This is a genomic window from Rhodococcus sp. 14-1411-2a, from assembly GCF_002259485.1.
Lineage (GTDB): Bacteria > Actinomycetota > Actinomycetes > Mycobacteriales > Mycobacteriaceae > Rhodococcoides.
In genome coordinates this window covers 1-115,343 of the sequence record NZ_NPGA01000009.1, presented here as the reverse complement: position 1 = coordinate 115,343, position 115,343 = coordinate 1, and the positions used below count along the sequence as shown (strand labels likewise).

General features: G+C 64.8%; 102 protein-coding genes and 1 tRNA gene (1 of these 103 running past the window's edge). 52 read left to right on the top strand and 51 right to left on the bottom strand.

The features are described from left to right. Positions 1-1,345: the start of a heterodisulfide reductase-related iron-sulfur binding cluster gene (locus CH291_RS06045; protein ID WP_094686904.1), read on the bottom strand. Its footprint begins 1,949 nt before the window's first position; only the first 1,345 of its 3,294 coding nucleotides appear in the window; its start codon is at positions 1,343-1,345; the stop codon falls past the left edge of the window. A 587-nt stretch (positions 1,346-1,932) separates the two neighbouring features. Here CH291_RS06045 and CH291_RS06040 point away from each other — a divergent pair. Both CH291_RS06040 and CH291_RS06035 read left to right on the top strand, forming a co-directional pair. Continuing rightward, positions 1,933-2,595, top strand: a complete 663-nt coding sequence (locus tag CH291_RS06040) for a hypothetical protein (RefSeq protein ID WP_094686903.1) — start codon at positions 1,933-1,935, stop codon at positions 2,593-2,595. A gap of 170 nt (positions 2,596-2,765) precedes the next feature. Further along, the gene (locus CH291_RS06035) at positions 2,766-3,884 is read left to right on the top strand and encodes a GNAT family N-acetyltransferase (RefSeq protein ID WP_094686902.1); all 1,119 of its coding nucleotides are present in this window, start codon (positions 2,766-2,768) and stop codon (positions 3,882-3,884) included. On the opposite strand, the gene CH291_RS06030 is transcribed toward CH291_RS06035, so the two are convergent. From CH291_RS06030 to CH291_RS06005, 6 genes are all read right to left on the bottom strand, one after another. Further along, positions 3,881-5,002, bottom strand: a complete 1,122-nt coding sequence (locus tag CH291_RS06030; protein ID WP_143545879.1) for a S1 family peptidase — start codon at positions 5,000-5,002, stop codon at positions 3,881-3,883. The genes CH291_RS06035 and CH291_RS06030 overlap by 4 nt on opposite strands. Before the next feature lie 87 nt (positions 5,003-5,089). Beyond that, positions 5,090-6,388 carry a S1 family peptidase gene (locus CH291_RS06025; protein WP_068055327.1) on the bottom strand — a complete coding sequence of 433 codons (1,299 nt, stop codon included), beginning with the start codon at positions 6,386-6,388 and terminating at the stop codon, positions 5,090-5,092. A gap of 75 nt (positions 6,389-6,463) precedes the next feature. Next, on the bottom strand, positions 6,464-8,104 hold the full coding sequence (locus CH291_RS06020; protein ID WP_094686900.1) for an Hsp70 family protein: 1,641 nt from the start codon (positions 8,102-8,104) through the stop codon (positions 6,464-6,466). Further along, positions 8,101-9,243, bottom strand: a complete 1,143-nt coding sequence (locus CH291_RS06015; RefSeq protein WP_094686899.1) for a hypothetical protein — start codon at positions 9,241-9,243, stop codon at positions 8,101-8,103. Before CH291_RS06015 ends, CH291_RS06020 begins: the two co-directional genes overlap by 4 nt. 42 nt (positions 9,244-9,285) lie before the next feature. Then, positions 9,286-11,796 carry a helix-turn-helix transcriptional regulator gene (locus CH291_RS06010; protein WP_094686898.1) on the bottom strand — a complete coding sequence of 837 codons (2,511 nt, stop codon included), beginning with the start codon at positions 11,794-11,796 and terminating at the stop codon, positions 9,286-9,288. Between the two features lie 7 nt (positions 11,797-11,803). Beyond that, positions 11,804-13,618 (bottom strand): Hsp70 family protein, encoded by a 1,815-nt coding sequence (locus tag CH291_RS06005; protein ID WP_256980744.1) that lies wholly within the window; start codon positions 13,616-13,618, stop codon positions 11,804-11,806. A 210-nt stretch (positions 13,619-13,828) separates the two neighbouring features. Between CH291_RS06005 and CH291_RS06000 the strand changes: the two genes are divergently transcribed. The 3 genes from CH291_RS06000 (at position 13,829) to CH291_RS05990 (ending at position 19,833) form a co-directional block, all read left to right on the top strand. Beyond that, the gene (locus CH291_RS06000) at positions 13,829-16,402 is read left to right on the top strand and encodes an IniB N-terminal domain-containing protein (RefSeq protein ID WP_094686897.1); all 2,574 of its coding nucleotides are present in this window, start codon (positions 13,829-13,831) and stop codon (positions 16,400-16,402) included. A gap of 165 nt (positions 16,403-16,567) precedes the next feature. Beyond that, on the top strand, positions 16,568-18,376 hold the full coding sequence (locus CH291_RS05995) for a dynamin family protein (RefSeq protein WP_094640824.1): 1,809 nt from the start codon (positions 16,568-16,570) through the stop codon (positions 18,374-18,376). Next, positions 18,373-19,833: a dynamin family protein gene (locus CH291_RS05990; protein WP_094686896.1), complete on the top strand. Its 1,461-nt coding sequence runs from the start codon at positions 18,373-18,375 to the stop codon at positions 19,831-19,833. Before CH291_RS05995 ends, CH291_RS05990 begins: the two co-directional genes overlap by 4 nt. Here CH291_RS05990 and CH291_RS05985 read toward each other — a convergent pair. Beyond that, positions 19,822-20,382, bottom strand: coding sequence for a hypothetical protein (locus CH291_RS05985; RefSeq protein WP_143545878.1), 561 nt, complete (start codon positions 20,380-20,382; stop codon positions 19,822-19,824). The two genes, CH291_RS05990 and CH291_RS05985, sit on opposite strands and share 12 nt — an antisense overlap. A 39-nt stretch (positions 20,383-20,421) precedes the next feature. Further along, positions 20,422-22,602, bottom strand: a complete 2,181-nt coding sequence (gene treS / locus CH291_RS05980; protein ID WP_094686894.1) for a maltose alpha-D-glucosyltransferase — start codon at positions 22,600-22,602, stop codon at positions 20,422-20,424. A gap of 297 nt (positions 22,603-22,899) precedes the next feature. On the opposite strand from treS, the gene CH291_RS05975 reads away from it, so the two are divergent. From CH291_RS05975 to CH291_RS05950, 6 genes are all read left to right on the top strand, one after another. Further along, complete coding sequence (locus CH291_RS05975) at positions 22,900-23,403, top strand: Pro-kumamolisin, activation domain family protein (protein ID WP_068055898.1); 504 nt, start codon at positions 22,900-22,902, stop codon at positions 23,401-23,403. 298 nt (positions 23,404-23,701) lie between these two features. Continuing rightward, positions 23,702-25,546: a molecular chaperone DnaK gene (gene dnaK / locus CH291_RS05970; RefSeq protein ID WP_032376212.1), complete on the top strand. Its 1,845-nt coding sequence runs from the start codon at positions 23,702-23,704 to the stop codon at positions 25,544-25,546. Beyond that, positions 25,543-26,175, top strand: coding sequence for a nucleotide exchange factor GrpE (gene grpE, locus CH291_RS05965; protein WP_094686893.1), 633 nt, complete (start codon positions 25,543-25,545; stop codon positions 26,173-26,175). The genes dnaK and grpE overlap by 4 nt, the downstream gene beginning before the upstream one ends. 29 nt (positions 26,176-26,204) lie before the next feature. After that, complete coding sequence (gene dnaJ / locus CH291_RS05960) at positions 26,205-27,377, top strand: molecular chaperone DnaJ (protein WP_068055903.1); 1,173 nt, start codon at positions 26,205-26,207, stop codon at positions 27,375-27,377. Then, positions 27,377-27,793 carry a heat shock protein transcriptional repressor HspR gene (locus CH291_RS05955; protein ID WP_045196872.1) on the top strand — a complete coding sequence of 139 codons (417 nt, stop codon included), beginning with the start codon at positions 27,377-27,379 and terminating at the stop codon, positions 27,791-27,793. Before dnaJ ends, CH291_RS05955 begins: the two co-directional genes overlap by 1 nt. Positions 27,794-28,087: 294 nt before the next feature. Then, positions 28,088-28,834, top strand: coding sequence for an FAD-binding oxidoreductase (locus tag CH291_RS05950; protein WP_094686892.1), 747 nt, complete (start codon positions 28,088-28,090; stop codon positions 28,832-28,834). A gap of 17 nt (positions 28,835-28,851) precedes the next feature. Here CH291_RS05950 and CH291_RS05945 read toward each other — a convergent pair whose 3' ends face one another. Together CH291_RS05945 and CH291_RS05940 are read right to left on the bottom strand one after the other, a co-directional pair. Beyond that, positions 28,852-29,256 (bottom strand): MarR family winged helix-turn-helix transcriptional regulator, encoded by a 405-nt coding sequence (locus CH291_RS05945; protein WP_068055912.1) that lies wholly within the window; start codon positions 29,254-29,256, stop codon positions 28,852-28,854. Further along, a complete protein-coding gene (locus CH291_RS05940) occupies positions 29,253-30,668 on the bottom strand; it encodes an MFS transporter (protein ID WP_094687128.1) in 1,416 nt (471 codons plus the stop codon). The genes CH291_RS05945 and CH291_RS05940 overlap by 4 nt, the downstream gene beginning before the upstream one ends. A gap of 159 nt (positions 30,669-30,827) precedes the next feature. Between CH291_RS05940 and CH291_RS05935 the strand changes: the two genes are divergently transcribed. Then, the gene (locus CH291_RS05935) at positions 30,828-31,058 is read left to right on the top strand and encodes a hypothetical protein (protein ID WP_094686891.1); all 231 of its coding nucleotides are present in this window, start codon (positions 30,828-30,830) and stop codon (positions 31,056-31,058) included. A gap of 1 nt (position 31,059) precedes the next feature. Here CH291_RS05935 and rsgA read toward each other — a convergent pair whose 3' ends face one another. From rsgA to CH291_RS05920, 3 genes are all read right to left on the bottom strand, one after another. After that, positions 31,060-32,070, bottom strand: coding sequence for a ribosome small subunit-dependent GTPase A (rsgA, locus tag CH291_RS05930; protein WP_094686890.1), 1,011 nt, complete (start codon positions 32,068-32,070; stop codon positions 31,060-31,062). Positions 32,071-32,211: 141 nt separating this feature from the next. Next, a complete protein-coding gene (locus tag CH291_RS05925; protein WP_094686889.1) occupies positions 32,212-33,660 on the bottom strand; it encodes an alpha,alpha-trehalose-phosphate synthase (UDP-forming) in 1,449 nt (482 codons plus the stop codon). A 51-nt stretch (positions 33,661-33,711) separates the two neighbouring features. Further along, on the bottom strand, positions 33,712-33,891 hold the full coding sequence (locus CH291_RS05920; RefSeq protein ID WP_068055931.1) for a hypothetical protein: 180 nt from the start codon (positions 33,889-33,891) through the stop codon (positions 33,712-33,714). 105 nt (positions 33,892-33,996) lie between these two features. Between CH291_RS05920 and CH291_RS05915 the strand changes: the two genes are divergently transcribed. From CH291_RS05915 to CH291_RS05900, 4 genes are all read left to right on the top strand, one after another. Further along, positions 33,997-35,745, top strand: coding sequence for an ABC transporter ATP-binding protein (locus CH291_RS05915; RefSeq protein ID WP_179276446.1), 1,749 nt, complete (start codon positions 33,997-33,999; stop codon positions 35,743-35,745). Continuing rightward, positions 35,742-37,490 (top strand): ABC transporter ATP-binding protein, encoded by a 1,749-nt coding sequence (locus tag CH291_RS05910; RefSeq protein ID WP_094686888.1) that lies wholly within the window; start codon positions 35,742-35,744, stop codon positions 37,488-37,490. The genes CH291_RS05915 and CH291_RS05910 overlap by 4 nt, the downstream gene beginning before the upstream one ends. A 69-nt stretch (positions 37,491-37,559) precedes the next feature. After that, positions 37,560-38,126: a TetR/AcrR family transcriptional regulator gene (locus tag CH291_RS05905; protein ID WP_068055939.1), complete on the top strand. Its 567-nt coding sequence runs from the start codon at positions 37,560-37,562 to the stop codon at positions 38,124-38,126. A 1-nt stretch (position 38,127) separates the two neighbouring features. Further along, complete coding sequence (locus tag CH291_RS05900) at positions 38,128-38,616, top strand: FBP domain-containing protein (protein ID WP_094686887.1); 489 nt, start codon at positions 38,128-38,130, stop codon at positions 38,614-38,616. Positions 38,617-38,750: 134 nt separating this feature from the next. Here CH291_RS05900 and CH291_RS05895 read toward each other — a convergent pair whose 3' ends face one another. Together CH291_RS05895 and CH291_RS05890 are read right to left on the bottom strand one after the other, a co-directional pair. Beyond that, a complete protein-coding gene (locus CH291_RS05895; RefSeq protein WP_068055945.1) occupies positions 38,751-39,404 on the bottom strand; it encodes a hypothetical protein in 654 nt (217 codons plus the stop codon). A 30-nt stretch (positions 39,405-39,434) separates the two neighbouring features. Continuing rightward, a complete protein-coding gene (locus tag CH291_RS05890) occupies positions 39,435-39,962 on the bottom strand; it encodes a general stress protein CsbD (RefSeq protein ID WP_068055948.1) in 528 nt (175 codons plus the stop codon). A 92-nt stretch (positions 39,963-40,054) separates the two neighbouring features. On the opposite strand from CH291_RS05890, the gene CH291_RS05885 reads away from it, so the two are divergent. Then, positions 40,055-40,864 (top strand): alpha/beta fold hydrolase, encoded by an 810-nt coding sequence (locus CH291_RS05885; RefSeq protein WP_094686886.1) that lies wholly within the window; start codon positions 40,055-40,057, stop codon positions 40,862-40,864. 90 nt (positions 40,865-40,954) lie between these two features. Beyond that, positions 40,955-41,215, top strand: a complete 261-nt coding sequence (locus tag CH291_RS05880; RefSeq protein ID WP_008710007.1) for an MbtH family protein — start codon at positions 40,955-40,957, stop codon at positions 41,213-41,215. Positions 41,216-41,225: 10 nt separating this feature from the next. Here CH291_RS05880 and CH291_RS05875 read toward each other — a convergent pair whose 3' ends face one another. Beyond that, positions 41,226-42,689 carry a threonine/serine ThrE exporter family protein gene (locus tag CH291_RS05875; RefSeq protein ID WP_094640838.1) on the bottom strand — a complete coding sequence of 488 codons (1,464 nt, stop codon included), beginning with the start codon at positions 42,687-42,689 and terminating at the stop codon, positions 41,226-41,228. 92 nt (positions 42,690-42,781) lie between these two features. On the opposite strand from CH291_RS05875, the gene CH291_RS05870 reads away from it, so the two are divergent. Beyond that, positions 42,782-42,856: transfer RNA gene (locus tag CH291_RS05870), tRNA-Thr, on the top strand. Between the two features lie 164 nt (positions 42,857-43,020). On the opposite strand, the gene CH291_RS05865 is transcribed toward CH291_RS05870, so the two are convergent. Both CH291_RS05865 and CH291_RS05860 read right to left on the bottom strand, forming a co-directional pair. Then, complete coding sequence (locus CH291_RS05865) at positions 43,021-44,040, bottom strand: tyrosine-type recombinase/integrase (protein WP_256980742.1); 1,020 nt, start codon at positions 44,038-44,040, stop codon at positions 43,021-43,023. A gap of 187 nt (positions 44,041-44,227) precedes the next feature. Then, positions 44,228-44,860 (bottom strand): helix-turn-helix domain-containing protein, encoded by a 633-nt coding sequence (locus CH291_RS05860; protein WP_032392283.1) that lies wholly within the window; start codon positions 44,858-44,860, stop codon positions 44,228-44,230. Between the two features lie 139 nt (positions 44,861-44,999). Here CH291_RS05860 and CH291_RS05855 point away from each other — a divergent pair, with 139 nt between their 5' ends. The 11 genes from CH291_RS05855 (at position 45,000) to CH291_RS26685 (ending at position 51,842) form a co-directional block, all read left to right on the top strand. Continuing rightward, the gene (locus CH291_RS05855; protein WP_008709982.1) at positions 45,000-45,197 is read left to right on the top strand and encodes a helix-turn-helix transcriptional regulator; all 198 of its coding nucleotides are present in this window, start codon (positions 45,000-45,002) and stop codon (positions 45,195-45,197) included. A 1,131-nt stretch (positions 45,198-46,328) separates the two neighbouring features. Next, entirely contained in the window at positions 46,329-47,117 is a 789-nt protein-coding gene (locus CH291_RS05850; RefSeq protein ID WP_032392284.1) for a ParA family protein, read from the top strand. After that, on the top strand, positions 47,117-47,467 hold the full coding sequence (locus tag CH291_RS05845) for a hypothetical protein (RefSeq protein ID WP_032392285.1): 351 nt from the start codon (positions 47,117-47,119) through the stop codon (positions 47,465-47,467). The genes CH291_RS05850 and CH291_RS05845 overlap by 1 nt, the downstream gene beginning before the upstream one ends. Next, positions 47,464-48,339 carry a DUF2637 domain-containing protein gene (locus CH291_RS05840; RefSeq protein ID WP_032392286.1) on the top strand — a complete coding sequence of 292 codons (876 nt, stop codon included), beginning with the start codon at positions 47,464-47,466 and terminating at the stop codon, positions 48,337-48,339. Before CH291_RS05845 ends, CH291_RS05840 begins: the two co-directional genes overlap by 4 nt. Before the next feature lie 440 nt (positions 48,340-48,779). Then, the gene (locus CH291_RS05835; RefSeq protein ID WP_179276445.1) at positions 48,780-49,346 is read left to right on the top strand and encodes a hypothetical protein; all 567 of its coding nucleotides are present in this window, start codon (positions 48,780-48,782) and stop codon (positions 49,344-49,346) included. A gap of 176 nt (positions 49,347-49,522) precedes the next feature. Further along, positions 49,523-49,828 (top strand): hypothetical protein, encoded by a 306-nt coding sequence (locus CH291_RS05830; RefSeq protein ID WP_032392288.1) that lies wholly within the window; start codon positions 49,523-49,525, stop codon positions 49,826-49,828. A 109-nt stretch (positions 49,829-49,937) separates the two neighbouring features. Then, the gene (locus CH291_RS05825) at positions 49,938-50,474 is read left to right on the top strand and encodes a DnaB-like helicase N-terminal domain-containing protein (protein WP_032392289.1); all 537 of its coding nucleotides are present in this window, start codon (positions 49,938-49,940) and stop codon (positions 50,472-50,474) included. After that, entirely contained in the window at positions 50,471-50,749 is a 279-nt protein-coding gene (locus CH291_RS05820) for a hypothetical protein (protein ID WP_032392290.1), read from the top strand. The genes CH291_RS05825 and CH291_RS05820 overlap by 4 nt, the downstream gene beginning before the upstream one ends. Before the next feature lie 54 nt (positions 50,750-50,803). Next, the gene (locus CH291_RS05815; RefSeq protein WP_032392291.1) at positions 50,804-51,139 is read left to right on the top strand and encodes a hypothetical protein; all 336 of its coding nucleotides are present in this window, start codon (positions 50,804-50,806) and stop codon (positions 51,137-51,139) included. Between the two features lie 200 nt (positions 51,140-51,339). Beyond that, on the top strand, positions 51,340-51,678 hold the full coding sequence (locus tag CH291_RS05810; protein WP_143537838.1) for a hypothetical protein: 339 nt from the start codon (positions 51,340-51,342) through the stop codon (positions 51,676-51,678). Next, the gene (locus CH291_RS26685; RefSeq protein ID WP_155291288.1) at positions 51,675-51,842 is read left to right on the top strand and encodes a hypothetical protein; all 168 of its coding nucleotides are present in this window, start codon (positions 51,675-51,677) and stop codon (positions 51,840-51,842) included. Before CH291_RS05810 ends, CH291_RS26685 begins: the two co-directional genes overlap by 4 nt. A 216-nt stretch (positions 51,843-52,058) precedes the next feature. On the opposite strand, the gene CH291_RS05805 is transcribed toward CH291_RS26685, so the two are convergent. The 3 genes from CH291_RS05805 to CH291_RS05795 all read right to left on the bottom strand — a co-directional run bounded on the left by CH291_RS05805 (position 52,059) and on the right by CH291_RS05795 (position 53,653). Continuing rightward, positions 52,059-52,445 (bottom strand): histone-like nucleoid-structuring protein Lsr2, encoded by a 387-nt coding sequence (locus CH291_RS05805; protein ID WP_371828544.1) that lies wholly within the window; start codon positions 52,443-52,445, stop codon positions 52,059-52,061. A 303-nt stretch (positions 52,446-52,748) separates the two neighbouring features. Further along, the gene (locus CH291_RS05800; protein WP_032392293.1) at positions 52,749-52,955 is read right to left on the bottom strand and encodes a hypothetical protein; all 207 of its coding nucleotides are present in this window, start codon (positions 52,953-52,955) and stop codon (positions 52,749-52,751) included. A 182-nt stretch (positions 52,956-53,137) separates the two neighbouring features. Further along, on the bottom strand, positions 53,138-53,653 hold the full coding sequence (locus CH291_RS05795) for a hypothetical protein (protein ID WP_032392401.1): 516 nt from the start codon (positions 53,651-53,653) through the stop codon (positions 53,138-53,140). A 265-nt stretch (positions 53,654-53,918) separates the two neighbouring features. Between CH291_RS05795 and mobF the strand changes: the two genes are divergently transcribed. Then, positions 53,919-58,022 carry a MobF family relaxase gene (gene mobF / locus CH291_RS05790; protein ID WP_230598349.1) on the top strand — a complete coding sequence of 1,368 codons (4,104 nt, stop codon included), beginning with the start codon at positions 53,919-53,921 and terminating at the stop codon, positions 58,020-58,022. 684 nt (positions 58,023-58,706) lie between these two features. On the opposite strand, the gene CH291_RS05780 is transcribed toward mobF, so the two are convergent. Then, the gene (locus CH291_RS05780; protein ID WP_032392403.1) at positions 58,707-59,282 is read right to left on the bottom strand and encodes a CGNR zinc finger domain-containing protein; all 576 of its coding nucleotides are present in this window, start codon (positions 59,280-59,282) and stop codon (positions 58,707-58,709) included. A gap of 391 nt (positions 59,283-59,673) precedes the next feature. On the opposite strand from CH291_RS05780, the gene CH291_RS05775 reads away from it, so the two are divergent. Genes CH291_RS05775 through CH291_RS05730 form a run of 10 tightly spaced genes read left to right on the top strand, consistent with a single transcriptional unit; the run spans position 59,674 to position 69,417 of the window. Next, entirely contained in the window at positions 59,674-60,756 is a 1,083-nt protein-coding gene (locus tag CH291_RS05775) for an LLM class flavin-dependent oxidoreductase (RefSeq protein WP_032392295.1), read from the top strand. Next, a complete protein-coding gene (locus tag CH291_RS05770) occupies positions 60,753-61,739 on the top strand; it encodes a ketopantoate reductase family protein (RefSeq protein ID WP_032392296.1) in 987 nt (328 codons plus the stop codon). Before CH291_RS05775 ends, CH291_RS05770 begins: the two co-directional genes overlap by 4 nt. Positions 61,740-61,776: 37 nt before the next feature. Next, positions 61,777-62,637: an ABC transporter permease gene (locus CH291_RS05765; RefSeq protein ID WP_032392297.1), complete on the top strand. Its 861-nt coding sequence runs from the start codon at positions 61,777-61,779 to the stop codon at positions 62,635-62,637. Between the two features lie 5 nt (positions 62,638-62,642). Then, positions 62,643-63,362, top strand: a complete 720-nt coding sequence (locus tag CH291_RS05760) for an ABC transporter ATP-binding protein (protein WP_032392298.1) — start codon at positions 62,643-62,645, stop codon at positions 63,360-63,362. After that, positions 63,359-64,333 (top strand): ABC transporter substrate-binding protein, encoded by a 975-nt coding sequence (locus tag CH291_RS05755; protein ID WP_032392299.1) that lies wholly within the window; start codon positions 63,359-63,361, stop codon positions 64,331-64,333. The genes CH291_RS05760 and CH291_RS05755 overlap by 4 nt, the downstream gene beginning before the upstream one ends. A gap of 31 nt (positions 64,334-64,364) precedes the next feature. Next, positions 64,365-65,393: an ABC transporter substrate-binding protein gene (locus CH291_RS05750; protein ID WP_032392300.1), complete on the top strand. Its 1,029-nt coding sequence runs from the start codon at positions 64,365-64,367 to the stop codon at positions 65,391-65,393. After that, on the top strand, positions 65,390-66,502 hold the full coding sequence (locus tag CH291_RS05745) for an acyl-CoA dehydrogenase family protein (protein ID WP_218828291.1): 1,113 nt from the start codon (positions 65,390-65,392) through the stop codon (positions 66,500-66,502). The genes CH291_RS05750 and CH291_RS05745 overlap by 4 nt, the downstream gene beginning before the upstream one ends. 10 nt (positions 66,503-66,512) lie before the next feature. Further along, entirely contained in the window at positions 66,513-67,196 is a 684-nt protein-coding gene (locus CH291_RS27120) for an alpha/beta hydrolase (protein WP_032392301.1), read from the top strand. Positions 67,197-67,219: 23 nt separating this feature from the next. Then, positions 67,220-68,044 (top strand): sulfurtransferase, encoded by an 825-nt coding sequence (locus CH291_RS05735; protein WP_032392405.1) that lies wholly within the window; start codon positions 67,220-67,222, stop codon positions 68,042-68,044. Further along, entirely contained in the window at positions 68,041-69,417 is a 1,377-nt protein-coding gene (locus CH291_RS05730) for an FAD-binding oxidoreductase (protein WP_080735727.1), read from the top strand. The genes CH291_RS05735 and CH291_RS05730 overlap by 4 nt, the downstream gene beginning before the upstream one ends. Positions 69,418-69,681: 264 nt before the next feature. On the opposite strand, the gene CH291_RS05725 is transcribed toward CH291_RS05730, so the two are convergent. From CH291_RS05725 to CH291_RS05655, 15 genes are all read right to left on the bottom strand, one after another. Beyond that, complete coding sequence (locus CH291_RS05725; RefSeq protein ID WP_032392302.1) at positions 69,682-70,305, bottom strand: DUF4913 domain-containing protein; 624 nt, start codon at positions 70,303-70,305, stop codon at positions 69,682-69,684. Continuing rightward, positions 70,302-72,149, bottom strand: coding sequence for a type IV secretory system conjugative DNA transfer family protein (locus CH291_RS05720; RefSeq protein ID WP_032392303.1), 1,848 nt, complete (start codon positions 72,147-72,149; stop codon positions 70,302-70,304). The genes CH291_RS05725 and CH291_RS05720 overlap by 4 nt, the downstream gene beginning before the upstream one ends. Further along, a complete protein-coding gene (locus CH291_RS05715) occupies positions 72,146-72,949 on the bottom strand; it encodes a hypothetical protein (protein WP_032392304.1) in 804 nt (267 codons plus the stop codon). The genes CH291_RS05720 and CH291_RS05715 overlap by 4 nt, the downstream gene beginning before the upstream one ends. Further along, entirely contained in the window at positions 72,946-74,442 is a 1,497-nt protein-coding gene (locus CH291_RS05710) for an ATP/GTP-binding protein (RefSeq protein ID WP_032392305.1), read from the bottom strand. The genes CH291_RS05715 and CH291_RS05710 overlap by 4 nt, the downstream gene beginning before the upstream one ends. Positions 74,443-74,456: 14 nt before the next feature. Continuing rightward, positions 74,457-76,043 carry an SCO6880 family protein gene (locus tag CH291_RS05705; RefSeq protein ID WP_052053552.1) on the bottom strand — a complete coding sequence of 529 codons (1,587 nt, stop codon included), beginning with the start codon at positions 76,041-76,043 and terminating at the stop codon, positions 74,457-74,459. Between the two features lie 3 nt (positions 76,044-76,046). Further along, entirely contained in the window at positions 76,047-78,218 is a 2,172-nt protein-coding gene (locus CH291_RS05700) for a hypothetical protein (RefSeq protein ID WP_032392306.1), read from the bottom strand. Between the two features lie 8 nt (positions 78,219-78,226). Continuing rightward, a complete protein-coding gene (locus CH291_RS05695) occupies positions 78,227-78,967 on the bottom strand; it encodes a hypothetical protein (RefSeq protein WP_032392307.1) in 741 nt (246 codons plus the stop codon). Between the two features lie 72 nt (positions 78,968-79,039). Continuing rightward, complete coding sequence (locus tag CH291_RS05690) at positions 79,040-79,453, bottom strand: hypothetical protein (RefSeq protein WP_032392308.1); 414 nt, start codon at positions 79,451-79,453, stop codon at positions 79,040-79,042. Between the two features lie 58 nt (positions 79,454-79,511). Then, the gene (locus CH291_RS05685) at positions 79,512-80,105 is read right to left on the bottom strand and encodes a hypothetical protein (protein ID WP_032392309.1); all 594 of its coding nucleotides are present in this window, start codon (positions 80,103-80,105) and stop codon (positions 79,512-79,514) included. Further along, positions 80,102-81,787: a peptidoglycan DD-metalloendopeptidase family protein gene (locus CH291_RS05680; RefSeq protein WP_032392310.1), complete on the bottom strand. Its 1,686-nt coding sequence runs from the start codon at positions 81,785-81,787 to the stop codon at positions 80,102-80,104. The genes CH291_RS05685 and CH291_RS05680 overlap by 4 nt, the downstream gene beginning before the upstream one ends. Before the next feature lie 146 nt (positions 81,788-81,933). After that, a complete protein-coding gene (locus CH291_RS05675; protein WP_032392408.1) occupies positions 81,934-84,030 on the bottom strand; it encodes a cutinase family protein in 2,097 nt (698 codons plus the stop codon). A gap of 38 nt (positions 84,031-84,068) precedes the next feature. Further along, a complete protein-coding gene (locus CH291_RS05670; protein WP_032392311.1) occupies positions 84,069-85,358 on the bottom strand; it encodes a MinD/ParA family ATP-binding protein in 1,290 nt (429 codons plus the stop codon). Then, positions 85,358-86,014, bottom strand: a complete 657-nt coding sequence (locus CH291_RS05665; RefSeq protein ID WP_032392409.1) for a hypothetical protein — start codon at positions 86,012-86,014, stop codon at positions 85,358-85,360. The genes CH291_RS05670 and CH291_RS05665 overlap by 1 nt, the downstream gene beginning before the upstream one ends. A gap of 74 nt (positions 86,015-86,088) precedes the next feature. Then, positions 86,089-86,601, bottom strand: a complete 513-nt coding sequence (locus CH291_RS05660; protein WP_256980741.1) for a hypothetical protein — start codon at positions 86,599-86,601, stop codon at positions 86,089-86,091. Between the two features lie 129 nt (positions 86,602-86,730). Continuing rightward, entirely contained in the window at positions 86,731-88,065 is a 1,335-nt protein-coding gene (locus CH291_RS05655) for a hypothetical protein (RefSeq protein WP_256980739.1), read from the bottom strand. A gap of 1,115 nt (positions 88,066-89,180) precedes the next feature. Here CH291_RS05655 and CH291_RS05650 point away from each other — a divergent pair. Then, positions 89,181-89,642, top strand: coding sequence for a helix-turn-helix transcriptional regulator (locus tag CH291_RS05650; protein ID WP_306437677.1), 462 nt, complete (start codon positions 89,181-89,183; stop codon positions 89,640-89,642). Between the two features lie 94 nt (positions 89,643-89,736). Here the strand turns inward: CH291_RS05650 and CH291_RS05645 are convergent, their stop codons facing one another. Together CH291_RS05645 and CH291_RS05640 are read right to left on the bottom strand one after the other, a co-directional pair. Then, a complete protein-coding gene (locus CH291_RS05645; RefSeq protein ID WP_032392313.1) occupies positions 89,737-90,741 on the bottom strand; it encodes a GAF domain-containing protein in 1,005 nt (334 codons plus the stop codon). A 52-nt stretch (positions 90,742-90,793) separates the two neighbouring features. Then, positions 90,794-91,609, bottom strand: coding sequence for an SDR family NAD(P)-dependent oxidoreductase (locus CH291_RS05640; RefSeq protein ID WP_032392314.1), 816 nt, complete (start codon positions 91,607-91,609; stop codon positions 90,794-90,796). A gap of 344 nt (positions 91,610-91,953) precedes the next feature. On the opposite strand from CH291_RS05640, the gene CH291_RS05635 reads away from it, so the two are divergent. Both CH291_RS05635 and CH291_RS05630 read left to right on the top strand, forming a co-directional pair. Further along, complete coding sequence (locus CH291_RS05635; protein WP_032392315.1) at positions 91,954-93,129, top strand: tyrosine-type recombinase/integrase; 1,176 nt, start codon at positions 91,954-91,956, stop codon at positions 93,127-93,129. 41 nt (positions 93,130-93,170) lie between these two features. Continuing rightward, positions 93,171-94,229: a DUF4238 domain-containing protein gene (locus CH291_RS05630; RefSeq protein ID WP_179276444.1), complete on the top strand. Its 1,059-nt coding sequence runs from the start codon at positions 93,171-93,173 to the stop codon at positions 94,227-94,229. Positions 94,230-94,879: 650 nt separating this feature from the next. Here the strand turns inward: CH291_RS05630 and CH291_RS05625 are convergent. Beyond that, positions 94,880-96,244, bottom strand: a complete 1,365-nt coding sequence (locus CH291_RS05625) for an AlbA family DNA-binding domain-containing protein (RefSeq protein WP_218829012.1) — start codon at positions 96,242-96,244, stop codon at positions 94,880-94,882. Positions 96,245-96,490: 246 nt separating this feature from the next. Here CH291_RS05625 and CH291_RS05620 point away from each other — a divergent pair, with 246 nt between their 5' ends. The 5 genes from CH291_RS05620 to CH291_RS05600 all read left to right on the top strand — a co-directional run bounded on the left by CH291_RS05620 (position 96,491) and on the right by CH291_RS05600 (position 101,885). Continuing rightward, positions 96,491-97,096 (top strand): hypothetical protein, encoded by a 606-nt coding sequence (locus CH291_RS05620; protein WP_094613493.1) that lies wholly within the window; start codon positions 96,491-96,493, stop codon positions 97,094-97,096. 179 nt (positions 97,097-97,275) lie between these two features. Then, on the top strand, positions 97,276-98,346 hold the full coding sequence (locus tag CH291_RS05615; RefSeq protein WP_032392318.1) for a nucleotidyltransferase domain-containing protein: 1,071 nt from the start codon (positions 97,276-97,278) through the stop codon (positions 98,344-98,346). 11 nt (positions 98,347-98,357) lie between these two features. Continuing rightward, complete coding sequence (locus tag CH291_RS05610) at positions 98,358-99,914, top strand: ThiF family adenylyltransferase (protein WP_094613494.1); 1,557 nt, start codon at positions 98,358-98,360, stop codon at positions 99,912-99,914. A gap of 8 nt (positions 99,915-99,922) precedes the next feature. Continuing rightward, entirely contained in the window at positions 99,923-100,453 is a 531-nt protein-coding gene (locus CH291_RS27370) for a Mov34/MPN/PAD-1 family protein (RefSeq protein ID WP_094613570.1), read from the top strand. Positions 100,454-100,733: 280 nt separating this feature from the next. Next, positions 100,734-101,885, top strand: a complete 1,152-nt coding sequence (locus CH291_RS05600) for an SAVED domain-containing protein (RefSeq protein ID WP_256979026.1) — start codon at positions 100,734-100,736, stop codon at positions 101,883-101,885. Positions 101,886-103,049: 1,164 nt separating this feature from the next. Here the strand turns inward: CH291_RS05600 and CH291_RS05590 are convergent. From CH291_RS05590 to CH291_RS05580, 3 genes are all read right to left on the bottom strand, one after another. Next, the gene (locus CH291_RS05590) at positions 103,050-103,286 is read right to left on the bottom strand and encodes a hypothetical protein (protein WP_032391365.1); all 237 of its coding nucleotides are present in this window, start codon (positions 103,284-103,286) and stop codon (positions 103,050-103,052) included. Further along, positions 103,283-103,510, bottom strand: a complete 228-nt coding sequence (locus CH291_RS05585) for a hypothetical protein (RefSeq protein ID WP_230598185.1) — start codon at positions 103,508-103,510, stop codon at positions 103,283-103,285. Before CH291_RS05585 ends, CH291_RS05590 begins: the two co-directional genes overlap by 4 nt. A 370-nt stretch (positions 103,511-103,880) precedes the next feature. Next, positions 103,881-104,321 carry a CBS domain-containing protein gene (locus tag CH291_RS05580; protein ID WP_094613497.1) on the bottom strand — a complete coding sequence of 147 codons (441 nt, stop codon included), beginning with the start codon at positions 104,319-104,321 and terminating at the stop codon, positions 103,881-103,883. A 390-nt stretch (positions 104,322-104,711) separates the two neighbouring features. On the opposite strand from CH291_RS05580, the gene CH291_RS05575 reads away from it, so the two are divergent. Next, the gene (locus CH291_RS05575) at positions 104,712-107,252 is read left to right on the top strand and encodes a molybdopterin-dependent oxidoreductase (protein ID WP_094613498.1); all 2,541 of its coding nucleotides are present in this window, start codon (positions 104,712-104,714) and stop codon (positions 107,250-107,252) included. Between the two features lie 219 nt (positions 107,253-107,471). On the opposite strand, the gene fdxA is transcribed toward CH291_RS05575, so the two are convergent. After that, positions 107,472-107,792 (bottom strand): ferredoxin, encoded by a 321-nt coding sequence (fdxA, locus tag CH291_RS05570; RefSeq protein WP_032391755.1) that lies wholly within the window; start codon positions 107,790-107,792, stop codon positions 107,472-107,474. Between the two features lie 144 nt (positions 107,793-107,936). On the opposite strand from fdxA, the gene CH291_RS05565 reads away from it, so the two are divergent. Then, the gene (locus CH291_RS05565) at positions 107,937-108,527 is read left to right on the top strand and encodes a TetR/AcrR family transcriptional regulator (RefSeq protein WP_230598250.1); all 591 of its coding nucleotides are present in this window, start codon (positions 107,937-107,939) and stop codon (positions 108,525-108,527) included. A gap of 187 nt (positions 108,528-108,714) precedes the next feature. Here CH291_RS05565 and CH291_RS05560 read toward each other — a convergent pair whose 3' ends face one another. Beyond that, positions 108,715-109,500, bottom strand: coding sequence for an acyl-ACP thioesterase domain-containing protein (locus tag CH291_RS05560; RefSeq protein WP_032391757.1), 786 nt, complete (start codon positions 109,498-109,500; stop codon positions 108,715-108,717). Next, positions 109,497-110,276, bottom strand: coding sequence for a crotonase/enoyl-CoA hydratase family protein (locus CH291_RS05555; RefSeq protein ID WP_052053409.1), 780 nt, complete (start codon positions 110,274-110,276; stop codon positions 109,497-109,499). The genes CH291_RS05560 and CH291_RS05555 overlap by 4 nt, the downstream gene beginning before the upstream one ends. Before the next feature lie 102 nt (positions 110,277-110,378). Between CH291_RS05555 and CH291_RS05550 the strand changes: the two genes are divergently transcribed. Continuing rightward, entirely contained in the window at positions 110,379-110,915 is a 537-nt protein-coding gene (locus tag CH291_RS05550; protein ID WP_032391905.1) for a winged helix-turn-helix transcriptional regulator, read from the top strand. 314 nt (positions 110,916-111,229) lie between these two features. On the opposite strand, the gene CH291_RS05545 is transcribed toward CH291_RS05550, so the two are convergent. From CH291_RS05545 to CH291_RS05535, 4 genes are read right to left on the bottom strand one after another with little or no spacing between them, the layout of a single operon-like run. After that, entirely contained in the window at positions 111,230-112,546 is a 1,317-nt protein-coding gene (locus tag CH291_RS05545) for a hypothetical protein (protein ID WP_032391759.1), read from the bottom strand. After that, complete coding sequence (locus CH291_RS05540; RefSeq protein WP_032391760.1) at positions 112,543-112,962, bottom strand: hypothetical protein; 420 nt, start codon at positions 112,960-112,962, stop codon at positions 112,543-112,545. The genes CH291_RS05545 and CH291_RS05540 overlap by 4 nt, the downstream gene beginning before the upstream one ends. A gap of 1 nt (position 112,963) precedes the next feature. After that, on the bottom strand, positions 112,964-113,128 hold the full coding sequence (locus CH291_RS26680; protein WP_179273454.1) for a hypothetical protein: 165 nt from the start codon (positions 113,126-113,128) through the stop codon (positions 112,964-112,966). Next, positions 113,125-115,008 carry a hypothetical protein gene (locus CH291_RS05535; RefSeq protein ID WP_032391761.1) on the bottom strand — a complete coding sequence of 628 codons (1,884 nt, stop codon included), beginning with the start codon at positions 115,006-115,008 and terminating at the stop codon, positions 113,125-113,127. The genes CH291_RS26680 and CH291_RS05535 overlap by 4 nt, the downstream gene beginning before the upstream one ends. Positions 115,009-115,343 lie beyond the last annotated feature (335 nt).

The following is a 115,343-nucleotide window of genomic DNA, read 5'->3' as shown; positions in this document are numbered from 1 at the left end:
ACGGGTTGCCCTTGTTCTCGAGGTTCTTGAACAGACCTGCGAGCTCGGACGGGAATTCCGATTCGATGAGCACCTGGTAGCGACGCATGTCGATGATGTGGTCGACGTGCTCGATGTCCACCGGGCACTGTTCGACGCAGGCACCGCACGTGGTGCAGCTCCACAGCACCTCGGGATCGATGATGCCGCCCTCGATGGCGTCGGCGACGAGCTTGCGATCGGCCTCGTCCCGAGCGTTCTGCGGGATGGCGTCGAGCGCCTTCTGGTCGACGTTGCCCTCGGAGTCGACGAGTCCGACCTCGTCGCCCGCCATGTCCTTCTTGCCGCCGGCCAGCAGGTACGGAGCCTTGGCGTGGCTGTGGTCGCGCAGCGACATGATCAGCAGCTTGGGGGACAGGGGCTTGCCGGTGTTCCAGGCGGGGCACTGCGACTGGCAGCGTCCGCACTCGGTGCAGGTGGTGAAGTCGAGCCAGCCCTTCCAGCTGAAGTCCTCGATCTTGCCTGCGCCGAACGCATCGACGTCGGGGTCGGCCTCTTCCATCTCGAGGACCTTGCCGCCGGACATCATCGGCTTGGCCGGGCCGAGGGCGACGGTACCGTCGTCCATGCGCTTGAAGTAGATGTTGGGGAACGCGGTGAAGCGGTGCCACGCGATACCCCAGTTGATGCGTGAACCGACGATGTAGAGCCAGATCATGCCGGACATCAGCTTGATGAACGCGAACACCGCGACCATGTTCGAGTTGGCGGGCAGCAGCTCGGCCAAGCGGATCGTGAAGAAGTCCGTGTACGGGTTCCCATGCCCGTAGGTGGCGATCTTGCCTGCCTTGACGAACACCATGCCGAGGCCCTCGATGAGCACAACGGCCTCGACGAAGTAGGCGGCTTTGAACCCGGAGCCGGCGAAGCGCGACTGACGCTCGGGCTTACGCGGGTGGTTGAGCTGGCGAATGATGATCAGCGTGGTGATGCCGATGACCGTGCCGAGTCCGAGCAGCTCGTCGATGAGGTGGTAGGCCGCGGTGTCACCGATGATGGGCCAGTGGAACTCGGGGTTGAACGTCTGGCCGTATGCCTCGAACCAGACGATGGCACCGAGCATGAAGCCGATCATGACCAGCCAGTGCGCCCAGCCGACGGTGCGGAACTTGACCATCTTGGTGTGGGCGAGGAACTCGACGACCATCTGCTTGAAGCGAGGGACTATCGGTCGCCAGCGGTCGGGTGCCGGCTGGCCGAGTCGCACGATGTTGAACATCCGCAGGCCACCGCGAATGAAGACGTACCAACACACGAGGCTGAGCAGAGCACCGACTGTGCCCAACGTGATCGTCAGGGCGTTCATGTCGCGGCCTTTCGTTCAGGTGGCAGCTGGGGGCTACCGCGGGTTCGGCCCGTCGAGCCGGCTGACGGACTATGTTACTCGCAAGTAGCAGTTTCGCCGTACTGACGGGTAACTTAGCACCACCGAGTGGAGCGGTGCTGGTGGGTGCGGAAGTGAGGCCGTCCGACGGGTGGGCTGAACTCGTCGGTAGGTTGTCTCGCAGATCACCGTATGCGTAGGCCGTCGAGGTGCTGTCGAGAAGGCAGTCCTTACCTACTCCGTTCGTGTGGCGGGATGTCGCCGACGGGCCGCCTGGGGCCGGTGGGATCACGCGCTCGGTCTTCCTCGATCGGTCGAACGATCGACATCTCCGATCCCAGCATGACGTGACTCGAGTCGCTGTGCTGCGAATATCCAAAATGTTTGTGACAGTGGGTAACTGACAGGTGGAGAACCTGTCGCAAAAGGACAACGACCGGTCCGATTCTTACGCTACAATTCGGGCGCACCAAAAGTCGCAAAAGAGTCATCGGGGTGACTTTGCGCTTGACGGCTGCCTAGCGGTACTGCCAAGCACTCAACGCCACAGAAACGGAACTGAACTCCACATGAAACTCAGCAAACTGGTCGTCACGTCGGCCCTCGTCGCAGTCGCGATGGGCCTGGCCAGCGGAACCGCGTACGCACAGCCCGCCGATGAAACGGCCCCCGGTGACACCAACTACACCGTCGATCTCGAAGATCGCACGATCGTCACCACCATCGACGCAGGCGTCTTCAAGGTCGCCGACGACGGCAAGACGGTCGACGTCCTCGACGCCGCCGACAACACCCTGGTGACTCTCCCGCTGTCGTTCAATCTCGGCGGACTCAACTTCCCGTACGAGCAGAACGTCGACGACAACGGCAAGACCCTCCGTCTGATCCCGAACCTCGACTTCACGAAGGCTTCGGCGAACTCGCGCAGCATCGGCGCCACGACCGTCGCCTCGCCCGAGGAGAACCTCAAGGCGCAGCAGAACTTCTCCTCGCAGCTGGGCATCGCGACCGCGATCGGTGGATTCACCGGAACTGCCATCGGTGTAGGCGTCGGCTTCTTGCTCGGTCTCCCCTTGGCGGGTGTCGGCGGGGTTGTAACCATTCCCATCGCTGCCACCGTCGGAGGCATCCTCGGCACCATCGCTGCCGGCGGACCCACCCTCGTTGTTGCAGGCATCGACTTGATCAACACGCTGAACGCGGCACCGGGCACCACGGTCTGGGCCAAGTAAGCAAGTCTTCACCGAAAACCCGCACTCTCGTCGAGGGTGCGGGTTTTCTGCGTTCTGGGTGGGTCGGCGTCGAGTTCGGGCGACCGCCGCACCCGTACGAGCACCGTTGGATCGAGTGCAACGAAGAAGTGCTTTCACACGCTTATTAAACTTTCCGTAAAGTAAATAGCATGGAAACCGACTACGAACCCATTATTGGAGCCGTGGACAGAACGCTGTCCGACGAACTTCGCGACGAGTGGGACGCACTGGCCGAGCGAGTCGGAACGGTCTTCTCTTCTCGCCGCAGTTATGCGTTGAATGCACCGCGACCTGCGGGCAGTGAGCTGGTCTTCGTACACGTGCGTCGAGGTACGCGTCTGGTGGCCCTGGCCCCGATGTTCGTGACGCGACTCGGTCCGCTGAAGGTGGCGAAGATTCTCGGGGCCGGGCAGGGCGTTCCGACGGAACTGCTCAGCGAGGACGACGCGTCGTCTCGTGTCCTGTGGGATGCCGTCGACCGCTGCGGTCTGATCTTCTACGCGGATTCGATGATCGGCGATCGAAACGCCGTCGAGGCGCTCGGTGCGCATCAGCGGTGGCGTTCGGAGTCGATCGTGCGGGAGCGAGTTCCGGTGATCGACGTGCCGGAGGGAAGTACCGCTCGGGACGTGCGTGGGCACAGTTCGCTGAAGCGGCTCGGCAAGTACAGACGTCAGGCCGAGCGGGCCGGGAGTCCCCTCACGATGGAGACCATCCGGGATGCGAAGCACTTCGAGCGACGCTGGGCGGACATATCCCGCTTGGCGGCCGCGTCGACGCTCCACAGTGATCGCACCGACTACCTTGCGGAGGAATCGCCCGCCGACCCGTCGGCGTCGGCCAAGGACTTCCTGGCTCGCGAAGCAGCGGCCGGGAGATTGACCCTCTCCGGGGTGAGCGTCGAGGGGCGATGGCGTGCGCATCAGATCTGTGTTCGGACCGGAGCTCGACTCGAAGCCTGGTTGACGCATTACGATCCCGAGGTCGCGAAGTATCAACCCGGGCATCAGATGATGGAATGGTTCGTCCAGAGCCACGACGAGCTCGACGTGACCGTGCTGGACCTGGGCGTCGGTGTCAACGACATCAAGAAGTCCTGGTCCACCTCGGGCTACGACGTGCTGGCCGTGGTGGGCGTCCCCACACGCATGGTCGGATCTCGGATTCTGGTCGGCCTGGTGCGTCGATGGGAGCTGTCGCCCGGGTTCGCGCATGCGCGAAGAGTCGGCTACGCGGCGCTGTCACGTCTGCGACGGTCCACGCACTAGGACGTTCGGATCGTCAGGCCCGGGTTCTCCGCGAGTACGTCGTTGATGGGGGTGGCGAACAGCTCGGGCCGCTGACCCTGCAGCATGCTGACGACGGTCGCGACCTCGCAGGACGGCTGATCGCCCACGTTCGATGCACTGGCGATGCCGACCGCGAGGGTGCCGCTGACGACAGGGCCACCACTGTCTCCGCGTAGCGCGCAGATGGAGGTGGAGAAGCCACGGTCCAGAACGTTGTCGCCCAGCGCGACGTGCTGGCCCGTGGAAAGAATTGTGCCGCAACTGAATCCGGTTCTGGATCCGGATTTGCAGACCGGTGCTCCCACGATCGGGTCCACCGTCCCGGTGACGTGCAGTGGCCCTGCTCCGGGGACTCGCACGGCGTTGCTCTCGAATTCGGCGGCATTGGCGTCGTCGATGTCGATCAATGCGTAATCGTTGCGCGACTGGCTCGTTCGATAGAACGTTCCGAATTTCGAGCCCACGAGACTGCCGTACATCGGATACGCGCCCGTCAGTGCCGCGGAGCCGGTGTCGGTGGTGTTCGGATTGCAGTGGCCCGCAGTGATGTTGACCGATCCGCGCGTCGGGTCGACGGCATTGAATCCGAGGGAGCACCGCTGACCGAGGCCGGCCGGTGTACCCGCGAGAAAGCTGTCACCGCCGAGATACGAACTCGCACGGATCGGGCCTGCCGTCGGTGACGGATCGAACGGGAGCAGGTCCAACAGCGGCTGGACGGCATCGACAATGGCCGGCGGTAGCTCGATGGGCGACGCGTCGATCCCGAAACCGTTGGCCGACGCGGCATCTGCGACGTCGGCGTGGGCCGGTCCGTCCGCCACCGCGACGACGGGACGTCCGTCCTCGTCCAGCCATGCCCTCGCTACGCCTTCGGAACCGGCGGTGTCGGTGAACTCGGCCAGTCGGCGGGCTGCGTCCGCTCGGTCGAGAAATTGCTGCGGAGACAGCCCGAGGTCGCGGGCAACCGCGTCGGCCAACGCCTCAGGCAGCATCGCGTCGGCAACCGGATCTGCCCCAACGGTGGGCGCGAACACGGTCGCCGCAACCACGAGCGGCACAGCGAACATCGACAGCCGGAACGCTCGGCGACGCATAGAAACCTCTCCCCCCGGGCATCTGCAGATGTGATGCCGTTCACCCGTCGTACGACTATAGGCGGTGGAGGGCTCCCGCCGTACCCACTATTCGGTGCGGAGTGTGCTTCCGGTCGCGCGCGTGACCTGATCGATGGGAATGCCCAGGCTTGCCGTGCCACCGTATTGCGCCAGCGCGAGGTTGGCCTCGTTGCAATCGGGCGCGCCGCCGCTGTTGGATCCGCTGGTGATTCCCAATGCGAGCGTTCCGGTCACGATGGCACCGCCACTGTCACCTGCGAGAGTGCATGCGGTGCTGGCGAATCCGCGAACGGTGCGGGACGTGCCGTCCTCCATGTAGAGCTGTGTCTCGACCCGATCGGCCGCAACCACTCCACAGGTGAACGACGACGACTGCCCGGACTTGCAGACCGGCGCTCCGATGACCGGCGATGCGGTTCCGGTGACGGTGACGGTGCTGCCGTTCGCTCCACGGACGGTGGGGCGGTCGAGTCCCGACGCGATGCCGGTGTCGTTCAGGGCGATGACCGACCAGTCGAGGCCGTCCTCTGCGCCCAGGCTGGAGCGATCGAACGACCCGATCTGCGTGCTGCGCGAGATGTCGGCCGGATCGGGCAGGTAGACCGGTGCGCCGCCGGATCCGGTGGCCTTGGCGGGGTTGCAGTGGCCTGCGCTGAGATTGACGGCCGAACCGGAGGAGTCGACGGCGTTGAAGCCGAACGAGCAGATGCTGATGTCGGTGGCCGGAGCGTCGGCGATGGGTCCCGAGGTGGTGACGTAGGTGTCGCCGCCCATCGGAGTCGGGTCGACCGGCTTGTTTCCGCCGGGGGAGAGAATGACCTTGATGTTCGCCAGCAGGGTGGGCAGGTTCAGCGCGCTACCGATCGGGCTGTTCACCAGATCGATGACGATCTGGTTGTCGATGAAGTCGATGGCCGTCCCGTTGATCTGCTCGGAGATCTCGCGAGGGAGGCCGGCAATCCAACTGTTGAGGTCTGCCAGCGACTTCTCGAGTCCGTCTGCCGACACCGGCGACTGCGCGGTGGCGTATCCGTCCTTGGCGACGGCCTGCGCCGCAGCAGGTGAGGTGACGGCGACGACGGCATTGCCGTCGGGTCCGATCCAGGCACCGGCGAAATCTGCCGGACGGCTGGCCCGGAAGTCCGATGCGTATTCGGAGAGTTCCTGCGCGCGGGCCGCCCGATCGAGATACTCCTGCGGAGAGATCTTCAGATCTCGCTGCACGGCTTCGACGAGCTCGCGGGGAAGCTGATCGGCGGGTGACTGGACGACGGGTTCTGCTGCTGCTGTCCCGGAGAACGAAGCAAGAAGTACAAAAGCCGTCGAACACAGCACTGCAGCACGCAGCGCCCCGGTGTTACGCATGAAATCCCTTCATCGGGTGCTTGTCATCAGCGCCCCACCCTAGGGCATCGGGCTCGGAATCCGTGATCGCGCAGCTCAGGGTTCTTCGAGCTCTTCGGATGGGGTGGTGGCCGTATCCGAGGTCGTGGTGGTCTCAGCCGGAGTCGTCGTCTCGACCGGGGTGGTCGTCACCGGAGTCGTGGTGACCGAAGGCGTCGTGGTGGGCACCACGGGCGCGGGGGCGGGCACCGGCGCGGGCGCGGGAGCAGGCAGGGGAGCAGGTTCGGGTGCCACGTACGGCTCGTCCGGCTGTTCGACGACCTCGGGTACGAAGACGGGCTCGACGGAGGTGGCGGTGGTGGTCGAGGGTGCGCGCGTCGAGGTGGCGATCGGCGAGCCGGCATCGGTGACGGTCGGGGGTGTCGCGGCGGGAGCGTCACCGAACACTCCGCTCAGTGCTGCGATCGCGAGGACGATGACCACGCCTGCTGCTGCACCGGCAACGATGGTGGCGATCGTCCGCGAACGCTCGCTGCGTTCCTTCTTCGCCGCTACCGGCGCCGCGGCGACGGCCGGAGAGTGATCGGTGGTCGACGCGTTCTCGTCGACCGGAACGATCGGCTCGGATCGAAATTCCGAGGGAGCGAACACCGGAGCGACCGCAGGGATCGCCTCGGAGAACGCGAGGGACGGCGCGGGCGCGACGACCGGGATGGCGTCGGTGTCGAGGGACTCCGTGCCGTCGTTTCGGGTGACGACCGGCGCGGCGCCGGTCACCATGGAGTTGCCGTCGACATCCTCGACCTCGGCCAGCAGCAGGGCACCGCGGGTGGCAGCGAGCGGCTCGACGAGCACCGGGCCCGACGAGCGTTCGGTGATGTCGGTTGCCACCGACGGAAGTGCGGCGCTGCCGCCGGCGAGTATCACCGCGCCCGTCCCCGGCACGTCGAGCCGGCGGAGCAACGGCGCGACGAGGTCTGCGAACTCGGCTCGGGTCACCGTCGTGGACTGCGAGACACCGGGGAGTTCGACCGAGATCGTGGCGACGTCGGCCGTGCTCAAGGTCTGTTTGGCGGCCTCACACGAGGCGACGACGCCGGCAAGGGCTGCCAGGACGGCCGCGTCGGACAGGTCGATGTGCTCGCGATCGGTCACCACGTGATCGAAGAGGGCGTCGGTGAACGCGTCTCCGCCGACGGCGGTGGTGCGGACCGTTCCACCGCCGGGAAAGGTGGAGATGTCGGTGCCGGTGGCCCCCATGTCGACCACGGTGACCGCTGCTCCCGGGCTCGGCTGCGCGAATGCGCTGGCGGCTTTCGCGTCCGGAGCCAGGGCGACATCGGTGAGGCCCGTGTGATCGAGGGCGTCACGAAGCAGTGCGACGGCGGCGCGGGTCCACCGCGTCGGGTACGTCATCGTCGTGACGGGCATGTCGCTGGGCACGCCTGCCTTCGTGGACACCATCGTGACGAGGCAGTTGGCGGCGTTGGCCATCAAGTCCTCGGCGCGGTAGGCGTCGGCGTCGGGCTCGAGATCCTCCTGCTGACCGACCAGATCGACGAACCGAGTGAAGGGTGCCGTCTCGGCGGGTTCACCGAGGTGGGCGCGGCCGTCCTGGTCGAATCTCAGTGTCGTCGGCAGGACGACGATCGTCGGTTCGTCCTCGGCCGATGCGCGATAGGCCGCGACGGACCTGGTGTTGCCCACGGTTATTCCGAGATGGCCGGCATCGCTCATGGGGTCTCCGCCGATCGGTCGTTCGGTGCGATCTGTTCGGTTACGGACTGCCCGTCGTCCGGGTCGGTGTCGGGGGTCTCAGAGGTGTCGGGGGTTGTTTCGACCGGAAGTTCTGGTCCGACCGGATCGACCGGTTCGACGACGATGGGAGGCTTCTCGCGGTCGTCGTCCTCGGGTGCCTCGAACGCCGGGCGCGTCTCGATCTCGATCCCGGGTTCGGTCTCGGTCGGTTCGCTCCGCGGGAGGTCGGAGGTTTCGGTGGGGGTCGTCTCTTCCGTGGTGGTGGTGGTCGCCGTCGACGGAGTGACAGGAACGATCTCGGCGGCCGGTTCGGCGACGACGGTGGGGAAGTCGATCTGGCCACCCGACCCGGTGCCGGTCGACGACGTGCTCGGGACCAGCTGGGCGTTGTCGATGGTGGGGACGTCGGTGTCGGTGGGCGTACCGAGTTGCAGCGCGAAGAGCGTGGCACCGACGGTCAACGCGGCGGCGAACGCTGCCGCAGCGAACAGTGGTCGCCGGTCGGATCTCGCCTGGCTCACCACCGCGAACTGCTCGGTGACGGCGTCGACGGGGAACTGCGCTGCCAGAATCGCAGCACCGCGGGCCGCGGCGATTGCGGTGTCCTTCTTCTGCAGGGTCGGCAGGAGCGATGCGTTCCACGCGGCGAGCGCTTCTTCCTCGGCGACCAGCGCGACGTGTGCGAGCCCGTGCGCATTCATGGCCGAACGCAGCGCGAACACCTGCTCGGCAGTCCACCGGGCGGGATAGGTTGCCGCCGCGGCAAGATCACCCGGCCGCAGACCGATGGACGACGCCACCTCGGTGAGCAGGCACAACAGGGCCATCGACGTCAGTTGCTCGGCAGGAAAGACGGTGCCCTTGCTGCCGGTGACACCCACGCCGTCGGCGAGGGAGTCGAGAAAGTGTGTGTAGGCCTCGGAGTCGTCGTCGGTCGCATCTCCGAGCGAGACGGTGCCGTCGGGATGGGTGTTGAGCACGGTCGGGTGCAGTGACGCCAGGTGCAGCGACGGTCCGGGCGCGATCGGATGGGACACGGCGGCGACGGCGCGCTCGTCGTCCAGGTAGAGGCCGACGTCCGGTGTGCCGACACTCGCACTGCCGGGCTGCTCGGTCATGGGGCTGCTACCTGTTCTCGATCGGGGAGTGGTGCTCGGCCGTTATGTCGCTCCCGGTCCCCGCACAGTTACAGTGTCCACACTTGTGCTGGTCGAGGCCCCGTACCCCATGGCGCGCAGCATCGAGATCAGCTCCGACCGCGACTGCGCCCCGAGCCTGCGCCGAATGCGAGCCACATGGTGCTCGACGGTCTTCGGGGAGATGTAGAGCCGGCTGCCGACCTCGCGATACGTGACGCCGAGTACCAGCAGTTCGGCTACCTCGGCTTCGCGTTCGCTCAACGAGCCCGTCGGCTGCGGGGTCGATCTGGGGCTGTCGCGACCCGTCGAGCTGGGTTGGCGCAACGACCTGGCGATGTGCAGCAGCGAGGTTGCCGTCGCAGTATCGGTGACGGTCAGGGCGGCCTCGCTCGCCAGGCGGGCACCGTCCCACGGCAGTCCGAAGGCGGTGAGCGTGCGTGCTGAACTCTCCACCTCGGCCGCGTCGGGCCTGCCCTGCAACACGCCGAGCCACGCGCGACCGGCAGCGGCGAGTGCTGCGCTGTAGGGATGGGTCGGAGCGGCGGCGGCCAGAGCCTTGGCGTGCGGGACCAACGCGTCGGGAGTCTGTGCCACGATGGCCGCCTGAACCTGGTACCAATGCAGCGCCGACGCCCACACGGGTGGATCGCCGAGCGCTGCGAGCAGGTCGGTGGCCTGCGCCACCAGATGCTCGACGCGGTCCACCTGGCCGAGTCGAGTTGCGGCCAAGAGCAATTCGCCCAGGGGCAGCAGCGCGAACAGGTCGGTCGAGTATTCGGCGATCACGTTCTGGGCCTGGGTCCAAGCCGTGATCAGTGACCCTGCGTCACCGGACCTGCGAGCCAGGCCCACTCGAATCGCGTGCAGGAACAGTTGATTGCGCACGTGTGACACCGGAATCCGTAGTGCCTCGATCGCGACGCCTGCTTCGGCGGTATCCCCTCGCAGCATCGACGCCCAGGCCCCGACGAGGCTCAACCTGGTGTGCGCCTCCGATCCCGCACGGTGCTCGGGAAGTGCTCGCGCCACGATGGAATCGACACGGGGTAGGTCGCCGCAGTGGACCGCGTGCAGCGCCGAGACGGCAGCGGCAGTATCCGGGGTGCACGAGCGATCGGAAGTAGTGCCCGTCAACGTCATTGCCCGCATCAGTGCGTTGGCAGCGGCACTCGACGCGGCTGCGCTCCGCGAATCGATCGACCCGATCACCCCGGTGACGAGCAGACTGCCCGACGCGATACTCGACGTCGGTGCGAGGGCAGTCACGGCAGCCATCGAACGGTCGGCGGCGCTGCGATCACCGGCCGCCGCAGCCGAGAGGGCAGCCCACACGGCGTCGGGTCCGAGCCGATCCTCGCCGAGCCACGCGAACAACTGCGCACTGCGCGAGGCCATTCCACGTTGCGCGGCAACAGACGCCGACACCCGCACCGCCGTACGCAGATCCGTCGCATCGCACCCGGCAGCGCCGTCGAGAACCACATCGGCGAATCTCGCCGCCTCGTCCGGATTCCCGGTGGCAGCCGCGACCTCGGACCGCCTCGCAGCCAACGACGCCGAATCGAATCCCGCGTCGACCGCCGCGTCGTACAAGGCACCCGCGGTTTCGACAGCAGCAGAATCAGCTTGCTGCACAAGGAAATCTGCGAGACCCGGATGGACGACGCCTCGCTCTGCCAACGCACGTGCCGCGGTGGCGTCGAGCAGGCGGGATCGGGTGGCGATGTCGGTGACGGACGAGAGCAGGGCTCGGCAGCGCGTCTCTCCGATCATTTCGATCAGCGGGGCCTCCGCGGACGGAATCAACGTGCCCGTGGTGTCGAGCAGGCCGGAGCTGCAGGCCAGGTCGACGATCGACTCGACATCGGTCGCGCGTGCCACGATCTGCGCAGCCGACGCAGGGTCGGGTGTGATGCCGAATCGGGCTGCGAGCAGCAGTGCCCGCGTGTCGTCGGTGGTCTCGATCAGCATCCGACGGTGTTGTTCGGCAACGGATTCGGCGACCGCCCGCAGTGGAGCCGGATCGGAACGGTCGCCGCCGAGCGCGCCGATAGCCGCGTCGACGGCGGCGAGAATTCCGCCGGTCGCCTTGGCGACGGCACCGGCGAGTGACGCCGAGATCGGTCGAACGGTCGCTGCTGCTCGCGCCGCGATGGCCACCTTGTCCAGCGGAACCAGCGTCAACCGGTTGGAACCGGCGGACGCGACGAGCTTCTCGATGCGGGAATCGAAGCTCCGCGGCGCGGTGGCGACGATCAGGGTGATGTCCGAGCGTGTTGCCGCCGCTGCGATCTCGTCGAGACGCTGCTCCGACAGCAGGTGCGCGTCGTCGACGAGAACCGTCGAGCCGGACGGCGCGTCGGCGATGGTGCCCGTGTACACGTCCACCGTCGACGCCACGGAATCGAGAACCGCGGATCGGCCGGAGCCGTCGACTCCGACGACGATATGAAATCCATTGGCGACGAGCGCATCACGGACGAAGCGATCGGCGCGCTCGATGCCGACGAGCGATGATCGAGTGCTGGTCACCGTCGACCTATCGGCCGGTCAAGCCGCCGAGGGCTCCGCCGAGCCCGTCACCGACGCCGCCGACGACACCGCCGAGCCCGTCACCGACGCCGCCGACCACTCCGCCGAGTCCGTCACCGACACCCTGTCCGACATCGCCGAGGGTGGGACCCTGGTAGCTGGGAACCTGCACGCTCGGTGCTTGCGTAACCTGCACCGCCGGAGGCTGGTAGTTGGGAACGGTCGGAGCGGCGACCGACGGGATGGTCGGCACCGTGGCCGCACCGTTGTCGGCCGGGGCAGGCGATCCCGCGACCGGAGCACCGGTGGCCGGATCGATCTGCGTCACCGTTCCGTCGGCGTTGACCACAGTGGTCGGCGCACCCTCGGAACCGGGTGCGGCAACACCGTTCTCACCGGTCGCCGGCGTCGTCGTCGCGGCATCGGCCACCGCAGCGCTGGTTCCCGGTGTCTCGGTGCTCGAGATCGAGGTTTCCGCGTTCGATTCGGCCGGAGTGGTGTTGTCGGAAGTCAATGCCGTGCCCACCGACAATCCTCCGCCGGCGAGAAGCGCGAGAGCGAGGACGGATCCGGCCACGACACCGGCTTTCTTGCGACCGGACATTCCTGCGTCGGAGTCGACGGCGGTGGGCGTCGGTGCGGGCCGGGGAGTGGGGCGAGGCATCGGGGCGGCCGCCGCAGCGGACGCCACGGCCGTGGTGGGTGCCGCAGCCAGTGCTGCGGCGTTGTCGGAGGCGGTCGCGTCGGCGATGTCGCTGCCGAGTATCGCGGCACCGACTGCGACGGTCAGTTCGGGTCGCGGTCCGGCCACCACGGGTGCTCGCAGCTCGGACGACATGAGCTCGGCGACCAGTGGGATGGCCGAACTGCCACCGACGAGTACCACCTGGTCGATGTCGGAGACGTCGAGGCCCGCGGCCGTGACGGCGTCGCGTACCACCCCGATCGACGCCAGCAGTGATGCTCGCACCAGTTCTTCGACCTCGGAGCGCACCAGGCGTACCTCGGTGTGCAGGCCCGGGAGGTCGACGGTCAGTGACGTGGACGTGTCGTAGGACAGCTGTTCCTTCGCCTCGCCGCAGCGGGCCCGCAGTTCCACGAGTGCGCCGACGGTATCGGGGTCGAAGGGATCGAACTCGAAGGATTGGCTTCCCGAGACGGTGTCGAGGACGTACTGCATGATCGCGTGATCGAACTGCGCTCCGCCGAACTCCTCCGAATGCACTCCGGTGCCGACGGTGCCTGCCTCGGAGCCGGTGCGCATCAGCGTGACGTCGAGTGCGGTCGCGCCCAGGTCGTAGACCACGGCCAGGCCGTCGGCCTGTGGGCCGCGCGTCACTTCGAGCCACCGCATCGTGGCGACGGACTCCGGTACCAGCGTGACGTCGGTGAGTCCCGCGCGCTCGAGCGCTTCACCGAGAACCTCGGCGGTGTACGCCGTCCAGCGAGTGGGGTGGGTGACGACGACGGTAGGAGCGGCATCGGTCCCGGCGGAGACCTCGGCGACGAGTGCGCGAGCAGCGGTGGCGTACAGGTCCTCGGCTCGGTGACTGCGGCCGTCGTCGTCGATCAGTTCCACCGGATCGCCCACCCGGTCGGCAAATCCGCTGATCAGATTGCGCGTCGAACGGTCCCAGAGCTCTGCCAGACGCGGGGTCTCGCCCGGACGGAGGTCGAGTGCCGAACGCTTGACCACCGAGGTGACGGGTTCGGTGTCCAGAGCAGCCACCGCCGTCACCGAACCGATACGTATGCCGAGCCCTGCGTTCATCGTGGTGTCGCCGCCTTCGTCTCGCACTGCCGTCAGTACTACTGCCGTCACACGCACTGTCGGCAGTGGCCGATTATTCGTTACGTCTCACAGCAGGTTAGAGCGCACAACGAGTGAAATCCCCTAAAGCGCCGAGATCCCCTAACCGAAGTCCCCTGGCAACCCCCGGGGGAGTGGGGGGATCCGCCCCGTTGGGCGGGGGCTCTTCGGTGCCTAGCGTTGTGATCAACCACGAAGCACCACTCGTCAAGGAGACCCACGATGGCTACCAACGCCGTACTCGATTTCATTCTCGGCCTGCTGCGCGACGACCAGGCTGCAGCCGCCTACTGCGCCAACCCCGAGATGACGCTGGCCGCCGCGGGACTCGGCGACGTCACCCACGCCGACATCGTCGCCGTGGCACCCCTGGTCGCCGAGTCGGGACTGTTCGCCGGCGCAGGCAGCCAGCTCTCGGCCATCCTGGGCGCAGGCGGATCCGCCGGCCTCGACGGTGCACTCGCCGGCGGCGCGAGCCTCGGCGGCGGATTGTCGGCCGGGCTCGGACTTGCAGCAGGCGCAGTGGCAGGCGGCGGACTCGCAGCAGGTGGCAGCCTGACCGGCGGAATCGATGTCGCGGGTGAGATCGAGGCATCCCTGCAGGCAGCACTGGCCGCAGCATTGGCAGTCGGAGGCCAGATCGGTCTCGAGCTCGGCACTGCATTCGGCGGCGCATTCGACGCCCTGCTCGGCGCGGGTGCCGGGATCGGTGGCGGCCTCGGACTCGGTGGCGGCCTGGATCTGGACCTCGACGGTCTGCTCGGCGGAACCGTCGGGCTCGGCGCTGCACTCACTGGACTGATCGGAGCAGGCGCAGGCATCGGCGGCGAGATCAGTGGAGACATCGCCGCACAGCTGCAGGCAGCACTCGACGCCGCCATCGGCGCGACCGGTGCCGTCGACCTCGGCGCACTGGCCGATATCCAGGGCGGCCTGGCCGGCGCTCTCGGTGCGGCCTTCGGAGTCGGCGGAAGCGTCGGAGCCGATCTCGGTGCCGCTCTCGGCGGAGTCTTCGACGCGGTACTCGGTGCCGGAGCCGGACTGGACATCGCAGGTGACCTCGGTGCCGCTCTGACCGCGGGAATCGGCGGCGCCCTCGGCGGACTCGGAACCATCGGAGCCGATCTGACCACCGACATCGGAGCTGCACTGGACGGCGCACTGGGAGCCGGTGGCTCGTTGGTCGGCGACATCGCCGGTGGAGTCGGTGCGAGCCTCGGCGGGCTCTTCGCGGCAGACGGTGCCATCGCAGGCTCGATCGGTAGCGCGCTCGGAGCCGTCCTCGACGCCGGAGTCCTCGCTGACCTCGACGTCGACGCCCTGCTCGCCGCAGGCGGCAGCGTCGGCGCAGTGGTCGGCGGCGCACTGGGAACCGCACTCGACCTCGACACCAGCGCAGTCGGCAGCCTCACCGCCGCTCTCGACGCAGCACTCGAGGGCACCGTCGGAGCAGCAGCAGGCATCGGCGGCGAACTGGCCGGCGGACTCGAAGGCGGAGTGGCAGGCGGCCTCGAGGGCATCCTCGGCACGGCATTCGGCGTCGGCGGCGCAGCCGGAGCTCAGCTCGGAACCGCACTCGAATCGGTACTCGACACCAGCGCCGCACTCGACCTCGGAGCCGCACTCGGAGCCGGAGCGGATGTCAGCGCAGGACTCGTCGGCGCGATCGACACAGCGGTCGCAGCCGGAGCAGACCTCTCGGGAACCGTCGAAGCAGCACTCGCCGGAGTCGGCGGAGTGGGCGCAGACCTGTCGGGCGGCCTGGCCGGACTCGGCGGAGTGGGCGCGGGCCTCACCGGAGGACTCGCAGGCCTCGGAAACGTCGGTGCTGATCTGACCGGTGGCCTGGCGGCCGTCGGAAACGTCGGTGCTGATCTGACCGGTGGCCTGGCGGCCGTCGGGAACGTCGGTGCAGATGTGACCGGTGGCCTGGCGGCCGTCGGGAACGTCGGTGCAGATGTGACCGGTGGCCTGGCGGCCGTCGGGAACGTCGGTGCAGATGTGGCCGGTGGTCTGGCGGCCGTCGGAAACGTGGGTGCAGATGTGGCCGGCGGGCTCGCCGGTGTGGGTGATGCAGGTGCAGGCCTGACCGGTGGTCTGGCCGGACTCGGCAGCCTCGGCGGCGGAATCGCAGGCGGAGTTGCGGGCGGCGTCGCAGGCGGCGTGGATGCTGCGGCTTCGGCCGGTGCAGGCCTCGAAGGAGCCGTCTCCGGTGGCATCAGCACCGGACTCGACGCAGCAGCATCCGCAGGTGCGGGCCTCGAAGGTGCCGCGGGAGCTGCAGGCTCGGTTGCCGGTGGCCTCGAAGGTGCCGCGGGCGGAGTCGTCGATGCCGGAACCTCGGTGGGTGGCGAGATCGCATCGAACGTCGGAGCGGGACTCGACACCGGTGCCTCGATCGGAGGCGACTTCGCGTCCACTGTGGGTGCGGGTTTGGATGCTGGTGCGGACGCTGCGGCTTCCGCGGGCGGCGGGTTTGATTCCGCTGCCGACATCGGTGGCCAGGCCGCTGGCAGCCTCACCGGTGGCCTGCAGTCGGGCGTCGAGGGACTGGCAGACGCCGGCGGCAGCCTCTCCTCGGCGGCGTCGGGATCGTTCGATTCCTCCAGCTCGTTCGATTCCTCGGCTACCGCGACCGGCACCGGCTGGTCGAGCGTCGACTCGGACGTCTTCGGACAGGGCGAGACCGAGTCGAGCTTGTTCAGCGAGTCCGGCCTGCACGGTTCGGTGGATTCGGCAGCCGACTCTCTGGGACATGTGACCGTCGATCACGACATCGACCCGATGCAGCCCTGATCGTTCGCCTGCGGGTAGACAACGACATGACTCGGCCCCGAGTGTTCGCCAGCACTCGGGGCCGAGTCGTCGCTAGAGTTCGTTCGGGGCGCGCAGGAGTTTTTCGAGCCTGCGGGATGACCTGGTACTGCGGAAGTCGACGAGAACGGTTGTGAACACGAGCGTATGGACGGGCAATCTACGGAGCTGGCCGAGCTACTGAGCCGTACCGCGGCGGTGGCGACATCGGCGGGAAGATCCGACCTGGTGGATCGAGTCCAGGCGGCGCGCTCGAGAGTGTTGGATCCACGTCGACGCATCATCGTGGTCGGACCGCTCAAGCAGGGCAAGAGCCAGTTCGTGAACTCACTGCTCAACCTGACGGTGTGCTCGGTCGGAGACGACGAGACCACCGCCATCCCGACGGTGGTGTCCAACGCCGAGAGCCTTTCCGCGCAGCTCGTACTCGCCGATCCCGGCAACGAACCGATCCGAGTGGACGTTCCTCCCGAGGAGATCACGACGGTCACCCCGGCAAGTCCGCTGGCCCAGGGCCGGGAAGTGTTGCGTCTGGACATCGGGGTGGCGAGCCCACTGCTCGCCGACGGTCTGGTGCTGGTCGACACCCCCGGCGTCGGTGGCCACGGAAATCCGCACGCTGCAGGCACATTGGGGCTCATTCCGTCGTCCGACGCGGTGCTCGTCGTGTCCGACGCCTCCCGGGAATTCACCGAGCCGGAACTGTCGTTTCTGCGTCAGGTGCAGGGCCTGTGCCCGGCCGTGGCGGTGCTGATCACCAAGATCGATCTCTATCCGCACTGGCGGCAGATCGTCGAGGCCAATCGTGGACACCTGGACCGCGCGGGCATCGACGTGCAGATGCTGCCGGTGTCGTCTCTGTTGCGTTCGCACGCACTGCGTTTGAACGACGAGGAGCTCAACGCCGAGTCCGGCTTCCAGCAGCTCTACGCGTTCCTGCGTGACGACGTGGTGGCCCGGGCCGATGTGCTGGCACGCTCGTCGGTCTCGCTCGACGTCCGTTCGGTCACCGAGCATCTGACGCTGTCGTTCGGCAGTGAGCTTGCGGCACTGAAGGATCCGGAGCGCGCTGCCGCGGCCGTCGCGGGGCTGCAGCGCGCCAAGGCCGCCGCCGAGGAGCTGCACAAGCGGTCGTCGCAGTGGCAGCAGACACTCGGGGACGGTATCGCCGATCTCGCCTCCGACATCGATCACGACTTGCGCGACCGGTTGCGACGCGTCACCAGGGAAGCCGAGGAAACCGTCGACGAGGGGGATCCGGGCAAGGACTGGCCGCAGCTCGGCGAGTGGCTCGAGGAACAGATCGCTGCGTCGGTGGGCGACAACTTCGTCTGGGCTCACGAACGGGCACTGTGGCTTTCGGAGCTGGTGGCCGAACACTTCGCGTCCTCCGGGGCGGCAGCCCTACCCGATCTCGACGTCGGCGATCTGGACAACGTCCTCGATCCCGTCTCGTCGTTGGCCGATCTGGAATCCGGTCGTATCGGAATCACGCAGAAGGTTCTGGTGGGAATGCGCGGATCCTACGGCGGTGTGCTGATGTTCGGCCTGATCACAACGTTCGTCGGGTTGAGTCTGCTCAATCCGATCTCCATCGGCGCGGGTGTGCTGCTCGGCACCAAGGCGTACAAGGAGGACAAGGAGAACCGCGTCAAACAACGGCGTTCCGAGGCCAAGATCGCGATCCGACGTTTCACCGACGACGTCAGCTTCCAGGTGGGCAAGGAGTCCAAGGACCGGCTGCGGCAGATTCAGCGAGTCCTGCGTGATCACTTCACGTCCATCGCCGAGCAGACGCTGCGGTCGCTCAACGAGTCGCTGCGCTCGGCGCAAGAAGCCGCCGCCGCCGACAACACCGACCGCGCTGCTCGCATCGCTGCGCTGGAGAACGACATGCGCGTGGTGGCCGAACTGAATGCTCGGGCAGTGGGACTCGTCAAGGACGTCGCGGTATGAGTGTGGCGGCTCTGGCCAGGGCACGCGACCTCATCTCGGCGGCACGATCGACGTACTCCGGTGATGCCGAGGCATCCTGGATGCTCGACGAATGCCTGTACCGCCTGGACGAGCCGCTGCGGGTGGCACTCGCGGGATCGCTCAAGGCCGGCAAGTCCACACTGCTCAATTCTCTTGTCGGACAGGACATTGCTCCCACCGACGCAACGGAATGCACGAAGGTCGTCACGTGGTACCGCAACGGTGTCGCTCCCGCCGTCACGGCCTGGTACGACGGTGACCGGGCTGCGAACGTGCCGGTGCAACGGCGGGACGGACGATTGACCTTCGATCTCGGGTCGTTGACGGCCGTGCAGGTCGACCGACTGGACGTCGAATGGCCCGCAAGTGCTCTGGCGCAGACGACGATCATCGACACCCCCGGTACCTCGTCGCTCTCGCGAGACGTGTCGGCGCGTACGTTGGCGATGCTCACGCCCGAGAACTCGTCCTCGGGTGCCGACGCCGTCGTCTATCTGCTGCGCACGCTCAATGCGACCGACGTGTCGTTTCTGGGGCAGATCGGTGCGCACGTGGGCGGTGATTCGGGACCGCTCGGAGTGATCGGTGTCGTCTCGCGCGCCGACGAGGTGGGGTCGGGGCGGATGGACGCGATGATGTCGGCCAAGGAAGTCGCTGCGCGATTCGCGTCCGAACTCGAGGCCACCGGCCTGTGCCAGGCGGTGGTCCCGGTCGCGGGTCTGCTGGCGCTCGGTGCGGAAACGTTACGGCAGAACGAGTTCTCGGCATTCGAGATGTTGGCCACGGTGCCGACCGAGGATCTGCAGTTGGCGATGCTCTCGGCCGATCGATTCGTCCGTGCAGAAAGCACGCTACCGGTCGACGCGGCGCTGCGGGCCAGCATCGTCGACCGTTTCGGGCTGTTCGGCATTCGGATGGCCGTGACGTTGATTCGGCTCGGGGTACGCGATTCGCCCACGCTGGCCGCCGATCTGGTCGAGCGCAGCGGGCTGACCGAACTTCGGTCGGTGATCGACGTGCAATTCGGTCAACGCGCCGACCAACTGAAGTTGCACTCGGCTCTGGTTGCCCTGCAACGGATTCTGGAGTTCCGTCCGGAATCGCATGCGCTGCGCACCGAAGCCGGGCGAATGCTCGCCGATGTGCACGGCTTCGCCGAACTGCGTCTGCTCGGCCGATTGCGCTCCACCACACCGAAACTGCCCGACGGCGGACTGCTCGAGCTGCAGCGCATCATCGGCGGCTTCGGCATCGCCGCCACCGAACGCCTCGACCTGCCTCCCGATGCCGGTCACGCCCAACAGCGAGACACCGCGCTGGCGGCGGTACACAAGTGGAGAGCACTGTCCTCCCATCCACTGTTGGACCGATTCACCTCGACCTCGTGTGCCACGGCGGCCCGCAGCGCGGAAGGAATACTGGCCTCACTGGCGTGAGGATCCCCGGGGCAGGAGGGCCACGATCGTCGCAGCGACAGCCGTGCCCGCCACGACGAACGGCCCCCACTGCAGAACGCCGCCGAGCAGCGCGGAGGCGTCGGACACGAAGGTCGAGAACGTGACCGCCGCTCCGATGGTCAGGATTCCGACCGCTCCCATCAGGACCTTCGACGACACCGCCGCGTTGCGCAGGAGATTCAGTGCAACGAATCCCAGCAGCACGAGCACCGCTGCTGCGGCACCACTGGACAGCAGCGTGGCCGAGGCGGTCTTGCGGACGTCGGCGGCACTTGCCGTCGAATCCTGCTGTGACACTGCAGTTTCGACGCCGGAGAGCACGGACTCCCAATTCAGCGCGATGACGGCGGCCAACGCGAGGATCAGAGCCGCTGTCAGAGTCCACAGCGCGCTCGCGACCTTGGGTAGGGCCGACCGAGATGGCTCCTGCCGTGGCCGCAGCGGTTCGACGGCAACATCGGGCCGCGGTGGTTGCGGACGGGGAGGCATGGGCCTCCGCGATGTCGGGTCGTTCTGTTCTTCGGCCACGGGCAGAAGTCTATCCGTCGGTGGGTGAGCTCTGCGGTCTCAGCGCAGCACCACCGGCACACCCTCGTACGGGCGCAGCGTCATCGGGAAACTGTTCAGTTCGTCCACCGTGGCGATCTCGTTGTCGTCCGATACGTCGACGGCCGTGGTGCCGGGCACCAGGTGCTTCGACTGGATAGTCGCGCTGATCTCCTCGGACGAGAAGTTGAGCACCGTCGCCTGGATGGTTCCCTGCCCGAGTTCGTGCACCATCACCAGCAAACCCTTGTGCGAGACCGTCGGGATGTCGATCTGCTGGGCGGTGGCGATACCGAACTTCTTGCGCAACTCGATGATTCGCGCCAACTGGCGGGCGAACGACTGTGGATCCGCCAGCTGCTCCGGGAGCGAACCGTACAGGCTGCGCCCGCGGGGGATGCCGGATTCGGAGCGCACGGCCTCGGGGAAGTAGCCCATCAGATCGTGTGCGCCGCGGTTGATCCAGCGGGTGTCGCCTTCGCGGATGAGGTCGTCGACCTCCTCGGCATCGATCGGCAGGATGCCCAGAAGATCCCAGCCGGACAGGGCGAACACGCCCGGCTGCAACGCGTTGTACATCGCGAGCAGCAGATGGGCCCGCTTGACCGTCTCGATGTCTCGCTCGTCCATCCGGTCCAGATCGCGGATGCCGAGCGATGCAGTGATCACACTTGCTGTGGTGCAGGCGATTCCGTTGGTGGTGAACGTCCGGTTGTACGGTGCCCAGCGCCCGGTGAGTCGATCGGTCAGCTCACCGCGGATCCGGTCGCCCAGATCGCTGCCCTTGACCGCCTCGCCGCCGTAGGTGAACTCGTCCTCGGCGTGCAGGGTGGCGAAGTGGATGAGCTCGAACGTCATCTCGTCGTGGTTCTGCAACGCGTGCACCAGAGACGCCGTGTCGACGCCGTGATCGCGCGCCAGAGTCATGGTGAGCCTGAGGAACTCGGTGTTTCCCATGACGAGCGCATGCTGGTAGGCCGGGCGATTGATGAAGTCGTACGACAGGTCGGCACCGTTTTCACCCATGGCCTTGATGTCGTCGATCGTCAGGTTCAACTCCTGGAAGGTGAACCCACCCATCTTGCGCACCACGCTGGCGATCAGGTGGTTCGCCGCCTCGGACAAGGGGTGGCCCTCGGACCAGCCCGGGCCTTCGGCTCGACGCTCCACACCGAGAAAACCGTTGGCGTCCAACCGCAATGCGCCTGCACCCAAATCGGCGATGGAATGGCACGCGTCGCCGATCACCAGTCGCATTCCGGCGAAGGAGGGATCGAGCCAGTTGATCGACGGCTGACCGGCCTTGAAGTAGTGCAGGTACACCCAGCGACGCTCGATGCCGTCGATGCCGACGACGGGAGGTGTTGCGCTCCAGTTGGTTTCCTTCACACCGAGCTCGTAGAAGATTACGCGCTGCAGCTGGCCGATGATGTATCCGGCACGGGCGAGATTGGCCTCGGCCTCGGCGTCGATGTTCTGCGAATCGGCTCCGGCCCGCACTCGTGGCAACAGATGCCAGTCCTGCGGTTCGATCTCGACCATGTGGTAAATGCCGGGGTAGTCGGCCACGGCCATCTCGGCGAGCCGGAAGTCCGCACCTTTACCGGTGTGTCCGGGCACGATGTCGTCGATCACGATGCCGTCGTACGCCGACGCCACCACGCAGAGGCGTCGGAACTCCTCTTCCGATCCGAACGCGGGGTCGATCTGCATGCCGATGCGGTCGAAGTGGCCGTCGACCGAGGGAGTCGGACGCCAGCCGTGAATGCCGCCGGCCACCTTCACCGGGCCGGTATGCACTGCGGTGACACCGATTTCGGAAAAGGCCTGCCACAGCTTCTCGTCACCGAGTGTGCTCAGGAAGCTCGTCTGCGGGGCGTTGATCACCGAGATGGGATACGCGGTGAACCACACCGGTGCGCGCTCGACGGCGGCGCGAGGATCGGGGTCGGCATACGGGTTCTGCCACATGCTGCCTTTGCCCGAGAGTTGCTCGGCAATGAGCTTGGCGTCGCGCAGCATCGACTGTTCGGTGAGCCAGTCCACGTACTCGGGATTCGAGGCCACCGGTTCGCTGTCGGGTGTGGGGCTGCTGCTCCTGTTGGCGCGACGCACCGAAGGTCGAAGTGGTTTCGGCCGAGCCGGATAGAACTTCTCGTCGTAGGTGATCTCGCTCGGTTCGTGCTGCACTTCGGGATCCATGTGCCTCCGTAGCCTCGCTTTTCCTCAACCCTACGTAGGGCGCGGCCGATCCGCAGGGTTGTGGTTCCCCTGATCGGCAACCGGTGAAACCTGGCTCACCGACCGGTGAAACCTACTCCGAACTACATGGATGTGATTCGTCAGGGGCGTTTTCCTTCGATATGCGAACGTCATCGAATCGAGACCGCCTGGTGTGGAATGTCGGAATCCGATAGGACATAGTGAGTTGAGTACCAACTGACCCATCTGTCACATCAGACTCATGAGTCACATCCCCTTCAGCTACAGGAGTTGTTCATGCGACGTCTTGCCCGCACATCGATCCTGGCCTCGACGGCCGCTCTGGCCGCCGCCATCGGTGCGGTTGCCCTCGCACCGGCCGCATCGGCCGAACCTGCCCCCGAACCTGTCGGCCCGCTCGGCTCGGTGGTTCTCGAAAGCCCCGACCTGGTGGTGACCATGGCCGCCGTCTGCGACATCACGGTCGAAGACGCACCCGAGGGCGGCGTCGTCGCACTTCAGGTCAAGGTGGACAACGTCGGTGCGGACGACGCGTCGAACGTCAACGTCAACTACGGCGCACTGCCGGGCGTGCAGGGCCAGAACACCGAGACGACCATCGAGGCAGGCGAAGCCGCCACGTACACCGTGCCGTCGGTCGATCGTGAGTGGATGGCCCGCCCGGCCGGTGCCGCGGCCTTCGCCAGCGCACTCGATGCGAACTTCCTCGACAACATCACCGGTGGACTGCTCACCCACAGCTGCATCCCCGCACCGCCCGCCGAAGATGCAGGCGAGTAGCCCGCACTGACTTTCTCCCCGCTGCGCCGCGACGATCTTCGTGATCGTCGCGGCGTACTGCTGTGGAGGGGCTTCGCCCCACGTGCACGAAACCTCGTAGCAGGGGTCGAGTTTTCGCGCACATGCGGCGCAGCCGCTCCCCGGGGAACAAATTCGCCACAACCTCCGTTGTGCAGGTCAGCAGCCTTGAGTGGATGAGGCTCAAGTTGGAAGTTGACGGAGAAGATCCCGTTGTGCAAACTTGAGCGGAGTTCGCTCACCCAGGGACTGAACCCCAGCACTAACAGGAGGAAACATTATGGCTCGTGCGGTCGGTATCGACCTCGGGACCACCAACTCGGTCGTGTCCGTCCTCGAGGGCGGCGAACCGGTTGTCGTCGCCAACTCCGAGGGATCACGCACCACCCCGTCGATCGTCGCTTTCGCCAAGAACGGTGAAGTGCTGGTCGGCCAGCCCGCGAAGAACCAGGCGGTCACCAACGTCGACCGCACGATTCGCTCCGTGAAGCGCCACGTCGGCACGGACTGGACCGTGGAGATCGACGGCAAGAAGTACACCCCGCAGGAGATCTCCGCGCGCACGCTGCAGAAGCTCAAGCGCGACGCCGAGGCCTACCTGGGCGAGGAAATCACCGACGCGGTCATCACCGTTCCCGCGTACTTCGAGGACGCACAGCGCCAGGCCACGAAGGAAGCCGGCCAGATCGCCGGCCTCAACGTCCTGCGCATCGTCAACGAGCCCACCGCGGCAGCTCTCGCATACGGCCTGGACAAGGGCGACAGCGAGCAGACCATTCTCGTGTTCGACCTCGGTGGCGGCACGTTCGACGTCTCGCTGCTGGAAATCGGCGACGGCGTCGTCGAGGTCCGCGCGACGTCCGGCGACAACCACCTCGGTGGCGACGACTGGGACGAGCGCATCGTGACCTGGCTCGTCGACAAGTTCAAGGCTCAGAACGGCATCGATCTGACCAAGGACAAGATGGCGCTGCAGCGTCTGCGTGAGGCTGCCGAGAAGGCGAAGATCGAACTGTCCTCCGGGCAGAGCACCTCGATCAACCTCCCGTACATCACGGTCGACGGCGACAAGAACCCGCTGTTCCTCGACGAGCAGCTCAGCCGCTCGGAGTTCCAGAAGATCACCTCCGACCTGCTCGACCGCACTCGTGCGCCGTTCCAGGCAGTGGTCAAGGACTCCGGCATCGCCGTCAAGGACATCGACCACGTCGTGCTCGTCGGTGGTTCGACGCGTATGCCCGCCGTCTCCGAGCTGGTCAAGGAGCTCTCCGGTGGACGCGAGCCCAACAAGGGCGTCAACCCGGACGAGGTCGTGGCCGTCGGTGCTGCACTGCAGGCCGGTGTCCTCAAGGGTGAGGTCAAGGACGTTCTGCTCCTCGACGTCACGCCGCTGTCCCTCGGTATCGAAACCAAGGGTGGCGTCATGACCAAGCTCATCGAGCGCAACACCACCATCCCGACGAAGCGTTCCGAGACCTTCACCACCGCTGACGACAATCAGCCCTCGGTGCAGATCCAGGTCTTCCAGGGTGAGCGCGAGATCGCCTCGCACAACAAGCTCCTCGGCTCCTTCGAGCTGACCGAGCTGCCCCCGGCTCCTCGCGGCGTCCCACAGATCGAGGTCACCTTCGACATCGACGCCAACGGCATCGTGCACGTCACGGCCAAGGACAAGGGCACCGGCAAGGAGAACACGATCAAGATCCAGGACGGCTCCGGTCTGTCCAAGGAAGAGATCGACCGCATGGTCGCCGACGCGGAAGCTCACGCAGACGAGGACAAGGCTCGTCGCGAAGAGGCCGAGGTCCGCAACCAGGCCGAGTCCCTCGTCCACCAGACGGAGAAGTTCGTCAAGGACAACGAGGACAAGGTCGACGCCGAGCTCAAGGGACGCGTCGAAACCGCCATCGCCGACGCCAAGACGGCTCTCGCGGGCAGCGACATCTCGGCAGTCAAGACCGCCGTGGAGAAGCTCTCGACCGAGTCGCAGGCTCTCGGCACCGCCATCTACGAGGCTCAGGCCAAGGAGCAGGGCGGCGCAGAGGGTGGCGCGCAGGCCGCTGACGACGGTGTCGTCGACGCAGAGGTTGTCGACGAGCCCGCCGACGACACGGACAAGAAGTGACGTCGGAGAACACCGAGCAGGAACCGGTCACTTTCGTGGACAAGCGAAAGATCGATCCCGAGACCGGTGAAGTACGGGAAGGTGACGCAGTTCCGGAGCCCCTGGTGGGCACCGGGGCTGCGCCCCAGCCCGACTCGGTGGACGAAGGGGCCGTCGACGGCGACGTAGTGGAAGACCCGCGTGACACGCAGGTTGCAGAGCTCACCGCAGATCTGCAGCGCGTCTCGGCGGAGTACGCCAACTACCGGCGTCGCACCGATCGTGAGAAGCAGACCGGAGCGGAGAACGCGAAGGCGTCCGTCGTCTCGCAGCTTCTTCCGGTTCTGGACGACCTCGAGCGAGCCCGCCAGCACGGCGACCTCGAAACCGGACCGCTCAAGGCAGTGGCAGACAAGTTGGCAGGGGTGTTCTCGAACATCGGCCTGACCACTTTCGGAGCCGAGGGCGACGCCTTCGACCCGGCCATCCACGAGGCCGTCTCCCATGAGGGCGACGGCAGCAGTCCGGTCGTCGGAACGCTGATGCGTCCGGGCTACAAGCTCGGTGAGCGCGTCCTGCGGACCGCGATGGTCGGCGTCGTGGACAGTGCAACACAAGAATCGGATGCACCCGCGTCCGACGAGCAGTAGAGAAATAGCGCGAGAGGAGGAAACGCCCGGTGAGCCAGCGGGAGTGGATCGAGAAGGACTTCTACAAGGAGCTGGGCGTTTCCTCCAGCGCGACTGCAGAAGAGATCAAGAAGGCGTACCGAAAGTTGGCCCGGGACAACCATCCCGACGCCAACCCCGGTAACGCCTCGGCCGAGAACAAGTTCAAGGCGGTCAGTGAGGCGCACGCCGTCCTCGCCGACCCGGCCAAGCGCAAGGAATACGACGAAGCACGAAAGCTGTTCGCCTCCGGTGGTTTCGGTAACCGTGGCGGAGGTGGATTCTCGCCCGGCGCAGGCGGATTCGGCGGCGGTGGACAGACCTTCGACGTCGGCGACATCTTCGGCCAGGGCGGCGGCGACGGCGGAATCGGTGACCTGTTCGGTGGCCTGTTCAACCGCGGCGCGCAGCAGCGTCCGCAGAACAATCGACCCCGACGCGGTAGTGACGTCGAAACCGAGACCTCGCTGCAGTTCCGTGAAGCGGCACAGGGCGTTACGGTCCCCCTGCGATTGACCAGCCCGTCCTCGTGCACCACCTGCCACGGCAGCGGTGCGAAGCCCGGAACCAGCCCGCGGGTGTGCCCCAAATGCAACGGCCAGGGTGTCGTCAACAGAAACCAAGGCGCGTTCGGCTTCAGTGAGCCGTGCGACGACTGCCGCGGTACCGGATCCATCATCGACGACCCGTGCGTCGACTGCCGCGGCACCGGAGTGCAGAACCGCACCCGCACCATCACCGTGCGCGTCCCGGCCGGCATCAGCGACGGCCAGAAGGTCCGGCTCGCCGGTCAGGGCGAAGCCGGCTTGCGCGGAGCACCGTCCGGCGACCTGTTCGTCACCGTTCGGGTCAAGCCCGACAAGGTGTTCGGCCGAACAGGCGACGACCTGACGGTGACCGTTCCGGTGAGCTACGGAGAACTGGTGCTCGGCACCACGCTGTCGGTGCCCACCCTCGAAGGGCGAGTCGGAGTGAAGGTGCCACCGGGCACCGTCGACGGCCGAGTGCTACGTGTGCGTGGCCGCGGTATCCCGAAGAAGTCCGGCACCGGCGACCTGATGGTGACCGTCAAAGTTGCCGTCCCGCAGAAACTCGACGATGCTGCTACCGACGCTCTGAAGAACTATCTGGAAGCCGAGAAGGCCAGCGGATTCGACCCGCGGGCCGGGTGGGCAGGTGTGTGATGTCGGTCCCTCCCGAGGGCGGATCCGCGAAAGCTGGTGGCGGGCAAGCTGATCCCGACGCCCAGGTCTTCGTGATCTCCGTCGCGGCACAGTTGGCAGGTATGCACGCGCAGACGCTGCGTACCTACGACCGGCTCGGGCTCGTCACCCCGCATCGCACCACCGGCGGCGGTCGACGCTACTCACCGCGTGACGTCGCTCTGCTTCGTGAAGTGCAGCGACTCTCACAGGACGAGGGCGTCAACCTCGCCGGCATCAAGCGAATCATCGAACTGACCAATCAGGTCGAGGCACTGCAGGCCCGGGTCTCCGAACTGGCTCAGGATCTGGCCAACGTGCACGCCAGCTATCGCCGCGACCTGGTGCCGATTCAACGCAACGCCCTGGTGGTCTGGAAACCGCGCCACCAGCGCTGAATTCGAGGGTTTGCCCTTCACCGTTCACCCCCAACTGTTCGCCCTTCACGTCCTCGGAAACGCGCGCGCGTTCGTCAGGTGCGCGCGGATTCGCCGGCGATCGGTCGCTATTCCGCGCGCGTTCGGCAAACGCGCGCGCTTTTGCGGCGTCGACCGGGGGCGCCCGGCGTCGACCGGCCTCCCAACGGCGTCGGCGGCGAACCTCCCGCACCTCGACCGGCCTCGACCGGGGCGACGGCATCGACCCCGCGCGTGTGTGCGAGGCATTTCGCGTCGGCCCCTATCCTGGTTCACATGCAGGCGTGGAGTTCGACGGTTGTTCAGTATCATCGCCTTCGGAACGATCTTGCGGTGATCAGACTCGAAGGCGATGCTGTGCCGTTTCAGGCAGGCCAGTCGGTGTCGGTCACGGTTCCCCAGAACGCTGCTCTGACGCGGCGATACTCACCGGCGCTGCCGCCTTCGCGAGACGGGAAGCTGGAATTCCATGTTCGAGCCGTTCCGGCCGGTTGGGTGAGCGGTTCGATCGTCAACGAGACGCGGCCCGGTCATGTGTGGCAGATCAGCGATCCGCAGGGCAGTCTGCATGTCGACGATTCGGGGCGCGACGTCGTGATGATCGCGGGCGGCACCGGCCTCGCTCCGTTGCGCGCGATTCTGCTCGACCTCACTCGCCGCCAACAGCCGCCGAACGTGACGCTGTTCGTCGGCGGCAAGTCGCCACGTGATCTGTATGCCGGCGACATGCTGTGGTTGATGGCGGCGGAGTTGCGGTGGTTGACGGTGGTACCTGTCGTCGACCAACTGCACGAGCCGTGGGCGTCGGATCGATGGAACGACCGCATTCATGCCGAGATCGGTTCCAGCGCAAAGTTTTTCGAGCCCGAGCATTGTTGGGAGGGCAGTGTGGCCGACGTCGTCGCCACGCAGGGGCCGTTCCCGGATCGCCAGATTCTGGTCTGTGGCTCGCCGGGAATGGAAGCGGCGACCGTGCGCGCGCTCGTCGAGATCGGCACACCACTCGACGCCATCCGCCGCTGAAGCGGGAAGCCCAGCAATCAGGGCAGCTGCAGAATCCGTCGTAGATGCGCCAGGTCTTCGGCGGATACCGTCGTGAATTCCGGCGGCGGGGCGTCGGCGATCGCTCGGGCCTTCGCGGCGAGCCGGCGTCCGGCATCGGTGAGTCCGATGATGCGGCGTCGGCGGTCGTCGGGATCCTCGGTGCGCATCACCAAGTCGCGTTTCTCCAGCTCGCGAACGTTGAGGGATATGTACGGCGCATCGGACGCAAGAATCTCGGCCAACTCGGTCACCGTCCGATCGCCCGTGAGCAACTTGGTGAGCAGCTTGGCTCGCAGGAAGCTCATCCCGGTGGCGTCGGCGACGGCTCGGCGGGTGTCGTGCTTCTCGAGCATCAGCGCGCGCATCTCGCGCCAGACGAGGGCTGCCTCCGAGTCGGTCATACGAGCACCGGTTGGTCGATTCGATCGGCGGTCGAGCGGGCCCACCTGCCGGTGGTGACCACGGCGAGCACGGTGACGACCACGCCCGCACCCGCGATGACGAACCACGCCGGAACTGCTGCGGCGGTGAAGCCGTCGGAGATCTCGCCGACGATGCTCGCCGTGACGATGGATCCGACGACGGCCACGCCGAGTGATTGACCCACCTGCCTGCTCGTCGACGCGATGGCGGATGCCACTCCGGCCTGACTGCGCGGCATTCCGGACACCGCGGTGTTGGTGATCGGGGCGTTGACCATGCCGAAGGATATTCCGAAAATCACGTACGCCACCGCAAGCCACGCGAACGACGTCGTCGGAGTCAGTCGGGTGAGCATCAGCGCCGAGGCCACGAAGCCGATTCCGGCGATGAGCAGCGGGATACGCGCTCCGAGGGTGCCGACGATGCGACCGGAGATCGGCGCGAAGATCAGCGTCATCAACGCCATCGGCAGCGTGTACAGACCGGCGTGCAGTGGTGAGTATCCGCGCACGTCCTGCAGGTAGAGGGTGTTGAGGAACAGGAATCCGCCGAGAGAAGCGAACGCGCACACCGCGATCACCGTCGCTCCGCTGAACGGCGCGCTCCGGAAGAACTTCAGTTGGATGAGCGGTTCCTCGATTCGCGACTCGACCACCAGCAGCCCGACGAGAGAGCCGACGGCGACGGCGCCGGTGAACACGATCAGCGGCGATCCCCACCCCTTCGCGGGACCTTCGATGATGGTGAACACCAGGGACACGAGGAACGCGAAGATGAGGAACTGGCCGGCCGGATCGAACTTGCGTGAGTGGTCGGCCTTCGATTCCGGCACGAATTTCAGTGTCATCGCCAGAGCGAAGATCCCGACGGGAACGTTGATCCAGAAGATGGACTGCCAGCCGGCACCGGTGACGAGGATGCCGCCCAGCGCCGGGCCCGCCGACATCGAGATTCCGACGACGGCACCCCACATTCCGATGGCCCCGGCACGTTCTTTCGGATCGGTGAAGGTGTTGGTGATGATCGACATCGCGACAGGATTCATCATCGAGCCGCCGACGGCCTGCAGCATGCGGAAGGCGATGAGCCAGCCCAGTGACGGTGCGATGCTGCACAGCAGGGAGCCGAGGACGAACGTTCCGGTGCCGATCAGAAAGAAGCGCTTGCGGCCGTATTTGTCGGCCATCGAGCCGCCGAGCATCAGCAGTGATGCCACGACCAGCGTGTACGCGTCGATGATCCACTGCAGACCCGATACCGACGCGTTCAGATCTGCGCGCATCGACGGCAGCGCGACGTTGACGATCGTGTTGTCGGTGCTGACGAGAAACAGACTCAGGCAGCAGATGCCGAGCACGAGATATCGGTGTCGTCGAGTCAACTCGGCCACGTTCACCTCCGCGATAATGCTTGTATTTCTATAACTATTACATGAGTACTCCTAAATTGTTCGACGAGCAAGTGAGATGCGGGCAGGGCGCGCCCGATAGGGTGTGTGTCACAGACTTGCTCGACTCCGAATTGCTTGCTCGGTGAATGGAGAACAACAGTGGCTTCCGAGATCGCACCAGGCGACCTGGTTCAGGCGTCCGGGCATGCAGGCCCGTGGAAGGTGCTCGAGATCCGTCAGGGTCTGGCGTTGCTCGAGCATCACGACGGTCATCGGTTGTCGGTACGTACCACCACGGTCGAGGTGGTGCGGAAGGCGTCGAACAGTGAGAGTTCGGCCCGGCAGGCCGAGGCAGAGGCCGACAGTCCCTCACTGTTCGACGAGAGCTGACCTACCGCTTTCTGCCGTCGACGGCGTACTTGACGCGCAGCGACTTCGAGATCTGCTTGTACTCCCGCAACTTCTCGCTGCGAACACGGGCGTCCTGCCTCGACATCGCCCAGGCGTTCTCGCGCAACAGTTTTCGGTAGTTGCCCAGTCGTCGTTCGGTGAGCTCACCCGCGTCGACGGCGGCAATCACCGCACAGCCGGGTTCGTGTTCGTGCGCGCAGTCACCGAACCGGCACAGTGCGGCGAGTTCGTCGACGTCGGAGAAGGCGCTCGCCACAGCGTCTTCCGATCCTTGCACGCCCACCGAACGCAAGCCCGGGGTGTCCAGCAGCACCAGGGCAGAGGACGGGATCGGCACCAATTCTCGACGCACCGTCGTGTGCCTGCCTTTGCCGTCGGCCGACCGAGTGGCACCGGTTTCCAGAACCGAACCACCCAGCAGAGCGTTACCGAGCGTCGACTTTCCGGATCCCGACGGCCCGATCAAGGCCACCGTGCCGCGCAGATGTGCTGTCAGTGAGTCGATTCCGCTGCCGTCGACCGCGCTGGTGGTGCACACCTCCACACCCGGCGCGGCGGCCAGCACCAACTCCTCGGCGACGCTACCGCTGTCGGTCTTGGTGATCGCGACCACGGGAACGGCGCCGCTGCCCCAGGCGAGGGTGATGTAGCGCTCGACGCGACCGAGGTCGAGGGCGGTGTCCGACGCCACCGTGACGACGACGGTGTCGACGTTGGCTCCGAGAACCTGTGTGTCGGAGGTGGATCCGGCGGAGGCGCGTTCGATGGCTGTGCGGCGAGGGAGGGTAGCGGCGAGCCTGAACGAGTCCAGTGTCACCCAATCTCCGGTGCAGATACCGGTGCCGGTGCAGCGGACGATGCCGCTGTCGGTGACGGCGTCGAATTCACCTCGGTCGACGCGAACGACGCGGGCGAGAGTTGTTCTCTGGGAAAGCTTTTCGAATTCGGTCAGCCAATGCTGATCGAGGCCGTAATGGTCGAGTGGAGACATACGAGATCCTTGAGAGAGGAGGAATGGGGGTTCGGGTCCGTCGATGTCCGGGTGGCCACGATGCCACCTCCTCACTGTCTCGATGCACGAAAAAACCGTCGACGGCAAAGTAGCAGCCGTCGACGGTGTCGGGAAAGCGATTTATCGGCTGAGGTTGGTGCCCTCCGCCGGCGCTGCGAGTGCGGTCAGGAAGGAGCGGGCCCAGCGATCGACGTCGTGCGCGAGCACCTGCCTGCGCATGGCACGCATGTGGCGTTTGCCTGCCTCGGGTTCCTGCTCCAGTGCGCCGATGATGGCGTCCTTCACGCTGTCCAGGTCGTGTGGGTTGCACAGGTACGCCTGGCGCAGTTCTGCTGCGGCACCGGTGAATTCGCTGAGCACCAGAGCGCCACCGAGGTCGCTGCGGCAGGCCACGTACTCCTTGGCGACGAGGTTCATGCCGTCACGCAGCGGAGTGACCAGCATGACGTCGGCAGCGACGAAGTAGGCCAGCAGGTCGTCGCGGGGGATCGGCCGGTGCAGGTAGTGCACCACGGGGTGGCCCACCTGGCCGTACTCGCCGTTGATGCGGCCGACCTGCTGCTCGATTTCGCCGCGCATGGCGACGTAGCTCTCGACGCGTTCCCGGCTGGGTGTCGCCAACTGCACGATGACGTTCTCGGCGGGATCGACGCGGCCCTCTTCGAGCAGTTCGCGAAACGCGTTGAGCCGAACGTCGATTCCCTTGGTGTAATCGAGTCGATCGACGCCGAGCATGATGCGCTTCGGGTTGCCCAGATCCTTGCGCAGTTGCTTCGCGCGATCCCGGACGGCCTTGGAGCGAGACTTGGTGTCGAGATCACCGGAATCGATGGAGATCGGGAACGCGCCGACCCGCACGGTTCGGAAGCCGACCTGCACGACGCCCAACTTGGACCGCACTCCGACGGTTCCGCGGGACGTGGTTCCCCCGGCGAGGCGTCGGGCAAGGTAGAGGAAGTTCTGCGCGCCGCCGGACAGATGGAAACCGATGAGGTCGGCACCGAGCAGCCCTTCGACGATCTCGGTGCGCCACGGCATCTGCATGAACAGCTCGATCGGCGGGAACGGTATGTGCAGGAAGAACCCGATGGTCAGGTCGGGGCGCAGCATCCGCAGCATCTTCGGAACGAGCTGGAGCTGGTAGTCCTGGATCCACACCGTCGCGCCCTGTGCTGCAGCCTCGGAGGTCTTCTCGGCGAAGCGGCGGTTGACTTCGACGTAGGCGTTCCACCAGTCGCGGTCGTACTCCGGCTTGACGATGACGTCGTGATAGAGCGGCCACAGCGTCGCGTTGGAGAAGCCCTCGTAGTACTGGGTGTATTCCTTCTCGCTGATCGTGACCGGACGCAGTTGCAGGCCGTCCTCGACGAACGGCTCGACGTCGACGTCCGAGACACCGACCCACCCCACCCAGGCACCCTTGTTGGCGCGCAGGATCGGTTCGAGAGCGGTGACCAACCCGCCTGGGCTTCGCTTCCATCGTGTGCTTCCGTCCGGAAGCTTTTCCAGATCGACCGGCAACCGGTTGGCTACGACGACAAAATCCGAACCCTGCGAGGCGTCAGCCACAACTGTCCAATCCGCTTGTAGATCTCTGGGGGAGCCAGTCCTGCGAAGGTGCTACTCGCTTTCGCCCTTCACAACAGGATCTATACCCAACATCGACAGCAACATGCGGCATTCGTCGGCATCGGTTGCGTAGGCCGCGACGACGCGCTGAGCCTGGCTGGCCGTCTCGTACTCGAGTGGGACGATGTCTTCGTCGGCGATGTCGTTGTCGGTCGAAGTCTTGGCAGGCATGGTGTTCTCCGTACTCTCTGCTGGGCTTACACGGTGTTCGTTGGTCCCGACTCTATGTAAATGTGGCGTCCCATCGCCACTTCCCGATGCCATAGGCTGCAGCAAATGACCGATTCTGTGCCGCTCCGCCATGCTCGGACAGTGGTGGAGGAGCCTTCTCCGGCCACCGGCTCCGCGATTCTGCGACGCACCGTCCGACGCCATCGCACCCGACTGATCGTCTCGTCGCTGCTGTTCGGAGTGCATCAACTGTGCGAAACGATGGTCCCGGTGGCGATCGGACTCATCGTCTCGCGGGCCATCGACACCGGTGATGTGACGGCGATGATCGTCTCGCTGGTCGGTCTGGCGGCCTTGTTCGTCACCCTGTCGTATGCGTGGCGGATCGGTGCCCGCATCATCGTCGTCGCCATCGAGCGGGAGGCGCATCTGGTGCGCGTGGAGGTCGCCGGTCGTGTCCTCGATCCGCGGGGTGTACGTACCGAGCTGTCGGCGGGGGAGTTGCTGACGGTCTCGACGTCCGACGCCGAGAAGGAGTCGTGGATCCTCGATCTGATCGCGCGGGTCTTCGCGTCGGCCGTCGCGGTCGTCGCATCGGCTGTGGCGTTGTTGATCATCGACGTTCCCCTGGGCCTTGCCGTCGTGATCGGGACCCCGGTCATCTTGATCGCGCTGCAGCGCCTCGCTCCACTGCTCACCCGCGCAGCCACCGCCCAGCAGGCCCGGATCGCCGGTGTGTCGGGTATGGCCACCGATCTGGTCAGCGGTGTCCGGCCGCTGCGTGGCATCGGTGCCGAGAACGCCGCGACCGAGCGATTCGTGACGTCGAGCCGAACGGCATTGGCGGCGACTCTGAAGCTGGCTCGCGCGAACAACGTCTATCAGGGCTTGTCGGCAACGGTCAACGCATTGCTGGCCGTCGGGATCGCCGGTACCGCCGGCTGGTTCGCGCTGCAGGGCCGAATTTCGGTCGGTGAGTTTATCACCGTCATCGGCCTTGCCCAGTTCGTCATCGAACCCCTGACCGGGTTGGCGAGGATCCCCGGCGTCGTGGCGATGGTGCGCGGATCGGCCGATCGGTTGGCCCTGGTGCTCGGTGCGGAACACGTTCTACCGCAGTCGAAATCCGCGGTGCCCGCGCGGACCGATCTCGGTGTCGACAGCGTTCGATTCCGATCGCTCGACGGCCTCACCTTCCGGGCAGAACCAGGCGAGATGCTCGGCGTGGTCGCCTACCGACCGCAGGACGGAGAGGCGCTCGCCGCGCTGCTGTCCGGTCAGATCTCCGACGCCGACTACACCGGATCTGTTCGCGTCGGCGGCATTCCGGCGGGAGAGATCGATCTTCGACGCTCCCGCGAGACCGTTCTCGTCGAGCCGCACCTCACCGACCTGTTCGCCGGAACCGTCCGCAGCAACGTCACCGCCGGGCGGGAGCGGCCCGACGCCGAACTCGACCGAGTGCTCCAGGCATCCGCGGCCACCGACGTCGTCGAATTGCACGAGGCGGGTCTCGATCACGCCGTCACCGACCGCGGAGCCAGCCTGTCCGGCGGCCAACGCCAGCGAGTGGCGTTGGCGCGAGCGCTGTCGGTCGACGCCCCGGTCCTGGTACTGCACGACCCCACCACCGCCGTCGACGCCGTCACCGAGCACGCCATCGCCCGCGGCATCGCCGAGCTCCGGCACACCGAAAGAAGCTCGCAGACAACGATCCTCATCACCACCAGCCCTGCGCTGCTGTCGGTGACCCATCGCGTTCTCGTCGTCGACGACGGCCGCGTCGTCGCCGAGGGAACGCACCACGATCTCGCGTCCTCGGACGCGCAGTACAAGGACGCGGTGCTGCGATGACCACCCCCGAACTTCTTCCGATCGCCACCGGAGCCCGATCCGGTCGCTGGTTGCTGGAACAGCTGAAACTACGACGGGTGCGTACGGCGGTCACGCTGCTCCTCGGCGCACTTGCGGCGGCGATGTCGCTGGTGCCGGTCTACGTCTTCGGGGTCCTGGTCGACCGCGTCCGCGACGGGGCCGACTCGTCGACGATCATCGGGGTTGTCGTCGTGATCTCGGTGGCCGCAGTGATCGGCGGCATCGTCACCGGTTTCAGCGGCTACCTCATCAGTACGTTGGGTGAGGGCATTCTGGCGTCGCTGCGCGAGGCCGTCGTGCGCCGCGCGCTGCATCTGCCGGTGGCCACGCTCGAGCGAGTGGGCAAGGGCGACTTGCTCTCCCGGGTGGGCGACGACGTCGCGGTGATGGCCAAGTCGATCGGTGAGGTGATCCCGCAGCTCGTCGGCGCGTTCCTGCTCGTGTGCCTGAGCATGATCACGATGCTCGGCATCGACTGGCGGCTGGGCCTGGCGGGGCTCGTCGCGCTGCCGATGTACGTCCTCGCGCTGCGCTGGTATCTGCCCCGCTCGGCACCGAAGTACGCGGCCGAGCGCGTGGCGATGGGCGAGCGAGCGCAGTCCTTCGTCAGCAGCATGCAGGGCGCAAAAACCGTTCGTGCGTACGGACTCGAGTCGGCGCACCTGAGCGAGATCGACAGAGCGTCGGCGAAGGCCCGCGACATCGGCGTCGATGTGTTCCGCTTGTTCACCCGATTCGGATCTCGAAGCAATCGCGCCGAATGCGTCGGACTCTCGGTGATCCTGTTGGCCGGATTCTTGCTGGTGCGAGGCGATCACGTCACCGTCGGTGAGACGACCGCTGCGGCGCTGCTGTTCCACCGACTGTTCAATCCGATCGGCACCCTGCTGTTCACGTTCGACGACATCCAGTCCGCGGGAGCCTCGTTGGCCCGGCTCGTCGGCGTCATCGACATCCCCGACGAGCGACCCGTCGGCGACGGTTCCGTGCCGTCCGACGCCACCTTGGACGTCACCGATCTGCGGCACGAGTACGAGTCCGGCCACGAGGTTCTGCACGGAGTGAACCTGCGGGTCGGCGCAGGGGAGACCGTCGCTCTCGTCGGATCCACCGGCGCAGGCAAATCCACGATTGCAGCGATCGCGGCAGGCTCGATGGCGTCGACGTCGGGGACGGTTCGGGTCGGCGGCGCATCACTGGATGCGCTGGGCAGTGAGGGCCTGCGGCGACACGTCGCGATCGTCAGCCAGGAAGTGCACGTGTTCGCCGGCCGATTGATCGACGACGTGTTGCTTGCCGCCCCTGATGCCGGTCGTGACGACGTCGAAGCCGCACTACGCACCGTCGGTGCCTGGTCGTGGGTCGAGGCGCTCGAGAACGGCCTCGATACCGCCGTCGGCGAGGGAGGACACCAGTTGACCGCGGCACAGTCGCAGCAATTGGCCTTGGCGCGACTGGTTCTCGCCGACCCGGCCGTCGCGGTGTTGGACGAGGCCACCGCGGAGGCGGGCAGTTCCGGTGCGCGAGATCTCGAAGCTGCGGCCGAGGCAGCGACCAGGGGGCGCAGCACGTTGATCGTCGCGCATCGGCTGACTCAGGCTGCTGCCGCCGACCGCGTGGTGGTCCTCGAACACGGCAGAATTCTGGAACAGGGCCCGCACGAGGAGCTGGTCGCGGCCGGTGGACGATACGCACAGCTGTGGGAGGCGTGGCAGGGTCGCTGATTGCTTTAGCAATTTGCCTAAAGCTATTAGGTTTGGTTACGGTGTCCTCGAAAGAACGAGGAGGCCGGTATGGCACGCGCAGGATTGACCGCGCAACGCATCGTGGCAGCAGGAGCGGATCTGGCCGATGAGGTCGGCTTCGATCGCGTCACCGCCAGTGAGCTGGCCAGACGCTTCGACGTCAAGGTGGCGAGCCTGTATTCGCACCTGAAGAACGCGCACGAGTTGAACGTCGGGATAGCGCTGCTGGCGTTGGAGGAACTGGCCGATCGGGTGTCCGAGGCGCTGGCAGGCCGAGCGGGCAAGGACGCATTGGTGGCCGTCGCCAACGCGTATCTCGACTATTCGCGGGAGCACCCCGGTCGCTATGCGGCGACGCAGTTTCCACTCGATCACGAGACTGCTCTCGCAAGTGCGGGAGTGCGTCACTCGGCAATGATGAAAGCGATCCTCCGGGGGTACGACCTCGGTGAAGAGGATCAGGTACACGCAGTTCGATTGCTCGGCAGCGTGTTTCACGGCTATGCCAGCCTCGATGCGTCGGGCTCGTTCGGTCACAGTGCGCCCGACTCGCAGCAGTCCTGGGCCCGCATCCTCGACGGAATCGACACACTTTTACAGCACTGGAGGCAGTGACATGGAACCGATCTCCGAACGCGACATCAGGTCGTCGTTCGTCAACTCGTCCAAGGGGGACGCCGGAAGGCTCTCTCTTCCCGAGATGTTCGACGCTGTGCCGTGGAGCGATCTCGACTTCTTCGGTTGGGTCGATCCCAAACTTGCCGGGAGGAGCTACATCGTCGTTCCTTCAGGGGATCGCCTGCGTGGAATTGCGTTGCGCTACAAAGTCGGTGGGCCACGCACAGCGCAGATGTGCAGTATCTGCCTCACCACACACGCGAACGGTGGCGTCTCGCTGATGGCCGCCGCGAAGGCAGGCGAATCCGGCAGGCGCGGCAACACGGTGGGTACCTACATCTGCTCTGACCTCGCGTGCTCGCTCTACGCGCGAAAGAAGAAGACCCCGGCGTTGGGCCGTCAATTCAAGGAAGACTTCGATGTCGAGACCCGCACTGCGGCAGTCGAAGACAACATTGCTGCGTTTCTCGCTCGCGTCCTCGATTGATCAAGTGGTGGGCGGGGAGCGCGCGCCCCAATTGACGACTGCGCGCCCATGCTCTGATGCGAGTAGGGGCGCGCAGTCGGCAAAAAGGGTGTGAGGTCCTGCCGGAGATCGGTAATTCGCCGACAGTACCGAAGTCAGTCCTTGTTCTTCTCTGCGATGAACAGCTTCTCGATGCGCTCCGCCTCGTCCTTCTTGGCGGCGGCCTCGTCGGAACGCTCGGCGGCTTCGGCCAGTTCGGCCTCGGACGGCGCGGCGGCCAGCTTCTCCTGCTTGTCGACCTGAGCCTGCTGCGCCTTCTTGCGATCCTCTGCGGCTTTCGCGGTGGCAGCGGCCTGCTCGTCGGCCTTCTTCTTCTTGGCGGCGGCTTCACGCTCGGCATCCTGAGCGGCCTCGCGCTTGCGTTGCTCGGCCTCCTGGCGGGCGTCACGTGCGGCTTCCTGGGCGGCGGCGTCGGCTGCGCGGCGATCCTTCTCGGCGGTTTCGCGAGCCACCTTCAGTTCGTCGTTGGCTGCGGCCTTCTTGGCCCGAGCTTCGGCGTCGAGGCGCGCTGCCTCGGCACGGTTCTCGGTGCTGTCGACCAGGGTTTCGCCGCGATCGGCGAGTCCCTTGTCTCCCAACAGGTTTCCGACGGCACGGTCCAGTGAACCGAGCGTGTGCTCGTACACCAGGCGCGCAGGTGATTCCGCGTTCATCTTCTCGACTACGTTGGTCTCGATGAGCTGCAACGGAATTCGAGCGATCTTGTACTGGATGCGAAGAATGGTCATCGGTATGGCTAGGACACTCATGAAACGAAACTCCTGTTTTGCAGTAGTGGTTCAGGCCTGGTTGCGGAGCTCTTCGGCCTTCTTGCGATCGGCCTCGGCCTGACGAAGCGCCTCCTGGTGCTTCTGTGCGGCCACCATTTCGTCGGAGTCCGCGGCAGCCTGCTCGATGCGCCGGTCCTCTTCGGCCTCGATCTGCTCGGCGGTCGCGTCGACCTCAGCGGCAGCGCGCTCCTGCGCTATCGTCTCGCGCTTGTTCTGCTCGGCCGCGACCACCTGCGTCTCACGCACCCGATCTGCCTGCGCCTCGGTGACCGCGGCGTTCTCCTCTGCGGCCTCTCGGCGGCTTTCGGCTGACGTGCGAACGTCGGCCAGTTCCTCGGCGGCTTCGGTGGCCTGCGCTTCGGCGACCCGCTCCGTGGCCTGGGCCTCCTTGTGTTCACGAGCCTGAGCAGCCTGTAATTGGCCCTCGGCCGTCAACGAGTCGTTGCCGGTCACCGCGCCCACGACCTCTTTGGCCTTGCCCTTGATTCCGTCGAGCAATCCCTTGCGTGCTTCGCCCGCTACGTTCTCGTCAGTCATGTAACACCAGGTACCCACTGGCTGTTCGAGTAACCCCGTGTCGGTGTCGGACGATACGATCCCCGACGGACGAATCAGCAGTAAGGAGACGTATGCCTATCGCCAAGATCAACGGCATCGACCTGAACTACCAGGTCAAGGGCAGTGGAGACCTGGTAGTTCTGATCATGGGCACCGGTAGCCCGGGCCGTGTGTGGGAGCTGCATCAGGTGCCCGCTCTCACAGCAGCGGGTTACCGGGTGTGCACTTTCGACAATCGCGGCATGGCTCCGTCGTCGGAGAGCACGCACGGCATCACCATGGAGGACATGGTCGCCGATACCGCCGGCCTGATCGAACTCGTTCGCAACGGCGACGAGAAGGCCTACGTCGTCGGAACGTCGATGGGCTCACGCGTCGCGCAGGAGCTCGCTCTGAGTAGGCCCGACCTGGTTCGCAAAGCGGTCTTCCTCGCCGGCCACGCCCGAGTCGACGAATTTCAGAAGACTCTCGCCAACGGCGAGCGAGCGCTGTACGACAAGCGCGTCGAGCTCCCGGGAACCTATTCGGCTGCGGTGACAGCGGTGATGAACCTGTCGCCTGCGACGTTGCGTGATTCTCGCGGGGCACGCGACTGGCTCGACCTGTTCGAGTTCTCCGCCTCCTCGCCGTCCGCGGGCGTGCGCGCTCAGCTGGGCATGGAGGACGATTTCGATCGAACTGCGGCTTACCGCGGCGTGTCGGTGCCGTGCCTGTCGGTCGGATTCGCCGACGATCGGATGATCCCGCCGTACTTGGGCAAGGAACTGGCCGACGCCATTCCAGGTGCTCGGTACGTCGAAATAGCGGACGCCGGGCACTACGGATATCTCGAGCGCCCCGAGGCCGTCAATGCGGAACTGCTCGGCTTCTTGAAGGCCTGACGGCACCACGGCTCGACCTGCGTTGCTAGGGTCGTGTGGCACCTCACGGTGCAGACTTACCAACCAAACGTTCGCGACGAGTGAGGCGAGATGAGTACCAACCCGTTCGATGACGAAGACGGACGCTTCTTCGTGCTGGTCAACGACGAAGACCAGCATTCGCTGTGGCCGACGTTCTCCGAGGTCCCTCAGGGATGGCGTGTCGTCTTCGGTGAAGACACCCGCGCCGCGTGCTTGGAGTACGTCGAGAAGAACTGGACCGACATGCGTCCGCGCAGCCTGCGTGAGGCCATGGAGGCCGACGCTGCTGCACGCGCATCCGCTGAGGGAACCCCCAGCACAGAGGCCTGAGCTCCGCCTCTTACGAAGGACTCGTACCGCGCCGCCGACGAACAGTCGGTCGGCGCGGTTCTTCTGTGCGGCGAAGCGTCGGGCGCAGTAGTTCTTCCGTGCGCGCGATGATGCGTGGTCGACGCAGGGTGCGGGCACCCCATTCACCCAAAGTCACACCGGCGGCCAGGCCGCAGCCGACGCCGAACGCGGCGAACAACGAGCTGATGCCGAGCAGTAGCTGGTCGTTGAGGATCGCGTACAGACCGCGGTACAGCGCCAGGCCGGGGAGCAGGGGAGTGATGCCCGCGACGGCGACGATCAACGGTGGAATCAGCGCACGACGAGCCAACAGACCACCCGCGAATCCGACGACGGTGGCAGCGATGGCCGAGGCGATGATCGGCCCCACGTTGAGCGTCTGCGAGAGCAGATACACCAGCGAGCCCGCGAAGCCGCCCATGAAGGCAGCCGTCAACGCACGACGCTCGGCGTAGCAGGCCAGTGCATAGAACAGCGACGCTGCTGCGCCGGCGATCACCTTGGTGGGGACCTGCAGGATGTCCGGTGGGGCCAGGTTGCTGATCTGCGGCAGATCGCTGCCGATCAGCGCGGCCAACCGCAGAGACGTCGCGACGCCTGCGATGATGCCGCCGGTCATCATCAACACTTCGAAGAATCTCGACACCGCCGTGATCGGGGCACCGGTGATCGCATCCTGTACCGAACCGACGAGCGAGAGCCCCGAGAGCAGCACGATTACCCCGGCCGCGATGATCTGCGACGGCGAGATACTGATGTTCAGCTGGTCCTGGAAGTTGTAGAGCGTGATCGCCGGTGTCGCCGCCACGAAGCCGCCGACAACCTGTTGGAAGAAGAACGGCAGGCCCGCACGGTTGAGGACGCGTCCGATGCGGTCGATCACCATCGTCGTCAGAAAGCTGACCACAGCCACCAACGCGCCACCGCCGAGCAACACACTGATGGCAGCGGCCATGCCCGACCACGCCAGCGTCGCAATCCACCGGTTGTACGGGTGCGGAGCCTTGGTGATCTCGTCGAGCCGCTCGAGCGCCGCGCTCGGCGGCACCATCTTGACGCGCACGGCGCGAATGAGGCGGTCGACCTCGGCCAGCCGCGTGAAGTCCATCGAGCGGTAATGCACGATGCGCATCGTCGACGCCGGAGGACGCGTCGGGCCCCGGTGAGCACTGAGGGTGATCGAGTTGTACGTGACATCGACATCGCATCGCGCGAGGCCGTACGTCGCGGCGATGTACTGCACCTGAGTCGCCGTATCCATCGCTGCCGTGCCCGAGGCCAACAGCACTTCGCCGACGCGAACCGCGAGGTCCAGCACCTCCGCAACCGACGCATCGTCGGTCAGATCGATCGGACGTAGGGGCGACGGTGCTGCGGTCGGCGTATCGATGGTGGCCCGACGCTCACCGGTGAGACGGCTCAGCGAAGCCGTCAGGTCTTGCAGGAAAGTCATGACCGTCTTTACACGTTGCTGGGGTGATCCACGGACAAGGTACCTGTTGTTACTGAGCGTCCGATGAACGGATATGCTGGCTTCGCTTCACTGCCTCCTTAGCTCAGCGGTAGAGCACTCGCCTTGTAAGCGAGCGGTCAACGGTTCAATCCCGTTAGGAGGCTCCATCAAAAATAGGGTCTGATCAGGCCTTTTGCGTTATCTCTAATGAGATTCATTGCCGATTAGGCGAGCTCGGTGTCACAGAATGTCACAAGTGCTTCAAAACTCGTCGGAACAGCGCCTGGTGAGTCCGTCTACTCCTTGGTGGACGGTCGCGGACGAACGCCGGTCAACTCGCATCGTCGGATGGCTCGTCGCGACGTCGGACGAGTGACTGCAGAGTGTCGGCCGCGCCCAGTAGCGCGTGGTTCTGGGAGTGGACATAGGTGCGCATCGTGAAGGCGTTGTCCGAATGCCCCAGCCATGCCGAGATCACGGCAATAGGCACACCTTGAAGGTGCAGCAGAGTCCCGCACGTGTGACGCGCGTCGTGGAGGCGTATGTCGGACACCTTGCTGTTGATGCATAGCCTGCGCCAATAGTCGCTGACCGTATCGGGATGAAATGGTCGCCCGACAGCGTCGGACACGACGTAGGTGCCGGGGCCGACGTAGCTCGAACTCTTTCGTTCCACACCCTGCAAGTGGTGCGCAGTTTCGAGTGCGGATTTGAGGGCTGGCGTGAGGGGGAGCGTGCGCTTGGACTTTTCTGTCTTCGGCGGACCCTCGACGACGCGTCCATTGACCGAGACTCGCGTGTTGTTGATTGTCAGACTGCCGGCGTGAAGATCGACATCGTTCCACCTAAGCCCGCACAGTTCACCGCGTCTTAGGCCGCTCAGCGCAAGCAACCAGGCGTGCCCGTTCCGGTCGGCCGTCGATGCTTCCAGGAGGCGTTGCACTTCGTCTTCCGTGAATGTCTGCATCTCGACGTTCACACGGGGCGCTCGGTCGACGAGCGCGGCAACGTCTCGTACCAATCGCCCTTCTCGCATCAGCCCGGTGAGGACTGCGCTTACAAGGTTGAGCATCGGATTGATCGAAGTGGCCTTCCACGGACGTCGCAGTTGGCCATCGGGTTTGACCGAGCTGCCGGCCAGTAGATCGTTCACCAGGGCGTCCAAGTGACCTTTGGTCAACTTCTGCACCGCTAGCCCGCCGTAAGTATCGCGCAGCGGTTGAAGGGCATGGGTATACGCGGCTTTTGTGGACTCACGTACGCGTCGTCCGGCAAGCCACTCAGCGCAAGCCTCTTCGATCGTGGTGGTCGAGGAGGGAACGAACGTCCCCTTCGAGACTTCCTCGAGCACCTTGGAGAGGGCTGCGCGAGCGTCCTTCTCCGTAAGAAACCGACGACGCAACTGCGTTCGCTTCGATGCCCGGGTGCCGGTGGCGTCGGCACCACCAGCGTCGACCGTCATTTGATACCGCAACTCGGTACTGCCGGTAGACCGATTGGTGACGTAAATCTTCTTGATCTGTGGCGGCAGTTGCTGCCTAGCCATCCTCTTCGTCCTGCGTGTTCATGCCCAGTTCAGTCATACGTCTGAAGAGCTCTTCCGAACGCCGTCGAGCATCCTCGTACAGATACTGCATCGACTCGATATGTTCGGTGGATTCTCTCTTGGACAATCCGTTTCGGAGCTGCACCCGGGCGCGCCGCATCGCCTTCAACGCATCGAGCCATTCACGAGTGACTCCAACGCGATCGTTCTTCGGGTCGAAGGTGTCACGTACCCACATCTCGAAAGGAGCGTCGGATTCCTCCTCGGACCAGTCGGAGCTCGGCCGCATCAGCCCGGCCTCCCCGCTGAACCAGCGAAGGGCATCGTGAGACTCCTGTTGCAGCCCTGGGAGGACCTCGACTCTTCCTTTGGGGAGGTCCGGATAGACCAGTTGCGCTGGTGAGACTCCCAGTGCCGCAGCTAGAATCAAGAGTTCCGAGACGTCCAAGCTCTTCTTGCGTCCGGTCTCCAGGTCCGCGACTACAGATCGCGAGATCCCCCACCCGAAGTCAACCGTCCTGTCGGCAAGCTTTGCTGCGGACAGAGCGGAGTGGTCTTTACCTCGGAGTCGGCGCACTTCCGAGGCGACCCGGGCAACGATTGATTCCGCCCACGACTGCGTCATGGTTACGCAGTCTAGCGGAGATTGTCTCCCCGTTGTGGGATGGCTACGTACTTGTTACTCTGTGGTGGAACCACGTGGACTGACCGGAAATGTCCTGCAAGATGTGGCGCTACTACACAATTCAGTGGAGGTGCTGAAGATGCCCAGACGGTTGCTGTCTGTCCCGGAGGCTATGGCTTGCACGGGACTTGGACGTTCCAACTTCTTCAACAAGATCGCGTCCGGGGAAATCCGGAGCGTGAAGGTCGGCAAGCGCCGGCTGATCCCGGATACGGCCATCGATGAGTACATCGAAGGTCTCGAGGCGCAATCCGACGCCAGCTCAGGCGTCGCGTGAGGCCGAGAGCCAACTGTCCCTCAGGAAACTGAAACGCCCCCGGAAAATCTCAGTGTTACCAGCACCGAGGCCGAGGGCGTCGAAACCACAACCCGTGAGGAAGGAGCTTCGCCACCGATCATAGAGCGTCTTGATAAGTCATTCAAGACATTTCGCCGAGTCACCGTTCTCCGCCCTCGATTTCGGTCAGGGACCGAGCGGGCGATGACGCATGTTTCGACCCGCGACAGCGCGGTCGAGTTCTTCTGCTCGTGCCGCACAAGCCTTGGCTACGGGACTTCCTAGCAAGGCCTGATGTGCCGCAGCAGCGTCGTTTTCTGGCAGAGCCCGACGTAACACCAGCCTGCCGCCGGCCTGTGCACCCTTTGTAAATCCTCGGAGACCGGCCCCGAGGCACCACCAGCTCGACTGATCATTGAACGGGTGGCGATACCGATTAGCCGCGCGCCCATCGAGGCGCGGGGCTATCGGGCGTGGAGCGGACAACGTGGGTGCGGAAATTGGCTGAGGGGCCATGGGGGGTCCGGAGGGAACGAACGAAGTCCCTTGTCTTTCATACGTCACCACTATGGAGGTACCAGTTGAGCTCTCGACCCATCTGCAGTGCTGACATGACCAAGTTGTCCGGCATGACGAACCGTCATTCAGGCCTCGATCTTTCAGTCCACGCCGCTCGCTTACTCAAATCCGTTGTGCACGTCGATTCCGTGAAGATCCAAACAGAGCAACATATTTGGCTACTTCAGCTCAAGCGCGGCAGTTCGCCGGTGCAGGCCGTTCCCGCTAGCGGTGCGGCGGCGTTCCGCAGAACTGACGTACCAGAATTACCCGCAAAGAGTGCCTCAGATGACTCGCTGGCGACGGGCGTCATACGTCCTGCGGTGGTTACACCTCCATTGCCCACAAAGGATGCGAGTCGAGCTTGGGATGTGTTGGTAGTAAACGCTTCTCATACCCCTGTGGCATGCATTTCGCCTATGGCACGCGACTCGCGTTTCGTGCCCTTTACCTGCAATACATCCAACCCTTCTACAGGGTGCGACTCATCCGTCGGTTCCAAGGCGTGCATGACATCCCATACCCGCAATACCGCCAGTTCGTCCCATTCATCCATGGAAAGTGAGACCCACCATGCCCGCGGACATCTTTGCGTTCTGCAACCAGAAGGGCGGCGTGGGTAAGACCACCACCGTCTTTCACCTCGCCTACGCCGTCGCCCAAGCAGGGAAGCGAGCACTCGTAATCGACGTGGATCCGCAAGGCAACGCCAGCACAGTCCTGACCAAGACCGAGTTAGAGAGCGATGAGGTCGGTGTTGCGGACGTTCTCGCCGAATCATCGAACGCGACCATCGCCGATGCTGTTGTCCCCACCATCTGGCCTGACGTAGACCTGGTACCCACGTCGCCGGGAAACGAGTCCCTGGCCTATGTCCGCGATCAATTGGTCGTCGCCGGTGCCGGCCGAGAACGGCGGCTTCGCGACGCAATCGACGTCGTACGAGGCGTGTACGACGTGGTCCTCATCGATTGCCCACCTAGCCTCGATCTGCTGACTATCAACGCCCTTGTTGCAGCGCGCGCCGCCGTAGTCGTGACTCAGTCCGCGCTGTTCTCAGCCAATGGACTCGCGCGATTGCTGCGCACCATCGATGCAGTCAAGCGCAGCTACAACCCGGACCTCGTCATGCTCGGTGCGATAGTCAACCTCCACGAGATCGCGACGATCAGCGGCCGAGAACAATTGAGCGAGATCGCCGCAAGCATCAACGTTCTCGGTGATGCCGTACCCAAGCGGGTTGTCATCAAAGACTCAATGGAAGCCCAAACCAGCCTGGTCGACTGGGGGACAACACAATCTCGCAGCCTGTCGACGATCTATCGCGACACTCTCGCGCTGCTCACGAAGGGACACCTGTGATGGCCCGGCCCGAACGTATGAAGAGCGCACTCGCCGGATCGAGCCCGGTCGATCCCCCGGAGAACTCGCGGCAGCCCCACGACACTGTTTCGTCGGCCGAGACCGGTGCGCAACCGTTACCGGACCACGCAAAACAGAAGCGTTCGTACTACCTCTACCAGTCCACCGTCGACGATCTTCTCAACGCAGCCGAAGCGCTGTCCGCAACGCCCGGCGCACCGCGGGGCCCGTCGGATCTGGTCAATGCGGCAATCGAAGACTACTTGGAGTTGTTGCGCAACAGGTTCAACGACGGTGCGCCGTTCCCGCAACGAACGGGCCCCCTCGCACGAGGACCGAGAATCCGATGAGCCGATCACATTCCGCGGCAACCCCGTTGACAACGAAGCCGTCAGACGTCGTTGCGCTCCATCCCGCGATTTTGCAGTGGGCTCTCGCGACAGCCGTTGCGCTGACAGTTGGCATCGCCGGAGCGTCCTTCTGGCTCAGTTTCGCTGTGTTGCGTGATCTCGCGGTGATGGCAGGGATAGGTCCCGGTGAAGCCTGGGTGATTCCGATCGTGCTGGACGGCGCAATCGTCTCGACAACAGTGACGGCGATTGCGCTGTCCAACCACACGGACAACCGCACCATCAAGGGCCGTCGTTTTGTCGTATCGATTTTGCGTGTCGCGGCATCGGCGTCGATTGCGGGCAACTCGTACCACGCAGTGTTGAGTGCGACTTTGCTTCCGGCCGTGGTCTCGGCGGGTATTGCCACCATTGCACCTATTGCGCTCCTTGCTATGACGGAAGTGCTGGCTGTCATCCTTCGTGCCCCCCGCGGAACCGCAGGGGAGGAGTTCGCTCCAAGTGCTGCCACAGAAGAGCCGGATTGGACTGACGCCGACTCCATCCAAGAAGGCCAAAGCCAGAGCGGGGATGACTCAGAGGGTGAAGACGGCTGGCGGGAAGAACAGGTCGACGCGGCGGACTCGTCTCGACGACCAATAGACGCCCTCACCCCGGAAGTTGCAGAGACAGCGCGGCTTCGACACGCACACCGTGAATGGTCGTGGGCACGAATCGGTAGAGAAACGGACGGCTCCGTTGCATCGACCGCGATGCGCCGATATCGGAAGTGGGAAGAAGTCACCGCCGGGATCGTCGAGGGCCGCCAGGACGGGGAATCCGAGCTGGGTGACAAGCCAGCCAGCGAGCGTGATCGGATGTTCGCAGAATAGAAGTGCTGCCGCGACATCGAGCCCTGTTGCTCTCCGTTGCTCCCGCACAATCGCCCCAGACTGTTGATGGCTGGGAGGTGGTCGCCTCGGGTGGTTCAGCGTGCGTCGAAACGTGTGCCGCCCTGGGACCACCTCCGGCGGTCTCCGGATTGAGCTTCGCTGCGCTTCGCCCTGCAGAAAGAACTATTTCTTTCGCACATCTGGCTCCGGTCGAGCTTGCAACACCCTGACCCGTCTTACCCAACCCTGACTCCGCGTTGCTCCGGCCCGATGGGCTCCGAAAACTTTTCAAAGCGCCTGCGGCTGAAAACTTTCCGGATCAGGGCCAGGACGCCGGTCCAGTGCGCCGCCTTCTCTCCTTCGAGCCAGATGACGGCGAAAGAAATTGGCAGAGCGAAAGGGCCGGGGGAGCCGGTCCCGCAACAGAAAGAGAGCCCGACATGCCGCAGAATACTTCCAGCACAGGACGACGGGCCACCGCCGCACACAACGCCCGGACCACCGGAATCGTCACCCACACAACCGTCCTGGTCTCCGGACCCCAACAGGCCACTATCACCGCCACCTCCGCAGCCACCGACGAAGCGCAGATGATCGTCGCACTAGGTCACGTCATGATGACCTTCCGCAGCGCCCAAACAGTTTCCGCAGTCATCACCGGATTCGCCACCGTCCGCGCCGCACTTGCCGGAGCCGATGGACAAGCCCCCCACCCCGCCCAACCAGGCGCAGAATTCGGGGCCGCCGCGATCTCCGTCCTGTGGCTCGACAGCCCTGAGCACACTGCGGTGCTGCATCACCGCTACAGCTCCGAACAACGCCGCACCATCCGCTGGGTAGACCTGCACATGGGACCTGTCACCTGGCGCATCACCGACCGCATCGGGTACGACACATTGATGGCCGAACTCCGACGCGTTCATCGTGCTGCCGTCGGAGTTTTTCTCGACGGCGGCCGCTACCGCCGCGACCCCGCCAAACTCCTCGATGTCTTCGACGACGTCTAGTACCACACGTTCGGCCCCAACCCCGGGGCCGAACGTCGTTTATCCACAGGCTGACTCGACATCACAGCTATCCACACCCTCTCCTGAACTGTCCCCACATCGAGCGCGTCGTTTCGGAGCTCGTGTGACGCTCGACAACAAGCAGCTGGCCGGCCACGAGCGACAAGGAACCAACGATGATCACCTGGACAGTCACCACACACCCTGAGGACAACCCCGAAATTCTGACCGCAACCGGAGCAGAACCCAATCTTCAAGTGGCAAAACGCGCCGCCGCAGATGCCGTCCGTACCGCCCTCCTCGACGCGCGCGAGCACGCATCGTCCGACAACGGCAGCCCGCCGTCCTACCTCGTCACACTCGACGGAACCTGTGCCCTCATCATCGGGCTCGGAAGCTGCAGGCCCGAGAACTACAACGCCGTCCTCGACAGCCTCGAGCAGTTCGACGGCACCGCACCACCGAACCTTCTCTACATCTGACCCACACCTCCGCAATGACGACGAACGCGGCATAGCCAAGCAAAGCGCCACCGGAATATCGAATCCAGTTCTCCCGCAACAGACCCGCGAATGGAAACGAGGCGAACAGATGACCCCATTGAGAGCAGTGGAACCCACCGACGACGACGATCACGCTGATCTGACGGACCATCCGGAGACGGCACCGGAAGCACTGGTCATCTGCGCACTGATGTGGTTGCAGGACACCGACGAGGCCGCCCGCATCGCAGCGACACTGCAGGCCAATGATTTCCATGATCCCGTGTATCGCGAGCTGTACGGCATCGTGCAGGAGCTCATCATCGACAACCTCCCACACGACCCCGCGAGTGTTCTGGGCGTCCTCGTCCGGTCGGGTGCCAGCGGACACCGCGGTGCCCGGCTGCGTCGAACACTGACCGACGTTACCGCAGCGAACGCATGCGGAGCGTCGGCGACCGACTACGCCGGCATGGTCCTGTCGGAAAGCTACCGACGTAGCTTCTACGACGCAGGGATCAGAATTCAGCAGCTCGCCGAGGAAGCGCCGGAAGAATTCCTGTTCGACCAGCTCGTCGAAATCGGAAGGGCGCAACGTGAAGCGACGAACCGCCTGAACGCCTTCCGCAGCGGCAGCACACTATGACCGCGCGGAAAGAGACAGAGTCGGGCGACGAGCGGCGTCGAGCTGCCCTCGCCTCTGCACGATTGGTCGCCATCGATGTCGCGCATCTCGATACAGGCGAAGTCGAGGACCTCGCTGTCGGGCGGGAGATAGATGAAGCGCTCGCCGCCGGCACGACGCTCAGTGACGTCGCGCGGTCCATCGGTCACACCGAGGCAGTCGCCTCAGACCTTCTGGGCAAGTTCCGAGAACTCCGAGACAGTCTCGCGGCGCGCAACCAAATCCCTCTGTTCTGAGCAACATTCAACGCACACCTCGTATTGCCGCTACAACTCGAATAGGCCGACGCCATGAATTTCATCCGCATCGACACCGACCGAGGCACCCTCTACGGACCGTCCTTCGCCGAGACTCTGACGCACTTTTTCGGACAGAACCAGCACGTCGAGTGGGAATGCCACCAGCTGACCGCAGGGTACTCCGGTGTTCGGTGCACAGTGTCGACTGCAATCCGAGTGCATCACCGCGGACAGTGGATTGTCGCAGCCAGGTCTTTCGGCTCCCGCCCGGTCGATGCGATCCCCGAGTGCGCAATGCGCTTCGGATCCAGTTTCGCTACCGCACCGTTCGATGCACCCGAGTTGCCTCGCTGGGTGTACGAGTGGGCGTATGACCTGCTGGTCTGAATTGACGGCAGAGATCGACCGGTGCAGATCGAAAGCGAACTTGCTCCAGCGCTACGGCGTTGACGCGGAGCGCTTCCGTGCACTGAGCATCTTTCGGCCCACGCCACAAGCCCGCCACGTGACGAAACTTCGACGAGATGTCAGAAGGTGCTGCTCAGCGCGCCGCACTCCGAACCAGCCACACGAAAGGAACCCGGCCCGTGCCAGCACAAGCCTGGATCACCCTCATAGTCGGCGTCTTCGCCGTCGTTGGCGTCGCTGGAACCGTCAACCAACGCACCCGAGCGGACAACCGCTCCCAATCCTGGCAACGAATCACCTGGTGCCTCGAACGCACCGTCAGCGACAACCCCGATGAGGTTGCCCTCGGCTGGACGGTGTTCGGCACCGTAGTTGCTACACCGTTCATCGCCAAGACCGACCGTCGCACACTCCGAGCAATCGCGGACCGTGACATCGACCTCGGCAGCGCCGATCTGGCGGAAACCGACGACAACAGTGACAATGGACCTACTGCAGACCGCGAGGAGCGCGCATGACCACCACCGAACCACGCCGGGCATGGACCCCCGAGCAACGCCGGAAGGTCCGCGCCGCAGCCGCAGGAGCCTCGATCAAGCTCCGCGAGTACGACAACGATCCGGTCCCGCAGTGGCTACGCGACGTCGCCGCAGGCATAGACAGTAAGCCGCCGACTGACTGAACACCCCATCAATCCGACAAGGCCCGCCCCCAACCAAGGGACGGGCCTTCGTCATTTGGCGAACGTCGGGAATCGATGCCGTCGACTACGCAGAACGAGTGGCCGCCATGCGGGTGGCAGGTGAATCGAACTCCACTGCGCTCGTCCTGCCACAGCCCGGACAGCAGAGAGAACATAAAGCCGCCGCTCGCGTCGCCGCGGGCGGCTCGCCGCCTGTCATTGTGCGGCGTTGTACGCCTCTTCGATGTCGGCCGGGATGCGGCCGCGTTCGCTAATCTCGTAGCCCTGGTCGAATGCCCACTGCCGAATCGCCCGCGTCTGCTCCGGATCACGCTTGGTTGACCCGCCGGCCGCTGTAGCGGCAGACGCGGCAGCGGCGGAGGGCTTGCGCTTGCGGCCACCGACCCGTGTCGCGTGCCCGACGTAGTAGTCGAGCTTCTTGTGAAACTCGTTCGCGTTCTTCGCCTTCAGGTCGATCGAGTATTCGACGCCGTTGATCGCGAATTCGATCGTCTCGCCGGACTCGTCATCGATGACCGACCCGTCGATATCGTCCACCAATTGGGTTGTCACTCGTTTGGCCACAGCCGGAAAACCTTTCATCGACACATTCGCTATGCGCAACCGCATTCTTATCTATGAGCGTAACCAGCACCGACATCCGCGCTCTTCAGCGACACGGCCATTCGCTACCGCACCGTTCCACGCACCTGCGTTGCTTCGCTGGGTGTGCGACTGAACGGATGTCCTTCTGAGCTGACACGCACGCCTCAGCTCGACCGTAGAACAACAAAAGCGCATGAGCACAGACGCGCTACGACGCTGAAATGGCGCAGAGCCGTGAAGACGGGTCGAGCAACAGGCAGACCCTGCCGCAAGCTAGCCACATGATGCAGCTTCGACGACCTATTGGAAGGTGGTGCGCAACGCGCCGATGGCAACAGCAATGACTACGGCAAACATGATCGACGCAACAACCACGCCGATGCGAAACGCGCCGCCGGCGATGACTCCCGTTGCACGTAGGGGAGCGAACCGCCAACCTGACTCGGACTTTCGAGCTCGCCACAGCGCTCCTACGACGATCAAGCCGACGGCAACAAGTGCGATCACGATCGTGCACCTCCTATCGCAAGCCGTGTCCAACACCGAGCCAGCGACATAAATACATCGCCGTAACCATGTGCAGTGGGCGTGCGTTCTCATTGTGTTCTCGAAATATTGTTGTGTTGCACTGAGTCAGAGCCCTCGATGTGTGCGGTCGTGAAGCCTGCGGCGCTAGCTTCGCTTATATGTCAGGCGATGCTGCGCGCGCCCTCTCCATCCGCGCCTGCGTCTCCTTCTGTCGAAGGGTCTGCAGATGAAGTTAATGCGGAATCCCCAGGGCTCTCCAAATGTTCTTCTGTGCTACTCGCGTCACCCGCGTCATTCTCTGCAGCCGAACCGATATCGGGCCTGGCGGTCGAACGTGCCGACTTCGTCGATTTGACCAATCGCGTCGCTTCCGGCACCGAAAGATCCACCAGCGCAGCGATGCTGGCGTATGTCTCACCCCGTTTCTTGAGCTCTGCGAGTGCCCTTGCGCGTCTCTCATGCGCCGCGTCGAGTTTGGTTTCCGCGTCCCGCCGCAACCGCTCGATCCTCGTGGTCACATCGTCGTTGATTTTTTGTTCGTCGCGGGTGGCATCGAAATACGAAACCAAATCCTGCTCCTGATTCTTCAAGTGCATCTGCGCGTCCGACAGTCGCTGCGCATTCGCTCTCCGAGCCCGTTCCCGAGCGCTGACCGGTCCACCGTTCGAGGGAGTCATGTTGGACAGGCTACCGCCAACATGCTGGCCGGCGAAAGGGTCATACGCACCCACGGTCGCCCTGATTGATCTGTCCTGCTACAACTTTCGTCCCTCATCGTCCATGCACGTTCTAATTCGTCCGAAATCTAGATACTATCGACTTTAGATTCCCTGTATCGCTTCGCGAAATGAAAAACCAAACGCCACACACCTCTTGCACTATTAGTGTCCATGGGCGGAATCTGCGTACTATCGCGACTGTGCCGCGCGATTTAGAAGCAGAATGCGAGCGAGATCGGCCCGTGAGATCTCGTCGCACACCGCCTCGTCGGCGGCTGTGCCCGCGATGATGACTGTTCATGCGCTGCACGCGGGCGACGGCTACACCTACCTCACCCGCGAGGTCGCCAGCGCCGACATTCGCCTCGAACGCGGCCAAGACCTCACCGACTACTACGCCGAAGGCACCGAAGCGGGCATCTGGGGAGGGCGGGCATCGGCCGAACTCGGCGTATCCGGGTACGTCCGCGAGGACCAGATGAAAGCCCTGTTCGGCGAAGGACTGCACCCCGAAGCCCAGGCGTTGATCGACGCCGCCATCCTGGACGGTACGAAGGCGAATGCGGCGATCGAGAGCGTGCGGCTCGGCCGTAAGTTCGCGAGCTTCCGCAACGAAGTGCCGCTGATGAAGCGCATCCGCGCCGAGATCGACAACGACCGCGCCGCCGGCGGAGGGCCGCTCACCGCGGAGCAGTGCCAGCAGATCCGCTACCGCGTCGGAGCCGACGAGTTCCACCGCGAAGTCGGCCGATCACCGGCCAGCGAAGCAGAGCTCGTCCGCTACATCGCCTCGCAGCAACGCCGCGAACGCCAACCCGTCGCCGGCTACGACTGCGTGTTCACTCCACAGAAATCTGTGTCCGTTCTCTGGGGTCTAGGCGACGACGACACCCGTGTCGCGGTCGAGCGTGCACACAGCGCCGCGGTGAGCGATGCCATCGGCTGGGTCGAGGACAACGCCTCCTACACCCGCGTCGGCAAAGCGGGTGTCGGACAGATCGAATCGACCGGCCTGATGTACACCCGGTTCGATCACCGCGACAACCGCAACGGTGACCCGAACCTGCACACCCACGTCGCGATCTCCACCAAAGTGCAAGGCATCGACGGCAAATGGCGCAGCCTCGACGGGCGCGTGCTGCACAAGCTCGCCGTCGCCGCATCCGAACGCTACAACACCCTCATCGAGGAGTACGTCACCCGCGAGCTCGGCACCGTGTTCGCCGACCGACCCGGCACCGGAATCAACAAACGCGCAGTCCGCGAAATCGAGGGCATCCCCGCCGCACTGCTCAGCGAGTTCTCCCGCCGCGACGCCATCGAGTCACGCCTGGAAAAGCTCGTCTCCGACTACCGCAAGACCCACGGCAAAGACCCCTCGACCGCGATGCAGATGCGCCTCGCCGACCAAGCGACCCTGGAAACCCGCAACCAGAAAGCATCCCCGAAATCACTTGGTGCCCAACGCGCTGAATGGCGCGAACGCGCACTCGACGTCGTCGGCCGCCGCGCCCTGAACTCAGCCTTGAAAACGAGCACCGGGAACACGATCACCGTCACCGACGCCGCCGCGATCGACGACCGCGAAATCGCCCGCACCGCTGTCGCACGCATCGCACAGCAACGCTCGAGCTGGAACCGCTGGCACATCCAAGCCGAAGTCCAACGACAACTACGGCCACTGGTGTTCACCACCGCCGCCGAGCGTGACGCGGTCGCCGAGAAGGTCGCCGAAGCCGCGCTCGGCGGGGAGTCGATCCGGTTGACCCGGCAGGTCGACGCGACCCCGGCAGCGTTGCAGCGCAGCGACGGTGCGTCGATCCTGACCGTGCACGGCAACGAGACCTACACCAGCGCAGCGATCCTCGCCGCCGAACACCGCCTCGTCGGTGCCGCCCACACCCCGACCGCGGTCATGGCACCTGCCCACGCCTACACCGCCGCCCTCGCCGCGCACACCCAACGCAAAGGCTGGGATCTCGGCGCGGACAAGAAAGCACTCGTCGAGCACTTCCTGTTCTCCGGTGCCCTGCTGGCTGCCGGTGTCGGTCCGGCCGGCACCGGCAAGACCACCGCCATGCGCGTGGTCGTCGACGCGTGGCGCAGTACCGGATACGACGTGATCGCCCTCGGACCGTCCGCGAAAGCCGCCGGCGTCCTGGGCGACGAACTCGGTGTCACCGGCCGCACCATCGCCGACGTCCTCACCCGCTACGAGAACGAACTCGACACCGGCATCACCCCGGGGGCGATGATCCTCGTCGACGAAGCAGGCATGGCCTCCACCCACGATCTGGACCGGCTGACCTACATCGCCGCCGAGCACAGCGCAGTGGTCCGACTACTCGGCGACCCGCAGCAGCTCGCCGCCGTCGACACCGGGGGTGCACTGAGGCTGGTCGCTCGATCGAGCGCGGCACCGGAACTGGTCTTCGTCCACCGCTTCCGCGACAATGAAGAGGCCGAGATCTCGCTGCGTCTGCGTGACGGTGATACCTCTGTCGCGGCCTGGTACGCCGCGAAAGACCGCGTGCAGCACGGTATGGCCGACGACCTCGCCGAAAAGGTCTTCACTGCGTGGGCGCAGACCTCGGACACCGAGACGACGTCGCTGATGATCGCCAGCACCAACCACGCCGTCCGCGACCTCAACGATCGGGCCCGCACCGAACGACTCGCCAAGGGGCTGGTCAAGAAGGGCGGCAACGACCTCTCCGATGGACTGCGCGCCAGCGCAGGGGACCGCATCGTCACCCGCCGCAACGACACCAGCCTGCGCGTCACCGGCACACGTGGGGAACGGGTCCGCAACGGCGACCTGTGGACGGTCAAGACCGCGCACCGCGACGGCTCGCTGACCGTGCGCCACCTCGAACACGGCGGGCGCATCCGGTTGCCGGCCGAGTACGTCAAAGAGCACTGCGAGCTCGGTTACGCCGCCACCATCCACCGCTCCCAAGGCATGACCGTCGACCAGGTCCACGTCCTCGTCGACGACACCATGAACCGACAGGCCCTCTACGTCGCCCTTACCCGCGGCCGCGACGGAAACCAGCTGTACGTGCCCATCGACCGGATCGTAGACCCGCACCTGATCCACGTGCATCCGGACAAGAAGATCGCCGACGAAGTCGTGCGGACCATCATCGGCCGCGACGGCTCGGACGTCTCGGCGACCGAACAGCAACGCGACGCCGCCGTCGCACACCGCAAACTCGGCTACAACGTCGGCGGATACGAGTACGCGGGCGAACTTATCGACGCGCACCGCATCGAAGCGATCGTGCGCGAGAACATGGGTCCGGAGCTGGCGAACACGATGATCGGCGAAGCCGAATGGGACACCTTCGTCCACCAGTACCGCCGCGCCGAGCAGCTCGGCCTCGACGCCGCCCCCACATTGGCCGCCGCCCGCTCGGAGCGCGAACTCGCCAGCGCCGACTCCGTCTCCGCCGTGATGCACTGGCGACTCGAAAAGCACATCGAGAACGGCGCGGACGAGATGCACGCGTGGGCGCAGAGCATCGAACCGACGCTGCGGACACAGTTCGGTGAGCACGCCGAGACGATCCTCGGCGACGATGGGGCGTGGCCAGACCTCGCCGCCCATTTGCGCAATGCTGAACGCGCCGGCAAAGACCCCCACGCCGCGATCGTGGAACTGCGCCGCGGTGTCACCGACGCCGACCCGAGTGCAGCGGATCTGCTCGACGACTCCGAACGACGCTGGCCCCTCGGCCGAGAAGCACGCGACCACAGTGCCCCGAGTTGGGTGCTGCCGCCGATGCAGGACCGCGAGGGTATCGACCCCGAACTCGTCGCCTGGAGCCGACGCCGATACACCGAGATCGCCGAACGCACCCGCGAGCTCGGACAGAACGCCGTCGACGAACAACCCGCCTGGACCCGCCACCTCGGCGAGGTTCCCGACTCCGGCGGTGCCCGACTGCGCTGGCAGGTCACTGCCGGCCAAGTCGGGGCCTACCGAGAACAATTCGGCATCGACACCGATCGCACGCTCATCGGCGACCGACCCGAACACGGAGAAGCGGCCCGCGCGTGGGATCAGGTCAACGCCCGCATCAAGACAGTCACCGCGCCCGCTCAGGTGCCCGCACACGCAGGCCCCGGACAGCAGTCGGCACCGACCCCGCAATCCGCGACGCCCGATCCGACCGTCGACACGGACCGGGCGCGACGAGAGGCTGCAGAGCAACGCGCGACGGAACAACGCCGCCTCGCCGAGCAACGTAAAGCCGAACGCCGCGAACAACTGCGCCAACAACAGGCCCGCCGATCCGGACCAATCCGCGGACCACGTATTTGAGACCGCCTATCCGCACCTTCCGTCGCCATCAGCGACACCGAGCCAGAATCAATGCTTTGAACCTGGCCCGGTCCGCAGAAGGGCACTTTGGAATCAGGCGGCTAACCCCACGGGCAGCGACGAGGTAAACGAAGATTGCTCTCGCGATGGACGCGTTACATTCCGGTGGGACGAGCGTGCAGGTTGCGAAGTTTGACAGATACGCGACTGCGTGGCGGACAAGAGGTCTTGCTGATTACGGCTCTTACGGACTGACAGTTGTTCGTTTGAGCAAACTGAGTCGAAAGATCGACAGCACAAAATGTTGGTCGTGGCCGTTGGATCGATCGACGAGTGACAGGCCGCGGAACGAAAAGTGTTGTGGGAAAGTAGATGTAGCACTCTACTGCTAGCCCATGTACCAGAATTCGTTCTGGTACCTGTACACAACCCCCCCGTGGATTCGCGATGCGACTTCTCAGGAAGTTCGCGTATGTCGGTCCGGTGATCGAACGCGTGGGCGACCTTATCGACGGCAAAGCGTCCAAATTCGTGTGGTCGATAGACCCGAAACGGTTGCGGAACACAGCCTCGCGCAGATACGGTCATGTATCGTTCTGGCGATTGCCTGACCGGATCTGGTGGCACCGCCAACACGTCGTCGATCTGTTTGATTGCTACTTCTGAGCTCCTGGTACGAATTAGTCAGTTATGCCGAGCTCGTTCTCGATAAGCTGCTGAACTGGCCTTTTCTCCACATGCCGCCATCGAGCACCAGCGACGATTTCCTTGGCGGGATCGATCGACGAAATACAGTGAGCACTCGTGACCGAGGCAGCGGCGAATGCGGTCGCGGTACGGACCGGAATACAGATCGACGGCGTCGCGCGCGACGATCGATAGCACATTTCGTACATCGACCGATCCACCGAAATGACTGTTGGCTGCGTCGTAAGCGAGCAGTAGCGGGGGAGGTCCGTAGGACGCGGCACGGTTGATCGTGTCGATTGCGGCGGGTGCCGGCCTTGAGCCGTCCACTCGGGAGCGCGTCAAGTGGTTGAGGGCCTCACGCAATGCAATGGCGTCTTCGAGTCGATCCGGGGTGATCGGGTCGAGTGCAGGAGGTAGCCCTGCGACGAAGATCCAGGTGTGCAGTGCGTCGCTGTCGACCAGAAGTTCTCTTTCGTTCATGTCGCGCTTGGCGACCGTAGCGACAAAATCCAATGCCAGACTGCCGGATCGGAACGGAAAACCAAGTCTTCGTTGATCTTTGGTCTCCACCACAGGCGGACGACTCACAGCTTCTCCTTGCTCGGGCCAGTGCCACCACTGTTGTGGCCGGCTCCGCCATAGTCAACCCCCGAGGTGTACGTACGGCATCGATTTAAAATCATGTTGAGCACAACACATTCGCGTGAGGGTCTTGACAGGTCACCGACGTGTCGCGTTCAGTATTGCCTATGCAACGAGTAGGGATTCCCCTCACCCGCCGACGCGTCGTGGACTTCATGACGTTCGTCGGCGCGGATTGTCGCTGACTAGCTTCACCCCTCTAGCGCCACAGAGGCGCTGCGCTACATCACATCGCTCTTCTCCGGCCGTACGTGCCTGCGCCCATTCATCTCAGTCGCTCCACGCTGCCGTCGAGTAGCCACACCAAAGGATCTTCTTGATGCCTGTCGAGTTCATCAGTGCCAGCTTCGTCAACGATTCCACCGAACTGAACCCCACGTCGAGCACCGGAATCGATCCCAAATTCCTGGTTCGCTACGCCCGCGTCCTCGACGACGCCGGGTTCGACTACACCTTGCTTCCCTACGGATCGTCGGGGTGGGATCCGTTCGGCGTAGCCGCCGCGGTCAGCCAACACACCGAGCGGGTGAAACCGCTGGTCGCGCTGCGTCCGAACATCATGTATCCGACGGTTGCGGCCAAGGCGCTCGCCACGTTGGACCAGCTCAGTGGCGGCCGTGCGGCCGTGCACATCATTTCCGGTGGCGACACCGCCGAGCAGGCGCGGGAAGGCGACCGACTGGACAAGTCGGGTCGCTACGAGCGGTCTGCGGAGTACATCGAGATCTTGCGCAAGGTGTGGGCGTCGGACAAACCCTTCGATCACAGCGGTACGTACTACCAGTTCGAGGACTTCCATTCCTCGATCCGTCCAGCGGGCGGATCCATTCCGGTGTCTGTCGGTGGATCTTCCGCCGACGCCTACCGAGTCGGTGGGGCCCTGGGTGACATCTTCGGCTTGTGGGGGGAGCCGCTGGCGGAGACCAAGGAGCAGATGGATGCAGTGTTCGAGCAGGCCGCACTCGCGGGCCGGGTGGACCGCCCCCGCATCTGGGTGACGTTCCGTCCGATCATTGCGCCCACCGAGGAGCTGGCCTGGGAAAAGGCTCACCGGACGTTGGCGCAGCTGAACAAGTCCGGTGGTTGGTCGGCGGCCAAGCCCTCCACCGGCGCGCCGCAGAATGTCGGATCTCAGCGTCTGTTGGAGATCGCCGCACGCGGTGAGGTACACGACCGGGCGTTGTGGACGCCGACAGCGACCGCCACCGGAGCGCGCGGGGCGTCGACGGCTCTGGTCGGAACTCCGGAAACCGTGGCCGCGGCGATTCTCGATTACGTGGACCTGGGTGCGGAGCTCATCTCCATTCGCGGCTACGACAATCTCAACGACGCGATCGACTACGGCCGGTATGTTCTTCCGCTGGTTCGCCAAGAACTGGCCTTACGCGAAAAAGCAGCGTGAGTCGCTACGTCGTCGTCGGAGCCGGCGCAGTCGGGGCAACCTTGGCGGCCGAGTTCGATTCGGCCGGAATCGATTACGTCCTGGTTGCACGCGGGGTGTCGTATCGCGCGATTGCCGACGACGGGTTGCGATACGTCCGGCCGTCCGGTGAACGCACGATTCGGCTCCGCGTGGTCGATGGTCCGGATGCGGTAACGGTCACCACGGCAGACGTTCTGCTTCTCACGGTCAAGGCCCAGCAGGTCGAAGCTGCGGTGGCGCAATGGGCGTGGCGTTCGGTTGAGGGTTCAGAAGATGCTGTGGCGCAGACGATTCCGATCGTGACGTTTCAGAACGGGCTCGACAGTGAGCGCACCGCACTGCGCCGATTCTCCCGCGTCTACGGGGCGTCGATTCGGATCCCAGGAACTCACGTCGAACCCGGCGTAGTGGTGTCGGCGGGCGAGCCGTCCGTTGCGCTGAACTGGTTGGGATGCTTCCCCGGCGGGATCGACTCGACAGCGCAGACGATCGCGCGCGATCTGGGCTTCGCCCATATCCCTACCGATGTCGTCCCGGATATCGGGCAGTGGAAGGCCGCCAAGCTGATCGACAATCTACTCAATGCCGTCGATCTGTTTCGCGTCCATGACGCCGACATCGCCGAGATCGCTGCCGCAGTGCGGTCCGAGGCGGAGTCCGTCTACGCCGCTGCAGGAATCGAGGTGGCCGACTACGGCCGCTCCGCTCTCGATCTGGCTTCACTCGGTGTTGCCGACATCGAGGGCTACAGCAGTACTCGTAGATCCACCTGGCAGAGCGTCGTCCGCGGGTCGAGCGTGGAGACGGACTATCTCAACGGAGAAATCGTCCTGCTCGGTCGCCTGCACGGGATAGCGACACCGGTCAACGAGGCCCTTGCCGTCGCGGCGAACTCCGTCGCTGAGCCGGGATCGCGCGATCTGCGTGCAATTCTGCCCCACGCGAATGCCATCCCGGTATAGCTCTCCGTCCGAACCCCCATCGAAGAAACGAGTCACCATGACCGATTTGGCAGTTGGACGCCAACGGATCGAAGAACCAGTCGACGCCACCGCAGGACTGGTGGCCATCACGCCGCGATCGAAGCGGACCGTCTGGAGCCCACCCCGTGGGGTACGTCGAGCCCTGGGGCCGATCGCTCTCGTGCTCGCCTGGCACGTGTTCGCAGTCACCGGCGTCCTGCACCCCGATGTGCTGGCCGCGCCGCTCGACGTGTTGACGAGAGGATGGGACCTGTGGTCGGACGGTCAGCTGCCCGGCGCGATCATCGCCTCGGGTAAGCGGGTTCTGTTCGGTTTCGCGATCGGTGGAGTGATTGCGCTGACGCTGGCACTGCTGGCCGGGTTGTTTCGGCTCGGAGAGGATCTCCTCGACAGTTCGGTCGGCATGATCCGCATGATTCCCTGGGTCGGCCTGATCCCGCTGTTCATCATCTGGTTCGGTATCGACGAGACTCCGAAGATCGCCCTCGTGGCGCTCGGTGTCTGCTTCCCGTTGTATTTCAACATCTACGGGGCTATTCGTACTGTCGACTCACAGCTGATCGAGGCGGGCGAGACCCTGGGCTTGAAGCGAATCGGGTTGATTCGCCATGTGATCCTCCCGGCCGCACTGCCCGGGGCTCTGGTGGGACTGCGATATGCCCTCGGAACCGCTTGGCTGGCTCTGGTTTTCGCCGAACAGGTCAATGCGAGTGCCGGCATCGGATATCTGATGAACACCGGCCGCGACTTCTTTCAGACCGACGTCATCGTCGTATGCCTCGCGGTGTACGCGATTCTCGGGTTGATTTCCGACCAGCTGGTGCGCCTGCTGTCCAAGGCGTTGCTGTCCTGGCAAGCCTCATTCGAAGGGAAGTGACGACTATGACGCTGGCGGTGAGACTGCGCGGACTGTCGAAGACATTCGGTGACCGCAGGGTGCTCGAAGACCTCGATGTCAATATCGAGGCGGGCGAATTCGTCGTCCTGCTCGGTCACAGTGGCTGCGGGAAGAGCACACTGCTGAGGATACTTGCCGGGCTCGACCAAGACATCGACGGCGATGTTCGGGTGCCGAGCAAGCGTGCGGTCGGATTTCAGTCCCCGCGTCTGATGCCGTGGAAGCGAGTGTGGCGCAACGTCGTCCTCGGACTACCGGGACGACCGGACAAGGGATTGGCCGAACGATATCTTGCCGAAGTCGGTCTGAAGGACCGGGCAGGAAAATGGCCGAAGACACTCTCCGGCGGTGAGGCGCAGCGAGTCTCGCTGGCCCGAGCATTGGTACGCGAGCCGGACCTACTGCTTCTGGACGAGCCCTTCGGCGCTCTCGATGCACTGACGCGAACGAAAGCGCAGGCGTTGGTTGCCGATCTCTGGCGGAAGCACGGCTGCGCAGTGCTGTTGGTGACCCACGACGTGGAAGAAGCGCTGCTGCTTGCCGATCGGGTCCTGGTCATGGACCACGGGCGTATCGAACACGAGGTGCGTATCGATACCCAGCGGCCGCGAGATATCGGCTCCCCCGAATTCGTGACGAACCGTCGTCGACTGTTGAACTGGCTCGGCGTGGCCGACGCCTCCCAAGAAAAGGCTTCCGCGTGATCAAGTCCGTACTCCGCACCCTCGCGGTATTATCCATCGCTGCACTGACCCTCGGGGCATGTAGCTCCGAGGAGGACACCGATGCCCCCGCATCGGGAGTGACCCTGACCTTCGGCGATCAGGTGAAAGGCCTGCAGGTTCTGGCCGAGGCATCCGATGCGTTCGCCGGTGCCGACTACGGCATCGAGTGGGCTCAATTCCAAGGCGCAGCACCGCTGTTCGAGGCCGTGAAGGGCGGATCGGTCGACACCGGCTACGCAGCGGACCTGCCCACATTGCAGGCAATCAGTGCCGGCGTTCCGATCAAATCAGTCGCCGCATTCAAGAGTGACGGCAACGGGAACGTCATCATCGCGCGCGAGGGATCGGGGGTGAACTCCGTTGCCGACCTTAAAGGGAAGACGGTCACGGTCTCCTCGGCCAAGGGCAGTATCGCCGAATACCTGCTCGTCCGTGCGTTGGAGGAGGCCGGGCTGTCCTACAGCGACGTCACGATCCAGTATCTGCTCCCCACCGACGCCCAGGCGGCGTTCGTCAGCGGAAACATCGACGTGTGGGCAACGTTCGGCATCTTCGGGAACATCGGGCTCTCCCGCGGCGGCACACTGCTGGTCGACGGTACCGGCGGGCGCACCACCGGTATCGGAATTCTCAGTGCCACCGACGCTGCGTTGGCCGATCCCGCCAAGAAGACCGCGCTGACCGACGCGATCGCCCGACTCGACAAAGCCGTTGAGTGGGGACAAGATCATCCGGATCTGTGGGCGCAGGCGATCGCCAAAGCCAACAACACGCCTGTTGAAACTGCCGAAGTACTTGTGCAGCAGGGCAACAAGTCCACCACCGCGTTGACTCCCGACGTCGTGGCCGACATTCAAGTCGTAGCCGACACGATGCACGGCGTCGGATCTCTGCAGCCCAACGTCGACGTCGCCGCCACCAGCGACCCGTCTGTGTATCCCGTCCGATGAATATCTTGACCACTCACACGAAAGATCGACCATGACCGCACGAAGGTTGCTGCTTCCAGTTCTTGCCCTCGCGACCGCGCTGACGATATCGACGGCGTGCAGCAGTTCGCCCGACCCCGAGCCGACGTCCTCGGACGGTGTGGACTTGTCTTCCGTGTCGTTGAAAGTCGGTGCCACCGGCTGGAATGCACAGGAGCAGGCCTTGCAGGTCGCAGGCCTGGACGACACCCCGTACTCTCTGGAATTCGCCGTGTTCTCCGGTGGCGACCAGCAGCTGCAGGCGCTCCAGTCCGGCGCACTCGACCTCGCCCAGTCGAGTGAGATTCCGCCCATCTTCGCCGCGGCAGGCGGTACGGTCAAGTTCGACCAGATCGCGGTACAGACGGGTACGACTCTGTTGCAGGAGGTCGTCGTCGGAGGGGGCTCGTCGATCCGTTCGATCGCAGAGCTGCGAGGCAAGAAGGTCGGCTACGTCAAGAACACGACGGCCGCGTACTTCCTCAACGAGTTGCTCAAGGAGAATGGGCTGAGCTGGTCCGACATCGTGCCGCAGCCATTAACCCCCAACGACGGTCTGGCCGCACTGAACGGTGGGTCGATCGACGCCTTCGCGAGCTACGGCAACACCATCATCGCCGCACATCGATCGGGTGCCGAAACGATCGGTTCGGGTGAGAGCATCTTGTCCGGGAACTTCCCGTGGAGCGTGTCGGACGGGGTACTCGACCATCCCGGTCAGAAGGCGGCGGTAGCAGATCTGCTGGCGCGCTTGGACCGAGCGTATGCCTACATTCGAGACGGACATCAGCAGGAGTTCGCCGAGCGCACCGCCGCAGCCACGAACCAGCCCGTCGACAGTGCCCTCGCCCAGATCACCGACGGTGAGGCGCAGAACCCCACGAGCTTCGCGGTTCCGACGGCCGAGGTCGAGTCCAATCAGCAGAAGGTGGCCGATTCGCTGCGTGAGATCGGTGCCCTGCCGAACGAGGTGAATACTTCGGAGCTGTGGTCGGATGGTCTGAGTACCGAGTTGACAGCGGCGTTGGCGGCAGCGAAGTGACGACCGTCGAGCTGACTCGGATCACTGCCGACATCGCCGAACATGCGGCCGAGTACGACCGCACTGGGCAGTTTCCACAGGCCGGAATCGACATCGTGCACCAGGCGGGTCTGCTCACGGCCTCGGTGGCCGGACGATACGGCGGACGGGAGGTCGGCAGTCTGGAGTCCGCCCACATTCTGCACGCACTCGGAGAGGGTGATCCGTCCGTTGCGCTGATCGCGGCGATGACACTGTTCACTCACGCGGCGCAGGCGCGGACTCCCAAGTGGCCGGAGGAGTTGTACGCGCAGGTACTCGACCGATCAGCACTTGAGCCGACGCTTCTCAATTCAGCTCGAGTCGAGCCGGAGCTCGGTTCTCCGGCGCGGGGTGGACTGCCCGCGACCACGGCACGCAAGACTGCGACGGGCTGGTCGCTGACCGGAACCAAGCGGTTCGTCACGGGAGCCCACGGGCTCAGCTACTTTCTGGTGTGGGCCCGTACCGACGAGACCGACACCCGAGTCGGCACGTTCGTCGTTCGTGCCGACAGCCCCGGCATCACCGTCGGAAACAATTGGAACATGCTCGGGCTGCGGGCAAGTGGCTCCGTCGACGTCGAGTTTCTAGACGTCGACGTACCGGCCGATCACGTCATCGACCTTACCGATGCCGCCGCGGGTGGACAGGACAATCGCGCCGCCGCGCAGTTGAACACGGCGCTGGCTGCGCTCTACCTGGGTGTCGGACGTGCTGCCCAGAAGGAGTTCCACCGATTCGCGCACACCAGGGTTCCGGCAAACCTGGGTAAGCCGTTGGCAACAACGGATCGCTTCCGCGACCTTGCCGGCGAGATCGAACTGCAATTGTCCGGTGCCGAGGACCTGCTGTTCTCGGTGATCGAATCCGACGCCGAACCGACGCGGTTGCTCGGTGCGCGGGTTCTGGCGGTTCGGGCACTGACCGACGCCGTCGGCTTGGCCGTCCGCTCGATCGGTAATCCCGGGCTGAGCCAGGACAACCACCTGCAGCGGCACTTTCGTAACGTTCAATCGGCCGGTGTGCATGCGCCGCAGCAAGACACATCGATCGCCATCATCGGTGCCTCGGCACTGAAGTCTTCGTAGAGGATCAGTCATGACAGCCATAATCGAACGTCCGACACTCGAGTTCGACGAGCCGGTAGGCCTCGGCCCACGCGGAACACTGATAGTCCTTCCGGGGCGAGGAGACTCGCCCGGTGTCTACGCCCGGTTCGGTGCACGCATCGCCGTCGACGCGTACCGGGTGCGTGTGGTGCACGGCCCGGCAGAACTCGCCGATACGGTCGCGGCCGCCGTGGGCCCGGTGGTGTTGGTCGGTGTCGACACGGGAGCGATCGACGCGTTACGCGCGGTGCAGGACGACGGGATCGACGCTGCGGCAATGGTATTGGTCGGTCTACCCAGCGCGGGCGATCGAGGCCCGACCGAATGGGAAGACGAGGTCACGGCGCGAGCGAGCTGCCCGACCCAGCAGGCGCGTCTGCGCAGCGGCGATCTCGTGGAGGTGGGTCGGTTGGCTCGGCCCGTCGAAGACGACGTCGTATTGGCCACTACACGTCCGATTCTCGCGCTGCACGGTGCCGACGATTCGATAAGTCCACTGGCGCAAGCGAAAAGCCGCTACGCAGGTGCATCGAACGTGCGTCTGCTGTCGGTGGCCGACGGTCGACACGACGTACTGAACTCGCTCAACCACCGCACCGTCGCGGCCTCGGTGGTGCTGTTTCTGGAAACGCTGAGGGCCGAGACCGAACTGGTGAAGGAGGTCGCGCTGTGACGACTACGCACGGTAGCGAGAAGTTGCTTCTCTCCCCGGGCCGACTGAACGCTGCGCTGCACAGCGCCGTTCCGCCGGTGGTGCTCGATGTCCGGTGGGCCCTCGGAGACCTGGACGGGCACCGACACTACCTCGATGCTCACATTCCCGGTGCGGTGTTCGTCGATCTCGACACCGAGTTGGCCGCTCACGGCGAACCCGAGGACGGACGCCATCCCCTGCCCATCGTCGAGACTCTTCAGGCTGCGGCGCGGCGGTGGGGAGTGCGAACCGGCATCCCTGTGGTGGTCTACGACAACACCGGTAATCTGGCTGCCGCGCGGGCGTGGTGGCTGCTGACTTGGGCAGGCGTGGCGGACGTGACACTTCTCGACGGGGGATTGTCCGCCTGGATCGGCGAAGGCAACGACACGGTATCGGGAGAGCAGACCCCTTCCGAGCCGGGCGACATCGTGCTCACCGGGGGACATCTACCTACCATGACAGCCGACGATGCTGCTGTACAACCGGATTCGGGAACACTGATCGACGCGCGGGCGGCCGAGCGGTACTCCGGTGCGGCCGAACCCATCGATCCGAGAGCCGGCCACATCCCGGGCGCGGTGAGTCTGCCCACGGCCTGCAATCTCGACTCCGACGGCACGTTTCTCCCGGCCGAGGTGCTGCGTGATCGCTTCTCCGAGGTCGGTGACGACGTGGCGGTGTACTGCGGTTCTGGAATCACCGCAGCCCACGAGATTTTCGCACTGAAGCTCGCAGGTATCGACGCAGCGCTCTATCCGGGTTCGTGGTCACAATGGTCCTCGGACCCGGCCCGCCCGGTCGCCACCGGAACGTCGCCTCGATGACGGCGGTGACCGATACCGACTTCGTCGGCGAACTGAAGTCCAACTTCGGTCGAAAGGCGGTGTTCGACAACGCTGCTCTGTCGAGTCTGAGCATCGACAGGTCCGGTTGGGAGCCCGAGGGCTCACCCGTGGCGGCGGTGTTCGCGGAGTCGACCGGCGACGTGTCGGCGCTGCTGAAGGCCGCGGGAAGGTTCGGCGTTCCGGTCGTGACCAGGGGTGCGGGCACCGGGCTGTCCGGTGGGGCAGTCGCGCGATCGGGTGAAGTGGTGCTGAGCCTGGAAAGAATGAACAGCATCGTCGAACTGTCCGAGCAGGATCAGATCGTCCGAGCGCAGGCCGGCGTGATCACTGCCGACATAGATTCGGCCGCAGCGCGAGTGGGGCTTCGCTACGCTCCCGATCCGGGAAGTGTCGCGATTTCGACCATCGGTGGCAACATCGCCACCAATGCCGGCGGTCTGAGGTGTGCCAAGTACGGGGTCACCAAGGACTCGGTACTCGGACTCGAAGTGGTGCTCGCCGACGGGCGAGTGGTGAGAACGGGCGGGCGCACCGTCAAAGGTGTTGCGGGGTATGATCTCACGTCACTGATCGTCGGATCCGAGGGAACGCTCGGTGTCGTGACCGAAGCTACGCTGCGATTGCGACCCGCCCCCGCGTCCACCGACACGGTCGCAGCATTCTTCGGCTCGGTGGGCGAGGCTGCCGCTGCTGCGTCGGCGATCACTGCGGCCGGATTACAGCCGTCGGTATGTGAGTTGTTGGACTTCGCGTGCCTTCGCGCCATCGATGCTGCCGAGGGAACTGCATTGAGTGCGAGAGGAAATGCGTTCCTTCTGGTTCAAGCAGACGGTGCCGGATCGGGGCCCGAGGCTGCTCTCATCGAGGGCTTGCTCGGACCGTTGGCGAAGCACGTGGAGCGAAGCGTCGATGCGCAGTCCGCAGACGAGTTGGTACGCATCAGGCGTGGTGCGTTGCCTGCTCTGGAGCGGCTCGGCCGAGTTCTTATCGAGGATATCGCGGTGCCGCGATCGCAGCTGGGTCCGATGACCGACCGTATCGAGCGCATCGCCGACGCGCACGGAGTGACAGTTGCGACGATGGCCCATGCTGGTGACGGAAACCTGCACCCAATCTTCGTCGTCCCGAGTGGGGAGATACCGGCCGAAGTGTGGACTGCGGCCGGGGAGGTATTCGGTGCAGCACTGGAATTCGGTGGCACCTTGACCGGTGAGCACGGCGTCGGTCTGCTCAAACAACAGTGGCTCGGCGACGAAATCGGTAGCGACGTCAGCGAATTGATGCACGGAATCAAATCCGTGTTCGATCCAAGCGGAATTTTGAATCCCGGCAAGGCCCTCCCAACGCGATGACGGTCCTGTCAGTGTCTGGCTGGATACCGAAACAGCGCGGATCGCGTCAAGATCTGCCAATCGATCACCCCGGTAATCGCAGCACGAGCGAAGTACTGAGCTGATGGAACTGGACACTGCCGATCAATTCAAGGCCAACACGCCAGCCGATATCGGGGCGGGGAGTGTAAAGCCAGTGCCTGGGATGCTGGTTCCCATTCGGGCGCGGCGACCGGCACCCCGGCTGCGTACTCATGCTGTAGGTCCACAGTTCGTGGACTTCGATCAGGTATACGGAGCCCAGGCACCCATGCGGGCGTTGAAGGTCCAATCGATGCCCTCGAACATCACGGGGCTGTCGGGGTCGGCGGGGTCGAGTGGTTCGGCGAGGCCGGAGTCGATGGCCATGTCCATGTCGTCGGCGGGGATGGTGCGCACTTCCTCGGCCGCGGTGACGTCGGCGACCGGTGCCGGCGGGGCAGCAAGTGGTTCGGGGCGGGCGCCGACGTCGGCGTCGACGAACCCCTCGATGCCGGCGAGCGTGGCCGGCGGCAGCGGGCGGTGCGCACACTGATCGTGGGTGCAACTGTCGAAGTCCGAGATGTCACGAACGCGCGCCATGAGCGGCCGAAACCACTGGGTGTGCCAGGCGGTGAGGTCGTCGCGGTACTCGTCACCGCGGTAGTAGGCATCGGTCCACGCCGCCATCAGGGCGCTCAGTTCCTCGACGACGGGATCGTGGCGGTACCAGCACGGCGGGATCTTGGTGCCGAGCTCGTAGCGCTCCCGCAGCCACGTAGTCCAGTCGATCAGCTCCGACCACAGGGCCCGCGCCCGCTCGGCATCGAGGTACCGCCAGGTGAACCGCGACGGCACCAGCTCTTCCTGCCCGGCCCCCGGTGCGGTCACGACAGCGTCGTCCCGTCACTGACCTTGTCGGGCACCACCGCACCGGACCGGACGTCGGTACGAGGCGCGGTGCCCGACGCCACGATCTCGTCGAACACCTTCTGCGAGCGCAGCACCGCGGCACGTGATTCCTTCTCGTCCCACACCGTCGGCAGGTGCACCAGGATCGGCGGCGCGGTCCGGTAGATCAGCAGACCCTGGTAGGGGTCCATCTGACGGATCTGCGCCGGCGACATCACCGGTACCTCTCGCAGCGTCGGCCCGGACCGGGCGTTCCCGGAGGGCTGCCACTCGTACCGGTCGCCGAGCATCTTCGAGATCGCCTGCAGCTCGTCGCCTTTGAGGCCGGGCAGGATCAGGCGGGCGGGGGAGTTGTCGGCGAACATCTTGCCCGCGACCGCGCCCCAGCGGAGCTTGTTCTGCTCTTCGTTGTGGGCGTAGGCGTGGATGGTGATGCCCCGGCCACCCGAGTCCGACATCAGATCCGGCAGGCCCGGGATCGGGGCGACGTTGTTGACTTCGTCGAGCTCGAACCGGATCGGGGGATCGAATCGGCCACCGGGCAGGGACTGCGAATGCCGGTCGGCGAGGTGGTGCACTTCGCTGGCCAGGGCCGCGATGAACGGTGCCGCAGAATTGTCCTTGCCCTTCGATACCAGATGCAGCGTGTCCGCGCCGGATCGAATGAACTCGTCGATATCGAACGACTCGCGCATCGGTACATCGACCGCCTTGAGCAGTGCGGGGGAGGCGAGCGGGGCGAGGAGTCTGCTGGCCGCGCCGATCATGTCATCGGAGGAGTCCGATCCGGAGTCGAGGATCTGGCCGAGTTCGGCTTCCCAGCCGGGCATCGTCCGCATCAGGATCTCACGTGGTTCGCGGCCTTTACGCGAGTTCACCCAGACGCGCAGCGTGGCCAGATCCGCACCACTGATCGCGGCCGCGTGCAGGTAGCAGCGCAGCAGCACGACTGCTTTGTCTTCCCAGTAGCCGCCGTTCTTGGTATCTCCCATAGGCATTGCCGACACCAAGCTCTGCGCGCGTCGGATCGCCACGTCCGGGTCCTGGCAACCGGAGAGGATCGACCAGCGGATCGGGTCGGGCCATCCGGTGGTGTTGTCCGGATCGAAGATCGACACCCGCCCGAGCGCGGCGCGGTGCTCGTACGTCGCCGAGATCAGATCCACTTTCGTCGACGTCACCAGCAGTGCACCGGGTGCGTCCATGCAGCGCCGATACGCCACGCGCCAGGTCTTACCCGAGCCGGTGACACCCTCGACGAGCATGCAGTCGTTCTGTTTGATGTAGACGACCCTGTCGGGGTCGACCATGTTGCGGCCCAACGCGATCGCGACCTCGCTCGCGTCCAGCCTTGAGGCCCGCGTGCCCTTCAACGACGAACGGGTGGCGACGGCAGCGGTGCGAACACTCTTCTCGTCGATACCTGCCCGGGCGAGCTCATGTCGGCCGGCGAAACCCCGTTGCGCCTGACCGCGGTGGTGCTGCCAGTCGTCAATCTCGGAGCTGATCCACAGCGCCACAGCGGTATACAGCGCACCGAGCACCAGAATGCACACCCACGTCACCCACGCCGGGCCCGGCTGCGCGCTCGCCGGCCACGCGGCCGCGGGGTCCGACGGGTTCGTGACCAACCCACGGAAGATCGAGAACAGCTCACCGAGGCTGGTGGGCATCGCGATCACCTTGCCCGAGACCAGCGAGGAGACCATGCCGCCGCCGGCGACAGCGAACACCACACCCACGATCAGAGCGGCACCGACCCAGACCTCGGACGGAACGAACGGATCGCTGGGCCTACGGGGAGGGGATTGCATCGCACTCATCGAACTGTCCTGTCGTCGGTGGAAGGGACACGCCGGGAATAGCTTTCGAGCACATGCAGCTCGGCGGCGAGACCGACAGCGCAGTCCGCGTCGGCCACCGGGTCGAGGGCGGCGAGGTTGGCTCGTAGTCGGGTGATCCGGATGTACCGGACCACCGCGGCGGCGTCGGTATCGGAGACCGGGTCGGAATGGGTGATCTCGTACCGCCCCTGGTCGGGGAGGTGCGTCACGGTGGCCGGGGTGCGTTGACCACTGCGCTCGGTGATCGAGCGGGCAAGGTCGTGCGCGAGGCGGTGCGCGAGGTCCGGTGCCCACTGTCCGAGCAGCACTGTCGAGTTCGGCAGCGGGTCGGGCCGAGTCGAGAGCACACGCACGTCGACGCCGGCTTCCGCACTCACGCGGCCATCGGGGCCGACGCCGCCCTGCCACTGGATCGGCAGGGCGACGCCGTCGACGGCGGCACGCAGGTAGCCCGGTGCCGGTATCCGCGCTGTGCGGACGCCGGCGCTGTAGGCCGGGATGGCGGCGAGTGCGCAGGCGATCTCGCCCGCGGTACCGGACACACAGACGTCGTCGGCACCGTCGGAGACTGGAGTGTGCGTGATGGTGACGGTGATGTCGGGCCAGTCGAGGCCGGCGGCATGGCTGACGGCGAATCGCGCTGCGGCCGAGGGGGACGCGAACCGCCTCTCCCCGCTCGCGCAGGTGTAGTCGTACCCGATCGGGGCCGGCGAGCTCACGCGCACGTCGATGGTGCGGGAACGCCGGGCCGCTGACGAGGAGGGCGATGAGGTGCTCATGCTGGCTTGACTCCTTTGACGGCGGCATCGGTGTCGGTGAGGGCGATCTCCTGCGGTGAGCGGACGTGTTCCATGAGGATCGGGTCGGACGAGCCGATCTTGACCAGGCATTCGCCCTGGCCCAGGCCCATGATGATGTCGATGGACCCGGGCGGCAGGTGATACATCTCCGCGGTCTCGCGGGCGTCGTCGTAACGTTCCTGCGCGAACAGGAACACGATTCCCGCCTCCTGCATGAGCGCCCGAGCGGGGGAATCGTGGGGCATGTCCGAGGGGTGATGGAAGGCCGAAACGGTCGACAGGCCCAGTCCACGAGAGAGTTTCATGTTCGACCGGAACACAGTGCCGGTCGATCCTTCGGCGACGTGCCAGCCTTCCTCGACGATGAGAATGGTCTGCTTGGACACCGACGAGCGTGCCGCGAGCAGGTTCGCCAACCAGGTGTTGATCACGGTCATCACCACCCGCAGCGCAGGCCCTTCGGTCGGCAACGCGGAGACGTCGAAGTGCGCGAAGGGGTGCTCGAGCGCCTCCCGGACCTCCGGGGAGGTTTCTGCGTCGACGAGGCCTTTGAGGTCCCTGTCGACCAGGCGCAGCAGGGCCAGGCCCGGCTCGTAGCCCCATTCGAGCGAGCGCTCGGACCAGCGGTCACCGAAGTACGTTCCGTCGTCGGTGGACGGCTCGACGAGGCGGCGGGCGAGATCCTCGAGCACCGGTGCGCGACCGGACGCGGCGGCGTCGGCGTTGACCAGCTCCAACGCTCGGCCGACGGCGCTCTTCTCCGGGGTGGTCAGCGGGCGTTCCATCGTGTCGGCGAGGACGGCGAGCACGAGGGCTTCCTGACCGGCCGGGGTGACACCGTCGAGGCCGCCGGCGTGTTCACCGCCGGTGGTGATCGCGGGATCGAGCAGGTTCAGCCTGGCACCGCCGCCACCGGTTTTGAACCGGACCGATTCCACCCCGAGGGTGCGGGCGAAGATGGAGTACTCGCCCTCGCTGCCCTGACGTTTCTTGTCGATGACCACCACCTGTCGGCCGAAGATGATCTGCCGCCACAAAAACGCGGTCTTGATCATCGACGACTTGCCCTTGCCGATGTCCCCGACGACGCAGACGTTGATGTTGGAGATGTCGGTGCCGTAGAGCTCGAACGGATCGGTGATCACCAGGTCCTGGGAGATCCGGTTCAGGCCGGTCACCGCTCCCTGGTGGCGGGCACTGCGGCGGCTGATGGCCAGGTTCAGCGCTTCGGACTGCCTGGTCGTACTCCACGCACCTTCGGAGCGGGGTTCGTACCATCCGTAACGGTCGAGGAGCGCGAACCGCCGAGGTGGCTTACGGCGGGCAATCCGCTGGGGGAGCGCCTGCGCGGCCTCGAGGACGGCACCGCCGTCGCCGAGTCGTTCGCGATCGCCGCCGAGCAACCGCGGGCGTACCGGTTGCTCGGTCGCGGCCGGTCGAGTGTACGGACGATGGGTGGTGTGTTGCGGCATCGAAATCTCCTGGGCTACTTGGTGTAGCGCGTCACGGCGAGACCGCGAGCGAAGGGAAGGGTGGTGAACAGGGCGACGTCGTGCGTGTCGTCCTGCCATGTGATGGTTTTGATTGCCGATTCGTCGGCGGCTTCCTCCACGCGCATGCAGGCCCGCTCGAGGTCGTCTTCGTCGCGGCCGGTGACCGCGACGGCGAGGGAGTAGATGGTGCCGTGATGGCCCGAGCCGGGCATCAGATCGGCGCGTCGACGCCCGGACGCGGTGGCCATCACTTCGGCCGAGCCGTCGCCGGTGATGCCTTTGCGTGCGGCGCTTTCCTGCGCCGCCTTGTCCTGGGTGAAGTCTTGGCTGGCCGCTTCCCGGGCGACGGCGTCGGGCACGAAATCGACTCGGACACTGACTGTTCGGATCGTTGGTGAGGGCGGGTTCTCGTCGTCGCCGATGTCGGGGCCGACCCCGGTCAGCAGCGGCGCGAGCCACAACGGGCCCAGCGGAATGGGTTCGATGCTCGCCGGCGGGAGGAACCCGACACGGGTGTGCCAGCGGCCGGATACCACCACCGAGTCGTGGCCGCCGACGTAGGAGGGCCAGCAGTTCGACCACCGCGCCCCTTGGTGGCGATCGAGTGGGTTCGACGGGTCGATGAACGCGCGGATCAGCGCACAGCTGCGCTGCTTACCGAGGACCTGGACGCGGCCCATGCCGGCGGCGACGAGTTTGCTCACCGCGCGCATCGTCTCGTCGCGGATCACCTGGGCGACACCGCCTTCGAATCGGGCACCTTTCCCGCCCGCCGCCCGCGCGGCTTCGGCCTCGAAGTGGTCGGTCTGTGGGAATTTGAGCACCACGTACGCCCGGTGCTCTTCCGAGTGCGGCCGAATGGTGTCGATGAGGTCGCCGTAGGACTCCACCGGTGCCCGCAAACGCATGTCGCCGAGCTTTTCGACTTCCCGCTCGACCCAGTCCTCGTGCATGGTCAGATCCGCGGGAATGGAGCGGTGGATCAGCTGCACTCCGCGGATGAGCGAGGTCTTGCGGGCCATCGAGGCGCTGAACAGACCAAACTTCTCCGAGGTCGTCGCCCAGGCCGCGTCGGTGCGCAGCCCGCCGGCCAGGCCCTGCACGGACAGTACGACCGTGTAGTAGGCCCGCTCGCCGGGGTTGGCGGTGCGGACGATGAACATCTCGTCCAGGCCGGTGCCGGCGACGTCGAGCGGGGCGGTCCGCCCGAGCGGGACCGGGTACTCCCAGCCGGGGTCGAGGTCGGCGATCCCGTAGGCGGGGTCGTCGGCGTTGCGGTAGACGTGCTCCCCGCGCCGCATCCGCGCCCAGTTCCTCAATCGGTGCAACTGCCGCGACGCCAGCGAGGTTTCACCGAATTCGTATGTCGAGGCGAACACCCCGACGTAGAACACGGCCACGAGCCCGACGGTCATCGCGCCGCCTCCGGCCGCGAAGTAGTACACGACGCCGATGATCAAGGCCGCGGTCCAGGTGATGAGCACCGGTGCCGAGATCCCGGTCATGCCGCGGCGTGCGATCTCACCGCCCAGGATGGAGGTTCTCTGCTCGCTGTCGTGCTCGACGGTCTCGGTCGACATCGCTTACCTGCCTTCGGCTTCGGACGGAGCGGACTCGGCACTGGATTTGGCTTTGTTCATCGCCGCCGCTGCGGACTGCGCGGCGATCGGCACGGCTGCGGCCCCGGCCGAGGCGACCGTCGCGGCAGATCCCGTCGCGAGCTTTCCGCCGAGTCGGCCGGCCATACCCATCGTCGAGCGCTTCGGTGTCGACGCCCCGCCTTTGTTGGCGCCGCTGTGGGCGGCCCCGGTGGTGTGGCCGGGGGTGGAGTTGTTCGTCGGGGTCGAATGCGCGGATCGGGTGGCCTTGTCGACGCCGTCGCCGGAGCGGGTCGAGCGCGGTGTGACGGTCGACCCGCCTCCGCCACCTCCGCCGCTCCGGCTGCGGAACAGGGCCGAGCCGCCCACGCCTCCGATGACACCACCGGCGACGGAGCCACCGCCGCGGCCGAATCCTTCGGAGTCGGCCTTGGTCGGCAGGATCGGTGCCCACGCGAGCATCGACCACGGTGCCAGGCCGACGACGACCATCGAGGCCCCGACGAGCACGAGAGCGCCGAGCGAGGTCAGGTCTCCTGAGCCGCCGCCGCCCGAGAGCAGAGCGTTGTTGGCCCCGGCGAGCACGATCGCGATGAGCAGGAACAGCATCGGCTTGCTGAGCACGATGCCGACGAAGGTGAACAGTGGCCGCAGCGCCTTGGTCCGCCACGTCGGGTGCACCCACATGCCGTAGCCGATTCCGGCGACGCATGCGGTCAGCGGAAGCCCGATCTGGTGCATGAGCAGACCCAGATAGACCGACATCGCACCGAGCAGCAAGATCCCGAAGAAGACCAGGCCGACGATCGAGCCGCCGACGACGGTGTCCTTGTTCAGCGTGCCCATCGTGGCGTAGATGTTCTGCACCATCTCGGTGATCGTGGAGCCGCTGAAACTGGCGATGCCCTCGGTGAGCACTGTCGCGAACTCGATCAACAGTTGAGCCAGGGCCAGGGAGAACAGCATCATCACCACCCCGGCGGGCATGTAGCCGAAGACGTTGGCCACCAGCTCCGACGGTGAGCCCTTGTGCCGCGATCGCATGATCGCCAGCAGGACCGCCACCGCCATGACCATGATTCCCAGACCCGTCGATCCGGCGTAATGGGTCACGAACCATTGCTGGGTGGGATCGAAGTCGCCGGTCGAAGTCAGCCCACGCAGCACGGCGTCGGTGAGCGAGAGGGCCCCGCTTTTGGTGGCGTTGACCCAGTCGTCGATGACGGTGGTCGGATCGGTGACGAAGTCGACGATGTCGTTCGCAGCCCCCGAGATCCAGGAGAATGCCTGCAGGTAGGCCTTGCCGAGCTTGTACTGCGGGGTGGCCGCGATGACCTTGCCCAGGGTGTCCTCGAGGCGCTCGGTGAACGAGGTGTTCTTGTCGATCCAGTTCGCGGTGCCGGCGAACAATCGTCCGATCGACAGATTCCAGTCCTGGCAGCGGCTGGCATCTGCCCGTTCGGCTTTCGAGCAGTCGACGAAGAACGCGTGCATGCAGTACTGGTCGCCCGAACCCTGTGAGCACGGGTCCGACCAGGCGGCGTCGGGCACCTTGTCGGCACCGGGCAGCGCTTTGATCGCGGTCAGCGAGTCCGCGTCCGGGCTCTGCGCCCAGGCGAAGCCCCACGTGCCCCATTCCTTGGTTCCCCACCGGGCGAGGTCCTCGGCGCACGTTCCCGTCGGTGGGTGAAAGCTGGTGTCCCCGGCTGGGAACACCGTCGGCAGAGCGTCGGCGGGTGGTTCGGTCCCGTCGGCGACGGCCTTACGGGTGATCTCGGCTGTGGCGAGGGCCTGCGCATCGCTGCCGACCGCGCTGGCACCGCCGAGCATGGCGACCTTGTTCTCATCCGATGCCGTCCAGTACAGGAGCCGGTTTTCGTTCGTGAGTGCTTGGGAGATATAGGTTCCCAGGTCGCCGCCGCGGTCTCGGCAGTCCCCTGCGAACCAGGGCCCGCTCCGAAATTCCTCGGTACCGCCGATGAATTTCTTGAGATCGTCCGGGAAGTGCGCGGGCAGCCTCGATGCCGGTTGCTGGGCGGTGACCGCACCCGGTGCGGGAGCGGGAACGGCGGAAGGCTGGGCGAGCGCAACAGCGGATGACCCGAACAGAGCCACCAGTGCGGCAGTGACCGCGATGAGAACGAGACGGCGAATCATGTTCTCTCCTAGTCGATGTAGAAGGTGTAGTACCCGGCGGTCAGTTGACCGCCGAGCGCGGAATCAGCGGCCGGGTAGGACGCGTCCTCCGGTCGCGGGCCCTGGCGGTAGGACCAGTCCTTGGCCTTCCAGTCCCCGTCCTGCCAGACCAACGAGATGTCGGTGGTCGCCCACAGAGTGCTCACAGCGACGGTGCCGGTGTTGTTGATGTCGGACTGTGTGGTGGTCATCGACCACACCGAGATCTGCGCGGCGTCGGTGCTGAACGAGGACACGTGCACCGCGGCCGGCAGAGTGTTCATCACGTCGCTGCTCTCGTCGCGGTTGCTTCCGACTTCGATCTCGCGGGCCAGTTCGGCACCGGGGTCGGCGGCGATCATCGTCGAGCGGACATCGTTCATGTCGATGCGGCCCTGGCTGGCCTGATCGAACGCTTGGAGCACGTTCACCGCGGCAGTCGATGCGCCTTGGGTGTCGCGGGTGTAGCCGCTGGGGACACCGTTGTCCACCGTCGTGGGCCCGTGTACTGCGCGGATGGCATCGGAGCCACCGGCACCGGAGTTGTCGGAGCTGCCCGACAGACCGACCACGATCACCGAGACGACGGCGAGGACCGCCAGGGCGACGGCCCCGAGAATGATCCAGCGCTTGGACCCGGACTTGCTGTCGGAGTGCTGATCACCGGAGACGGTGCCGGTGTTGGGCGAGCTGGGGGGTTCGGAACCGACGTTGCGGTAGTCGATGGCCATGATGAGTGCTCGTTTCTGCGGATGGTGCCGCGTCGGAGAGGAGGGGAGAGTGGTAGTCAGATCCGCGATCGGCTATGCGCCGGGCTGGACGAGGAGCAGGATCGCGCCGACGATCGGCGAGACAGCAGCCACACCGCCCAAGATGATGAGGGAGAGCTTGAGATCCTCGCCCGCCTCGCTCAGATCGCTGGACATGTTGCGTTTACGGGCCTTCCTGGAGCTAAGGAACGAGGTCAGCACCCACAGGCCCGCGAGGGCGATGCTGGCTCCCCAGATCGCCGCGAGCAGGCGCTTCCACGTCTGGTTCAGGGCAGGGCCGAACAGGCCGATGTCCGGGTTGACCCCGTCGTACGGGTTGACCGCCTGTGCGGCGGCGACTCCGCCGGCCAGGACGGTCAGCGCGGCTGTAAAGGCGAGGACGCCGAGTACGCGGCGTGCCCGGTGCGGGGTGCGGGTGGTGGGGGTGGTGACGGATTTTGTGTCCATCGGGGGTTCCTTTCCGAAACATGTTGTTCTGCAGTGCCAGTGGATGCACGAGGCGGGGCTATTTGTCCTGAATGCGGCTCACCTCCCAGCCGTCGGAGCAGCGCCGCAGGATCATCGCGACGACCCTCTCGCTCACCGGGGCACCGTCGATGCGTTGGGTGACGTGGTAGGACCGGTATGCCGTCGAATCGGTCTGCGGGGGAACGGGTTCGTCGGCGACGACGAGGTCGGGGGTCAGGACCGCGCCGCGCGCGGCCCAGTCCAGCCATTGCGCGCCGGGGCTCGATTGCGCTGTGGTGGAGGTGATCTCGCGCGCGTAGTCGGAGGTGAGCAGCGGTGCGGTGCGGGCGGCGGCATCGTTGGGTCCGGCGTCGACGGCGGTGTTCCAGGTGAACCAGACCGTCAAGGCCGTGTTGGCCACCGAGTCCGGGTCCTGACGGTCCACCCCGGCCGCGATGTCGGGAAGCGCGGTCGCGGCCGGCGGCGGGGTACGGGTGGGATCGCTGCCGCTCGGCGGGGGCGTACCCGGTGTCCACTGCTGCGCCGGGATCGACGGGGCATCGCTGCCGTTGTCAGTGCTTTCACCACCGCAGGCAGTGAGAACCGTTGCAGCGATGAGCAATCCGGTCAGGGCGGTGCGGGTGGTTCTCATCCGAATCTCCGTGCTGTCAGGCCGCTCGCGGGCGGGGTCCAGTCCGATACCTTCACGACGTCGCCGGACTGCGGTGCCTCGACGACCTTGTTTCCGCCGAGCCAGATGAAGATGTGGCCCGAGTGGGGTTGGATGATGTCGCCGGGAGCGAGCTCGCCGGGGGTGGCGATGACGCGGCCGCGGCTGTCGGCGATCTGCGCCGAGTCCTGGTGGGGGAGCACGATCGCGCCGCCGGAGGCTTGTGCGACGGCGTAGAGGACCAGTCCGGAGCAGTCGAAGCCGACCTTGTCGAAGTCGCCGATCATGTCCGCGCGGCCGCCGCCGTCGCTGACACCGCGGGTGGGTCCGTTCCGGTCGCCTCCGCCCCAGGCGTAGGTGGTGCCGAGCCAGCGCATCGCGGCCGCGACGACGTTCTGACCGAACGGGCCACCGGGGACGATGCCCGGTGTGGCCTGGGGGACGGCGACGGAGAACGCCTCTGCTGCCCGTCGGGGAATCTTCGCGACGTAGTCGAGGGTTTCGGCGTTCTGGCACACCCGGCCCTGCGAGAGGGTCGCACCGGGCCCGCAGTTGTACATCGACAGGTACAGCTCGGTCAGGTCGCCGCTGAGCTTGCCGGCGGCGAGCGAGTCCTTGGCGATGCCCGCCAGCTCGCAGTCGTAGGCGGCTTGGCTCATCACCGCGTCGGCGATGCTGCGGGTGTCCTTGCGGCCGTCTCCGTCTCCGTCGACGCCTTTCGCGGCCCAGGTGGCGGGCATGAACTGCGCCGGTCCGTCCGCGCCCGATCCTGCGTTGTGGGCGTCGACGTCGAAGCCGCCCTCTTGTTCGAGCTGCGCGGCGACGACCGGGGCAGTGACCTCGGGGCACACGGTGCCGGCTTTGACGATCCACGGCTCGAAATCGGCGGGCACCGATCCCGGTCGCAGTCCGGTCGATCCGGCCGGGACTCCGCAGCCGGGTTTGATCGCGGCGGCGAGTTTGACCGACCGGCTCGATACGCCCTGCGCCGCAGCACCGGTGGTCGGGGTCGCGGCGGAGGTGGCGGCGAGGACGTCCGCGGTGGCGATCGGGGCGGTGGCACCGGCGGCGGCGAGCCAGGCGACGGGATCGACCGGGCTCGACCCGGATGCGAGACGGGTGCCGGGCCAGACCTCGAAGTGCAGGTGCGGCCCGGTGGACTGTCCGGCGTTGCCGACGGCGCCGATCGGGTCACCGGCTTTGACGGTCTGGCCCGCGGTGACCCCGAGGCCGTCGTCGTTCATGTGGCCGTAGACCGTCGAGAGCGACTGGCCGTCGACGGTGGTGTCGATGATGATCCAGTTGCCGAACCCGCTGGCGTGTTCGGCCTTGACGACCGTGCCGTCGGTGGCCGCGTAGATCGGGGTTCCGATCGGGGCGGAGTAGTCCTGGCCCTGGTGTCCTTCGGCTTCGCCGGTGACCGGGTTCGTGCGGGCACCGAAACCGCTCGTGGCCTGATAGGTGCCTTCACGCAGCGGCATCACCACTGTTCCCGAGTGCGGAGCCACCACGGCCGCGCCGGCCGGCAGGCACGTGCCTTCGTCGACCGGGGGCGTGCGATCGCCCGAGAGGACACCGAACATGCCGATCGCAGCAATGGCGGTGATCAGCAACAGGCTCAGTGCGCCGGCACTGCCCTTGCTGCCCTGCTGTGATGCTGCCATCGGTGCATGTCCTCACGAATCGACAAGATGATCAGTGCCCGCCCGGACACCTGTGGTGGGTACGTGTAGTTAGGTTGTGGTGCTGTAGTTTTCGGCTGCTCTGCGTCATGCCCGCCCGGCTGCAGAGCCTGCTCGGTGGCCGCCGGTCAGCCCCCGATCTTCTGGGTGAAGAAGTCGATGAGCCATTGCAGGGCGCTGCGGCCGGTGGAGTCGACCTTGAAGTCGCCGTAGGACTGGTGCGCACCGGAGGCGAAGAACGTCGCGGCGTCGATACCGGCACCGACCAGCTCCGCGGCATCGCCGGCACTCGGCGACGAGGCCAGTGAGACGAGACTGCCTGCCAGACCGGCGAAATCGCCGGTGGAGGCTTGCTGGCCGATCGCTGCGGACTGTCCGGTGACCTGGGTCTGTGATCCGAGTTGGTCGGGGCTGGTCTTGGAGGATCCGGTGAGCACGCCGACCGCGACCGAGGCGAGGTCGAGCCCGATGGGCAGCAGTTCGGCGGTGGCCGCGAGGTTGCCGGTTTCGAGGATCTTCCACGCGACTTCCTGAATCGCGCCGACATCGTTGGCCAGGCGGATCACGTCGACGTTGCCGAGCAAGCTCAACACCAGGGAGGCGATCTGCGCCGAGCCGCTGGGGTCGGGGATCATCGCCACCAACGCCGCCAAGGTGTGTAGGTCCACGCCAGCGGCCATCTTCACGATCGGCGCGAACTGGTTGTTGAGATCACCGGCGATCTTGTGCGATCCCGCGACATCGAGAGCAGCGACCTTCTGCGGCAACGCGATCAGGTTGTCGACGATGCCTTGGTAGTCCAGGCTCGTGAAGCCGGTCGCGACGTTGACGACCTGGTTGACCACCGTCTTCGGCTTGAGCAGCGAAAGCACCTGCGTTGCCGAGGTCAGCGCATCCGGGGACACGGACTGCAAAGGTGCGACCTGCCCGCTCAGGGTCGACGCGGTGCCGGCGAGGCCCGCGGTGGTGCCGGTGCCGCCCAGCACCGACGAGGCGGTGTCGGCGATCGAGGTCGCTGTGCTCAGGACTGCGGGAATGTCGATCTGGTCCAGCGCGTCGAGCACCGTCGAGGTCTGCGCCTCCGGTGATCCTTCCGGTGCGGTGTCGAGAGTCGAGCGGATTCCGGGGTTCGCGGCGATCACCGACTGCACGTCGGCGACCGGTTCGAGGGTGTTGAGCAGCGATGTCGCCGAAGCCCCGACGCTGGCGACCTGCGACTGAGTGCGGTTGGTTCCCACCGAATCGGGCAGGGTGGCCACCCGCTCCCCGAGGGTCGATGCGGTGTTCGCAGCACCGGCCAGATCGACGCGGGAGAAGTCCGAGACCAGCGACGACGAGAAATCGCTGACCCCTCCGGCCTGTGTCGGCGTCGCGCCCGGCTGTGTCCCGGCACCGGTGACACCGCCCTGCGCGGTCGTCGACGGCACTGCGGTACTCGATGCGGCTTGGGTCGTCGAGGAAACAGAGGTAGGCCCGGTTCCGGCCTGTCCGCCGGTGGTGGCCGGGTCGACAGGCTTGTTCGCCAGGACCTTGCCCAGGCCCGCGAGCAGACCGTCCTTGCCGGCGTTCGTCGAGCAGTACAGGTCCGTGGGATTGCACAGCTGCTTGACCACCGGGGCGAGAGAGCCGAAGCCTTCGGGCCGGACCCCGCCGATGCCCTGGCCGTCGACCTTCGGTCCGACCACGGTGCCGCCGGCGGTGCCCTGGTGCGGATCGGCGACCAGACCGACGCCGAGAATCCGGGAGGCCGGAACGACACCGCGGCCGTTGCCGATCTCGGCGGCGACGTCGCCGGCGGCGTCCGCGCCTTGGGAGTAGCCCGAGAGCAGGAACTTCGACGTCGCGCACGCCGAGGTGAGGATGTTGTTGATCGCGCTCTTGCCGGTTTCCTTGCTGTCGGCGTAGGTACGGCCCTTGTCGAACGCCGACGCCGCGTACGCGGGGTAGTAGACCTCGATGTCGTTGCCGTACTTCTGTTTCAGGGCGTTACCGACGGTGGCGAGCATCCCGACCGGGGTGGTGGGATTCGCCGCGGCGTTGGTTTCCCACGTTCCTGGGGCCATGATCGCGACGTACTTCGCGCACGAGGTCGTCGCCGTCGCTGCCGGTGCGGCGTGTGCGGGGACAGCGCCCAAGGCCAGGACCACCGCGGCGGCTGCTGCCATCGCGGAGTGCGCCGAGCGCGGTCGTCGTAGCGCGGTGGTGAGCGTTCTCTGGCCGGTCATGGTGTTCTCCTCGTGTGCTCGAGCGGGGTGGGGACGGGTCAGGCTCCGCGACGGTCGCGGCTGTGCCGCTCCCACTGCGAGAGCTGTGGGGGTGGTGCGCTGTCGGGCTGGCGGTTCATCGGCTGCGGGGAATACGGATCGGTGAACTGATAGGCCGCGCCGGCTCGTGCCGCGGCGATGTTGTCGGCGACCAGCGCGGTGACATTGGTGTAGGCCTCGATCGTGGCGGGTGGGAGGTCCTTGTAGACGATCCGATCGCCGCGGGCGAGCGCTGATTCGTACGGGGCCTGAATGAAATTGCTTTCCTGGACACCGAGATTGCGCAGGTCCTCGAAGACCGCCGACGCCAACTGCGGGTTGGAATCGGGTGTTGCACAGGTCACGACGATCGTCGACGCCAACAGGTGTCCGTAGCCGCGGGCGATGATGCCCTCGAGCATCTGATAGACCTGCCGGGCGATGTCGAGGCGTAGCGGGAGCGGAACGACCAGGGCATCGGAATGCTGCACGGCCCACTGCCAGGACTCGGCCAAGGGATTGGCGGCGGTGTCGATGACGATCAGGTCCCGGTGTCGGCGCAGCACGGCCATCACCGCGGCGCATTCGTCCCACCCCAGATTGCGTTCACGGTCGGCCGAATTGTCCGCCGCGAGAATGTCTTCCATCGTCGGTTGACGCCGCAGGAACGCGTTGAGCGATCCCGAGACCGCCGACGAGGACGCCAGCTCGTGGGCGTGGTCGAGCAGGTCCCACACCGTGAGCTCCGGATCGGTGGTGCGGGCGGCGCGATCGCCGAGACTGCCGAGTGATTCGCTGGCGTCGAACACTGTCACCCCGTGGCCACGGTGCTTGCCGAACGTCGAACCGAGCAGCACCGATGTCGGAGTTTTGCCTGCTCCGCCCTTGGGATTGATGACCGAGACCACCGAGCATCCGGGAAGTGGCTGCTGCACAACGCGAATCGACTGACGCAGTCTGACTTCGGCCGATGTGGGCTTGGGCTTGAGATGAGTTCCCAGGGCGGCGTTGATCCGGCCCCTCAGGCCTGCTGCGGCGGGCTCGGCGGTCGGGTCTTCTTCCTGGCGGTCGAACAGGCGTGCTCGGTAGAACGCTGCGGGGTCGACATCAGGTGTCTCGACCGCTGCCAGTGCGTCCTGCCCGACCCCGTACGGGTCCGGTGCGGTGTCGTCGGCCGGCTCTTCTGCAGGCTGTTCGTCCGGTTCGGATTCGGGTCGGCGCAGGCGCTGAGCGCGGAGGTTGACGGTGTCCTCGGCTTCGTACCCCGCGACGGGGTTGTCGACGTCTGGGCGTGGGTGCTGTTCGGCCATCAGCCGACCTCCGCTTGATCGTCGACGAGCAGATCGGAGAGCCGGATGGCCTGCCACGGACGGTGACCGGGAACCTCGCACCACACGGTGGCCGGGTTCTCGTCGTCGATGTCGAGGCGTTCGAGGTGCACTCCGTATCGCGCGGCGAGAGCGGCGAGCCGCGTGCCGTCGAGGTGCGGGTTGGAGATATGCAGAATCAGCCGGATCGCGGGGGCGTCGAGCTCTTCGCGTAGCTTGCCGGCGAGAAAGGCTGCCTTGCCTGCCGCCGAGTCGTCGGCCGAGGTCTGATCGCCCTGCCGAAAGACCGCGTCCTTGGCGTGAAATGTTCCGTACCAGGCTGTTTCGTCACCGTCTCCGACCACTGCGAAGCTGCCGCGCTCATCGCCTGCGGCGTAGAGCTCGACCAGCGGTGCGGCCGACGCAGCGGAGGCGACCGCGTCGGTGACCTGCTCGGCCTCGCTGGCGCGCAATCCGTCGTAGTCCAGGTCGAGCTGCTTGTAGAGCTCTCGTTTGATCTTCTGCCACATCGACCAGTCGGTCAGCCCGGACTTTTCGGCCCATGCGCGGATCTCGCTCGCGGTCGACGCCTCGAGGGTCTCGCGTGCCTGCCGTACTGCGGTGGCGGCCTCGGCCCATTCGCTCGCTGCATCGCTCATGTCCTGGCGTTCCTTTCGTGGTGGCTGTTCGCCGCGGTGCTGCGGCGATCTCGCGCTGTGGCGGCGGTGGGTGATCACGCTTGCTCGATGGCGGCGATGACGTAGCGACCGTCGACCTGGTCGGTGGTGATCCGTTGGCGGTACTGCGTCCCAGGCCCGTTCGGGCCGCTCTCGGTGAGAGTGAGGGTGTAGGAACCGGTGCGCAGCGGGTCGATGTCGAGGCAGTAGGTGGTGCCGACCGGGACGGTGGCGATACCTGCGTCGAGGTTGGCTTCGACGGTGAACGGGGCACTTGCCGGGGCGTTCGGTGACACCAGAGCGTGCGCGGCCGTGCCCGATCGCTGGACGTAGTAGGCGTGCTCGAACGCGGCAATGACCCCTGGGCCGCTGTTCTGATCACCGGTCGGCATCGAGCAATCCGGCCCGGCGGCAACGGTTGTCGGCGCGACGGAGGAAGCGGCGATCGTGTCGGTGGCTGTCGTGTCCGGCTCGGAGTCGCCACCGCTGAACAACACAGCGGCGGCGACGGCCACGACCACGACAGCAGCCCCGGCTGCCGCGATCGCGCGTCGGCGCGATCGCGGCACACGGGGCGAGCTCGAGGGCACCCCTGATCGGGCTGGGCCGGTGGCACTGGCAATCGGGGATGTCGTCGAACGGCGGATCATCTGGATGTGTCCTTCCTGGCTGGTTCAACTAGCTGGCTGTAGGGCGAATCAGGCGGGTGCGAACGCCGCCTGCAAGCCGCCGAGAGCGGCAGTGGCCTGATCGACCAGAGGAGCTGCAGCCGACTGCACCGTCTCGACGGTCTGAGCCACCTGCGGCTGTTCGAGGGCCTTCGAGGTGAAGCCCTGCACTGCCGAGGCCGCCGGTGCGGTCCACACCGACGCATCGTTGACGGCTTTGTCGACGATCGGAGCCGCGTTCTGGACTGCAGTGTCGGCCGCCGCGAGAACCTGGCGGCCGTTCGGGTCGGCAGCGAGAGTGTCGCGAACCTGCCCGACGGGTCCGGGGAGATCGACTGTCGCGGCCGGCGGAATCGCCGGGACGCTGTCGACGGCCGGGGGAACAACCGCCGGGGCGGGGGCCGGCTCTTCGATGATCTGCTGCTCGCCGCCGAGAACGGTGGCACCGAGGATGCCGCCGATGACAGCGCCGGTGCCGGTCAGGCCCAGCACGATCGGTGCCGACAGCGCTGCGCCGACGCCGGCACCGGCAAGTGCTGCTGCGCCGGGAACGAAGATGTACCCCACCGGCCCGGCCCAGATGACCGCGGGTGTAGCCGCGGTCGTCGCAGCCAATCCGAGTCCGCCGCCGATAGCAGCAGCGGTGCCGGTGATCACCGCGGCCGGGACCACCGATGCCGCGAGGCCGACAGCGCCACCGGTGATGACACCGGTCGCGGTACCCGCTGCGATCCGGTCGGCGCGTGGCGCGTCGGCGAATCCGTTGTCCACGAGCCAGTTTCCGCCGTCGGCTTGTATTGCCTGCAACGTGTTGTTGGTACGTGTGAGCAGGTTCTGGTCGACGATGTTGGTATCGACCGGTACCAGCTTGCCGCCGGCGATGAAGGTTCCGGGCGGGGCCTCGATCGGGGCGATGACCTTGCGCTGCACCGTCGGGACCGGCGGCGGGGGCGGCGGAGTTGCCTGCAATGCCGGGGGTGCTTCGCTCGGGGCGGCCTGCGGAGCGGGGGCTTCGTAGTAGGTGTTCTGGTAGTTCGAGGACTGCTGGTTACCGGCCAGGTAGTCGTCGTAGCTACGCGACGGGGTTTGCTGCACCTGTGGTGAGGGCTGGTAGCCGTCCAAGTACTCACGCGGTTTCGGAGCGGGCGGCGGAGGGGTGGCCGGTGCCGTCTGCGGTGTGCTCGTGACTCCCGGTTGTGATCCTTGAGGACTGGTCACTCCCGGCTGCGATGGTGCAGCTTGAGCGGGAGCGGCCTGCATGGTCAGGCCTGCGATCGTCACCGCAGCCATGGCGGGCAGCGATTTGATCACCCGCCCTCGCTTCTTGGATGAGCGGTGGTGTCCGGTGCCCGGTGTTACTGGCATTGATGTCGATCCCTTCCTGGTGCGACCCGATGGTCGGGTCGTGCTGGTGAATGCGATTGCGGAGCAACCGTTCTGGCGACCATTGGTTTCAGGCAATTCGGTGAAAAGAAATGGATGGGTGCGTGCGATCCATAGGTTGTGGGCCAGTCGCACGCACCCATCACGTGCTAGAGGCTCAGAGCCAGCCGAAGACCGCCGACCAGAACTACGGCTGCTGGAAAATCCACATCGGGTATCGAAATCCTCTCTGTGAGATCGGGTGTGAGTTCGAGGGGTGATGTCCGGGCGGGGCCGCGCAGCGCTGAACATGGTGAAATGCGCTCACTGCGCGACCCTCGCGCTGGTCCGCCGGTCGAGCTAAAGGGCGCGGGGGAGCTCCTGTAGCTCCCGAGTGGGACTATCAGCGAGAGCCCACCCGAGTCGGGTTGCAGCCCGGACTGCCAGGTTTAGGGCTTACGGGTAGGGATGGACCGCTCGTTGCATGATGTAGATGGACCCCATTCGGCTAGCAGGGCTCCGTCGTCACCGATGTATTGGTGGCGACCGGAATGCTCGTAATCGAGCGAGCAGGCAATCAAGTCGCCATGTGTCCGATTTACGACGATTGACGCGCAGAACTGTTTCTGTGCCAGGAAACTTGGCACCATCGCATCCCGTGCGGCACTCACTTTGATTCGCCCCCGTAACCCCGGCGAAAGCAGCGATGTCGGGCGAATGCACCTGCAGTCGCGCCTCGTCCGTAGCGGCCCAACGCTGAACTGCGAAGACGGCAAATGCTGATCTCAGCCGTCGACGGCAATTGCGATGCGGCAAGGGCGAAAGACGCGAACATGTGGAACTCCCGACATGAATGATCGGACGGAATCTGTGAGCAAACCGTCCTGATGTCCCGCGCTACAAGCGGTGCCGAGAGCGACAAGCACCGAGGAATCCCTTTTGGGCGCGCAACAGGACTGTAGAACAGGTTTGGTGCACCGCGCAATTGGTTGAAGGTTGTGGAAATCGGAACGGCCGAGGGCATAGCTGCAACGGTAGCGCGCAACTATAAAACGCACAAGACGTCGAGGTTGACGTGGATCGAGGAAGATGAAGCTGTCTTGGAAGGTCGATAGAGAGTGGGGACAGTGCCGCGAAGCGGGGTTCGTGGATTTCGGGCCGATCGGTTGCGCGAGCTTCGGGTACGCGCTGGGTTCAGTGCTGACGACCTTGCGGCGGCTGTGGGAGCGACTAGGCAAGCGGTATCCACCTGGGAAACGGGGCGTTCAACGCCGCCGCCAGCGACCCTTGGTCGAATCGCGAATGCCCTGCACACGTCGGTCGCAGCCCTAGTTCCGATTCCGGAGTCTCAGCTCAAACTGTCCGACCTGAGGGTGCATGCGGCGCTTTCCCAGGGCGACGCTGCGCGGATGTTGGGGATGTCGGCCACTGTTCTCGCCGACATCGAGCGGGGGCGCAAGCCTGAGACGGAGGAGCGCATCGAGTCGCTTGCGGAAGCGTATGGGGTATCCACCCGAACGGTGGCAGCTGCATGGAGTCGAACTCGCGATGCACGCACGACACGCGCGCAGTCCTTATAAAAAGCGCAACTATTAAACGTACGTGCAGTGCAGGCGCTGCGATCGACCTGGGTCCGCAATAGTCTCTGTGGATCCGCATGGATCCGCGAGATTTTTACTCTTCGCACAATTCGGTCAGAGTGACAAGTGCGGCCGTGGTGTGCTGATCAAGCGAGACCAAAACCGCGTTGACTTTCATCGGCTTCCAACGTCCGTCGAGAGTTCTGAATCGAAGCACGCCGTTAGTGCGTTCGCGTGCGAGTGCATTCGACATTTGCTTCGCAATTGGTACGTCGTCCGGATGAATGGCCGGTACCGGTTCGTCGGGAAGGTTTTCCCAGCAGATATTCGGTGTAGGTTCAGAGTTGTACCAGCGCAACAAGTTCAGAGTCCTGAGGTTGACCAGTGCGCGGTACTCGCCCTCCTTGGTTGACGCCTCCAGGACACGATGCTCGAGTATCGTGGGTGGGGGAGCGATAGTGATTTCACCTGCGGGGCCGATGTCATGCGTGATGCCCCTCAGGATTATTTCGGTGCCAGCAGCCTGGTCTTCGGCAATCATCCGGCACGAGAAGTGCGCGGCCCGAAGTTCGCCGTCGTCTCGTCTCACTGTCCAAACTGCTTGATGGGTAGTGCCCGGTGCTGACTGCACGATCTTGGCCATAGCTTCGCTCTCGTCACGGTTGGTGACAAGTCGGGTGAACGCTCCCGCGAGTGCGCGCTGGGTCTCGCGCTCGTTTTGCGGAACGCGGTACAAATCGAGTAGATCATTGCTTCCGCTTGCTGTGCTCTTAGTGAGGTTGAAATGCCACGCCCCGGCGGCGTCTCGCGGAGGTGGAGTCTCATCGCGCCGGCCGAGCCACACCCATGCCCCGTGCGTACGGCCCGCGAAGGTTTGCAGTGGTTCGGCCAGTACTCGCCTGTATCGGTCTCTGGACAGCCGATCCACCATGGCTCCCGTACCAAGCGTCTCAGTCACCGCGGCCAGTGCCTCGTTGCGGCTGGCGGAGCTGCGCAGAACTTGACGAGGTGAAACAAAGGACTTGGGCGAGGACCCAACTCCGATCACGGACGGCTCTTCATCTCCGAACGTCTCTATCAGGATCCAGCTATTCGACATGGTTGACCGACCCCCGCAGGTCTGGTGAGTGGTTTCTGTTGATGACGACTTGTTAGGTCCGTCGCAGTGCTAGGAGCGAAGGCAGCAGCCGTTGGTAGTGAGGGCCAAGCACGCGCGTTGTCGCGGCGACGAGGCGGGCGTCGTTCCCTATTGTCACCTGCGACTTCCCCCTCCACGCACCCGCAATGATCTTTTGGGCGGCCACTTCGGGGGTGGTTCGGGCTATGCGGCTATCGAAAAAATCGGCAGTCCGCGCGTGATCAACGCCCGGTGCCGCCCGCGCCGTCCGAGCGATCGACGTCTTGAGTCCACCAGGGATCACACAGGTCGCACGCGCGGTTCGTGACGCCAGGCGCAGTTCCTGGTTCAGGGCTTCGGTAAAGCCCCGAACGGCAAATTTGGATGAGTTATATGCCGAGTAGCCTGGTGCGGACATGACTCCAAATGCGGACGACACGTTGACAATTCGACCTCGACGTGACGTTAAGATGTCCGGCAGAAACGCGCGAGAGCTGTTGACGACGCTCTCGAAGTTGGTCGCCATCACGAGATCGAAATCAGCTGGGGGAGTGTCGATGACATCGCCGCTATATAGAACACCTGCGACGTTGAAGACCGCATCAATACCGCCGAGCCCATTGCGCGAAGATGCGGCCCAACAGGTGATTTCGGCCCGGCTGGAGACATCGACACGGGTCGCTCGCGCGATCGCGGCCGTCGCAGCACATCGAGACTGTGTGTCGAGGAGGGCGTCGTAGTTGCTGTCGGCGAGCGCGAGTGACCAGTTCTGGCTTGCGAGCTGTAACGCAATTTCGCGGCCGACCCCAGAACCGGCGCCGGTGACCGCTGCTCTCCATTCCTCTGGCATCTAACCCCGCCTCCCACACCTCGCTGCCTTTGGTAACTAGGCACAGTAACGAACAGCTGGCAGCCGCGCTAGCAACCAGCTGGTCTGTATTTCGGTTTGTACCTAGTGCGGATGCGTTCGTACGGAGGTGCTCGAACATGCGGTGAAACATAGGCGTGAAAATGACTTTTGGGGCCGGGAGTCTTGCCACCGCATCCTGCACGACGGTCAGCATTGAGTAACGTCTAAAAGTAGGTCGGATGTGTCCGCGGTAAATTGCATTTTCCGCACCGTCTTAGGCGAAACACCAGCTCAGTATAGTTTTGCGCTGCAGACGTGTCGGTGACTTGCGCTAGGCTGCCGATATGGACTTCCGACCAGGCCGAACACCTGCCGTGACCACCGTTGCGGGCAGTGCTGACGCTGACAGGTCGGTCGCGGTCGAGCCGGAGATCCCACCCGCCGTCGCGAAGCGGATCGCGAGTGCCGTGCACTCCTCCCGGTCCGAGGGAACTCGCAAGACCTACGCCGCTGCGTGGAGACGCTTCACCAGCTGGTGCGAGACGAATGGTCACGTGACACTACCGGCGCACCCGATCACCGTCGCCGCCTACCTCGTCGACGCCGCCGACACCCGCACCGAACAAGGGGAGCGGGCCTACGCCGTCGCCACCTTCGGCACCTGGATCGCCGCGATCAACCATCACCACCGCACCACCGGCCACCTGTCCCCGTCGGCGCACGAGTTGGTCACCGCGACACTGTCCGGGATACGACGGGAGTACGCCGCATCGGGGGACCGGCCACGCATGCCGCGAGACCCGTTGCTGGTCGACGACATCAGATTGCTGGTCGCGACCGCGCGGGACCGGTGCTCCGGATGGGCCGACGAAGTCCTCGAACGTCGTGATTCGGCGATTCTGCTGCTCGGGTTCGCCGGCGCATTCCGACGCAGCGAACTATCCGACCTGATGTGTGGAGATGTCGCAGTGCACCGGCACGACGGACTCCACGTCCGGCTACGAAAGTCGAAGACCGACCAAGTGGGCAGGGGAACGGTGAAAGCCCTGCCCTACACCGAGTCCCACGAAACCTGCCCACCGTGTGCTTACGTCCGCTGGGCTGAGGTCGTCGCCGCTTTCGATGTCGGCGGTCGACCGTCGGTCATCCGGCTCTTGCGCAAAAGGGAACCTTTTGACAGACATGTGTGCCGTGGGGGAGTGCCACGCACCGCCGCACGATCGCCGTTGCTCCGGGCCGTTGCGAAGAACGGCAATCTCGGCGCGACGCCGCTATCCGGGGCCGCGATTCACCAGACCATTCGCCGCCGGGCCGAACACGCAGGCTACGACCCCACAGCGCTGGCCAAGCTCGGCGGGCATTCGCTCCGCGCCGGCTTCGTCACTCAAGGCGCCCGCAACGGGGCCGATGGATCCGCCATCGCCCGACAAACCGGTCACGCCAGCCTCGACTCTGTCCAGGTGTATCGCCGAGAGCACGCCCCGTTGGTCGGGAACGCGGTCATCAATATCGGCCTATAGCGCCAGTCAAGCCCGTCGGTGCGGAGCAGTACAGTCCGAGCGTGCCGACCATCGTTAGAAATCAACACACAGTTCCGCGTTTCTACTTGAACAAGTTCGCCAACGCCCAGAAGCAAATCGGAGTGGTCAAGCTACCCGGCCTGATCCGTATGACTCGTTCAACGAAGAGCACCACTGTCGCGCGCGACTTCTACAACGTCGAGCACGACACGCAGCCCGTCGATTTCTTCGAGCGCGAGTTCGGACGAATCGAGGACGCCACTGCGAAGATTTTCCAGAAGATTGAGGTGGACCGAACGTGGCCGCTGAACCACGAGGACCGGAATGTCCTCGCCACCTTCATCGCACTGCAGAATTTGCGCGGACCGAGTCAACGGAACCATCTTGGTCAGTTGTCCACAGCGATGAACCGCCTCTACATCGCCGCAGCCGGACGCGACAACTTTGCCGAGTCGGCCCGAACTCGCGGCATCGACGACCTCACCGAGAACGAGGCGGACGCCCTGTGGCGTCTCGCGACTCAACCGGGGATTGCCCCGACGGACGCGACGGCGCTAGCTCATATGCAGCAATTGACCGAGCTGCTTCCAGCGACAATCAAATACATCCGCGGGCGGCCATGGACTCTTATCAGATTTCAGACAAAGACTCTATTGACATGCGACACACCGGTTTCCCTCATTCCACACCCGCGCGCCGACCCGAACCTAGGCGTCGGGTTGAAGAATGCATGGGGGATCACATTCCCACTTACGCGACGCATCGGGCTGCTGATGGGAAATCCTGAACCGATGATCGAGGCGGAGGTAGCGGTCGAGCATGTCTGGGCGGGGACGCTCGATGCGGTCCTCTCGCCCTCGACCAGGTGGGCGAGGCTGTTCAACGACGCAACGATCAGCAATGCACGGCACCACGTCCTGCATCATCCAGACGACGCGCATGTCGTCCCCGACGATCTTCCCCAACCGAACGAGGTGGAGGTCGACACCAGCGGGGTCGAAGAACTGATCGGCACCGTGCAGGCCATGGCCCACTTGCGTCGTGCGAGAACACCCGCCTCTACCCGAGACGCAGGAGATGACCGACAACCCGCAAGCTGATATGTCCGGTTCCGACGGCTCGCGGCCCACACTCGGGATACCGGGCTGCGCGTTGGGTTCACGTGCGGCTGCGAGCGGGCACGCCATCGTCCGTGATGACGACAACGGATCCGCTCTTCCGACGATCCATGCGTAAGAACACTTTTGCGCCGCCAGCCTCTACGAATGCGAATATCCTTCTTCTAGTCAAAATTTCAGCATCAACGACTCGAAGTGCGAGGCCCATTCGATCTGTGTCCGCTCTGGTTTTGGATCAACCGGGGTCAGTACCGGGTTGAGTGGTGCCGGGTAGCGACCACTGAGCGATCATGGGTTTGTCTGGGTCGGTCAGCCTCCCCGGGATGCAAGCATTGAAGCACCGATCCCCGCTGGGCTCGAACCGAACCACGAAGCAGTCGCGGTGCCAGATTCCAACGCCTTCAGCAACGTCTTTCGCAAGTTGAACGACGCCTTCGCTTACATCGCCTCCCATCCGCAAGTGCGGGACCCTGCCGGTGGGGCCGGAAACGTTACAAGTCAGTTGCTGACTCTGCACGAGTTGGATGCGGAGTACTCGGCGAGGGTTGACTCGAGTCCCGGCCCTTCGAACGCCAGTAGTTGCAACGTTCCAGTTGGGTGCAGCGGCGATAAGAACCATATTCCTGTTCGGTTCAACTTTCCCGTACGGAGTCGGGCCATGTTTGCGCGTCCATCGGCACGTTGTGGCGTTGGCACCAGTCCTGGACATGGTGCCGGTGGCGGCCGTCGAAGCCGACTGTGCGGACTCGTCCGTCGGGGGCGAGGAGGTCCGGTTCGATGAGGCCGAACATCTGCAGCTGGGCGGCGGCGGCTTGATAGGTGTGCGCAAGCCGATCCTGCATCGTCGTGGTGGTGGACAGGTCGATCGCTTGTACGCGGGGGTTTGGCCTGTGCGCTTGCCGGAGCGCGTGGACGAAAGAGTGCGTGTCTCCGGGCTGAAGTCGAACCGGTTTCGAGAAGGAGTTTGCATCTGTGTCGACATCGACGAGCGAGGTCGTCATGGTGGCCGGTCCCCAAGTTCCGCACCGGTCACCAACCCAGTCGAGAAGGTGTGGGATGCAGGTGGTCAGGGCGTCGATGATCTCGTCGAGAGTAAGGGCCAAATAGTCGGTGGTGGTCTCGTCGCCGACTTTGATTGCTGCGATCCCCGATCCGTCGGCGTAGAGCGCGCGGTATGCCGAGGTGGCTCCAGGTTCAGCGACCTGTTTTTGTGTGCCGAGATGGGTTGCGACAAGTTGGGTGTATTCGACAAATCCTGGACCTGGGAAGGGGTAGTCGAGACTGTGCGCGTGTATTCCGATCATACCGTCGGGGAACGAACGTCTGTTATTCCAGGCGGTGATCTCGCGGCGCGCGGACACGGACAGTGTGTCATCGACGGGTGCGTCGGGGCTCACGCACACCACCGCCCACACACCGTGCCCGCCGCGGTCGCGAAGTGTTCGGCTGGAGGTGTCCCAGAGTGCGTTCGCGCGACGGGTCCGGTCCGCCGCGCTCCGAATTCGGCGTGCGTACATGTCTGCCAGTTCTGCCTCGGTCAGGAAGCGTGTCTGGGCCTCGCCGACCGCGCGCACCGGAAAAACCAAAGCAGGTTTGTCTTTCGTACCGGTCTTGACTGCATGCGGGACCAGTGCGCTGGGTGGCACGACGGCGACGATGTACGAACCACGTTCTGCAGCAGGTATCTCGAACATATCGAACAGAGGTATCGGGGAGGTGCAGGTGCGAATGTCTTTTCGGTACTGCTCGATGTCGCGGGTAATGTCGGGGCGGTCGAGAGGGCTCAACCGACCTGCGACGTCGCTACCTGTAGCAGCGTCCGTGACACCAAAGATGATCAAACCTCCGGTGCCGTTGGCAAGCGCGGCGATGTCTTTAGAACGCTCGTGTTGTTGTGTCCATCCGCCGGCTTGTTTCGCGGTGCGCGGGTGGGAGTCGAATGCCCCGGCCGCTTTGAACTCAACAAGTCCGGACTCGGCAGGGACTGCCTCGACCACGGCGCGAATGGAGGCCTCCGACAGGGACTCGAGTTCCAGCGGGCCGCCGATGATCTGTTCCAGGGACTGTTCACGCCATATCGCCACGCGGATCACCGTAATCGGTCGTAAGACTCACAACGGCTGGTAGGTCGGTCCAGTCGCAAATTGAGGGATCTGCTGCCCGGGAGGCGTCGAGCAGGCGTTCTGAGCGTCTGGATGGTGGCCTATCCAGCCAGGTGGCTCTGGCATCGCAATAATGGAGTCATGGCCACCGGTGATGACGACGACCGTGACATCGCTGGTGCGATCCACGTGTACGTGGAAGAAGTTGCGCGGCAGGGGAGTTTGTTCGATTTCGGCATCGGCCTCATCGAGGCTGCGGTGCGCCCGGACCGTGCAGATCGAAGCAATAAGGATGTAGAGCTGGTGGCAGGTATTACGGTGAGTCTTTCTGCGGCCGCGTTCGCGTCCAAGATGCTTTGGCCGATACCGGGCCTTGACCGTGATCCGTGGCGAGCAGAGAGAGGTCGAGCGCTGCGCGAGAGGTTGAAAGTCGCCGATGATTCTCCGCTCAAGTCAAGGAGCGTCCGGGACTCACTCGAACACTTCGATGAGCGAATAGACCAGTTCGCTCGCGAGCCCTACAACGCCTTCGGCGCGTTTCACTGGATGGTCATGTCCAGCGCTCATGGTTTGGGCGAGTCGAACGCAATGCCGATTCTGCGGTATATCGACCCGACGACGTTGGTCGTCCGCTTGCCGGGTCGGACACCGGTGGACGTTGGTGGCACTTCGGTGGCAGTCGATCTGCGGGTGGTTGGTGAGGAATTCCTGAGAATTCGCGGTGTGGCAGGCGCTCACCATCGGTGATGTCGCCATCTGGCTTTGGTCTCGCAGGGTGAGGGTGGAGACCTTCGACTTCGGGTGCCGTTTCAAAAGAGAAGAAGATCAATCACTGCCACGCCGTCAACAACGTCCCTAGTCAATACAACAAAGTTTGTCGGACCCAGCACCTATCGTTTGTTTCAGGGACGGGAGAAAGAAAAATCATGCATCCACTCAACGACGAGTTCGCCCAAGCAGTCCGCAACGTCAGCATCCACGGCGACAAACGTGACCGCGCGATTGCCGCACACACCGAAGTGCGGAATCTACTCGAAGCCGACCCCGAACTGGGTGGGTGGGGCATCGACACCAGGCTCATCGGCTCCTACGCCCGCCAGACCGCCCGGTACCCGGGCAAGGACGTCGACGTCTTCCTGCGATTCAGGAATCTGTCTGTACGGCACAGCCCGGAGAAGATCTACAACGCCGTCGAACGGGTTCTCGTCGAGGAGTACGGCGTGAAAGGCGAAGACCCGGACGGCCGGATCACTCGACAGTCACGATCACTGAAGATCGACTTCCCCGATCCCGAGGACCATTTCAGCGACGTCTCATTCGCGATCGACGCGGTACCTGCCGTGCCCTGGGGCGACCACTGGGCAATCCCCAACCGCGACCGCGACCAGTGGGACAACGACGAGGGGCGCTGGATCAAGACCAATCCCGTGCAGTTCGCCGATAACACCGACACACTGGCCACCGCGCCAACGAGTCCAACCGTCGGCGCAGTAAATGCCTACAGACCGATCGTGCGATTGCTGCGGCAGGTAAGACACGTCCATCTCGAGGGGCAGCGCCCCGGCGGGCTGTTCGTAGAGATCGCCGCCTACTACGACTGGAAACAAGGACTGGTCACCGGAACATCCTGGGCGGAACTTCTGGCCTCCACCATGGAACACGTCGCCCAACGACTGCTCGACAGCGCCCAGGACGGTTTGCCCGACCCCATTCTCGGCACGCCGCTCAAGCCTGCCCTCGACCCGTGGCAGTGGACATCGGCGGGTCAGACCTTCGAGCGCCTGGCCGGCGAAGCGCGCGAGGCGCTCACCGCAGAGAGATGCCGGGCCGCCAAGCTATGGCGCGATATTTTAGGCACAAACGACCGCGGACAGATACTCCCGTTGCCCGATGGATGTGACGCGGCAGGCTTCCCCATCGGGTCCATCACCGCCGTCGACGCTCTGGGCAGCAACCAACCTCGTGGTTTCGCCCTGAACCGCCTCCACCAGCGCTGAGCTGACTTCCGTTGGACACCTACGACGACGCTGCGTTCGATAGGTTCTGCTCGGACATGGTCAACGCCGGGTTTTCGCCCGGAGGAGACGAGCAGTACCCACGGTGGACGGGGCCGATTCGGGCGAGCCTGCAGCCCCTCACGGACAGCACCCGAATGCACATCCAGTTCTTTCCCGGGTGGCCACTGCGCTACGCACACATATTCGTGCCTGGTCTACGAACCGAACACGATGCACAAGGCATGATCTGCCTGTGGGCCGAAGACGACCCAGCTCAGATAGACGGCCGCGAGCTCGGCAAACTATGGGGTCGTCTCGACCGGTGGGCCACCGGTGCCCGCGACGGGTTTCATGCCGAGGATCGAGCACTCGACGCGCACCGTCTCTACGATGGGCAGAGCACCTACCGAGCCGAATTACCCCTGCACGACTTGATCGTTCGCGGCACCAACGGTTTCATTGCTGCTCTGTCCGCGACCGTACAACGCCAAACATTGCTCATCGAACACCGCATCCATCCAAATACGAACACGGTTGACAAGCCCGTTCTCACCGGCGCGTTCTACCTCCGCAACCACCTCACCCGACCACCGCGCACCCTCGATGACGTTCGGGCGGCACTGACCCGCCGGCAACGCACTAACCTCACCTACGGGCTGGCCAACAGATCACTCTCGCAGTTCCCTGAGCCGAGCGGCGGACACGACTTCATCGTGCTCGCCTGGCCGCGACACGATGACGACTACGACGCCGTCGTGCTCGGCATCACCGGCGACGGTGACACGCTGGGCACGGCGGCGTTGTCGGCCACATCCAACGACACACGGGCGCTGCGGAAACGCGCAGGCCCTGACGCTGAGCTGCTCGGCGGAACGACACTCCTGATAGCCGGTGCTGGATCTGTCGGCGGGCACGTCGCCGTCGCCGTGGCATCTAGCGGTGTGGGCGCGATACACCTACACGACAGCGATCACCTGACCACTGCCAACCTTGTTCGCCACGTCGGTACACCCCATTTCGTGGGTGCCACCAAGACAGAGGCGGTAGCCGCTGCCATCGAGCAACACGCACCCTGGACCGACGTGAGCCAGAACGCCGACCTACCGTACGACCCAGCCGGACTGCTCGCAGCGATCGAAACCGTCGACGTGGTCGTCGACTGCACAGGAATGCTGCCGATGACTGCAGCACTCGCGGAGGTGTGCCGTCGACGCGGGATTCCGCTAATAGCTGGTGCACTCTTCCATCACGGAGTGATGGTCCGCGTGCAGCGACAAGCGGCCGGCGACACCCCGATTGCTGCGCGGCCGAAGGACCCTCGTTACCACGTACTGCCGCACGATCTTTCGTCGTCGGGTATGGCGGGATTTCTAGAACTCGGATGCACCGCACCGGTCAACAATGCCCCTCCCACCGCGGTCCTGACCGCCGCATCCGAAATTTCCAACGCTGTGCTGGATTTGCTGACCGGGTGCCGCCTGCGACCCGACGAACGCATTACGGTGCTCAGCCCGATGCAGCCACCATTCGATCGCCCTGGCGTGTTGGACCCGCGGGACGCACCGTGAACACCAGCATGCATTTGAGGATCACCGAGTCCGCCCGGAATACGATGGTCGACGCAGCGACGCGTGCGCACCCCGTCGAGACCGGAGGCATTCTGATCGGTGTCTATGCCGATGGACACCCTTGGATCGTGACCACCATCGAGATCGCGTCAACCGATCGCGGCCGGTCCCACTACTGGATTCCCGGCGGCGCCACACACACCGCCGTGCTGCGTGCACGAGCGATCGACGACAGGCTGGGATACCTCGGGGACTGGCACAGCCACCCTCGCGACGTGGGCCCGAGTACCACCGACCTGGCGTCGTTAGCGCTGATCTCGATGACGAAACCACGGGCGGCGAACCCCACGCAAATCGTGGTACGCAGAACCGACAACGGCTACACCTTGGACGCACGTCGTATGAGCACCTTCGCACCCCGAATCTGCACCATCGGACTTACAGGCCCACTCCCAAGCGCCAGCGCAGCACCATTCGACCAGACCGCCGTCCTCACCACACCCGACACCGACTCGCCAGGAGCCCATCGTGACTGCTAACGAAATGCCTAGTTCGAGTGGCGTCAGGATCGCCGGCGATCATTACCAGTGGCTTCACGCGTGGCGCGCCTGTATGGAAGCTCTACATCAAGATCTCACAAAGAACACGCACAATCCGATTGTCGCGGTTGGTGTCGAAGCACCCGGCGTCGGCAATGTCGACGATGTCGTCCGGTACCGAGCACAGCCCCCGAACGCCTACACACAAGTCAAGTACGCCGTTGACAACAAAATTGCAGTTGGGCTGTCCTACCTGGACGACGAGGGCATTCTCGGAAAGATGGTCACTGCACACAAGAACTTGACCGCCGACGGCACCGCCGTGGAACTACGCCTGGCCACCAACCGCACCGGCGACCCTACCGACCTATTACTGCAGCAACGCGATGGGCGCGACAAACGCCTTCTGCCACGAGCAGCGGAAGGTGGCTCGAAGAGTGCCATGGGAAAGGCGCGGGCGGCGTGGGCAACTGCAGCCGGCACCAACGAAGCAGCCCTGTTGTCCTTCCTCGACGACTTCTACCTCGACATCGCGTACGACCTGCCTAGCTTGCGTAGCGATGTCGGACTCCTGATGACTGCCAACGGTTTGCGATCCGACGAGAAATCGGTCGATCTGAGTTCCGACTGGGTTGCAAAGCAGGTCATCGCCGGACACCGCAACCTCACCCTCGACGACATCAAGAACGCCGTAACGGTACTGGGTCTGAACGCCGGGTCCCCATGGACGACCGTGTCGATCGCGACGATCAAGCACGACGACGTCGCCGACCAGGCTGCGGTCAGCATCGACTGGGTCGATCGGATCGCGGGGGAGAAGCACTGGAATCGGGTGGCGCCAACTCCGCCTCATACCTGGGCCGAGCTGGCTTCCGACATTGCCACCGTGCCCATGCAGCTCGGCGGCTCCCGGCGCATTCTCGTCGGCGGACACATGCGACAGGCCACCGGATTCATGGTGGGTGCCGTACTACGAAGCGTCCTGGGCTACGAAGTCGGCGTACGACAGAGCGACCAGATCTGGACCAGCGAAGAGACGACCACGCCGTTTCCGCTAGACGTGACGGAAGAATCTGTCGATGCTGGGCCGGATATTGCGGTCATCGTCAACATTTCATACGACGCAGCTAGCCAGGCAACCGAATGGATCCGTCGGACCGAGCTGCCTGTCGCCACCATCGTGACGGCGACCCCGTCGACGGGAACGGGTCCAAAAGTAGTTCCAACACCGGCGGCTGCGAACAGCCTCGCCGTCGAGATCCGCAATGTCGCTCGCCGCTACGCGAGCTCCAGAGCCTTGCACGTTTTCCTCGTAGGCCCACTCGGCCTCGCAGTTCTGATGGGCCACCACTGGAACCGCGTCACGACCACTCACGTATATGAGCACCTCGGAGGGCAGGACTACGTTCACGCATTCACCGCGGACGCGTAGACGCCCTTGACCGTCGGAGGCTCGCGAAGAATGTCAGAAGTGCCTTGTTAGTCGAGTTTCGATACAGACATCACAAATACAACGTCAACAAATCTTGACGGTGCGGTAACTTCCGCACGGCCCCGTGCGGTGCAATCGTTTCAGTGCTTCTACACAGCTGAGCGGGGCCATCTCCCGCGAGAAGGTGACCGAATAGACACTCCAAGGGTCGCGACGCGCCGCTCTTCCGAAGCTTCAAAGCGACGAGATCGCTGTGACTGAAATCGATTCGGCGTGGGGCACTTCTGTGCCAGCATGGCCCGCTTTCGCCCGGCCAGTCCTGAGCGTGCTCAGTGACGCGTCAGCTCTCAAGCCTGCTGCCATGGACAGCGGCGGTCTCACAGCAGCGCAACGCGCGGAGACGTTGCGCTCCGGACAAGGGCGAGCAGACAACAGGATCGGGTCGGCGTTGTCGTCGCCCCGTTTCATCGATCTGATCGCCGTGTGGCATCACCTTTGTGAACCGGGGATGTTTCGACCTTCGATCCCGCCGCGCCACATCTGGTTCCCACGGTCACGGCGACACCCTCCGCGATCCCCGATGGCGACGCAGCGGAGGCACTTCAGCCGGGCCCGTGATGCTGCGGTCGATCAGCTGTCGGCTGCATTCGGTGTGGCAGTTTCCCCGGATGATGCCGAGCAAATTGCGGGCGATCTGCACGCAGTTCAGCGATCGGGGTTCCTCGCGTGAAGAGGTTGTAGCCAACGAAGTGAGGCTGGAGGGCACAGGAGATGCCGTCGCCGGGCCGATTGCCGACATTGCGGTCAAGAATGATTGCCCCCAGCACGGTAGATCAGTAGAAGTAGACGTGAAACTGAAGTCGTGGCTTCACGACTAGCTGCATCACCCGCAGCACGATCTGGGGTGGCTACTCGGCGATGCGACCCCGTAGGACGTATTGAAGCAGAACGATGTCGGCGTGAGCCATCAGTTCCGTCCATCGTTGCTGTTCGACGGGTGCCAGGAGCTGGAGGATGTAGCGGTCCGCGGCGACGGGGTCTGTCCATCGCAGCTCGGTTAGTGCTGCGATGTCCCGAGTCGGAATCTGGAACCTCTGGTAGGGGCCCGAGTCCCAACCCGGTTAGTTCGGGTGCCGCCGCCCGGCATCACATGCGGGGAAGGGCCTACTTGCCGATGCGCGGCGCGCGATGCACCGGAACCAACGCGTAGGAGACCAGCCGACTACGAAGCGGCGCGCTCACACCGGCGCGGTCAGCGCGGCTGATCTTCTGAAACAGGCGGAGCCGGTACTCACTCATGTCCAGTCCGAACTCGACGAGAACATCGTCCGCGCTCGCACCGCCGTAGGGCTCCCATTTCACCGCAAATGCCACCAGTGGGTCGCTCACCTGATCGCTCACCGACTACTCCCGGTAGGTTCGGCTTCTCCCTCGACGAGATCGGCATCGTCGACGAAAACGAGCACACCGGTGTCGAGCGCGACCCCCCATCGATGCGGTCGCGCCCAGTCGCGGCCGAGATCGTCGGCAGCGAGCAATGAATCGGCATAGTCCTCGACGATCGTTCCGGCAAGGACTATGCCGTCAGCTCGAACGACCTGGACGACATCACCAACGGCATTCAACTTGTTTGTGTTACTCCCCGACACAGTCATATCGATATTGAAGCAGTTCATCAAGAACTTCGCTCAGCGAACGAATTGTGCCCGTGGACGGTTATGCGCACCTCGGTGAGAACCTTCCGGTCGACTCAAACCCACTGGGCGCGCCTCCGGTTTCGCATGCCGGCCGACGCCGGCGTCGCGCGAGGACTTCGGCTACGCCGCTACAGCGGTGTCGACCGCTAGATCAGCGACGAGCTCGCGACTTACCGTTATTGGGAGACGGCGGCTGCGAGATCGCAACGCCAGATCAGAGAGAAGCCCCGCAAATTTTGGTGAGCGCGGTTGGGGAATTTGGCTGAGCCGCGTCATGTGACGACGCGGCGCGCAGACGTCACCGAGCGTCACGCATCGCCTCGACACCGGCGTCGGTGCAGAACCCGTCCATCCGTGCTTTCAGGCAGAGGAGTCCGAGCAGGTGGCGGGCGTCATCGACCACTGCCAGACGTCGAATGCGATGTCGAACCATGTGCTGGTGGACGACCGCGATCGGAGCGTGAGCATTGATGGTGCGCCCTTGAACTGTGCCGAAGGTCGAGGCGGGACAGCCTGGATCAGGGGCGCAGTCGAGGTCGCAGCGGCACACCGTGCTGGCGAGCCGATCGCCTCCGACGAGCAGGAGCAGATGGTGTTTCGGGCTCGCAGCGAAGACGGCGCGTGCCCCGGCGACCGTGAGGTCGAGCGGGTGGCACCTAGGGCGACGCAGCATGTGGTCCCGCACAGCGCCGGTGAGATCCAGCGGCGACGCCCATGCGGCTGACTCGACTTTTGTCACTTCGTCGGAACACCCCTGTCGGTGGCCTCCGGACATGCACCACTCCTTCGGAGATCGTGGGCTGCTCCAACCCGCTGGCTGCGTCGGCGGAATGTTCTTTGCGCACACGCGCTGATGTGGTTCGTAGTTGTATCGGGGTTGTCACGCCAGCGGATGTAGATACTATGACATAGTCAATAATAGCGATGTTCTTCGCTGCGCGTGTGTGTGCAGCGGCGAGCCCGTGACGGCTCTACACGGGCGACGAGCCCTGTGTGGGGTCGTACAAACCGAGGCGAGAGTTGTGGTGCCGCTCGAACTGCGCGCATGCACTCTCTGCACAAGCCGAATTCCTAGCAGAGTGCGACCGCTCGGAGATCAACGCACACCGATGACACCGAAAGAGCGCCCATGACTACTCAGCCCGTATCCGAGGACACCACCGCCGACAACACGACGGCCGGCTGGCAGAAGTCCGCTTGCATCCTCTGCGAATGCAATTGCGGACTCGAGGTCCAGACCGACGGCCGAACCCTGCTCAAGATTCGCGGCGACAAGGAACATCCGGGGTCGGCCGGCTACACGTGCGAGAAGCCGCTACGTTTGGACAAGTACCAGAACGGCGCACACCGGATCGACACCCCTTTGCGTCGCACTCCCGACGGGGAGTACGAACCGATCGACTGGGACACCGCACTCGACGAGATCGCCGCCAAGCTCTCAGCCGTCCGTGACACCCACGGTGGCAAGTCGATCTTCTTCTACGGCGGAGGCGGACAAGGCAACCACCTCGGCGGCGCATACGGCCGAGCGTTGTTCCATGCGGTAGGTGCCGAGTACATGTCGAACGCCCTGGCGCAGGAGAAAACCGGCGAGTCGTGGGTCGACCAGCAGCTCTACGGCAATCACACCATCGGCGACTTCGACAACACCGAAGTGGCGATCTTCGTCGGCAAGAACCCCTGGCAGTCGCACGGAGTCGCTCGCGCCCGCCCGGTACTGCGCGAACTCTCTCGTGACCCCGAGCGTGCCTTGATCGTCATCGACCCTCGCGTCAGTGAAACCGCGAACATCGCCGACTACCACCTGCAGATCAAACCCGGCACCGACGCATGGTGCGTCTCGGCCATCGCAGCGACCATCGTGCAGGAAGAGCTGCACGACACCGCCTGGTTGCACACTCACGCCACCGGGGTCGAGCAGGTACTGGCCGCGCTGCGCGAGGTGGACATCACCGAGAACGCCCGGTGCTGCGGAGTGGACGAGGACCTGATTCGCACTGTCGCGCGCCGCATAGCGTCAGCCGACAGCGCGGCCGTCTACGAAGACCTCGGGGTCCAGCAATCGCCGAACAGCACCCTCGTCGCCTACTTGAACAAGATGCTGTGGATACTCACCGGCAATTTCGCCAAATCTGGTGGCATGCACATTCATTCATGGATGTTTCCTCTGGCGGGTCGCTGGCACGCGATTCCCCCGGAACGAGGAATCGGCCGATGGCCGACCCTGCGTCGCCGAGTCGGGAGCATGGCGATGCGCATGGGCGCGACCCCCGCCCGGCGGCTCATGGCCAGGTCCGAGCGTCACGGCGGAAGGCCGCAACGGGTGGCCGAACTGACGGCGAGCGTCGCACTCGACGCATTCTTCGAGGCAGTGGCCGTACCGATCGCGGGCAAGATCGCGCACACAGTGGGCATGAACGAGCGCAACGGAACAACCCCCGCCATGGGTGCCCGAATTCTCAATGGACTGATCCCATGCAATTCGATCGCGGACGAGGTGCTCAACGAGCACCCCGACAGATTGCGGGCGATGTGGATCGATTCGTCGAATCCGGCTCACTCCCTGGCAGATTCGCGCCGCTTCAAGCAGGCGATGCGGGCGCTGGAACTATCGGTGGTCGTCGATGTCGCGATGACCGAGACCGCACGCCAGGCGGACTACGTATTGCCTGCATCGAGCCAGTTCGAGAAATACGAGTCCTCGCTGTTCACATTGCATTTCCCGCACAACACCTTTCAGGTCCGCGGACCCCTTCTGACCCCGATGCCTGGAACACGACCCGAACCGGAGATCTACGCCGCAGTGATCGATCGACTCGGTGTCGTCGAAACCGCGCTGATCGAGGACTTGACGGCGGCCGCGAGGGTGGGCAGGGAGGCATTCGCGCTGGCGTTCTTCGCGACCATCCACGCGCGATCCGACCTCACCGGACTCGTGCCGTATCTGCTCTATCGCACCCTCGGCACCACCCTCCCCGACGGTGACCAGGCAATGGGTCTGATCTGGGGGTTCGCTCATCTGTGCGCGATCTCCCAGCCCGACGCGGTAGCGCGGGCAGGATTCACCGGTCGCGGCTTCGCGCAAGGTGAGCAGCTGTTCACTGCTCTGCACACCCGACGCGAAGGTGTCATGTTCACAGACGACCGATACGAGGACGCCTGGAAATACATTCAGCACGCGGACGGCAGGATTCACGCAGCTATCCCCGACCTGCTCGACGAACTGGCGACGATCACAGCAGTCGAACCGTCGTACACGACCGAAGAGTTCCCGTTCATTCTGTCCGCGGGCGAACGCCGGTCGTTCACCGCAAATGTGATCATCCGCAACCCCGAGTGGCGGCGCCGGGACCGCGAGGGCGCGCTGCGGATCAGCGAGGTCGATGCTCGCGAACTCGAGATCACGACGGGCGAGACCGTTCGAATCGTCACCGCCAGTGGTTCGGCCCTCGCACCCGTGGAGATCAGCGCGATGATGCAGGCCGGTCATATCTCTCTGCCGAACGGTATGGGAGTCAGCTATCCGAGCGAAGGCGGTGACACCGTCGTCGGTGTCGCACTCAACATGCTGACCTCCACCGTCAGGCGGGACAAGTTCTTCGGCAGCCCGTGGCACAAGAACACCCCGGCGCGCATCGAGAGGCTGACCGCACAGCCGGCCGTGTCGTAGGTCTCTACACCGGAATCTCGTGTCAAGTCAAGCTTTTTCGGATCACGGCGACCAGTGCAGGGACGGATTCATGGGCATACGTTCGTGGCGGCACGCCATCGAGATGGCGACTGTATCGAAGCGTCCCTGAACGGGCCGGTCGCGCGGTCGATCACCATGCTCACTCCGCGTGGCCGGCGCATCGGGGACACTCACGTACAGCGACTCACGTACAGCGACTCACGATGCGGAGGGAGGCAGCCCTGTCACGAACGGGGTGTCATCGGCGACGTTGCCGAACTTCGCAGCACCGCCCGGGGATCCGAGTGCGTCGAAGAAGTCGACGTTGGTCTGGGTGTACTCCGACCATTCGCGGGGGACATCGTCTTCGAAGAAGATCGCCTCGACAGGGCACACAGGTTCACACGCCCCGCAGTCGACGCACTCGTCGGGGTGGATGTACAACATCCGGGTTCCCTCGTAGATGCAGTCCACCGGGCATTCCTCGATGCACCCCTTGTCTTTGATATCGACGCACGGCTCAGCGATGACGTACGTCATGGGCGGTTTCTCCTGGGAGATCGAAGCAACGACAGAGCAGAAGCGCCATGCCACACAATTATGGTAGGCAACATAACATATAACATTGGTACGCAACAGCATCCGCAGATTGCCAGTCCGAAAGAGATCGAGAGGGAACCGCTCGTGAGAACCCGGGGCAACACCAGGCAGAAAATGCTCTACAGCGCGGTAGAACTCCTAAGGGAACGGGGCGCTGCCGGACTGACTGTCGACGCAATTCTCGAGCGCAGCGGGGCACCGAGAGGTTCTGTCTACCACCACTTCCCCGGTGGTCGTGCAGAGATCGTGTCCGAAGCCCTCACGCTCGCCGGAGACGCTATCAGCACCATGATAGAGCGGTCCGCCACCCTGGGCGCGATGGATGGAGTGCGCAACTTCGCAGCGTTCTGGACCCAGATCTTGGTCGAGTCCGATTTCGAGGCTGGATGCCCGGTCGTATCGTTGGCCGTCGGGGGCGCACCCGACGACAAAGAATTCCAGCCGGCAATCACAGGCATCTTCGCGCGTTGGCACCGTGCCCTCACTACCGCCATGGTCAACGATGGAATCGACGAGGCACGGTCCATCAGGCTGTCCACCATGGTGATCGCCGCAGTGGAGGGAGCGGTGATCCTGTGCCGTACACACAGATCCGCAGCACCCATCGACGAGGTGATCGCCGAACTGGAAGTGTTGATCACGACTGCGGCACCCACGTCCGCGCAGGGTGAGTAAGGATGCGGTGATCCCCAAGACCACGGCATCGATGCCGACGCTCGACAGCACACCTCGGTGCGACCCCTGACAAGGGAAAGGCCGCTGGGATGATCGACAGCGCACCGACGATCCCCGTTTGCCTACCCGAACTGAACGACGCCTCGCTCGAAAGAGCATGAACCGCGATGGGCGGCGACTACTTGTTTCACAGACGGCGAACGGTCGCCGTGGTCGTCACCACACCGTCGGCGAGGAACCACACGGTGAATCCGTTGTCATTCGCTACCCAGCGGGTATCGAGGGACGCTCGATATCTGACGGGCTTCAAGTACTCGATGACGGCGCGGTGGGGATGCGCGGTGATCGCGGGATGCTGGCGTAATGCCCTCTCGATCGGGGGCCAGTAGGCGACGTTGTTCATGTGCTCGAAGAAGTCGAAATCTGTGGCGCGCAGGGCGAAAGGTCGGGATTCGGTGAACTCGCTGTCGTGCGCAGGCGCGGGCGGGTTGACCGGACGCCACCTCAATCTGGTCTCGGTGATGCCGGTGCTCCACGCATCGAGCGTCGCGTCCGATATCCGCGCCGGCAGACCGCGGCGAGTGACGTTGATGCAGAAGCTCTCGGTTTCGACGAGACCGGGTTGCCGGTAGCCGGGGTTGAACGGTGAAGCGGTCGGGATGCCGGTCAGACGTTGACGCATACTCACCCAGCGGCTCGACGTCGCGGCGCACCACCGTTCGACCTTCACCTCGCCCGGCCAGGTCAGAGGCCGGATCACATCGATCACATTGCGACGAACAATCCAGAAGGGATCCTCGTCGAGGAACCCCGATTCGTGAATCATGTCCAGCGCAACGTCTTGCAGCAGTCGTGCGATCGCGTCGAGTCGCACCTGACCCTGGGGATCGGCGTCACCGACACCCATGCGGTACTGCTTGACGAACGAACGCGCGGTGTCCGGGCGATCGAGCTGCTCGAAAGACTGGCTCATCGCCCGGCGAAATCAGCGTCGCGTCGCTCGATGAAGGACCGAAGCCCCTCGGCGGCGTCGGACGTGGCGAGCAGTGCGGCGATCGTCGCTCGTAGTGCGCCAGGGTCGGGAAGTGACTGCGACGTTGCTGCGTAGGCGGCCTCGAGAGTTGCGCGCACACCCAGTGGCGCTGCTTTGTTCGCGATCTCGTAGGCGATCGAACCCGCGAGGTCTCGCCCCGCCGCGAAGTCGGTCGCAAGGTCCTGCACGAGCCCGATGCGCAGAGCTTCGTCAGCGCCGAACTCCGCACCGGTGAGCATCCACCTCATCGCGTTGCCCCACCCCGCTTGCTGTGGGAATCTCGACGTCGCCCCACCGAACGGGAAGATCCCGCGCCGCACTTCGTATTGGGTGAACCGAGAGTTCGCTGCCGCAATCCGTATATCGGCAGCGAGAAGCAGTTCGATACCCAACGTCATCACCCAGCCATGAGCGAGAGCGACCAGAGGGGTCGTCCATGGCCCGTCGAGTCGCCACGGGTCTCTGCTTCCAGCGGGGATCGTCAGAGAGTTCGTCGCCAGATCGCCGGCGACATCGGACAGATCCAGGCCTGCGGTGAAGTGGTCTCCGTGTGCGTAGAGGACCCCGCATCGGATATCGGGATCGTTTTCGAGGACACCGTATGCTTCCGCGAGCTCACCGAGCATCGCCCGGTCGAAGGCATTGCGCTTGGCGGGCCGGTTCAAGCCGATCCACAGGATATGACCGTCGCGTTCCATCGATACCGTTTCGGACATGCGCCGACCTCCTGAGTTCAGTAATGAGACTGACGGGAACCTATCGGGAGGATGAGCGTTGTGGCAAGTCGGTCTGTAAATCAGACTGATACAGTCAGCGGGGTGAAGCGTGATTCTTTCGATCGGTGGCCCTGCTCGATCGCCCGGTCCGTCGGCCTCGTCGGAGACGGGTGGGTCCTGCTGATACTCCGCGAGCTGTTCTACGGGGAATCGCGATTCGATGCGCTCGTGGGCACGCTCGGTATCGCCCGGGCCACATTGACCGACCGCCTGCAGACCCTGACGGAGGGCGGGATCGTGTCGCGCACTCCCTATCAAATGCAACCAGTGCGTCACGAATACCTCCTTACAGAAAAAGGACGCGATCTGTTCGGTGTCATCGCCGCGCTGAACGCCTGGGGAGACAAATGGATGAGCGGCTCGGACGGCGTACCGGTCGTCTTGCAGCACCAAGCGTGCGGGCACACACTCGATGCAGCCGTGATCTGCCGCGCCTGCGGCGCGGATGTCCGTCATAACGAGGTCACCGCACGAACCGGCCCCGGATACCCCGAACGAATGTTGGGCTCGCTCGCAGTCACCGACAGATTCCCGGATGCGATTGGAGACGCTGCTCGCCGAGACGGACCCGATTCCTAGTCGGATGCATTACGGACCAACCCATGCCGGCTGCTTCACGCAGGTTTCACTGATCGATCCGCGGAGATTCTGTGCCCACTTCTTCAGTAACCACGACTTGGTGGCCTCCCAGGATCGGGTCGTAGGAGTGCTTTTGGAAAGAATCGAAGATGCCGGTCCACGGACACAGAGGTCCTGGACTCCGGTTGTTCCTGCCTTCTCGTCGAGGCCAGCAGAGGTGATCAGTACTTCTTGCGGGAATGCGGCAAAGCCGTCTAGAATATCTGTGCCGCGACAGTATTCGACGAACGCGATGCCCACCTTGCGGACGATGCTCAGGCTCCGAACAGCAGGAACAACCCACCGAACGTGTAGAGCACCATCACGACCATCATCGCGAGCTGTCCGGTGGCCGCGTGCCCTTTCGGTAGCGTGCGCAGCGACGCGTCATGGGCGAGGGTGATGCCCACCAGGTGCCCCGCCACCACCGCCAGAACGGCAATACCGGCGACGACCGACGGGTGATTCGACAGGACGTAGGAGACCGACGCATCCCGCAGCCCCAGCACATTCGCACCGTTACCCAGCGGATCTGACAGCGAAATGATCGTCTGCTGCCCCTTCTCGACGAAGTACGTGAGGTAGTGAGCCGTCAGGTAACCCACCACGATCGGGATCAGGGAATGGGCGAGCAGCCCTGGAAGCGCGGAACGACGACTACGCGACACCCCTCCGACGGCGCGGGCCGCACACCAGAACGCCGCTCCGACAACGCAGATGACGGCAATCAACCCGAGAGTTCTCGTCGGCACCGATCCGAGAGCGGAGCCGTCGACCAGCGAACGCCACGCCGGTATCTGCCCGATGCTGTCGAAAGCGGTGGACCCGAGCAGAACGGCGAGCACTGCCACCGTGCCCCGCTGCACCGGCAGGCTCACCGCACCGTCGAGCGGTGACCGCAGCGCCAGAAGGCCGGACGCGGCATCTCGGGTGAGTGGAGACAATCGAGATACCGTGTCGCTGTACACCTCGAAAGGATCTGCACGAGAGAACCATTCGTCACCGAAGACCGCCGCACCCACCGCCATCACCAGGACGTACACCGCGCACCACAGACGAACGGCCGATACCGAGCCCGAGTCGGGTGAGGCCAGTTCGAGCCAGACGAATGCGAAGAGTCCTACAACGGCTGGTACGCAGCCCCATTCGCGTCGGTAGGCGACTATCGCCGCCGACGTCGGACGACGCAGCAGTCCGCACACGACGCGGTGTAGTGCCCGCATCGGAGACACGATTCGCCAGAACGGCCCGAACGCCAGCGACGCCGGAACGATGCCTACCCACACCAGAACGTAGAAGGTGCCGAGCAACGCGTTGCCGGAATCCTGTGGCCCCCAGACCGATGCTGCGGCGACAGTGACCGCCAGTAGCACCGACAACGCCCCGACGAGTCCCCGGACGATCGCCGAATCTGCGACGACCGTCGTCCGCGGCAACGGCACGACGACACGCGTGGGGTCGAGCCTGGGGCGACGCCACGCGAACAACAGCAGCACGAACGACGCCGCCAGCGCCCACGCCCCTCCGATCAGGGCGTAGGTGACAGGAATCGGCAGATCGGTCGACCCGCCGAGGCCGTGGGCGAGAATCACGGACGAACGACGAGCGTGGCGACGGTGCGATCGCTGTGGTGCAGTTCGACATCCACCTGTCCGGGCACATCGACGGTGAACGTGAACAGCTGATCTTTGCCCGGCTCGATCTCGAAGGTGTGCTCGGGAACTGAATGCACGTGCAGTTCGTCCGTGATATCACTGTCGATCGAGATCGAAACCGATTGCCCCACAGAGGCGTCGAGGCGTTGATTGGTCGGCTCGACCGTGCCGCCGACGATCGACAGATTCATCCGCAGGCTATCGGGTTCCGCGGACACCGCCGCGGTGGAGTCGGTGCTCGGCACCGGTTCTGCCGTGCTGGGCGAGGTACCGCCGGACGACGATCCGCAGCCGGCCACCAGCGCCACCGTTGCACATCCGATGATCGCTGCCCGCAGTGGCGACAGTCCCATGTCAGTGCTCTCCTTCTTGGTCGAGTTTCTCTGCCCGCTCGGCCCGGCGGTCTTTCCTGACGACGTACAACACTGCGGCCACGATGATCAACGCAGGCGCGACCGCCGGAATGGCCAGCACCACAGAGTGATCCGCGAGATAGACGACGTCGGATGTAGCCGTCATACGGAGCTCGAGTCCAGCGTCCTGCGTGACACCGATGCTCCCGGGGTCGCGGTACTGATGCGCACTGCGCCCCACGACAGAGCCCAGATCAATGCCAGAGTGCAGACGAGCACGACCAGTGATGCGGCACCGAACAGCCACGCCGGGTGGTCGAAGCTCCGCTCACGTTGCAGCAGCGCAGTCTCGCTCTGCAACTGCCGTGTGAACTGGGCGTCGGCCGAGACCTCCGGCGCGCCGATGCCGGGATCGGCCGCCATGAAGATCGGCGTGCCGGTCAGGGTTCGACCGTCCTGGATGCGTAGGAACGTCTTCCAGGTTCCGTGCGCCGGAACCGGACGGGTCGACTGATACATGCCGGGCCCGGTCCGTTCGAGGCGATCGACGACCAGACCACGCAGAGTGTCGCCGGCTCCCTGCCATGCCAGGATCGCCACCCACTCGGGGTCGTCGGATACCAGGTCGGCTGGATCGAGTCGGACCGTTGCCGTCACCATCCGGCCACCGTCCTGCGGCGCGGCATCGGCGAGAGTGACTGTCGCCGTTGCGTTTTCCGGTACGTCGATCATCAGACCGTTGGCTGTCGCGCCGCCGAGGACGAGTACCAACGCGACGACGATCGTGCGCCGGACGGCAGGTGCCGGCAGTCCGTCTCCACTGAGCAGTTGCGCGAACAGCCCTGCCGTCAGCCCGCACATGACGCCGACGGGTACTGCCATCGCGAGCGCCTCGACCCACATCGACGTCGGCCACGGGTAGACGAAGACCGCGTCGATCCACAACGATTCGAGCCACAAGCCCACAGTTGCCGCAGTCAACCCCGCGAGCATTCCGAATCGAAGTCGGTGCACCACGAGCGGAGTGAGACCGACGAGTTCGACCACCACCGCGATCCCGAGGAACAGTGCGAACACGTTGTGCGGTTCACCCAGAACCGGGCCGACGACGAACGCTGTCAGCTCGCGAATGACGGCGGCGAATGCGACGACGAACAGAGTCGCGCCCCGTCCCACCACCAGTCGCGCTGCGACGAGCGCGAACGCTCCGGCACCGACGATGAGCATCGGTTGGAACACCAACCGGAACTGCTCGACTCCGAAGTCGAATTCGATCTGAAACACCGACAACCCGATGAGGAGACCGCCGAACGTGCTGGCTTTGAGAACCCACGACAACGCCGAGCGTCTGGGACCCCGCTCAGTGTCATCCACCTCGTCGCGGGACGTCTGCCGTGCGGCGGCCATGGCCAGTCTGCCTTCGTGATCGAGCAGTAGGACTCCGATGAGCGACAGTCCGGCACCGCCGATCAACATCAAATGGGTCGGTCCCCACAGTGTCACGTCCTGGCCGAAGATTCGGTGCCAGATATCGTCCAAGGGAAAGCCGATGAGCGCATACAGACCACTGCCCGCGATCAGCAGACCACCCGTGGGCGCATACCAGGTGCGGGTGATCTTGACGGCCGCGCGACCGGGCTTCTCGTCGAGCGGGAGAATGATCGCAAGCGCACCCGCGATGAACAGGAAGAACAAGCCGACCAGGATGAAGTAGTGGGCCGGGTTGGCCAGTGGTCCCTCGTCGCGCCCTCGTCCGATGTGCAGGCTGACGTCCCAGATGAACCCGAAGAATGCGGTCAGGATCGTCGAGACGAACAGGACCAGGGGCAACGCAGCCCAGCCGGGCAAGTTCAGCTTCGACCCCGCGTAGTCCGCCAGCCTCGCCAACCACGTGATGCGTCGAGTGCGGTGCATGAACGCCAGATACAGCAGAAACAACGACACGACGGCCGCGGCTGCCGTCATACCGAAGACCTGGTCCAGAGCCGCGCCACCGCTCTGCGACTTAGAAAACACGTTACTCGCCGTAACACCTATGTTGGACATGCGCTGAGTATGGCCCTACATCGACAATATGAACACCCTTGGCTCGAATTTGTTCGGCGATGTCGTGGCCGGCAATCAGATTGGCCTACATCGGTCGAGCCGGAGATCCTGCCCGCCCTGTACTTCCGTGTTGCGTTTTTGCAACCACCTGCATTATCCGAACTCGGGGCGTTATCCGATGCCCGTGTTAGTCAGTGGCCGGACGTCGAGATGTCTTGACGGTGCGGTAACTGCACTTCTGGGACGAGCATCCGATCTTGGCATTACGTCATGTGTGGCCGGCGCCGAGTGTTCGCCGGTCCTTGCGGATCGAGTTTCATCGGGGGGGGGGGGGG

What these genes read in the sequence shown, in the direction of transcription:
- CH291_RS05640 (WP_032392314.1), bottom strand. Translation starts at nt 91,609, where the DNA reads ATGCCAGAGGAATGGAGAGCAGCGGTCACCGGCGCCGGTTCTGGGGTC.
- CH291_RS05920 (WP_068055931.1), bottom strand. Translation starts at nt 33,891, where the DNA reads ATGCCTGCCAAGACTTCGACCGACAACGACATCGCCGACGAAGACATC.
- CH291_RS26680 (WP_179273454.1), bottom strand. Translation starts at nt 113,128, where the DNA reads ATGACGGCTACATCCGACGTCGTCTATCTCGCGGATCACTCTGTGGTG.
- CH291_RS05675 (WP_032392408.1), bottom strand. Translation starts at nt 84,030, where the DNA reads ATGACCGGCCAGAGAACGCTCACCACCGCGCTACGACGACCGCGCTCG.
- CH291_RS05665 (WP_032392409.1), bottom strand. Translation starts at nt 86,014, where the DNA reads ATGAGCGATGCAGCGAGCGAATGGGCCGAGGCCGCCACCGCAGTACGG.
- CH291_RS05915 (WP_179276446.1), top strand. Translation starts at nt 33,997, where the DNA reads ATGACCGATTCTGTGCCGCTCCGCCATGCTCGGACAGTGGTGGAGGAG.
- CH291_RS05910 (WP_094686888.1), top strand. Translation starts at nt 35,742, where the DNA reads ATGACCACCCCCGAACTTCTTCCGATCGCCACCGGAGCCCGATCCGGT.
- CH291_RS06020 (WP_094686900.1), bottom strand. Translation starts at nt 8,104, where the DNA reads ATGAGCGATGCCGGCCATCTCGGAATAACCGTGGGCAACACCAGGTCC.
- mobF (WP_230598349.1), top strand. Translation starts at nt 53,919, where the DNA reads ATGCGAGCGAGATCGGCCCGTGAGATCTCGTCGCACACCGCCTCGTCG.
- CH291_RS05760 (WP_032392298.1), top strand. Translation starts at nt 62,643, where the DNA reads ATGACGCTGGCGGTGAGACTGCGCGGACTGTCGAAGACATTCGGTGAC.
- CH291_RS05720 (WP_032392303.1), bottom strand. Translation starts at nt 72,149, where the DNA reads ATGAGTGCGATGCAATCCCCTCCCCGTAGGCCCAGCGATCCGTTCGTT.
- CH291_RS05645 (WP_032392313.1), bottom strand. Translation starts at nt 90,741, where the DNA reads ATGTCGAATAGCTGGATCCTGATAGAGACGTTCGGAGATGAAGAGCCG.
- CH291_RS05890 (WP_068055948.1), bottom strand. Translation starts at nt 39,962, where the DNA reads ATGACTGACGAGAACGTAGCGGGCGAAGCACGCAAGGGATTGCTCGAC.
- CH291_RS06030 (WP_143545879.1), bottom strand. Translation starts at nt 5,002, where the DNA reads ATGCGTCGCCGAGCGTTCCGGCTGTCGATGTTCGCTGTGCCGCTCGTG.
- CH291_RS06040 (WP_094686903.1), top strand. Translation starts at nt 1,933, where the DNA reads ATGAAACTCAGCAAACTGGTCGTCACGTCGGCCCTCGTCGCAGTCGCG.
- CH291_RS05655 (WP_256980739.1), bottom strand. Translation starts at nt 88,065, where the DNA reads ATGCCAGTAACACCGGGCACCGGACACCACCGCTCATCCAAGAAGCGA.
- CH291_RS05695 (WP_032392307.1), bottom strand. Translation starts at nt 78,967, where the DNA reads ATGGCCATCGACTACCGCAACGTCGGTTCCGAACCCCCCAGCTCGCCC.
- CH291_RS05805 (WP_371828544.1), bottom strand. Translation starts at nt 52,445, where the DNA reads ATGAAAGGTTTTCCGGCTGTGGCCAAACGAGTGACAACCCAATTGGTG.
- CH291_RS05850 (WP_032392284.1), top strand. Translation starts at nt 46,329, where the DNA reads ATGCCCGCGGACATCTTTGCGTTCTGCAACCAGAAGGGCGGCGTGGGT.
- CH291_RS05900 (WP_094686887.1), top strand. Translation starts at nt 38,128, where the DNA reads ATGGAACCGATCTCCGAACGCGACATCAGGTCGTCGTTCGTCAACTCG.
- CH291_RS05705 (WP_052053552.1), bottom strand. Translation starts at nt 76,043, where the DNA reads ATGTCGACCGAGACCGTCGAGCACGACAGCGAGCAGAGAACCTCCATC.
- CH291_RS05950 (WP_094686892.1), top strand. Translation starts at nt 28,088, where the DNA reads ATGCAGGCGTGGAGTTCGACGGTTGTTCAGTATCATCGCCTTCGGAAC.
- CH291_RS05905 (WP_068055939.1), top strand. Translation starts at nt 37,560, where the DNA reads ATGGCACGCGCAGGATTGACCGCGCAACGCATCGTGGCAGCAGGAGCG.
- CH291_RS05995 (WP_094640824.1), top strand. Translation starts at nt 16,568, where the DNA reads ATGGACGGGCAATCTACGGAGCTGGCCGAGCTACTGAGCCGTACCGCG.
- CH291_RS06025 (WP_068055327.1), bottom strand. Translation starts at nt 6,388, where the DNA reads ATGCGTAACACCGGGGCGCTGCGTGCTGCAGTGCTGTGTTCGACGGCT.
- CH291_RS05690 (WP_032392308.1), bottom strand. Translation starts at nt 79,453, where the DNA reads ATGGACACAAAATCCGTCACCACCCCCACCACCCGCACCCCGCACCGG.
- CH291_RS06035 (WP_094686902.1), top strand. Translation starts at nt 2,766, where the DNA reads ATGGAAACCGACTACGAACCCATTATTGGAGCCGTGGACAGAACGCTG.
- CH291_RS05885 (WP_094686886.1), top strand. Translation starts at nt 40,055, where the DNA reads ATGCCTATCGCCAAGATCAACGGCATCGACCTGAACTACCAGGTCAAG.
- CH291_RS05600 (WP_256979026.1), top strand. Translation starts at nt 100,734, where the DNA reads ATGGTCACTGCACACAAGAACTTGACCGCCGACGGCACCGCCGTGGAA.
- CH291_RS27370 (WP_094613570.1), top strand. Translation starts at nt 99,923, where the DNA reads ATGCATTTGAGGATCACCGAGTCCGCCCGGAATACGATGGTCGACGCA.
- CH291_RS26685 (WP_155291288.1), top strand. Translation starts at nt 51,675, where the DNA reads ATGACCACCACCGAACCACGCCGGGCATGGACCCCCGAGCAACGCCGG.
- CH291_RS05620 (WP_094613493.1), top strand. Translation starts at nt 96,491, where the DNA reads ATGGCCACCGGTGATGACGACGACCGTGACATCGCTGGTGCGATCCAC.
- CH291_RS06000 (WP_094686897.1), top strand. Translation starts at nt 13,829, where the DNA reads ATGGCTACCAACGCCGTACTCGATTTCATTCTCGGCCTGCTGCGCGAC.
- CH291_RS05715 (WP_032392304.1), bottom strand. Translation starts at nt 72,949, where the DNA reads ATGAGCACCTCATCGCCCTCCTCGTCAGCGGCCCGGCGTTCCCGCACC.
- CH291_RS05795 (WP_032392401.1), bottom strand. Translation starts at nt 53,653, where the DNA reads ATGACTCCCTCGAACGGTGGACCGGTCAGCGCTCGGGAACGGGCTCGG.
- CH291_RS05635 (WP_032392315.1), top strand. Translation starts at nt 91,954, where the DNA reads ATGGACTTCCGACCAGGCCGAACACCTGCCGTGACCACCGTTGCGGGC.
- treS (WP_094686894.1), bottom strand. Translation starts at nt 22,602, where the DNA reads ATGGATCCCGAAGTGCAGCACGAACCGAGCGAGATCACCTACGACGAG.
- CH291_RS05560 (WP_032391757.1), bottom strand. Translation starts at nt 109,500, where the DNA reads ATGAGCCAGTCTTTCGAGCAGCTCGATCGCCCGGACACCGCGCGTTCG.
- CH291_RS05815 (WP_032392291.1), top strand. Translation starts at nt 50,804, where the DNA reads ATGAATTTCATCCGCATCGACACCGACCGAGGCACCCTCTACGGACCG.
- CH291_RS05895 (WP_068055945.1), bottom strand. Translation starts at nt 39,404, where the DNA reads ATGAGTGTCCTAGCCATACCGATGACCATTCTTCGCATCCAGTACAAG.
- CH291_RS05860 (WP_032392283.1), bottom strand. Translation starts at nt 44,860, where the DNA reads ATGACGCAGTCGTGGGCGGAATCAATCGTTGCCCGGGTCGCCTCGGAA.
- CH291_RS05880 (WP_008710007.1), top strand. Translation starts at nt 40,955, where the DNA reads ATGAGTACCAACCCGTTCGATGACGAAGACGGACGCTTCTTCGTGCTG.
- CH291_RS05670 (WP_032392311.1), bottom strand. Translation starts at nt 85,358, where the DNA reads ATGGCCGAACAGCACCCACGCCCAGACGTCGACAACCCCGTCGCGGGG.
- CH291_RS05975 (WP_068055898.1), top strand. Translation starts at nt 22,900, where the DNA reads ATGCGACGTCTTGCCCGCACATCGATCCTGGCCTCGACGGCCGCTCTG.
- CH291_RS05750 (WP_032392300.1), top strand. Translation starts at nt 64,365, where the DNA reads ATGACCGCACGAAGGTTGCTGCTTCCAGTTCTTGCCCTCGCGACCGCG.
- CH291_RS05945 (WP_068055912.1), bottom strand. Translation starts at nt 29,256, where the DNA reads ATGACCGACTCGGAGGCAGCCCTCGTCTGGCGCGAGATGCGCGCGCTG.
- CH291_RS27120 (WP_032392301.1), top strand. Translation starts at nt 66,513, where the DNA reads ATGACAGCCATAATCGAACGTCCGACACTCGAGTTCGACGAGCCGGTA.
- CH291_RS05710 (WP_032392305.1), bottom strand. Translation starts at nt 74,442, where the DNA reads ATGCCGCAACACACCACCCATCGTCCGTACACTCGACCGGCCGCGACC.
- CH291_RS05700 (WP_032392306.1), bottom strand. Translation starts at nt 78,218, where the DNA reads ATGATTCGCCGTCTCGTTCTCATCGCGGTCACTGCCGCACTGGTGGCT.
- CH291_RS05775 (WP_032392295.1), top strand. Translation starts at nt 59,674, where the DNA reads ATGCCTGTCGAGTTCATCAGTGCCAGCTTCGTCAACGATTCCACCGAA.
- CH291_RS05680 (WP_032392310.1), bottom strand. Translation starts at nt 81,787, where the DNA reads ATGGCAGCATCACAGCAGGGCAGCAAGGGCAGTGCCGGCGCACTGAGC.
- CH291_RS05990 (WP_094686896.1), top strand. Translation starts at nt 18,373, where the DNA reads ATGAGTGTGGCGGCTCTGGCCAGGGCACGCGACCTCATCTCGGCGGCA.
- CH291_RS05765 (WP_032392297.1), top strand. Translation starts at nt 61,777, where the DNA reads ATGACCGATTTGGCAGTTGGACGCCAACGGATCGAAGAACCAGTCGAC.
- CH291_RS06015 (WP_094686899.1), bottom strand. Translation starts at nt 9,243, where the DNA reads ATGACCGAGCAGCCCGGCAGTGCGAGTGTCGGCACACCGGACGTCGGC.
- fdxA (WP_032391755.1), bottom strand. Translation starts at nt 107,792, where the DNA reads ATGACGTACGTCATCGCTGAGCCGTGCGTCGATATCAAAGACAAGGGG.
- CH291_RS05830 (WP_032392288.1), top strand. Translation starts at nt 49,523, where the DNA reads ATGATCACCTGGACAGTCACCACACACCCTGAGGACAACCCCGAAATT.
- CH291_RS05840 (WP_032392286.1), top strand. Translation starts at nt 47,464, where the DNA reads ATGAGCCGATCACATTCCGCGGCAACCCCGTTGACAACGAAGCCGTCA.
- CH291_RS05555 (WP_052053409.1), bottom strand. Translation starts at nt 110,276, where the DNA reads ATGTCCGAAACGGTATCGATGGAACGCGACGGTCATATCCTGTGGATC.
- CH291_RS05615 (WP_032392318.1), top strand. Translation starts at nt 97,276, where the DNA reads ATGCATCCACTCAACGACGAGTTCGCCCAAGCAGTCCGCAACGTCAGC.
- rsgA (WP_094686890.1), bottom strand. Translation starts at nt 32,070, where the DNA reads ATGTCTCCACTCGACCATTACGGCCTCGATCAGCATTGGCTGACCGAA.
- CH291_RS05955 (WP_045196872.1), top strand. Translation starts at nt 27,377, where the DNA reads ATGTCGGTCCCTCCCGAGGGCGGATCCGCGAAAGCTGGTGGCGGGCAA.
- CH291_RS05540 (WP_032391760.1), bottom strand. Translation starts at nt 112,962, where the DNA reads ATGGGACTGTCGCCACTGCGGGCAGCGATCATCGGATGTGCAACGGTG.
- CH291_RS05575 (WP_094613498.1), top strand. Translation starts at nt 104,712, where the DNA reads ATGACTACTCAGCCCGTATCCGAGGACACCACCGCCGACAACACGACG.
- CH291_RS05825 (WP_032392289.1), top strand. Translation starts at nt 49,938, where the DNA reads ATGACCCCATTGAGAGCAGTGGAACCCACCGACGACGACGATCACGCT.
- CH291_RS05875 (WP_094640838.1), bottom strand. Translation starts at nt 42,689, where the DNA reads ATGACTTTCCTGCAAGACCTGACGGCTTCGCTGAGCCGTCTCACCGGT.
- CH291_RS05835 (WP_179276445.1), top strand. Translation starts at nt 48,780, where the DNA reads ATGCCGCAGAATACTTCCAGCACAGGACGACGGGCCACCGCCGCACAC.
- CH291_RS05855 (WP_008709982.1), top strand. Translation starts at nt 45,000, where the DNA reads ATGCCCAGACGGTTGCTGTCTGTCCCGGAGGCTATGGCTTGCACGGGA.
- CH291_RS05730 (WP_080735727.1), top strand. Translation starts at nt 68,041, where the DNA reads ATGACGGCGGTGACCGATACCGACTTCGTCGGCGAACTGAAGTCCAAC.
- CH291_RS05845 (WP_032392285.1), top strand. Translation starts at nt 47,117, where the DNA reads ATGGCCCGGCCCGAACGTATGAAGAGCGCACTCGCCGGATCGAGCCCG.
- CH291_RS05535 (WP_032391761.1), bottom strand. Translation starts at nt 115,008, where the DNA reads ATGTCCAACATAGGTGTTACGGCGAGTAACGTGTTTTCTAAGTCGCAG.
- CH291_RS05820 (WP_032392290.1), top strand. Translation starts at nt 50,471, where the DNA reads ATGACCGCGCGGAAAGAGACAGAGTCGGGCGACGAGCGGCGTCGAGCT.
- CH291_RS05685 (WP_032392309.1), bottom strand. Translation starts at nt 80,105, where the DNA reads ATGAGAACCACCCGCACCGCCCTGACCGGATTGCTCATCGCTGCAACG.
- dnaK (WP_032376212.1), top strand. Translation starts at nt 23,702, where the DNA reads ATGGCTCGTGCGGTCGGTATCGACCTCGGGACCACCAACTCGGTCGTG.